The organism is Burkholderia sp. LK4, assembly GCF_001043615.1.
GTDB lineage: Bacteria > Pseudomonadota > Gammaproteobacteria > Burkholderiales > Burkholderiaceae > Burkholderia > Burkholderia cepacia.
In genome coordinates this window covers 1-112,867 of record NZ_LDUL01000027.1, presented here as the reverse complement: position 1 = coordinate 112,867, position 112,867 = coordinate 1, and the positions used below count along the sequence as shown (strand labels likewise).

Here is a 112,867-nt window from a genome sequence, read left to right as displayed (position 1 = left end):
GGCATGTCCGCGAACTCGATCACGATTTCCGACTGGCGGCGCTGCAGCCGCTTGCCGGTGCGCAGGAAGAACGGCACGTTCGCCCAGCGCCAGTTGTTGATGTGCGCGCGCAGTGCGACGAAGGTTTCCGCGCGGCTGTCCGCCGGCACGTTGTCTTCCTCGAGATAGCCCTTGACCGGCTGGCCGTCGACCGCGCCGGCCGTGTACTGGCCGCGCACCGTGTCGCGCGCGACGTCCGACAGCGACATCGGCCGCAGCGAGCGCAGCACCTTCAGCTTCTCGTCGCGCACCGCGTCCGGGTCGAGCGACACGGGCGGCTCCATCGCGACGATGCACAGCAGCTGCAGCAGGTGGTTCTGCACCATGTCGCGCAGCGCGCCGGTATGGTCGTAGAAACCCGCGCGGCTGCCGACGCCGACCGTTTCCGCGACCGTGATCTGCACGCTGCGGATGTTCGGCGCCTGCCACAGCGGCCCGAAGATCGGGTTGCCGAAGCGCAGCACCATCAGGTTCTGCACGGTCTCCTTGCCGAGATAGTGGTCGATCCGGTAGATCTGCGATTCCTCGAAGTGCTTGCCGACCGCGTTGTTGATCGCCTTCGCGGACGCGAGATCGTGGCCCAGCGGCTTTTCGAGGACGACGCGCGAGTGCCTGTCGACGAGATGCGCGGCCGACAGGTTGTCGCAGATCGTCGTGAACAGCTCCGGCGACGTCGACAGGTAGAACACGCGGATCGCGTCGCCGCGCGCCGCTTCGGCGAGCCGCGCGTAGTCTTCCGGCGCGTTCACGTCGATCAGCACGTACTTGAACAGGTCGAGGAAGCGGCTCCACGCATCGGCGTCGAACGCCTTCTCGTCGATGAACGGGCGCGACTGCTCGTCCATGAACTTGCGATAGCCGTCGATGCCCCAGTCGCGGCGGCCGACCGCGATGATGCGCGTCTCCGGCGGCAGGTTGCAGTGCAGGTGCGCCATGTACAGCGCGGGCAACAGCTTGCGGGCGGCCAGGTCGCCGCCGCCGCCGAAGATGATCATGTCAACGGGCCGGTCGGCCGCGGTCTGGATAGGCTGATTCGTCATGGGAGGTTCGCGTCTGAAACGGTGAGCGTGGAACGAACGTCGAAGGCGCCGGGCGCCGGTACGGCAAAACCCTAATAGTGCACGCATTTGATGGATCGCGTGTGTGTCCGTTTCCTGTCGCGCAGCTGGCGGGTGGGTTGCAGGCGGGTTGCAGGCGGTGCGGGCGAGCGGCATGGACGGCCATCAGGGCGGCGGCTCGCCGGCAGGGTGTGGTGCCGCCGGCCTGTGAGCCGCGTCGCCTCGCTCGATCGGTACGGTGCCCGGCATGCGCATCCGGTACAGCGACACGGCCTGGATCGCGAGCGCACCGACGATCGCGCGACCGTCGGCCGGAATCGGGGCAAGCCGCGTGAGCGTCGGGCTCAGCACATGAAAGAACGCTGCGAAGCTCGGCAGCCCGGTGGCCGTCCCGCCCGCGTGAGCGCACGACTGCCCGCCGAGCGCTCAGCGCCCCAGCGCGTAAAACTCCGCGTTCGGCCGCATGTTCGTCACGTTCGCGATGCGATTGGACATGCCGAAGAAGGCCGAGATCGCCGCGATGTCCCAGATGTCTTCTTCGACGAAGCCCTGCGACTTGAGCGTGTCGAAATCCGCTTCGCCGACCTGGTGCGCGGCCTGCGACACCTTCATCGCGAAGTCGAGCATCGCCTTCTGCCGGGCGGTGATGTCGGCCTTGCGATAGTTGGTGGCGACCTGGTCGGCGATCAGCGGATCCTTCGCGCGAATGCGCAGGATCGCACCGTGCGCGATCACGCAGTACTGGCACTGGTTCACGCTGCTGGTGGCCACGACGATCATTTCCCGTTCGGCCTTGCTCAGGTTGCCCGGCTTGTCCATCAGCGCGTCGTGGTAAGCCATGAACGCGCGAAACTCGTCCGGGCGATGCGCGAGGGTCAGGAAGACGTTCGGGATGAAGCCCGACTTTTCCTGGACGGCCGCGATGCGCTCGCGAATGTCCTCGGGCAGGTCTTCGAGCGCGGGCACGGGAAAGCGGCTGATGGGGGCGGTGCTTGCGGCGGTCATGAGGTCTCCTGGATAAGACGGCACGGCCGCGCTCGATGCGCGGGCGGCCGTCCGAAAAATGAAGCGCAGGTGTCGGCGGCGGCGTTACGCGTTGACGTCGACGACGATACGGCCGCGAACCTTGCCGGCGATCAACTCCCCGGCAAGCGGGATGACGTCGCCCAGGCCGACCTGGTGGCTGATCGCGCCCAGCTTCCCGACGTCGAGATCGGACGCGAGCCGGCGCCACGCCTCCAGGCGGTCGGCGCGCGGGCACATGACGCTGTCGATCCCGACGAGCGTGACGCCGCGCAGGATGAACGGCATGACGGTCGCGGGGAAATCCATGCCGGCGGCCAGGCCGCAGGCCGTCACGACGCCGCGGTACCGCGTGGTCGCGCACACGTTGGCGAGGACATGGCTGCCCGCCACGTCGACCGCGCCGGCCCATCGTTCCTTGCCCAGCGGCTTGCCGGGCTCGCTGAATTGCGCCCGCTCCAGGATCTCCGCCGCGCCGAGCTGTCGCAGGTAGTCGGCATCGGCGGGGCGGCCGGTGACGGCGACGACGCGGTATCCCAGCCGCGCGAGGAGGGCCGTGGCGACGCTGCCTACCCCGCCTGCCGCGCCGGTCACCACGATCTCGCCGTCGTCCGGGCGCACGCCATGCCGCTCCAGTGCCATCACGCACAGCATCGCGGTGTAGCCCGCCGTGCCGATGGCCATCGCCTGTTGCGGCGAAAAGGCGGACGGCAGCGGCACCAGCCAGTCGCCATCGACGCGGGCCTTCTGCGCCAGGCCGCCCCAGTGCGTTTCGCCGACGCCCCAGCCGTTGAGCACGACCTGATCGCCGGGGCGATAGTCCGGGTGCGTGCTGTCCTCGACTTCCCCGACCAGATCGATGCCGGGCACCATCGGGAACTTGCGGACCACCGGGCTCTTGCCGGTGATCGCCAGCCCGTCCTTGTAGTTCAGCGTCGAATAGCCCACGCGTACCGTCACGTTGCCGGCCGGCAACTGCGCGTCGTCCAGCGTCTCGAGCCGCGCTTGCTGGCCGGTTTCATGCCTGTCGATCACGATGCCTTGAAACATGTGTCCTCCTTTCTAGACCGATCGTCTAGTTAATGGCAAAAAAATTCAGCGGCGGGGCAGCCCGTTGAAGAAGAACTGCGCGAACAGGGCCAGCGGCGTATCGCTGCGCTCCAGCTTCGCGCGCAGCACGGCGCCTTCCCAGCCGATCCAGAAGAATGCGGCGAGTTCGGCAGGGTCGGCCGAGCCGGCCAGTTCGCCGGCTTGCTGCGCGGCGGCCAGGCAATCGGCGAGGCGGCGTTGCCAGTCCTCGAACGTGGTGCGCAGGCGTGCGCGGAAACTTTCGGGCAGCGCGCCCATTTCCTGCCCGAGGTTGCCGATCAGGCAGCCCCGGCTGTATTCGTAGCGGGCCATGCCGTCCCGGGCATCGTCGACGAACGCGCGCACGCGCTGCAACGGCGAGCGCGCCGCGTCGTTGAAATGGCGGTCCAGCTTGCGCGCGAAGAAGTCGGCATAACGGTCGATCAGTTCGAGGCCGAACGCTTCCTTGCTGTCGAAGTAGTGATAGAAGGAGCCCTTGGGCACTCCGGCGCGCCCGAGGATCTCGTCGAGCCCGGTGGCCGAAAAACCCTTCTCGGTGAGCACTTCCAGCCCCGTGCGCAACAGCATGTCCCGCGTGGCGACGAGGTCTTCATGCTGCTTCGGTGGCCTGCCGCGACGGCGAGGCGGATCAGTTCGAACGTCCATGCGCGAATAATAGACCGTTTGTCTCAAAAATCAACGGGCGCGTGTCGAGCCCATCCGATCAGGCACGGACGGCGAGCGACGCCCGTATTAACCCTGATTAACAAACCTTATCGCGGTGAAAAATTCCGCATCTTATTGAACCGATATCGGCTGGCTATAGTGGCTCGCTTTCCCGCACGCGCCACCGGCGTGCGCAGACAAACGCAGGAGCCCCTTGATGACCACCGATACCCGCTTCACCGAAGTCGAGGATCTGATGCCCGCCGCCGGCGGGCTGCGCGAGATCCGTCACCACATCCATCACCACCCCGAACTCGCGTACGAAGAGCACGACACGGCCGCGCTCGTCGCGGACAAGCTCGAGCAATGGGGCTGGCAGGTGACGCGCGGGGTCGGCAAGACGGGCGTGGTCGGCACGCTGCGGGTGGGCGACGGCGCGCGCAGCATCGGCATTCGCGCGGACATGGACGCGCTGCCGATCGTCGAGGCGACCGGCCTGCCGTATGCGAGCGGCACGCACGGCAAGATGCACGCCTGCGGCCACGACGGCCACACGACGATGTTGCTCGGCGCCGCGCAGCATCTCGCGAAGACGCGCAACTTCTCGGGCACCGTACACCTGTACTTCCAGCCGGCGGAAGAGCACGGCGTCGACAGCGGCGCGAAGAAGATGATCGACGACGGTCTGTTCGAACGCTTCCCGTGCGACGCCGTGTTCGGCATGCACAACCATCCGGGCGCGGCGCCCGGCGTCTTCCTCACGCGGCGCGGCCCGTTCATGTCGGCGGGCGACAAGGCGATCATCACGATCGAAGGCGTCGGCGGCCACGCGGCACGGCCGCACCTGACGGTCGATCCGGTTGTCGTCGCGGCAAGCATCGTGATGGCGCTGCAGACGATCGTCGCGCGCAACGTCGACCCCGCGCAGCCGGCGGTCGTCACGGTCGGCTCGATGCACGCGGGCACCGCGAACAACGTGATTCCGAACGGCGCGCGCCTCGAGCTCAGCGTGCGCTCGTTCAGCCCCGAGGTTCGCGCGCTGCTCAAGCGCCGCATCACCGAGCTGGCCGAAACGCAGGCCGCGAGCTACGGCGCGAGCGCGAACGTCGAGTACATCGAGGGCTATCCGGTCGTCGTCAATACGGATGCCGAAACGGATTTCGCCGCGCAGGTCGCACGCGAACTCGTCGGCGATGCGCACGTGGTCGAGCAGACCGACCTGCTGATGGGCAGCGAGGATTTCGCGTTCATGCTGCAGCAGCGGCCGGGCTCGTTCGTGCGGCTCGGCAACGGCGAAGGCGAGGACGGCTGCATGGTGCACAACCCGAAATACGACTTCAACGATCGCAACCTGCCGATCGGTGCGGCGTTCTGGACGCGCCTCGTCGAGCGTTACCTCGGGCAGTGATCGCGGCGGCGGCGCGCGGCCGCCGCTTCCGGCCGCATTGACAGGAGAGGATAGCGATGCAGAAAGACCATCTCGCGCTGCACCCCGCGTCGACGGGCGTGGCCGAAGCCGGCGCGCCGGGCGCGCCTGCCGTCACGCGGCGCGGCGCGATCGCGGCGGCCGTGATCGGCAACTGGCTGGAATTCTTCGACTTCACCGTGTACGGCTTCTTCGCGGTGCTGATCGGCAAGCTGTTCTTCCCGTCGAGCGACCCGACCACGTCGCTGCTGCTGTCGGTCGCGACGTTCGCCGCCGGCTTCTTCACGCGGCCGCTCGGCAGCGTCGTGCTCGGCGTCTATGCGGACCGCAAGGGGCGCAAGGCCGCACTGAACCTGACGATCATGCTGATGGCGCTCGGCACGGGCCTGATCGCGATCGCGCCGACCTATGCGCAGGTCGGCGTGGTCGCGCCGCTGCTCGTCGTGCTCGCGCGCCTGCTGCAGGGCTTCTCGCAGGGCGGCGAATTTGGCGCGGCGACGACGACGCTGCTCGAACAGGGCGGCACGTCGCGCCGCGCGTTCCGCGCGAGCTGGCAGCTCGCGACGCAGGGCGGCGCCGCGCTGATGGGCTCGGGTTTCGCGGCGCTGCTGTCGAACACGATGACGAAGGACACGCTCGAAAGCTGGGGCTGGCGGCTGCCGTTCCTCGTCGGCGTGCTGATCGCGCCGGTCGGCATGTACCTGCGCCGCCGGCTCGCGGACGATGCGCCCGGCGACAGCCATCACGGGATCGAGCGCGGCGTGCTGCACGAGCTGTTCTCGAAGCACACGCGCACGGTGCTGCTGCTGATGCTCACGGTGATGGGCGGCACGGTGTCGACCTACATCCTGACGTTCTACATGCCGACCTATGCGATCCACACGCTCGGGCTGCCGATGAAGCTGTCGATGTTCGTCGGCGTCGCATCGGGCTGCGTGATGCTGGTCACGTGCCCGCTGTTCGGCTGGCTGTCGGACCGGCTCGGCAGCCGCCGCCTGCCGATCTTCGTCGGCCGCGGCGTGCTGGTCCTGCTGCTGTTCCCGGCGTTCTGGCTGATGAACCATCACCCGACGCTGTCGGTGATCCTGCCGCTGACCGCGCTGATGCTGCTGTTCTATTCGCTCGGCTCGGCGTCGGAAATGGCGCTGATGTGCGAGTCGCTGCCGCGCCACGTGCGCGCGACCGGCATCTCGATCGCGTATGCGCTCGCGGTGACGATCTTCGGCGGCACCGCGCAGCTGATCGCGACCTGGCTCGTGAAGACGACCGGCAGCAAGCTCGCGCCGGCCGGCTACGTGGCCGCGTGCGTGGTGCTGTCGCTGATCGCGGTCGCGATGCTGCGCGAGACGGCGCGGGAGTCGCTGGACTGACGCGCGGCACGGCAAGGCGGGCGGTGGGCTGCAGTACGCGCCTACCGCCCGCGCACCATCCGCAGGTACGACGCGAGCATCGTCGCGAGTTCCTGCGCGGCCGGCGTCAGCGGCACGGCCGCGCGCTGCAGCAGGCAGATGTCCTGCGATTCGGCCTGCTCGCGCACGGGCACCTTCGCGAGCGCGCCGGCGAACGGCCCGTGCCGCGTGATGGCTTCGGTTTCGAGCGCGAGGGAATCGGTCTGCGTGACGATCTGCAGCGTCTCGAACATCCCTTCGACGGTCGCGAGAATCCTCGGCGGCGGCTGGCCGTGCGCGTCGAAGTACGCGAGCAGCCGGTTCACGACCGGGTCGGCGCTCAGGTTCGGCGAGCGCGTGGACACCCACCCGTAACCGGCCAGTTCGGCGAGCGATTTTGCGTGCATCGCCGGATGCCCATTGCGGCACACGACCACCGGCGCTGAAGCACGCAGCGGCGTGACCGCGAGATCGGTCGTGTCGGTCTGCTTCGCGACCAGTGCGATCGCGAAATCCACCGCGCTTTCGCGCAGCCAGCCGATCATCATCCGCGACGTGCCGGTGCGCAGGTGCACGTCGACCTTGTCGAAGCGCGCGCGGAACGCGCTCAGCACGGGCGCGAACGCGTCGATCAGCGGTTCGGCCACGAGGCCGAGCGTGACGGTGCCTTCGTACGCGCCGCTCAACTGCCGGATCTCCCGCTCGACCTGCTCGCATTCGCCGAGGATCGAACCGGAGCGCGCGAGCAGCCGCTGGCCGACGGCCGTCGGCACGATCCCGCGATTGGTGCGCGTGAACAGCGTCGCGCCGAGCGTCGCCTCGAGGCTCTGCAGCTGCTGCGTGACGCCGCTCTGCGCGAGATCGAGCGCGCGTGCGGCGGCGCGCAGGCTGCCGTGCTCGACGACGGCCTGGAAGATGCGGAGCTGGGAGAGCGTGAACGCCATGGGCACGCGCGGGGCCGGTGATCGGAAATACCGATCATGATAAGGCAGTCGATGGTTCCGGCGGCGGCCCGTGCCGCCTACGATCGCAGGCAGTCCGGCTGATGCCGTTTGCGTTCCTTCCTGTCCTCCGTCGACCATGAAACGTATCCTCGTCCCGCTCGTTTCCCTGTGCGTTGGCTGGGCCGCCACGTCCGCGTTTGCACTCGACGCGCACGTCGTGCGCCTCGGCATCGATCCGACCTATCCGCCGATGGATGCGAAAGCGCCCGACGGCAGCCTGAAGGGCTTCGACGTCGATCTCGGCAACGAGATCTGCCGCCGAGCGCAGTTGCACTGCCAGTGGGTCGAGCTCGAATTCTCCGGGATGATTCCCGCGCTGCAGGCGCGCAAGATCGACGCGATCCTGTCGTCGATGGCGATCACCGACAAGCGCGAGAAGCAGATCCTGTTCTCGTCGAAGCTGTTCCGCTTCAAGTCGCGGCTCGTCGCGCGGCCCGGGAGCGGCCTCGGCAGCACGACCGCGTCGCTGGCCGGCAAGCGTGTCGGCGTGCAGTCGGGCACGCAGTTCGAATCGTGGGCGCTCGCGCACTGGGCGACGGCCGGCGTGAGCGTGGTGCCGTACAAGAGCCAGGACGACGTGTTCGCCGATCTCGTCAACGGCCGCCTCGACGCGGCGCTGCTCGGCACCGTGGAAGCCGACTACGGCTTCCTGCGCCAGCCGCGCGGCAAGGGCTTCGCGTTCGTCGGCGCGCCGCTCGACATGGGCGATCGCGGCGTCGGCATCGGCATGCGGCAGTCGGATACGGCGCTCAAGGCGTCGATCGACGGCGCGATCGCGTCGATGCTGAAGGACGGCACGTACGACCGGATCGCGAAGCAGTATTTCGACTTCAACCCGTACGGCGACTGAACGCCGAGCCGCCGCGCCGTTGCACCCGCGGCGCCGTTTTCATCCGTTCGAGACCCTCGATGCAGATTCGCACCACGCCACTCCTGTCGCCGTCGATCGGCACGCAGCGCACGCTGACGAGCTTTCATTTCGGGCCGGCCGGCACCGGCCGCAAGATCTACCTGCAGGCCGCGCTGCACGCGGACGAGACGCCCGCGATGCTCGCGGCGTTCGTGCTGAAGCAGCGTCTCGCGCAGCTCGACGCCGAAGGCCGGCTCGCGGCCGAGATCGTGCTCGTGCCGGTCGCGAACCCGGTCGGCCTCAATCATCATCTGCTCGGGCAGTTCATCGGCCGTTTCGATCTTGCGAGCGGCCGCAATTTCAATCGCGGCTTCCTGCCGCTCGCGGACATCGCCGCGCGTGCGCGCGACCGGCTTGGCGACGACGGCGAACGCAATCGCGCGATCGTGCGCGAATGTGTCGGCGCGGCGCTCGACGATATCGCACCGCGTACGGAATTCGATGCGCTTCAGCTGGCGCTGCTGAAGCTGTCGTTCGATGCCGAGGTCGTGATCGACCTGCATTGCTCGCTCGAAGCGGTGATGCACGTGTACACGAGCGATACCACGTGGCCGCAAGTCGAGCCGCTTGCGCGCTATCTCGGCGCGCAGGTGTCGCTGCTCGCGGAGGATTCGGGCGGGCACGCGTTCGACGATGCGCATCATCTGCTGTGGTCGCAGTTGCGGCAGCACTTGCCGGCCGGCACGCCGATGGCGGCCGGCACCGTGGCCGTGACGGTCGAGTGCCGGGGGCAGCGCGACGTCACGTACGACCATGCGGAGCGCGATGCCGATGCGCTCGTCGCCTATCTCGTGTGGCGCGGCGCGGTACGCGGCGAACGCGTGCCGCTGCCGCCGCTCGCCGCGCCGGCCACACCGCTCGCGGGCAGCGAGCAGTTCTACGCGCCGGTGAGCGGGATCCTCGTGCACCGCGCGGCGATCGGCGCGACGATCCGCGCCGGCGATCCGCTGTTCGACATCGTCGATCCGCTGACCGACGCGATCACGACGATCTCGAGCGGGACCGACGGCGTGTTCTACATGCGCCGCGCGATCCGTTTCGTCACGGCCGGCGCGCCGCTCGGCCGCGTGACGGGTGCCGTGCCGGTGCGCAAGGGGATGTTGCTCGGCGCGTGACGAGCGACGCGCGTCGCGCGCGACGAACCCGACCTGTATGAGATCGTCGAGAAACTTCGGTTTCCTCAGATAATCGCTCGTCGCTCGATCCCGGCCTGCACCGGGGCGGCCGCCCGGAGACGGCCGGCGGACGCAGGCCGCATCGTCAGCCGGGCCGTTCACGGCCCGCCGCGACGCACGGCAGCACGCTTGCCTGACTTGCCGCGCGCCGTTGTCCCGCGGTTGCGCCCGCCCGCGTCCGAAAACATTTTCATGTCCCGAAGGATGCCGCGCAGCAGCGTATCGGCTGCCACCCCGAGCGTGCGTCCGGCCTTGACCAGCAGCCGCGCGTTGGCTGCCTCGAGCAGCGGATGGGCGACGGGAACGGCGACGAGTTCTCCCGCCTCCAGTTCCTGATAGGCCGCGAACGCGGCGAGCAGCGTGACGCCGTCGTTGCGCCTGACGAAGTGGCGCAGCACGGCCAGCGAGTTGGTGGTCAGCGTCGGGTGGAGCTGGATGTTTTCCGCATAGGCGAGCATCTGCACGGCCTGCCCGAGACCGAACGCCGGCGGCATCAACGCGAGCGGATACCCGGCGAGTTCGTGTACCGCGACGGGCCGGCCCCGCACGGCGAGCGGGTGCGCGGGATGCACGAGCGCCACCACCGGCTGCGGCGCGGTGGCGACGTACTCGATATCCGGATGCGCCGGGGGATTGTAGGCGAGGCCGATATGCGCGCGGCTCTCGGCGACTTCCTGCAGCAAGGTGCTGACCGGAAGGATATCGACGGTGACGTCGAGCTTCGGATAGCGCGCGCAAAAGTCGGTGAGCACCTCGTCCATCAGGCAGTCGATATAGCCTTCGCTGGTGGCGATGCGGATCTGGCCGTGTTGCAGGCCGTGCAGCGCCTGCAGGCGGTCTTCGAACAGTTCCTGCTGGGAGCGGCAGCCGCGCCAGTATTCGAGCAGGTGCGCCGCGGCTTCGGTCGGCCGGACGCCGCGCGGCTGGCGCTCGAACAGCGGCGCCCCGATTTCTTCCTCGAGCAGCCGGATCTGCCGCGTGATGACGGACGGCGACGTGTTGATGCTGTCGGCCGCGCCGCGGATCGAGCCGTGCGTCAGGACTTCATGGAAATAGCGCAGGCGGCGCTGGTTCAGTTCGCGCATGGTGTCGGTCCGTTTGCCGTGGAAGTGTTGCTCGTTGAGCAACGATAACTCGCTTAGGTTGCTATTGCGCTGCTTTTTCGGCTCCTCGACGATTCGAACGGAGTCGATCATCGATGCGGGATTCGAAGCAATACGCCCTAAAGGAGAGCGCATGTCCGCCATTCCATCCCCTCAAGACCCGGTCGCGCCCGACAGCCCGGCGCATCAGGCCCTGTACCGCAAGCTGAACTGGCGCCTGCTGCCGTTTCTGCTGCTCTGCTACACGTTCGCCTATCTCGATCGCGTGAATATCGGGTTCGCCAAGCTCTCGATGCAGGGCGACCTGGGGATCTCCGATGCGGTGTACGGGCTGGGCGCGGGCATCTTCTTTCTCGGCTATGTGCTGTTCGAGATCCCGAGCAACCTGCTGCTGCCGCGGATCGGCGCACGCAGGACCATCAGCCGGATCATGGTGCTGTGGGGCCTGACCTCGGCGGGCATGATGTTCGTCCACGACGAGACCACCTTCTACGGGATGCGCTTCCTGCTCGGCGTGTTCGAGGCCGGTTTCGCGCCGGGGATGATCTTTTACCTGACCTACTGGTATGGCCAGCGCCGCATGGCCGGCGTGATGGCGGTCGTGATGCTCGCGGGCCCGATCGGCGGCGCCTTCGGCTCGCCGCTGTCGGCGTGGCTGATGACCGGGCTGTCCGGTGCCCACGGCCTGGCCGGCTGGCAGTGGATGTTCATCGTCGAAGGCCTGCCGTGCGTGCTGCTCGGCGCGCTCGCACTCAAGGTCCTGTCCGACCGGCCGGCCGACGCAGCCTGGCTGACCGGCGACGAGAAGCGGTTGCTCGCTGCCGAGCTGCACGCACCCGGCGCCGGTCATCACTCGTTCGGACAGGTGTTGCGCGACCCGCGCGTGTACCTGCTGGCGTTCGCGTACTTCACGATCATCTGCGGAATCTACGCGGTGAGTTTCTGGCTGCCGTCGATCCTCAAGGCCGACGGCGTGACCGACACGATGCAGATCGGGCTGTACTCGATGATCCCGTACGTCTGCGCCGCGATCGCGATGATCGTCATCGGCCGCCGGTCGGACCGCCGCGGTGAACGCCGTTTCCACAGTGCCGTGCCGGCCCTGATCGGCGCGATCGCGCTGGCCGTGGCGACGACGGCCAACGGCAATCTCGTCGTCTCGCTGGTCGGCATGACGATCGCCACGTCGATGATCTGGGCCGCGTACACGGTGTTCTGGGCGATTCCGTCGCAATACCTGAAGGGCGACGCGGCCGCGGGCGGCATCGCGCTGATCAATACGATCGGTCTGATCGGCGGCTTCCTGAGCCCGACCATCATCGGCGCGATCCACTCGGCGACGGGCAGCATGGCAGCCGGCCTGCTGGTCATGGTCGCGCTGCTGGTCGCGGGCGCCGCGGTGCTCGTGGCGAACCGGCTGCCCGCGCCGCACGACGCGTTGGCGACGGCGTGATATCGCGGGCCCGCAGGCGCTCGCGACCTCCGTCGCGGCGTGGCGCGGCCCGTGCCTTGACTACCTGTTTCCGGAGACACGTTTTTGAACACGCGGATCTTGATTGCCGGCTTTCAGCATGAAACCAATACGTTTGCGCCGTCGAAAGCCGCTTACGCAAACTTCGAGCGCGGCGAGGGCTTCCCGGCCATGGTGCGGGGCGACGACGTGCTTGCCCTGCGCGACGTCAACATTCCCGCGGGCGGATTCATCGTCGCGGCGGAACGACGCGGCTGGACCCTGCTGCCGGTCATCTGGGCGGGCGCGAGCCCGTCGGCCCACGTGACCGAGGATGCGTTCGAGCGCATTGCCGGCGAAATCCTCGCGGCGGTTCGCAGCGGAGGCTACGACGCGGTGTACCTCGACCTGCACGGCGCGATGGTCGCCGAGCATACCGACGACGGCGAAGGCACGTTGCTGGAGCGCGTGCGGGCCGTGGTCGGCCCGGCCGTGCCGGTGGTCGCGTCGCTCGACCTGCATGCCAACGTCACCGCGAAGATGCTGCACGAGGCCGACGCGCTGGTCGCCTTCCGCACCTATCCGCATGTCGACATGGCCGAGACCGGTGAACGCGCGGCCGTGCTGCTCGAGCGCCTGCTCGTCTCGCGGGCGGCGGGTAGCCGCCCGCTGCATCGCGCGGTGCGGCGGCTGCCGTTCCTGATCCCGATCAACGGCATGTGCACGCTGCTCGAGCCTGCGCGCGGCATGTATGCGGAGCTCGCGGCGCTGGAAACCGGGGCCGTGGCGTCGCTGTCGTTCGCGCCGGGTTTTCCGGCGGCCGATTTTCCCGAATGCGGCCCGGTCATCTGGGGTTACGGCGATGACGCCGCGTCGGCCGAGGCCGCCGTGCAGGCACTCTACGACAGGATGCTGGCGGACGAGGCCGCGTGGCAGGTGCCGTTCCTGTCGCCCGACGCTGCCGTGCGCGAAGCGATGCGGCTTGCCGACGGGGCCGGCAAGCCGGTCGTCATCGCCGATACGCAGGACAACCCCGGTGCGGGCGGCGACTCGAACACGACGGGCATGCTGCGGGCATTGCTGCGCAATGGCGCGAGAGAGGCGGCGATCGGCCTGATCTGGGACCCCGCTGCCGCGGCGGCGGCTCATCGCGCCGGGGTCGGGGCGTTCGTCGAGCTGGCGCTCGGCGGCGTCTCCGGCGTGCCCGGCGACGAGCCGGTCCACGCGCGTTTCGAGGTCGTGAAGTTGTCCGACGGCGTATGCCGGTACGACGGCCCGATGATGAACGGCATGCGCGCGGATATCGGCCCCGTCGCCTGCCTGCGGATCGATGGTGTGCTGATCGTGGTGAGCAGCGGCAAGGCGCAGATGCTCGACCGCAATCTCTATCGCGTGGGTGGCGTCGAGCCGGAAGCGATGCGTATCCTCGTCAACAAGAGCTCGGTGCACTTTCGCGCCGATTTCCAGGGGATCGCCGAGGCGGTGCTCGTTGCCACGGCGCCGGGCCCGATGACGGCCGATCCGGCCGAGTTGCCCTGGACCCGGCTGGCCCCGGGCATCCGGATGAGGCCGATGGGCGACGCATTCGCCGGCAACGGCTGAAGCACGGCACGCCGCCGGCGCGCCGGTGCGCCGGCGAGCAGGCGGCTGTCCTGGACAACGCCGTCGCGCCGGCCGACACCGGGTGCCGCGCGTCGTTTCACGTCGCGCGGCGTGCTTGTATCCGTACCCGCGCGCGGCTCGGCGCTCACCCGCGCCGCGCCACCAGTTCCGACACCGTCTGCGCGGCCTGTTGCAGCGGCTCGAGAAACTCCTTCACCATCTGCTTCGCGGTATGCCGCTGCGCGTTGCCGCTGATGTTCATCGCCGCGATGATCTGCCCGCGCCGGTTGCGAATCGGCGCGGACAGCGACATCAGGCCCACTTCGAGCTCCTGGTCGACCACGGCCCAGCCCTGCTGGCGCACCTGTGCGATCGCCGCCTTCAGTTCACCGAGGTCGGTGATCGTGCGCGGCGTATGCGCGCGGATGCCGCTTTGCGCGAGCGTTTCGTCGAGCGCGGCGTCGTCGAGCGCGGACAGCAGCACGCGGCCCATCGACGTGCAGTACGCGGGCAGCCGGCTGCCGATCGACAGGTTGATCGTCATGATCTTGCGGGTCGGCACGCGCAGCACGTAGACGATCTCGGTGCGGTCGAGCACGGCCGCCGAGCAGCTTTCGTGGATCTGCTCGGACAGTTGCTCCATCACGGGATCGGCGAGATTCCAGAACGGCATCGACGTGAGGTACGCGAAGCCGAGCTCGAGGATCTTCGGCGTGAGCCGGAACAGCCGGCCGTCGGCCTCGACGTAGCCGAGCGTCTGCAGCGTGAGCAGGATCCGGCGTGCGCCCGCGCGCGTGAGCCCGGTGGCCGAGGCGACCTCGGTGAGCGTCTGCTCCGGACGGGCCGCGTCGAACGCGCGGATCACCGCGAGGCCGCGTGCAAACGACTGTACGTAGGAGTCGCCGGGTTTCGTCTGAGTGTCTTCGGTAGTCATGAGCGCCTGGAAAATCGTGCAGCCGAGAAGATAGCGCACGGGGCCCGACACGCCAACCGCACGGCGGGCCGGGCGCTTGACAGGTCGTCCCCGCACTCCCTATGATGCGTTGAACGTTCGATACACGATCTTATGTTCGTATATAGAACATTTAAGCGCATCCCGGCGGGCAATGCAAGGGGCGCGCCCTGTTCATTCCCCAGCCTGTCCTGGGACCGGAGACACTGATGACCGAAGCTTTTCTGTGTGATGCGATCCGTACGCCGATCGGGCGTTACGGCGGTGCACTGTCCGGCGTGCGCGCCGACGATCTGGGCGCGGTGCCGCTCAAGGCGCTCGTGGAGCGCAACCGCGACGTCGACTGGACGGCGATCGACGACGTGATCTACGGCTGCGCGAACCAGGCCGGCGAGGACAACCGCAACGTCGCGCGCATGTCCGCGCTGCTCGCGGGGCTGCCGCAGGGCGTGCCGGGTTCGACGATCAACCGCCTGTGCGGTTCCGGGATGGATGCGGTCGGCGTGGCCGCCCGTGCGATCAAGTCCGGCGAGGCCGCGCTGATGGTCGCGGGCGGCGTCGAGAGCATGACGCGCGCGCCGTTCGTGATGGGCAAGGCCGCGAGCGCATTCGCGCGCCAGGCCGACATCCACGACACGACGATCGGCTGGCGCTTCGTCAATCCGTTGATGAAACAGCTGTACGGCGTCGATTCGATGCCGGAGACGGCCGAGAACGTCGCGGTCGACTACAACGTCAGCCGTGCCGACCAGGACCTGTTCGCGCTGCGCAGCCAGCAGAAGGCCGCGCGTGCGCAGCAGGACGGCACGCTCGCCGAGGAAATCGTGTCGGTCACGATTCCGCAGAAGAAGGGCGATCCGGTGGCCGTGTCGCGCGACGAGCATCCGCGTGAGACGTCGCTCGAAACGCTTGCGAAGCTGAAGGGCGTCGTGCGCCCGGACGGCTCGGTGACGGCCGGTAACGCGTCGGGCGTCAACGACGGTGCCGCCGCGCTGCTGCTCGCGAACGAGGAAACCGCAAAGCGCTTCGGCCTGACGCCGCGCGCCCGCGTGCTGGGCATCGCGACGGCCGGCGTCGCGCCGCGCGTGATGGGCATCGGCCCCGCGCCTGCCACGCAGAAGCTGCTCGCCCGGCTCGGGATGACGATCGACCAGTTCGACGTGATCGAGCTGAACGAGGCGTTTGCGTCGCAAGGTCTCGCGGTGCTGCGCATGCTCGGCGTGGCCGACGACGATCCCCGCGTGAACCCGAACGGCGGCGCGATCGCACTGGGCCATCCGCTCGGCGCATCGGGCGCGCGTCTCGTGACGACCGCGATGTACCAGCTGCATCGCACGAACGGCCGCTTCGCGCTGTGCACGATGTGCATCGGCGTCGGCCAGGGTATCGCGATCGCGATCGAACGCGTCTGACCCGCGTTTCATGTCTCGCGGCGAAGCGGCGGCCACGAGCCGCTTCGCCGCTCGACCGCTTCGCCGCTCGACTGATTCGCCGCTTTGGAAACGATGCGCGGCACGAGGATGCTCGTGCCGCGCATCGTCGTTAACCGGCCTGCGACAGCTCCCTGAGACGCGCTTCGAGCGCGTCGATCTCGGTGTCCGCGAACACTTCGATCCCGTGCTCGCGCAGCAACGCCGCCGTGACACCGGCGCCCGCGTGCCGCCGGTTCCCGAAACTCCCGTCATGGATGAACGTGCTGCCGCACGACGGACTGCCGTCGGCCAGGATAGCGAAGCGGCAACCGTGCGTGCGCGCGAGGGCCAGCGCGGTTTGCGCGCCGGCGACGAACGGCGCTGTCACGTCCGTGCCGTTCACGTCGACGATGCGTGCGGCGCCCGACAGCACCTGCTGACCCGATGCGCCGCCGGCGATTTCGGCGGGCGGGCGCGGCACACTGAAGCCGCCGGCCAGTTCGGGGCAGACGGGCACGAGACGCCCTTCGCGCTGCCACCGTTCGAGTGCCGCGTGCGCGGTGGTTTTGGCCGAGCCGTTGTAACGCACCGGATGGCCGACCACGCACATGCTGACGAGGATCTTCGGTATGGTTGGCGGCTGTGCTTCGTCCTGCAATTTTGCTCTCCGTGATTGCGCGATGGCCGATGGCAGATGAGGCAAGGCGGGACATTCCGCGCTTCACCCGCGTGCCGGCGCGTCAGGCCGCGGGCCCTTCCAGATGAATGTCTTCCGGCTCGAGCGCGTAAAGCGCCGGGTCGGGCGATGTGCTGACCGTGAAGCCGAGCCGCAGGTAAAAGTCGATCGTGCGCTGCGACGGCGTCGCGGACACGTACAGGCGTGCGGCGCCCATCGCGCGCGCCTGCTCGCGGGCCGCGCGGTAGAGCTGCTCGCCGAGCCCGCAGCCGCGCCAGTCGCGGCTCACGTGCAGGAACTTCAGTTGCAGCATGTCGCCGTGCGGGCCGAGCGGCCGGCTGTCGACGACGACCGCCGCGACGAGCCGTTCGCCGTCGAACATGCCGAGGCACCAGCCGCCGCGATCGTGGCAGTCGATCAGGATCGGCGTGTAGTGGTCGGCTTCACCTTCTGGCCAGCCGCCGACGTCGTAGAACTCGGGAACGAGATGCAGCGCGCCGTCGCGCAGCACGTACAGGTGCTCGATGATCTCGCGCCGGTCGATGGTCCACACGAGCGGCACTTCGTCGCGCGTGAGCGGGCGTGCGGAAAGCGCGTCGCGTTCGGCGGCGGTGCGGCGCGTCATGCGGCCTCCCGATGCGCGGCGATCGCATACATCAGCGGAAGGCTCGGCATGTGACCGGGCGGCACCATCCGGCGGCCGTCCAGCTCGCGCATGCCGTCGAAGCCCTTCCAGCCGTTCGAATACGGATATTCGGTCAGGCGGTCGATGGTGAGCCCCGCCGACACGAGTGCGTTCACGACCTCGCCGATGCCCCACATGAACTCGTAGCTCGGATGCGGGTTCGCGAAATCGACGACGCCAGGATGGTCGTGCTGCGCGCCGAGCCCCGTGCCGGATACGGCGACGTAATCGCCGACGCCTGCCGGTTCCTCGGTCGCGTCGCTTTTGAAATAGTCATAGTGCGGCTTCCACTGTTCGTCGAAATACAGCGCGAACGGATGGAACTCGACCATCGCGAAACGACCGCCCGGCGCGAGCAGCGCGGCGATTCCGCGCGCCCATGCGTTCAGGTCGGACAGCCAGCAGATCGCGCCATACGACGTGAACACGCGATCGAAGCGCTCGCCGCGCGCGGCGGCCTCGGGCATCCAGTCGAGCACGTCGGCGCGCTCGAAACGCGCGGGCAGGCCCGCGTCGGCCGACAGTTGCCGTGCGAAGGCGATCGCTTCGTCGGAGATGTCGACGCCCGTCGCATCCGCGCCCTCGCGCACGAGGCTCAGCGTGTCCTGCCCCGCGTTGCACTGCAGGTGCAGGAGCCGCAGCCCGCCGACGTCGCCGAGCAGTTCGCGTTCTTCCGGATAGAGCGTCGAGCCGCCCGCGCGGAAAAACGCGGCCTGATCGCCTTTGTGGCTGTTATGCGCGACTGTCGCGCTATTCCAGGACAGCCGATTCAGTTCGTGTAATGCCTTTTTCATCGAATTCGAATACCGGTTGAATGGAGCAGGATAAACGGAATCGTTTCGCCGCGCGCAACGGCTGATGGCGTTGGTCTGCCGCGCGACGTCGTCGCGCAGCGTGGCGTGACATCTGGATGAACGCTCGCGGCGATTATTGCCGGATTATTTGATCGAAATCATGGCGGCGGGCGAATTGGATATTTTATGCGAGGAAAGGGTAAGGTTTTTCCCCAATATGCCGACAGTAAGATGAAGACCGTCGTTAAGCGATAAACCGTTTTTCGGCTACTGAGCGTGATTTCAGCGCGACGCGGACGACAGATCCGCCTTTCGGAGCCTTGCATGCGTAATAACCAGCCCGTTACCCAACAGGAATTCGATTTTCCCGACGACGTCACGCTGATGTCGACGACCGATGCAGACAGCATCATCACCTACGCCAACACGACGTTCGCGCAGGTGAGCGGCTTCACGACCGAGGAACTCGTCGGCCAGCCGCACAACGTCGTGCGCCACCCGGACATGCCGCGCGAGGCGTTTGCCGACATGTGGGCGACGCTCCAGCGCGGCGAACCGTGGACCGCGCTCGTGAAGAACCGCCGCAAGAACGGCGATCATTACTGGGTGCGCGCGAACGCGATACCCGTGATGCGCAACGGCGAGCCGCAGGGCTACATGTCGGTGCGCACGAAGGCGCCGCACGACGAGAGCGCGGCCGCCGATGCGCTGTATCGCGCGTTCCGCGACGGCAAGGCCGGCCAGCGCCGGTTCCACAAGGGGTTGGTGATCCGCACGGGGCTGCTGCGTATCGCGTCGCTGTCGCAGACGATGTCGGTGCGCGCGCGCGTGCATTCGGCGCTGTGCGTGCTTGCGCCGGCGGTCGTCGGCGCGGGCTGGGCGTGCGGGCTCGCCGGTGGCGGCCTCGCGGCATTTGCCGGCGTGACGGTCGGCGTGGCGGCGGCGGCCGGCCTGTGGCTCGATGCGCAGATCGTGCGTCCGCTGAAGCGGCTGCACGACCAGGCGCTGAACGTCGCGACCGGCGAAAGCCGGCGCGGCGTGCGGATGAACCGCGTCGACGAGATCGGCATGACGCTGCGCACGATCAACCAGCTCGGGCTGATGTTCCGCTGGCTCGTCGACGACGTCAGCGAGCAGGTGCACAACGTGCAGCGCGCGAGCAACGAGATCGCGCAGGGCAACAACGACCTGAGCGCGCGCACCGAGCAGGCGGCGTCGAGCGTGCAGGAGACGGCTGCGTCGATGGCCGAAATGACGGCGACCGTCGACAGCAACGCGGAGACCGCGCTGCAGGCGAACCGGCTCGCGATGTCGGCGAGCGAAGCGGCCGGGCGCGGCGGGCAGGCGGTGGGCGAGGTCGTCGCGACGATGAGCGACATCACCGCCAGCTCGCGAAAGATCTCGGACATCATCGGCGTGATCGACGGCATCGCGTTCCAGACCAACATCCTTGCGCTGAACGCGGCCGTGGAAGCGGCCCGCGCCGGCGAACAGGGGCGCGGCTTCGCGGTGGTTGCCGGCGAGGTGCGGGCGCTCGCGCAGCGCAGCGCGAACGCGGCGAAGGAGATCAAGACGCTGATCGGCGCGAGCGTCGAGCGCGTCGAGTCGGGCGCGCGGCGCGTGGACGAGGCGGGCAAGACGATGGAGGACATCGTCGCGCAGGTGAAGCGCGTGTCGGATCTGATCGCGGAGATCAGCTCGTCGACGGCCGAGCAGAGCACGGGGGTTGCGCAGGTCGACCAGGCGGTGGTGCACCTGGACAACATCACGCAGCAGAACGCGGCGCTGGTCGAGCAGAGCACGGCGGCATCGGAGAGCCTGAAGCAACAGGCAACGCGTCTCGTGGATGCGGTGAACGTGTTCCGGTGATCGTCGGGGCGCGCACGCCATGTGCGCGCCCGATCAATGCATCGTGACATCGTGATTGACGCGCGCAATGCGCGTTCAGGTTTTTCGATTCAATCAAAATGCGCGAAACGAGAAATATTCGTATTCAAGATTCTGCATTTATGCATTGAATCGATTTTGGCGAATTACGCGAATTAATCAGACGAATATCCGGGAAACCGTTGTCTGGCATGGTGTTTAGTTTCATCAGTAAACGAATTGTTCGGTAAAGACAAGGTGATGCATTTTTAATGCATATTTACCCGGGCAAGGCATAATGTTTTCGTAAAAGTTGCCGAAAGTGCAGGAGCATGACCAATGCGCATGCGGATTGACCGCAATGTGCAGGGTCGCGAATCAATCGACAAGCGGACGCAAGATCCGTTACCCGGAGCTCCACACCATGCGCAACAACCAGCCCGTCACGCAACGCGAATTCGATTTTCCCGACGACGCGACGCTGATGTCGACCACCGACGCGAACAGCTACATTACCTACGCGAACGCGGCATTCATCCAGGTCAGCGGATTTTCTCCCGAAGAGATCGAGGGCCAGCCGCACAACGTCGTGCGGCATCCGGACATGCCGAAGGAGGCGTTCGCCGACATGTGGGCGACGCTCAAGGGCGGCGAGCCGTGGACCGCGCTCGTGAAGAACCGCCGCAAGAACGGCGACCACTACTGGGTGCGTGCGAACGCGATACCCGTGATGCGCAACGGCGAGCCGAAGGGCTATATGTCGGTGCGCACGAAGGCGACGCGCGACGAGATCGCGGCCGCGGAGGCGCTCTACAAGGACTTCCGCGAAGGGCGGGCCGGCAACCGGCATTTTCACAAGGGGTTGATTGTCCGCAAGGGCGTGGCCGGTTTCACGTCGCTGTTCCAGACGATGTCGGTGCGCGCGCGGCTCCACGCGGCGCTGTGCGGGTTTGCGCCGGTCGTGGTGGCTGGCGCATGGGCGTGCGGGCTGGCCGGTGGCGGGCTCGCCGCGTTCGCGGCGGTGACGGCCGGCGCCGCGGTGGCCGCGGGGCTGTGGCTCGATGCGCAGATTGCGCGCCCGCTCGTGCAGTTGCGCGACGAGGCGTTGCGCGTCGCGACCGGCGAGAGCCGCAGCGGCGTGCGGATGAATCGTGTCGACGAGATCGGCATGACGCTGCGCACGATCAACCAGCTCGGGCTGATGTTCCGCTGGCTCGTCGACGATGTCAGCGAACAGGTGCTGAACGTGCAGCGCGCGAGCAACGAGATCGCGCAGGGCAACAACGACCTGAGCGCGCGTACCGAGCAGGCTTCGACGAGCGTGCAGCAGACGGCCGCATCGATGGCCGAGATGACGGCGACCGTGTCGAGCAATGCGGAGACGGCACTGCAGGCGAACCAGTTGTCGGTGTCGGCGAGCGAAGCGGCCGGGCGCGGCGGGCAGGCGGTGAGCGAGGTGGTGGCGACGATGAACGACATCACGGCCAGCTCGCGAAAGATCTCGGACATCATCGGCGTGATCGACGGCATCGCGTTCCAGACCAACATCCTGGCGCTGAATGCGGCCGTTGAAGCGGCGCGCGCCGGCGATCAGGGGCGCGGTTTCGCGGTGGTGGCGGGCGAGGTGCGGGCGCTCGCGCAGCGCAGCGCGAACGCGGCGAAGGAGATCAAGACGCTGATCGGCGCGAGCGTCGAGCGCGTCGAATCGGGTGCGCGGATCGTCGACGGCGCGGGCAAGACGATGGAGGACATCGTCACGCAGGTGAAGCGCGTGTCGGATCTGATCGCGGAGATCAGCTCGTCGACGGCCGAGCAGAGCACGGGGGTTGCGCAGGTCGACCAGGCGGTGGTGCACCTGGACAACATCACGCAGCAGAACGCGGCACTGGTCGAGCAGAGCACAGCGGCATCGGAGAGCCTGAAGCAGCAGGCGACGCGGCTGGTGGAGGCGGTGAACGTGTTTCGGTGATGGTGGGGGCGCGTGAAGCAGGAGGAAGCCGGCCCGCGTTGTGCGGGCCGGCTTGGGCGTGTCCTGCTATGTCATTGCGCCCTGGGTATGGGATTCAGGTTCGGGCAACAGTGGTTGGGGCACCCCGGACTGACGTTCACTTCAACGCGTCGCCCGGATTGACCGAATTCGTCCGGCTTGAAAATCTTCCCCGCCAGGGCGTTTTTCTCGCCACGGATCGAATGCCGATCCAGAACAGCCATCACGTTTTCCGCTCGTTGCGTTGCGAGCTGTTGCGCGTTGTTCTCGGTTCGTTCGGCCAGTCCGATAAGCCAGACCGTATCAATGATCGGAAAGCGCTTGTGCATGTCGCTCGACCATGCCGACAACCTCGAGAGTTCGGTCGGAGAAATCGCACTCGAATCCGCATCGAAAACAATATCGATGTAATGGGCGGGCATGTTCGACGCGCCGTCACAGGCGAACGCTGCCTGTGCGCAGCTCAACGCGAGCGCGGCGGCGGTCAGGAGTTTAGACGCCATCGATATCGTACCCGCGGCGCTGTTGGCATTTTTGAATGAGGACACCCGCATCCGGGATGCGTTCCATGGTCAGCGATTGATGAGTTTGCTGTGTGGCGCTACTCGTGGGTCGTCGCACATCCATGCGCAGCTACCTTTATCTTTGATTCGTGATACTGCTAGCCGAACGAGTCACTGCAGAATTTCGAATAGCCGGCAATGCCTCGCTTGTGCGGGCTGGGTTCGCATACGACGGCGTGATTTTGGCCTCTGTCCGGCAGGCTTGCACAATTGGATTCCTGTTGTCGGGGAGTCTGAAGCAGCAGGCGACGCGGCTGGTGGAGGCGCTCAACCTGTTCCGCTAATCGCGGGAACCTGCGAGGCAGGAGGAAGACGGCCCGCATCGCGCGGGCCGGCGTGGGTGCGTCGTGTTACCTCATTGCGCCCTGGGTGTGGGATTCAGGTTCGGGCAGCAGTGGTTAGGGCATCCCGGACCGAATGTGATCTCGACGCGCCGCCCGTTGTCATCAAACTCGCTCGCAGGAAACGGCAGCTTGTAGATTCGCGCGATCATCGAATTTCGTTCGCCCCGAATCAAGAATTGATCTAGCGCGCTTTTGACGTTCGCTGCGCGTCGGTGCGCAAGCTCTTGCGCGCTTCGTTCCGTCGGTTCGGCCAATCCGACAACTGATACCACATCGACAATGGGGAAGCGATTGCGCATGTCGTTCGACCACGCGGAAAGCTTCGCCAGTTCGGAGGTAGATAGGTCGCTTGAATTGTTGTCGAATCGAACATCGAAATCCCAACCGGGCATGTTCGACGGACCATCGCATGCGAACGCCGTATGTGCGCAGCTCAACACGAGCGCGGCGGCAGTGACGACCTTATTCAATGTCAACAACGTACCCCGCGATGCTGTCGGCATTGTTGATTGCCAAGTCTGGGTTTGACCGTCCCCAACCGGGGAGCAAGGGCGTAATCGTGTATTGGTCATCGGTCGACGACATGGTGTCTTGGAAATGGGTGGCTTCGTGAATGATAGTTGACACGTGTGAATCAGCGTTCGCTGTCCACGGGCGCATCGTGCAGAATCGCCCACTGATGGCGATCGTGTGGGTTGCCGTGTCGGGCGCGCATACGTGGGCGGCCTCGTTTGTCGTTCCTCGTGGGTGAGGCGTGCAACCCGTCGCAAGATCGCCAGCGCTGCCGCTTCGAACCACATTGTTCTCGTTGAATGCTCGAACCACGGCAAGCACTTTCGTCAGGCCGGTGAGTAGGTGCATACGCGTGCGCTCGTCGTTTCGACCGAACCATTTGAATACCCGGCCCTTATCGACCTTCGACCACTTTTGTAAATCAGCAATGCGGATCGTCAACCGGTCAATCGCTCGTCCTTGCGCTACGGAAAAGACCTTGCGGAATTCCGAGTTGGTCATGTTTTCGCAGATCGGTCGCAAGTCAACATCGGCAAATGTCTGCGATCCTGCGGTGGTGTTTGTTGTTGTCTCGGCGACGGTAGTTTGGTTTCCCATCGTTTCAGTCCTCGATTACAAGCTTCAATGCTTCCGCATGTTCGGTTCGTACGCGCACGGTACAGCCGTGCTGATCACTCACGCCGGATGCATGCACGTTTCCGGATCGATCCTTGATCCAGTAGCGCACGTTGCTTAACGGTTGCTTCGTCCTCACGTCGCGGATCACAAATTGATCGCTGTAAATGTCCGATGCCGGCGCGTACCGCGTGGGTGGGAATGCCGAATATCTGACTCCGGGCCATGAGTCGCGTATTGATCGATCGTGACATCTTCAACTGCGATGATCGGCGGCGTGTGTAGCCGCTGCACCGTCGCGTAAAGACGGATCAACGAGCGAAGAAAGTAAGGGCAGGCGGCATGCTCTTCTTTCATGGACTCGGATGCCTTGTGTATGGATGAGCTACAGACAGTGGCCGGTAAGATTTTCCTTGTCTATAGAACGAGTACGATTTTTATTTTGGAGTCCAATGGAAGTTGATGATGTGAAGCGATCGTCGAAGCTGAGGCGAAGGGGGCGAGCAGAGCGCGACCGGGAAACTCCCCACTCGTACTACACTCCGGCGACTGTGAACATGTGTCACGGCGTCACCAGCTGTAGCGGCGACTGCGAGTGCTGACTTTGCGCACACGGGGTTGTCAGGGGAAGTGTTCAAGCGCGTGCACCCCGCATCGAGGCGGAACGCTCTACCCAGCGGCTTGCACTGAAATGGGAAACGAGACTTGACCGAGATTCGCGCGCGATATGACGTATCGGCGGATACAGCGATCGAAACAGGGTACGCAGAGCGTGGCGATCTCGTGCGTATCGAGGCGACGCGGGCACGACGGAGAGGGACGCCGGCCCGCGTCGGACCGCCCGGTTCCGGCCGGGCGGTCAGGGCCTGTCACCGAAGCGGTGCCAGGCCCTGAACCGTCAGACGGCGAGGCAGAGGTACTTGATCACGACGTAGTCGTCGATGCCGTAGTGCGAGCCTTCGCGGCCGAGGCCCGATTGCTTCACGCCACCGAACGGTGCGACTTCGTTCGAGATCAGGCCCGTGTTCACGCCGACCATCCCGTATTCGAGCGCTTCGGCGACCTTCCACACGCGGCCGATGTCGCGGCTGTAGAAGTAAGCGGCGAGGCCGAACTCGGTGTCGTTCGCGAGGCGGATCACTTCGTCGTCGCTGCCGAACTTGAACAGCGGCGCGAGCGGCCCGAACGTCTCTTCCTTCGCGACCTTCATCGCCGGCGTGACGCCCGTCAGCACGGTCGGCTCGAAGAAGCCGTGGCCCAGCGCGTGGCGCTTGCCGCCCGTCACGACGGTCGCGCCCTTCGCGAGCGCGTCCTCGATGTGCGCCTCGACCTTCAGCACCGCTGCTTCGTTGATCAGCGGGCCTTGCGTGACGCCCGGCTCGGTGCCGCGGCCCACCTTCAACTGGCCGACGGCAGCCGCGAGCTTCTGCGCGAACTGGTCGTACACGGCTTCATGCACGTAGAAGCGGTTCGTGCACACGCAGGTCTGGCCGCTGTTGCGGTACTTCGATGCGATCGCGCCCTGCACGGCCGCGTCGAGATCGGCGTCGTCGAACACGATGAACGGCGCGTTGCCGCCAAGCTCCAGCGACACCTTCTTGACCGTCGCCGCGCATTGCGACATCAGCAGGCGGCCGACCGGCGTCGAGCCGGTGAACGACAGCTTGCGCACGATCGGGTTCGACGTCAGCTCGCCGCCGATCGCCTTCGGGTCGCCCGTGACGACGCTGAACACGCCGGCCGGCACACCCGCACGCTCGGCCAGCACGGCCATCGCGAGCGCGGAGAACGGCGTCGCCTCGGCCGGCTTCACGACGATCGGACAGCCCGCGGCGAGCGCCGGGCCGACCTTGCGCGTGATCATCGCCGCCGGGAAGTTCCACGGCGTGATCGCCGCGCACACGCCGATCGCTTCCTTCGTCACGACGATGCGCTTGTCGCTCGCCGGCGTCGGGATCGTGTCGCCATACACGCGCTTGCCTTCTTCCGCGAACCATTCGAGGAACGATGCGGCATAGCCGATCTCGCCCTTCGCTTCGGCCAGCGACTTGCCCTGCTCGGTCGTCAGGATCAGCGCGAGGTCGTCGGCGTTTTCCATCATCAGGTCGTGCCACTTGCGCAGGACGACCGCGCGTTCCTTCGCGGTCTTCTTGCGCCACGCCGGCCATGCGGCGTTCGCGGCTTCGATCGCGTGACGCGTCTCGGCCGTGCCCATCGCCGGCACCGTGCCGAGCAGGCCGCCCGTCGCCGGGTTGCGGACTTCGAACGTCTCGCCGTTCGTCGCGCCTTGCCATTCGCCGTTGACGTACGCCTGCTGGCGGAACAGCGACGGATCTTTCAGTGCCAGGGTTTCCTGAACAGTGCTCATGTGAATCGCCTGCTTTGAAGATGACGGATAAAAAGGCCGCCGCCGTCTTGACGACGGCGGCGGCGCATTCAGAAGGCAGGAACTCAGGCCGGCACGCCGACCGTTTCCTTCAGCACTTCCTCGAGGATCACGAGCGCTTCGTCGAACACGGCCTGCGGGATCGTCAGCGGGAACAGGAAGCGCACGACGTTCGAGTACACGCCGCACACGAGCAGCAGCAGGCCGCGCTCGAGCGCACGTGCCTGCACGCGCTTCGTGAATTCCGCATCCGGCTCGCCCGAACCCGGCTTCAGGAACTCGACCGCGATCATCGCGCCCGGGCCGCGCACGTCGGCGATCTGCGGCACGTCGGCCTGCAGCGCGTTCAGCTTCGCCTTCAGCACGTCGCCGAGTTGCGTGGCACGGTCGCACAGCTTCTCTTCGTCGATGATCTCGAGCACGGCATGCGCCGATGCGACGGCCAGCGGGTTGCCCGCATACGTGCCGCCGAGGCCGCCGGGTGCTGCCGCGTCCATCAGGTCGGCACGGCCGACGACGCCCGACAGCGGCATGCCGCCCGCGAGGCTCTTCGCCATCGTGATCAGGTCGGCCAGCACGTCGTAATGCTGCATCGCGAACAGCTTGCCGGTACGCGCGAAGCCCGTCTGCACTTCGTCGGCGATCAGCAGGATGCCGTGTTCGTTACAGATCTTGCGCAGCGCGCGCACGAATTCGGCCGGCGCCGGGTTGAAGCCGCCTTCGCCCTGGACCGGTTCGAAGATGATCGCGGCCACGCGCTTCGGATCGATGTCGGCCTTGAACAGCATCTCGATCGCCTTGATCGAGTCGGCCGTCGTCACGCCGTGCACGGCGTTCGGGTACGGCGCATGGAACACGTCGCCCGGGAACGGGCCGAAGTTCAGCTTGTACGGGGCGACCTTGCCGGTCAGCGCCATGCCCATCATCGTGCGGCCGTGGAAACCGCCCGAGAAGGCGATGACGCCCGGACGGCCGGTGGCCGCGCGTGCGATCTTGATCGCGTTCTCGACGGCTTCCGCGCCGGTCGTGAAGAACGCGGTCTTCTTCGGGAAATCGCCCGGCGCGCGTGCGTTGATCTTCTCGGCCAGCTCGACGTACGACGCGTACGGGACGATCTGGTAAGCGGTGTGCGTGAAGTTGTTCAGCTGGTCCGCGATCGCCTTGACGATCTTCGGGTGGCGGTGGCCGGTGTTCAGCACCGCGATGCCGGCGGCGAAATCGATGAAGCGGCGGCCTTCGACATCCCACAGTTCCGCGTTCTCGGCGCGGGCTGCGTAGAAATCGCACATCACGCCGACGCCGCGCGGGGTGGCGGCGTTCTTGCGGGCCTGCAGGTCGGCATTCTTCACGGTCATCTCCTTGATGTTCTTTCCGGTGAGGTGAAAATCGGGCGCTTCGACAGCCCATGGAGGCGACTATAATCACATTTGGCTCTGGCAATCAGAGCCATTTCAATAAATATTCAGGAGCCAATCATGCGCGCGAGCGTGTTGTCGGACTGGCTGGCGCAGCGCCTCGTGCGAGGCGGCGAACAGCCGATCTACCGGCAGCTTCACCGGCTGCTGCAACAGGCGATCCTGTCGCGTGAACTGCCGGCCGGCACGCGCGTGCCGTCGTCGCGGCTCCTCGCGGCCGAACTCGGGATCGCGCGCAACACGGTCACGCAGGTTTACGAACAGCTTGCGCTCGAAGGTTATGTGAACTCGGCGACCGGCCGCGGTACGTTCGTGGCCGACAGCGCGCCCGACGAGATCGTCGGCGCGCCGCCCGACGCGGCCGCCACCCACCCGGCGTTCGTGCAGCCGTCCGCGCGGCGGCTGTCGGCACGCGGCACGCGGCTCGTCGAAGGGGCCGGCGTGTCGAAACGGCAGGGCGGCGCGTTCATGCCGGGCGTGCCCGATGTGTCGCGCTTTCCCGCGCGCGTATGGACGCGGCTGCACAACAAATACTGGCGGCGGCTGCGCCCCGACCTGCTGACCTACGCGCCGGGCGGCGGGCTCGCGCTGCTGCGCGAGGCGCTGGCCGATTACCTGCGCACGTCGCGCTCGGTGCGCTGCACGCCCGAGCAGATCGTGATTACGACCGGCATCCACCAGTCGATCGATCTCGCGGTACGGCTGCTGACCGACCCGGGCGACGCGATCTGGACCGAGGACCCGTGCTACTGGGGCGTGCGCAGCGTGCTGAACGTGTCGGGGCTGACGACGCGGCCGATCCCGGTCGACGACGAAGGCATCGCCCCGTCGGCGGCCGATCTCGCCGAACCGCCGAAGCTGATGCTCGTCACGCCGTCGCACCAGTATCCGCTCGGGATGGTGATGAGCCTCGCGCGGCGGCGGATGCTGCTCGAATACGCACGCCAGCACGGTTGCTGGATCATCGAGGACGACTACGACAGCGAATTCCGCTACGGCAGCCGCCCGCTTGCGTCGCTGCAGGGGCTCGACACGGCCGGGCAGGTGATCTACGTCGGCAGTTTCGGCAAGACGCTGTTCCCGGGGCTGCGGGTCGGCTACCTGGTCGCGCCCGAGCCGCTCGCGGAGAGTTTCGCGACCGCGAGCGCCGAGTTGTACCGCGAAGGGCAGTTGCTGCAGCAGGCGGTGCTTGCCGAATTCATCGCGGAAGGGCACTTCGTGTCGCATATCCGCAAGATGCGCACGCTGTACGGACAGCGCCGCGAGGTGCTGCTCGACGCGGTCGCGCAACGCTATGGCGACACGCTGCACGCGCTCGGCAGCGATGCCGGGCTGCATCTGGTCACGCAGTTGCCGGAAGGCGTCGACGATCGTGCGGTCGCGCAGGCCGCGCTCGAACGCAATATCGTCGTGCGACCGTTGTCGGGTTATTACGCGGACCGCGAACGCGCGGCGTCGGGGTTGCTGCTCGGTTATGCGTGCGTGCCGGAGGACGAGATCGCGACGGCGTTCGCGACGCTCGCCGAGGCGATCGATGAGCGGGCATTCGGCGGGGTGGCGGCGGCTTGAACGGCGCTGCCGGTTGCGGCATGCCGTTGCGACGCCTGCCGCCGCCATCGGGACCGCGCAGCGCCATGCCCTGCGCACCGCCGGGCGCACGCGTGTTCTGCCGGACCCGTCGCGAACCTCAATACCCGATCCACACCGCGAACGTCAGCACGACACACGACAGCGCGAGCAGCGTCAGGAACAGTGGCAGCACGAAGCGGATCCACGCGCCGAAATCGACGCGTGCCGTTGCCAGATACGCAAGCAGCATCCCCGACGTCGGCGTGACGAGGTTCGTCAGCCCGCCGCCGAGCACGAACGCGAGCACCGACGTCTGCCCGCTCACGCCGGAGAGCTGCGCGATCGGCCCGATGATCGGCATGCTGACCGCTGCCTTGCCCGATACCGACGGAATGAACACGTCGAGCACCATCTGCACGCCCATCAGCCCGTTCGCGACCCACACCGGCGATTGCCCGTCCGCGAGCCGCGTGAAGAAATTGATCAGCGTGTCGAGCACGAGGCTGTTTTGCAGCAGCAGCTCGACGGACGCGGCGAGCCCCATCAGCAGCGCGGCGAGCATCATGTTCTTCATCCCGTCGACGAACGCATCGGCCGCACTGCGCGAATCGAGCCCGCCGATGATGGCCGTCGCGATGCTCACGGCCGTGTAGAACGCGGCCAGCTCGACGTTGCCCCACTTCAGTTCGCGCGTCCCGTAGATCAGCATCGCGACCGCCGCGGCGAACACGAGCAGCGTCGCCTTGTGGCGCAGCGACAGCTTCGCGGCGGCGTGCGCGGCCTGCCCTGCGGCGGCCTGCCCGGGCCGATAGCCGGTGTTGCGCACGTAGCGCAGCAGGTACAGGATGCCGATCGTCAGGAATACGACGAATACGGCCGCGCGCAGCGCGACGCCGCTGAACAGCGGCACGCCGACGAGCGGCTGGGCAACGGCGAGCGCGAGCGGGTTCGTGACCGATGCGATATAGCCGATCTTCGCGGCGATCGCGACGAGCGCGACCGCGAACAGGTCGGACAGGCCGAGGCGACGGGCGATCACGACCACCATCGGAATGATCACGAGATACTCGGAGATGAAGCCGAGCAGCGTGCTGCCGAGCCCGATCAGGATCATCAGCAGCGGCGTCAGCAGGTACGCATTGTTGCCGGTGAGCTGCAGCAGCCGGTCGATGCCCGCATCGACGACACCCGTGCGGCGCATCACGCCGAACATCCCGCCGACGAACATCACCATCACGATCAACGGCGCGTTCTTCAGCAGCCCTTGCGGGACCGCGACGAACGCGGAGACGAGGCTTGCCGGCAGCGCATGCGCGGACGTGCTGTGGCTGACAGCCGGCGCGACGAGTGTCGTGAGCGCAGTCGTCTTCGGCACCACGTGATAGGTGCCCGGCACGACGAGCCGGCCGTCGCGGGCGAACTGGCCGGAGTCGACGAGCCACGTGAGCGCGATCGCGGCGGCGAGCACCCACAGCATCATCACCACGGGGTGCAGCATCTTGCCGTGCGGATGCGGCGCGTGAGCGGCGGGCGCTGCCGGAGCGGCCGCCGCAGGATCGCCGGCCGCGAGGGCGGTAGTGTCGGTGCCGGGCGTGCCGGGCGTGCCGGCCGGGTTCGGGGAAGAGGCGGACATCGGATCCTCGTCGAAGAAGAAGCGGGCCGTCAGGCCGGTTGCAGCGCGGCGCGCGCCGGGACGTAGCCGAGTTCGGCGGAAATGGCGAGGCTGCACGCCTGCAGCCGTTCGAGATAGTCGGGAATGTCGGCATGACTCACGCGCACCTCGGGCCCCGTCACGCTCACCGAGGCGACCGTCGCGCCCGTCAGGTCGCGCACCGGCACCGCGATCCCGACCGCGCCGGGCGTCACCTCGCCGCTGCTCACTGCATAGCCCTTGCGGGCGACCGCGTCGAGTTCGCCGGCGAGTTTCGCCGGGTCGTCGGCGAGCCCGTTCCGGCGCAGTTGCGCGAGATATTCGTCGCGCACCGCGTCGGGCGCGAACGCGAGCAGCACCTTGCCCGATGCGCCGAAATTGATCGGCCGGCGGTTGCCGACCGCGCCGACGGTGCGCACCGCGTGAGTGGTTTCGCAACGCGCGACACACACCGATTCGAGCCCTTCGCGCACGCGCAGCACGATGGTCTCGTTGATCGCCTGGTTGAGCGCGAGCATGTGCCGGTGCGCGGCCCGCACGAGCGCGTTCTGCTGCGACGCGGCCACGCCGATCACGAACGCCTGCGGGCCGAGCGCATAGGTGGACGTGCGCGGGTCCTACACGACGAAGCGATGCAGTTCGAGCGTGCACAGCATCCGGTACGTGCGCGACTTGTTGATGCCGAGTTGCGACGCCAGCTCGGTCACGCCGAGGTGCGGGTGCTCGGCCACGTAGGTCAGCAGCTTCAGTGCGCTGTCGACGGCGTCGACGATGTAGGTCGTCATGCGGTGTCTCCCTGCGGCGCGATGCGCGCGCGGACGTAATCGGCGAGCGCATCGAGATATGCATCGACCGAGCGCTTCAGCGTGGCGAACCCGGCGTGTTTCGCGAACGCGGCCTCGTCCATGTACAGCGCGCGGTTGAATTCGACCTGGATGCTGTGGCGCTGCCGTGCGGGATCGGCGAGCGCGGTCAGCAGGTCGCCGCCCTGGTACGGGTCGTTGACCTGCACGCGATAACCGGCATCGGTGAACCACTGCGCGGTCCACGCGGTGAAGGCCGGATCCGCGGTCGTGCCGCGCCGGTCGCTGACGACGACGTCCGGCCGCAACACACCCGCATCGACGTTCATCGCGTTGCCGCGCGATTTCATCGAATGGCAGTCGATGTGCCACAGCGCGCCGTGCGCGGCATACAGCGGCTCGGCGATGCCGGCGAGCGCGCGGCGGTACGGCAGGTAGTACGCGTCGATCCGGTGGCGGACTTCCGCGAGCGACAGCTTGCGGTCGTACAGCGGCACGCCGGGCAACGCATCGCGCCGGATCAGCCCCATCCCGCGCTGCGTATACGGCTGCGGCGCAAGCGGCTCGGGCCACGGCTCGGCGAGCAGCGTCGCGTCGATGTCGGTTTCCGCGCGGTTCGGATCGATGTACGCGCGCGGAAACGTTGCGCCGAGCAGCGTGCCGCCGCGAGCAGGGGCGCCGGCCCACAGTTCGTCGATGAAAGCGTCCCACGTCGTGCGGATCGCGTCGTCGGGCGCGACGGTGGCGAAGTCCGGCGGATACGCGATGCCGCTGTGCGGCGAGTCGACGACGATCGGCAGGGCCGGCTCCGTCGGCGTCGCGACGAAATGCGCGGACGATGCACCGGCAGCCGCGGTGTTGCAATTAAACGTCAGCATGAGGATCAGGTTCTTTACCTAGTTTTTTGAAGCGTCTCGTTCGTTCGTTTTAATGATTAAAACAGCGTATCAATATTTCACAACGACTCAAAATCGCGGTCAAGGGCTTTTTGCGGCACCGGGATTACGCGTCGAGAACGGCCTGTAATGCCCGCCGCTATTGGGCATGTTTCATTCCTCGAAACACGTTGCGATACATGGCTATCCGGCTCCCGGACGTCATTTTTGGCGTCGCTTGACGCTTCAAATCGCCGAATTCAACAATGAATAAGACGATGTTTTATTCAATAAAACACGTCTTGAGCGAAATAAAACGCTCCCCATATTCAATCGACAAAAAGGGGTCGGAGATGAAGCGGAAAAGGTTGGCAGTCGCGCTGGCAGGTATCGCAATGGCGGCGGCCGCGACGCAAGTACGGGCGCAATCGAGCGTGACGCTGTACGGCGTGGTCGATTCGGGGATCACGTACACGAACAACCAGAACGGCCGCGCTGCGTGGCAGGCGACCGGCGGCAACGAGCAGGGCACGCGCTTCGGGCTGCTCGGCAAGGAGGAACTCGGTGGCGGCACGCGCGCGGTGTTCCGGCTCGAGAACGGCTTCAACATCGAGAGCGGCGCCGCGAGCCAGGGTGGCCGGCTGTTCGGGCGCCGGGCCTACGTGGGGCTGGAAAACGACCGCTGGGGCACGCTGACGATGGGCCGCCAGTACAACGCCGCGCAGGAAGTGCTGGAGCCGCTGCAGATCGGTGCGACCACCGCCCTCACGCAGTACGCGCTGCATCCGTTCGACACCGACGACCTGAACAACACGTTCCGCACCAACAACTCGGTGCAGTACCAGACGCCCACGTGGTACGGACTGCGCGCGGTCGGCCTGTACGGCTTCTCGAATTCCACGTCGTTCGCGGAAAACCGCGTGTGGAGCCTCGGCGCGAGCTACGAGAACGGGCCACTGCAACTCGGCGCGGCCTACGTGCGCGTCGACCATCCGGCGCTCGACACGACCGGCGCGGCGGCGTCCGACAACTACTACACGTTCATCAAGGGCGTGACGCGCCAGCAGATCTGGGGCGCGGGCGGCGCATACGCATGGGGCGCCGCGACCTTCGGGTTGCTGTACACGAGCTCGCTGTTCAACCTGCAGACGGGCGGCGCGATGCGCTTCAACAACTACGAGGGCAGCGTGCGCTACCTGATGACGCCCGCACTGCAGTTCGCGCTCGGCGAAACCTACACGCAGGTGCTCGCGTCGCAAGGGCCGAAGCCGAGTTCGCACTACCTGCAGACGAGCGTCGGCGCGCAGTATTTCCTGTCGAAGCGCACCGATATCTACGTGAACGCGTTCTACCAGCGCGCTTCATCGAACGTGGTGGCGGCGATCGAAGGGATCTCGAATCCGTCGAGCACGCGTACGCAGATCGTGGCGGTGACGGGCATCCGGCACAAGTTCTGACGCAGCGGCAGGCCGCGGGCGGGGCGCGCCGCCTACAGGCGGATCAGCGCCGCGCCCACGACCACCAGCGCGCACGCGGCAAGCCGCTGCGCGCCGGGCCGCTCGCGCATCACGAGCCAGCCGATCGCGACCGCGAAGATCGAACTCGTTTCCCGCAGCGCCGACACCGTCCCGACCGGCAGGTACCGGTACGCGAGGATCACGATCCCGTATGCGGCGAGCGAGATCGTGCCGGCGATCGCGCCCTGCGTGAGCGCCGTGCGCGAGGCGAGTACCGCGCGCGGGCCGCCACGTACCGCGCAGACCAGCACGAACTGCGGCACGCTCCACAGCACGTACACCCACGCGATGTAGCCGAGCGCACTGCCGGACACGCGCGAGCCGATGCCGTCGCAGATCGAATACGCGGCGATGAACACGCCCGTGAGCAGCGCAAACGGTACGCCTTCACCGGAGAACCGGAAGCCGCGCCGCAGCGCGAGCGACATGATGCCGAACGACACGAGCGCGATGCCTGCGAAGCCGAACGGGGTCGGCTGTTCGTGGAGAAAGGCGAGCGCGAGCACCGACACGAGCAGCGGCGAGATCCCGCGCGCGATCGGATAGATCTGCCCGAACTCGCCGCTGCGATAGGCGCGCGCCAGCGTGAAGCAGTACGCGACCTCGAGCGCGGCCGACGCGACGATATACGGCCACGCGGCGGGTGCCGGCGCGGGCAGCAGCGCGGCGCCGGCGATGCCGATCGCGAAATAGGGCAGCGACATCGTGCCGAGCTGTACGAGCCGGTCTTCGCTGACGTGGAGGAAGGCATTCCAGATGGCGTGCAGCAACGCGGAGCACAGCACGAGGCCGATGAAGAGGTGATCCATGGACGAAGGTGCGGGCGGCAGCGGGAGCGGGGAGTGCGCCGCCATTATGTGGGTATCGGGCGCACTCGCACGGAATTGTCGATAATGTCGTGTTGTTATTCACCGGATGCCGACGATGACCGAAGCCACCCAAGCCCAGCCTGCCGTTCCGCGCCTCACGAGCCTGTCGCACGGCGGCGGCTGCGGCTGCAAGATTGCGCCGGGCGTGCTGTCCGAGCTGCTGAAGCGCGCGACGCCGCCCGCGCTGTTCCCGGATCTGCTGGTCGGTACCGAGACGTCCGACGACGCGGCCGTCTACCGTCTCAACGACGAGCAGGCGATCGTCGCGACCACCGACTTCTTCATGCCGATCGTCGACGATCCGTTCGACTTCGGCCGCATCGCCGCGACCAACGCGCTGTCCGACGTGTATGCGATGGGCGGCAAGCCGATCCTCGCGCTCGCGCTGGTCGGGATGCCGATCAACGTGCTGCCGCACGAGACGATCGCGGCCGTGCTGCGCGGCGGCGAATCGGTGTGCGCGGACGCCGGCATTCCGGTGGCGGGCGGCCATTCGATCGATTCGGTCGAGCCGATCTACGGGCTCGCGGCGATCGGCGTCGTGCATCCGTCGCGCGTGAAGCGCAACGCGGCCGCGCGTGCGGGCGACGTGCTCGTGCTCGGCAAGCCGCTCGGCGTCGGCGTGCTGTCGGCCGCGCTGAAAAAGAACCAGCTCGATGCCGCGGGTTACGCGCAGATGGTCGCGACGACCACCAAGCTGAACCGTCCGGGCGCCGACCTCGCCGCGCTGCCGGGCGTGCATGCGCTGACCGACGTCACGGGTTTCGGGCTGCTCGGTCACACGCTCGAGCTCGCACGTGGCGCGCACCTCACCGCGCGCGTGCACTACGCGTCGCTGCCGTGGCTCGCGGGCGTCGAGGCGTTCGTGGCCGACGGCGTGTTCACCGGCGCGTCGGGCCGCAACTGGGCCGCGTACGGCGCGGACGTTCGACTGGCCGACACGCTGCCGCCCGTCGCGCAGGCGCTGCTGACCGACCCGCAGACGTCGGGCGGCCTGCTGGTCGCATGCGCGCCCGAGGCCGTCGACGACGTGCTCGCGTGCTTCCGTGCCGACGGCTTCGACCGCGCGGGCGTGATCGGCGAGATGGTGGACGGGCCTGCGCACGTCGATGTCGCGTGACGCCGAATCGCCGCAGCGGAGATTTTTGCGTTCGCTAGAATCGATGCCTTCCATCGAAGGCATCGACGACCGATGAACGATTTCCTGTTCGGGCTGATGATCGCGCTGTCGGTCGGGCCCGTTGCGCTGATGATCGCGAACTACGGGATGCGCGCCGGCACCGCAAGCGGCGTGCGCGCGGCGGTGGGTGTCGCGACGGCCGACGGCTGCTACGCGGTCGTCGCGTTCACGCTCGGCGCGATGCTGGCGAGCACGCTCGCGGCGCATCTGTCGCTGTTTCGTGTCGTTGGTGCGCTCGTGTTGCTCGCAATGGGCACGCGGATGCTGTGGCAGGCGCTGCGGGATCGGCGCCGCACGCTCGACGGCGATGCGCGGCCGCCGGGCACGCGCCCGTTCACATCGATGTTCTTCGTCACGCTCGCGAATCCGCTCACCATCCTGCTGTTCTATGGCTATGCGACGGCTGCCGCCGGCGCGCATCGCCACTGGCTGCTTGGCGCCGCGTGTGTGTTCGCCGGCAGCCTCGCGGGGCAGCTGGTGTTCGCGTTCGGCGGCAGCATGATCGGGCGCATCGTGAAATCGCCCGGGTGGCTCGCGGCGAGCCATCTGGTCGCCGCGCTGGTCGTGCTCGGTTACGGCATCGCGGGGCTCGTGCGCGTGTAGCGGTTCGGGAGCCGGCCGAAATCGATGTCGACGGGTGCGATACGCAGCGGCATGTCGGCAGGCGTTCGTTCCTGCCAACCCGATAGCATTCCTGATGGTTGTCATGCACGGCGACGGTGCGAAACCGACGACGCACGTCGCATTGCGCAACACGCGCACGGTCGCACGAAACACGGGGAGTCGTTTCGTAGTCGGGTTCCGCAACGTGCACGCCCGTTCTATACTCCGTCGCGCAGTCTACGAGAGCCGTTCTCACCCAACATCATCGAAACAAGGAACGCCGATGCTGACTCGCTCCATTCTTTCCGCCGCTGCATTCTCGCTCGCAGCCTGTGCAACCGCGCCGTCGATCGCGCAGGACAACCAGGGCAACAACGCGGGCAACAATGCATTCGCCGAGACCGGTGCACAGGGCCGCCCGGTCAAGGTCATGATCATCACGATGTTCGGGCCGGAGGGCCAGGTCTGGCTCGACCGGCTCGGCCCGTGGCGCGACATCGCCGTGCCCGGCCTGTCGCCGGACTACCCGAACGTCCACTGCAACAAGCAGGACGTGTGCGTGGTCACGACCGGCATGGGTTATGCGAACGCGTCGGCGACGATCATGGCGCTCACGTTCTCGCAGCGCTTCGATCTGCGCCGCACGTATTTCCTGATCTCCGGCATCGCGGGCGTCGACCCCGCGCAAGGCACGGTCGGGTCGGCCGCGTGGTCGAAGTACCTCGTCGATTTCAGTCTGCAGTGGGAGCTCGATGCACGCGAGATTCCGGCCGGCTGGAATACCGGCTTTCTCGGCATCAACACGAAGAGCCCGAACGACAAGCCGCCGCTCGACTACCGTACCGAGGTATTCCAGCTCAACCCGCAGCTCACCGACGCCGCGGTCGCGCTGTCGCGCAACGTCGTGCTCGCCGACAGCGCGCAGGCGCAGGCCGCGCGCGCGAAGTTCACGTATGCGCCGGCGAACCGGCCGCCGACGGTGATCCAGTGCGATACGTCATCGGGCAACACGTGGTTTTCGGGCACGCTGATCGGCGAGCGCGCGCGCCAGTGGACGAAGATCCTGACCGACGGCAAGGGCACGTACTGCATGACCGCACAGGAAGACAACGCGACGTATGAAGCGCTCAAGCGCGCGGCGAGCGTGAAGCGGGTCGACCTGTCGCGCGTCGCGGTGCTGCGTACCGGCTCCGATTTCGACCGGCCGTATGCGGGGCAGACGAGTGCGGACAACCTGCTGAACTACGCGGACCAGGGCGGCTTCGCCCCCGCGACCGAAAACCTGTATCGCGCGGGCAACCCGCTCGTGCAGGACATCGTGACGCACTGGGGCGAGTGGCGCGACGGGGTGCCGCGCCGTTGAGGGTCAGGCGACGGCTCGGTCGGTGGTCAATGCGAGTGCGGGGCCGAACGGAAAGGCGTCCACACCGGCGTGGTGTCGTCCCAATGGTCGAGCGGCGAAGGAAGTTGGTCGTTCATCATGTGCTCCTGCAACTAACTGACTCAGCGAATCGTCGATAGGTGTGTCGCGACGCCGCGCACGGGGCACCCCGCTGCGCGGCGTTGCGCGTTTACCGGCCTCCGCCGGCGAGCTGGTTGCTTTCCGGCAACGAGCGATACGGGCCTTGCGCGAGTTCGAGCCCTTGCGGGTACGAATTCGCCTTGCGCAGGTACGCGAGCGTGCCGTCCTTGCGGGCCTGCTCGACTTCCGCGCTCACTTCGGCGCGCGTGCGCGGGCCGTTGTGCTGCGAGTACCACGACGTGTTGCCGTAGTCGCCGGCGTGCGGCGTGCCCGAGTCGGCGAAGGCCGGAGCGGACACGGCGAGCGTGAGGGCCAGGGCGGAGAGAAGATGGCGGCGGTTCATGGCTAACTCCTGTCTTTCGGAGTTGGCGCCTGAGCGCTGACTCCGGTCCCATCAAGCGGGATCTGTTCGGTGCGCAACGAGGTGCGCGACAGGGTTTACTCTAGGTATCTGTTCCGTCGCGATAAATGCGGCAGATGCGAATTGAATTGTCGTGTCAGTGGAACAATCGACATCCGTACACCTGGCAGGGTTATGCGGAAATCGCTGGAACCCGCTTGCAGCGGGCCTCGCAAGGGGGCGACGGCGGCGCGCAACGACGCAGGCGCACGATTGCGTCGCCTTGCACAAAGGTTTGCTGCGGATTCGGGAAGGATCTGGCGCGCCGTACGGGGACGTGGCGCGGAGGCGGGACGCCGCGCGGGCCTTGCAGCCCGCGCGTGCGGTTCAGCGGCGCAGTTCGGTCACGTGGTTCTGACGATCAGGTGAGCCGGGCAGTTCAGCCACTTACGCGACCCACTCGTTGATGACCGGCGTGTCGAGCACCGGCGCGCGTTCGGCTTCCTCGAACGTGCGCTTGCTGCACGTCGCGTCGAGGCTGCCCTTGCCGCTCAGCAGCGGGCAACGGTCGAACACCTCGGCGATCCAGTCGACGAAGACGCGCACTTTCGGCGACAGATGGCGGCTGTGCGGATACACGACGGAGATCGGCATCGGCAGCGGCTTGACGCCGGGCAGCACTTCCTTGAGCCGGCCTTCGCGCAGATGCGGCAGCACCATGAAGAGCGGCGGCTGGATCAGCCCGAAGCCTTCGATCCCGCAGGTCACGTATGCATCGGCATCGTTCACCGACACGATGCCCTCCATCTTCATCTCGACTTCCTGGCCGTCGGTCAGGAACGTCCAGTCGATCGTGCGGCCGGTGCGGCTCGAGAAGTAGTTGACGGCCTTGTGCTGGCTCAGGTCGTCGATCGTCTTCGGCTCGCCGTGACGCTCGAGATAGTCGGGCGACGCGACCGTCACGCATTCGAACAGGCCGACCCGGCGCGCGACGAGCGACGAGTCCTGCAATGCACCAACGCGGATCACGCAATCGACCCCTTCCTGCAGCAGGTCGACCGGCCGGTCGGACAGGCCGAGCTGCAGGTCGATGTCCGGGTAGCGCGTATGAAATTCGCACAGCGACGGAATCACGAGCAGCCGCCCGATCGAGCCCGGCATGTCGATACGCAACTTTCCGTGCGGCTTCCGGTTGTTCGCCTGGAAGCTCGCCTCGGTTTCCTCGACGTCCGCGAGGATCCGCACGCATCGTTCGTAGTACGCGGCGCCGTCCGGCGTGAGCGACAGCCGGCGCGTGGTCCGGTGCATCAGCCGCACACCGAGGAATGCTTCGAGATTCTGGATGATCGTCGTGACGGACGCCCGCGGCAGGCTGAGCGTTTCTGCTGCCTTGGTGAAGCTGCTTGTATCGACGACGCGAGTAAACACCTGCATGGCCTGAAGCCGGTCCATCACAACCTCCGCAATCTAATTTGCCACCGGAACAAAGAGGCTGCGCTACCTCGTGGGTAAACGCAGCCTCGGATTGTTCGGGGGCGTTGAATTGTGTTGCCGGATTATAGGCATTTATCCCAATGTCTGCCGGACCCAGAATTCGTTCCATCTCGAAATGGATGCTGCATCGTCATGGACGCTTCTGAATTCAGCAAATTCCTGAAGGCCGCGTTGCCCGCCCAAGCCACGGCGGGCGCGGCGCTGACGGTCGCCGAAGTGGAAATTCCCGGCTACGCGCAGGACATCGTGCTGCGCCTGTACCGGCGCCCGGACAAGACCGGGTTGCCAGTGGTGCTTTATTTCCACGGCGGCGGTTTCGTGCGCGGTTCGCTCGAAGACGCCGATTTCGCCGCGCGCTTTTTAGCAGAACGCTTACCAGCTCTCGTAGTGTCGGTCGACTATTCGCTCGCGCCGGCCTTTCCCTTTCCGGCCGCGCCGGAGGATGCGTATCGCGCCGCCGTGTGGGCCGCGACGCGCGCCCGCGCGTTCGGCGGCAACCCGAAGAAGATCGGCGTCGCGGGTCACGACGCGGGCGGCCAGCTCGCGAACTGCCTCGCGTTCATCGCGCGCGATCGCGGCGAAGTGTCGATCGCCGCGCAGGCGCTGTTCGGGCCGATGCTCGACCCGAGCATGACGCGCATCGGCGACGCCGAGCGCCTCGCGTCCGACATCACCGCGCGCGAATGCGCGGCCTGTTATCGCGCGTATCTGCCGCAGGCCGCGCAACGCATGCACCCGTATGCGGCACCGCTCGAATCGGTGCGCCTCGCGGGGCTGCCGCCGACGCTCGTCGTCACCGCGCAGAACGACGTGCTGCACGTCGAGGCGGAGAAATATGCGGGCTGCCTGATCTCGTCGGGCGTGCTCACGCAGGTGATCCGCTATCCGGACATCACGCACGCCGCGCTCGCGACGCATGAAGCCGCCTTCGAGGAAGCCGTGCGCTTCTTCCAGTGCCGCTTCCAGGCGCGCCAGCCCAACCGTTCCGAATAACCAGAACCAATCCACGCTTACCTGGAGATCCACATGGCCATCCTACGCACCTCCCGTTCCCGAATCGCGACAGCGGCGATCGTGACGCTTGCCGTCGTCGGCCTCGGAACGTTCGGCGCGATGCGCGTGAACGCGAACGCGCCCGAGAAAGCGGCTGCACCGCTGCCCGAAGTCGACGTTGCGACCGTCGTACCGCAGACCGTCACCGACTGGCAGAGTTATTCGGGCCGTCTCGAGGCGGTCGAGAAAGTCGACGTGCGCCCGCAGGTGTCGGGCACGATCGTCGCGGTGAACTTCAAGGACGGCGCGCTCGTGAAGAAGGGCGACGTGCTGTTCGTGATCGACCCGCGCCCGTACCAGGCCGAAACCGATCGCGCGGCCGCGCAGCTCGCGGCCGCGCAAGCGCGCAACGGTTACGCGCAGACCGACTGGCAGCGCGCACAGCGGCTGATCGGCGACAACGCGATCGCGAAGCGCGATTACGACGAGAAGCAGAACGCGGCGCGCGAAGCGGCCGCGAACCTGAAGGCCGCCGAAGCTGCGCTCGAAACGGCGCGCATCAACCTCGGCTATACGCGGATCACCGCGCCGGTGTCGGGCCGCGTGTCGCGTGCGGAAATCACGCTCGGCAACGTCGTGTCGGCCGGTGCGTCGGCCGCGCCGCTCACCACGCTGGTGTCGGTGTCGCCGATCTACGCATCGTTCGACGCAGACGAACAGACCTACCTGCAATACATCAACGGCGCGCGCAACGGCCGCAAGGTGCCGGTCGAGCTCGGCCTCGCGAACGAAACCGGCTACTCGCGCAGCGGCGAGATCGACTCGGTCGACAACCGTCTCGACACGTCGTCGGGCACGATCCGCGTGCGAGCGCGCTTCGACAATGCGGACGGTGCGCTCGTCCCGGGCCTGTACGCACGCGTGAAGGTGGGCGGCAGCGCGCCGCACGAGGCGCTGCTCGTCGACGACGCGGCGATCAACACCGACCAGGACAAGAAGTTCGTGTTCGTCGTCGACCAGCAGGGCCGCGTGTCGTACCGGGAAGTGCAGCAGGGGCTGCAGCACGGCAACCGGCGCGTGATCGTGAGCGGCCTCGCGGCAGGCGATCGCGTGGTCGTGAACGGCACGCAGCGCGTGCGCCCCGGCGAACAGGTGAAGCCGCACATGGTCCCGATGACGGGCGGTGACGCGCCGTCCGCGCCGCTGGCGGACAACGCGAAGCCGGCCGCCCCGGCGAAGGCGGATTCGTAAGCGGCCCGCCGCTTCGCATCCGCGTTCAACCAGACAGAGCCACACATGAACATTTCAAAATTCTTTATCGACCGGCCGATCTTCGCAGGAGTCCTATCGGTGATCATCCTGCTCGGCGGGGTGATCGCGATGTTCCTGCTGCCGATCTCGGAATATCCGGAAGTCGTGCCGCCTTCCGTGATCGTGAAGGCGCAGTATCCGGGCGCGAACCCGAAAGTGATCGCCGAGACGGTCGCGTCGCCGCTTGAAGAACAGATCAACGGCGTCGAGGACATGCTCTACATGCAGTCGCAGGCGAACAGCGACGGCAACATGACGATCACCGTCACGTTCAAGCTCGGCACCGATCCGGACAAGGCCACGCAGCTCGTGCAGAACCGCGTGAACCAGGCGCTGCCGCGCCTGCCGGAAGACGTGCAGCGGCTCGGCATCACGACGGTGAAGAGCTCGCCGACGCTGACGATGGTGGTCCACCTGATCTCGCCGGACAACCGCTACGACATGACCTACCTGCGCAACTACGCGCTGATCAACGTGAAGGATCGCCTGTCGCGGATCCAGGGCGTCGGCCAGGTGCAGCTGTGGGGTTCGGGCGACTACGCGATGCGCGTATGGCTCGATCCGCAGAAGGTCGCGCAGCGCGGGCTGTCGGCCGAGGACGTCGTGCAGGCGATCCGCGAGCAGAACGTACAGGTCGCGGCCGGCGTGATCGGCGCGTCGCCGTCGCTGCCCGGCACGCCGCTGCAGCTGTCGGTGAACGCGCGCGGCCGTCTGCAGACGGAAGACGAATTCGGCGACATCGTCGTGAAGACGACGCCGGACGGTGGCGTCACGCACCTGCGCGACATCGCGCGGATCGAGCTCGACGCATCCGAATACGGGCTGCGCTCGCTGCTCGACAACAAGCCGGCCGTCGCGATGGCGATCAACCAGTCGCCGGGCGCGAACTCGCTGCAGATCTCGGACGAAGTGCGCAAGACGATGGCCGAGCTGAAGCAGGACATGCCGGCGGGCGTCGACTACAAGATCGTCTATGACCCGACGCAGTTCGTGCGTTCGTCGATCAAGGCCGTCGTGCATACGCTGCTCGAAGCGATCGCGCTGGTCGTGATCGTCGTGATCGTGTTCCTGCAGACCTGGCGCGCGTCGCTGATTCCGCTGATCGCGGTGCCGGTGTCGATCATCGGCACGTTCTCGCTGCTGCTCGCATTCGGGTATTCGATCAATGCGCTGTCATTGTTCGGGATGGTGCTCGCGATCGGGATCGTGGTCGACGATGCGATCGTGGTGGTCGAGAACGTCGAGCGCAACATCGAAAGCGGGATGAACGCGCGGCAGGCGACCTACAAGGCGATGCAGGAAGTGAGCGGGCCGATCATCGCGATCGCGCTGACGCTCGTCGCCGTGTTCGTGCCGCTCGCGTTCATGTCGGGCCTGACCGGCCAGTTCTACAAGCAGTTCGCGATGACCATCGCGATCTCGACGGTGATCTCGGCGTTCAACTCGCTGACGCTGTCGCCGGCGCTGTCCGCGATCCTGCTGAAGGGGCATGGCGACAAGGAAGACTGGCTGACGCGCGTGATGAACCGCGTGCTCGGCGGCTTCTTCCGCGGCTTCAACAAGGTGTTCCATCGCGGCGCGGAGAACTACGGCCGCGGCGTGCGCGGCGTGCTGTCGCGCAAGACGCTGATGCTCGGCGTGTACCTCGTGCTGGTGGGCGCGACCGTGCTGGTGTCGAAGGTCGTGCCGGGCGGCTTCGTGCCCGCGCAGGACAAGGAATATCTGATCGCGTTCGCGCAGCTGCCGAACGGTGCGTCGCTCGACCGTACCGAGAAGGTGATCCGCGACATGGGCTCGATCGCGCTGAAGCAGCCGGGCGTCGAGAGCGCGGTCGCGTTCCCGGGGCTGTCGGTGAACGGCTTCACGAACAGCTCGAGCGCGGGCATCGTGTTCGTCACGCTGAAGCCGTTCTCGGAGCGGCATGGCAAGGCGCTGTCGGCGGGCGCGATCGCGGGTGCGCTGAACCAGCAGTACAGCGCGATGAAGGACTCGTTCGTCGCGGTGTTCCCGCCGCCGCCGGTGCTCGGCCTCGGCACGCTCGGCGGGTTCAAGATGCAGATCGAGGATCGCGGCGCGGTCGGCTATGCGCGGCTTGCGGATGCGACCAACGACTTCATCAAGCGCGCGCAGCAGGCGCCGGAACTCGGCCCGTTGTTCACGAGCTACCAGATCAACGTGCCGCAGCTCAACGTCGATCTCGACCGCGTGAAGGCGAAGCAGCTCGGCGTGCCGGTGACCGACGTGTTCAACACGATGCAGGTGTATCTCGGCTCGCTGTACGTGAACGACTTCAACCGCTTCGGGCGCGTGTACCAGGTGCGCGTGCAGGCCGATGCGCCGTTCCGCCAGCGTGCGGACGACATCCTGCAGTTGAAGACGCGCAACGACAAGGGCGAGATGGTGCCGCTGTCGTCGCTCGTCACGGTGACGCCGACGTTCGGCCCGGAAATGGTCGTGCGCTACAACGGCTACACGGCGGCCGACATCAACGGCGGCCCGGCACCGGGCTTCTCGTCGGGGCAGGCGCAGGCGGCGATCGAGCGCATCGCGCATGAAACGCTGCCGCGCGGCGTGCGGTTCGAATGGACCGACCTCACGTACCAGCAGATCCTTGCCGGCGATTCGGCGATGTACGTGTTCCCGATCAGCGTGCTGCTCGTGTTCCTCGTGCTCGCCGCGCTGTATGAAAGCCTGACGCTGCCGCTCGCGGTGATCCTGATCGTGCCGATGAGCATTCTGTCTGCGCTGACGGGCGTGTGGCTCACGCAGGGCGACAACAACATCTTCACGCAGATCGGCTTGATGGTGCTGGTGGGGCTGTCGGCGAAGAACGCGATCCTGATCGTCGAATTCGCACGCGAGCTCGAACACGACGGCAGGACACCGCTCGAGGCCGCGATCGAGGCGAGCCGGCTGCGGCTGCGCCCGATTCTGATGACGTCGATCGCGTTCATCATGGGCGTCGTGCCGCTCGTCACGTCGACGGGGGCCGGTTCGGAAATGCGCCATGCGATGGGTGTCGCGGTGTTCTTCGGGATGCTCGGCGTGACGCTGTTCGGGCTGATGTTGACGCCGGTGTTCTACGTCGTGTTGCGTACGCTGGCAGGCGGCAAGATCCACGTCGCCGGCAAGGACTCGGCCGGCTACGGCGTGCCGGCCCAGGGCGTACCGGCTTCGGATGCTTGAGGATAAAAAGATGGACAACATGCACAACACGAACGGCCTGATGCGCTTCGCGAAGGTGGCGGCCGCGAGCACCCTGCTCGCGACGCTGCTCACCGCGTGCGCGGTGGGCCCCGACTACAAGCGCCCGGACGCGGCGGTGCCCGCCGCGTTCAAGGAAGCGCCGACGCTCGCCGCCGGCGAGCAGGCCGGCACATGGAAGACGGCCGAGCCGGCGGACGGCGAACATCGCGGCGAATGGTGGAAGGTGTTCGGCGACCCGGTGCTCGACTCGCTCGAGACCCAGGCGCTCGCCGCGAACCAGAACCTGAAGGCCGCGGCCGCGCGGGTCGAGGAAGCACGTGCGGCGACGCGTTCCGCGCGCTCGCAATGGTTCCCGCAGGTCGGCGCCGGGTTCGGGCCGACGCGCGAAGGGCTGTCGTCGGCGTCGCAGTTCCAGCCGCAGGGCACGGGCCCGACCAACGCGACGCTGTGGCGCGCGCAGGGTACGGTGTCCTACGAAGCCGACCTGTTCGGCCGTGTCGGCCGCAACGTCGAGGCGTCGCGTGCCGACCAGGCGCAGAGCGAAGCGCTGTTCCGTTCGGTGCAGCTCGCGCTGCAGGCGGACGTCGCGCAGAACTATTTCGAACTGCGCCAGCTCGACTCCGACCAGGACCTGTACCGTCGCACGGTGGAGTTGCGCGAGCAGGCACTGAAGCTCGTGCAGCGCCGCTTCAATGAAGGCGACATCAGCGAGCTCGACGTGTCGCGCGCGAAGAACGAGCTGGCCAGCGCGCAGGCCGATGCGGTCGGTGTCGCGCGCCGGCGCGCGGCATCCGAGCATGCGCTCGCGATCCTGCTCGGCAAGGCGCCCGCGGATTTCGCGTTCAAGGAAACGCCGATCGTGCCGGTTGCGGTGAAGGTGCCGCCGGGCCTGCCGTCCGCGTTGCTCGAACGCCGTCCGGACGTATCGGCGGCCGAGCGTGCAATGGCAGCCGCGAACGCGCGGATCGGCCTCGCAAAGTCGGCGTATTTCCCGAAGCTCGATATCACGGGCGCATTCGGGTATGAGGCGTCGACGCTCGGCAACCTGTTCCTGTGGTCGAGCCGCACGTTCCTGCTCGGGCCGTTCGCCGGCACCGCGCTGACGCTGCCGCTGTTCGACGGCGGGCGCCGTGCGGCCGGCGTGCAGCAGGCGCGCGCGCAGTACGACGAGCAGGTTGCGAACTACCGGCAGCAGGTGCTCGTCGCGTTCCGCGAGGTCGAGGACAATCTCGCCGACCTGCGCCTGCTCGACGACCAGATCCGCGCGCAGGATGCGGCCGTCAACGCGTCGCGGCGCGCGGCGACGTTGTCGCGCACGCAGTATCAGGAAGGCGAGGTCGCGTATCTCGACGTGATCGACAGCGAGCGCTCGGTGCTGCAGTCGCAACTGCAGTCGAACCAGCTTACCGGCGCGCAGGCCGTGTCGACCGTGAACCTGATTCGCGCGTTGGGCGGCGGGTGGGGCGCGGCGCCGACGGCGGTCGGCGATGCGTCGTCCGTCAAGGCGGAGGTCGCCGCGCGTTGATGCCGCGGCCTGCCAAAGGCCGTTCAGGCTGATGGCTGACATGGCCGATCGATAAAGAACCCCGATCCGTGACAACGCGGATCGGGGTTTTTTATTGGCCGTTCGTCATGGCTTCGCCTCGGGCGTCACATCCGTGCGTTCGGCGATCACCACCGCGTAGCGGCCGACCGCATCGGCGATGCGTTGTGCCAGTTCGGGATCGCGCACTGCCCGCGCGAGCGTGACGCCGCCCGACAGCAGCGCGAGGAACGCGATCGCGCGGTCGTCGTCGGGTGTGTCGCCCAGACCGGACGCGACTTCGTCGACGATCTGCCGCAACGCCTGTTCGTACGCGTCGCGCGTGTCGTCGTCGGCGCGCATCACTTCGGGCGACAGGCTCGGCAGCGCACAGCTTTCGCCGAGTGCGCAGGTGCGCCGCGGCCCGAGGTAGAACGACACGAACGGGCGGCGCCAGCGCGCGCCATGCTCGGCCTTGAACGTCGCGACGCCTTGCCGGAGCTGCTCGAGGCCGTCGAGCACGACGTTGCGGAACGCCTCGCCTTTCGATTTGAAATGACCGTAGAACGCGCCGTTGGTGACGCCCGCCGCCTTCGTCAGCGGACCGATGCCGGAGCCGCCATAGCCCTCCTGGCGGAACAGGCGGCTCGCGGCCTCGAGGATGCGCGTGCGGGTTTCGTGCTTGTGCTCGACGGAATAACGCATGACAGGCTCGCTTCAGAGCGATCGCTCTTTATCGCTTGCATAGAGAGCGATCAGTGTCTAATGTATAGAGAGTGACTGATATTTATATCACGTCACGATTCCGATGACCTGACCAGGAGAACGTGCGATGCCGATTACGCTGACAGTATCCGAAGGGGTTTTCACGCCGGACGACGAGGGGCCGGTGTTTGCCGAGTTGACCGATGCGCTGCTGGATGTCGAAGGATTGACCGGGAACGGGTTCCTGGCGCCGAACGTGGTGGGCACGCTCAACGTGCTGCCGCGGCACCGGACCTTCGTGCATGGCCGGGCGGAGCCCGCCGCTTTCGTCGAGCTGAAGCTGCCGGCGGTGGCGCTCGCCGCGCCCGACAAGCAGCGGCAATTCGTCGAACGGGCGACCGAGATCGTGCTGCATCGAGCGGGCGGGCGGCTGGCGCCCGCGCAAGTGTGGGTGAACGTCGTGCATGCCGTCGATGGCGGATGGGGCATTGCCGGGCAGCGGTACGACAACGCGTCGTTGGTCGATTCGATCCAGAGTGCGGCGGCGGCCTCGCATTAACTGCAACTAACGGTCAAGCCGCCGAGCGTTGACCGGCGGTGCGACGGCGATCGCCGCCGCACCGGTTACTTGTCGTTGTCTGCAAGTTGTTGCGGGTTACGTGGGGCGTGGTTCGCCGGCCGCGTGACGGCATCCTGAGTACCGCTGACAGGCAGTCCGTCGCCTGCATCGATGCGACCCCAGTGCGAAATGTCCCGGCAGGCTCCCGCCTGCTTTCTCACCACCCGCCGAAACGCCCTCGGCGCGGCCTTTCATCCGTCGCGGCGACTCGGATTACTCGGATTACTCGGGTTACTCGGTACGCAATTTCTCGACAGTCCGCAATAAGCCGATATCTCGCCGCGGCACCGGTCACTACCATCCATCGCTATCGATTCCGCCCGATTGGCGGGCGGCCTGACGGAGCCACATCGTGTGGCGCGAGCGCTGATGGAACGAAGCACGAGCATCGAGGCAGGGCGCCTGCCGCGGCGAAGCCGGGCGCCGGCATGGATCGCGATTGCCGCGACGCTGCTGCTGGCTTACGGCGTCGCGAGGCATATGTCACGGGAAGCGCCAGCGCCGCCGGAGCAGCAGCATTTCTCCGTCTATGTGGATCGCGCGAAGGCGCCGTGGGAGCGGCCCGTGATCGCGATGCGCGAAGGCGTGCCGGTGCACATCGACGTGCGTGCGAAGGAAGCCGGCGTGCTGATGGCGCATGAAATACCGGGCGCGTTCGCGGCATGCGCGTCCGGGAGCGCGCAGTCGCTGGACATCCTGCCGGTCGGCATCACCGGGCGTTTCTCGCTGCATTTCCACAGCCGCACAGGCGACACGATCGAGGTCGCCGTGATCGAAATCTATCCGGGGCCGTGACCGTAACGCAATTTCATCACGACAAACAAGACGGAAGGAGACAACGATGCAATTTCCGATTCGCGCAGCGATCGCGCTGTCGCTCACCGGTTTCGTGCTGGCCGGCTGCGGTGGAGAAGCCGACGACACGCCGGCCGCCACGACCAGCGTATCCGTGGCCGACTACGTCGTGCCGCGCGTGCCGAGCTGCAGTCAGGGCGACACGCCCGAGACCGCGCTGCAAGGGCAGGTGCCGGCCGCGCTTCGGCAGGCCGGATTTGGCGGCTTCAACTGCAACCTGAAGCGCGTCAGCCAGATTCAGGGCGAAGGCGCGTCGTGGTCGGCCGCCACCTACACGGACAAGAAAGGCCAGACCTGCTTCTATCACGCGACGATGGGCGCCAACGCGCTGTTCAACAATCCCGACGCACCGCCGCGCGTGAACCCCGGCGTACCGGTGATCGATATCACCAACCCGGCGCAGCCGGTGCGCGTGAGTTCGCTGACGTCGACGTCGATGATCGACCCGTGGGAGTCGCTGCGCGTGAACGTCGCGCGCGGGATCCTGGCCGCCGACAACGGACTCGGCGGGGGCGGCGGCCCCGAGATCGACCTGTACGACATTGCTTCGGATTGCACACGGCCGCAACTGCTGGCCAGCGTGCCCGTCGGCACCGGCGCGGACGGCGGTATCGTGCCGGCCACCAAGCCGCTGGGCCACGAAGGGGGATTCTCGCCGGACGGGCTGACGTACTACGTCGGCGGCGCCTTCACGAAAGCCTATTACGCAATCGACCTGACCGTGCCGACCCGGCCGAAGATGATCTCCGCCATCAGCGTGGCGGATCTGGGCATGGGTAACATTTCGCACGGCCTGTCGGTGAGCCAGGATGGAACCCGCGCGTACTTCGTCGCGTCGGGCAACGGCGGCACGGCCATCGGCATGGGCGCGCCGCCGCTGAACGACGCGAACGCGACCGGCGACAACGGCTTCTTCGTCGTCGATACCAGCGAAGTGCAGAGCCGGCGCCCCAATGCGCAGATGCACCGGATCGCGACGGTGCCGGTGCGGGACGGCAGCATTGCACAACATACGATCTCGTTCGCCGTGGCGGGGAAACCGTATCTGATCGAAGTCGACGAAGGCGGGGCCGGCGGTCTGCAGGATCCGGGCGCGACGGCCGTCAAGGCCGCGTGCAATGCCGGTGTGGCGCCGTTCCCGATGGGGCACATCTACGACATGTCGAGTGAAGCCGCGCCGCGGCTGGTGTCGGAGCTACGGCTCGAAACGCATGCGATCGCGAACTGCAGCAAGGTCATTCCCGACATCGCGGGCCTGTCCACGTTCACGTACGGCGCGCACTACTGCAGCGTCGACAACCGGCAAAACGCGACCGCGCTGGCGTGCAGCTACTTCAACTCCGGCATTCGCGTGTTCGATATTCGCGACCCGTCGAAGCCGAAGGAGATCGCCTACTACAACCCGGCTTCCGCGAAGTCGCCGGGCGCGGGCTCGGCGCATCTCATGTTCGGCCAGTACCGTGCAGGCGGGCCGGACTGGTGCGCGTCGCGCCTCGATTTCGACTTCGACCGGCATCTGCTGACCACCGCTTGCCAGGACAACGGCATGCTCGTCCTGTCGTTCGAGAACGGCAGCTGGCCGTTCCCCGAAAGCACGAAGGCGACGGAGATCGGCAATTGATGCGCGTGAGCCGTTGCCTGCTGGTCTGCGTGGCGGCGCTCGCGATGCCGCTGACCTGCGCGGGTTTCGAGGCCGATGTGCACTTCGGCCTCACGCTGTGGTTCGCGCGGCAGGCCGGCTTCGCGCCGCGCGACGCCGAGGCCGTTGCGCTCGCCGACCAGCGCATCGACGCGGGGTCGATCGAGTACATGACGTCGCCGCTGCAGTACGCGTGCCTGTCGCGCTTCATTCCGGATGCCGACGATGCCCAGGCGCGTCACTATCCCGGCTGGCGCAAGGTGCCGGCCGACGCGCAGGACAGAACCGTCGTACCGGGCGGGCCGGCCGCGCTCGCGCCGGTCGATGCGGCGCTCGGCAAGGCCGGCGGCGGCAGGGCCGCGTTCATGCTCGGCGAATTCGGTCGTGCGCTGCATGCGTGGCAGGATTCGTGGGCGCATCGCGGCACGCCATCGGTTCCGGACTGGAGTCGTAATGGCATCGCGTGCGATGCAGGCCTGGCGATGGCGGCGCCGCTCGATCAAGGTGCACCGTCGAGCCATGCGGCGGAGCTGACCTGGCGTCGGCCCGCCGATGTGGAAGCGATGGCGAAGGCGACCTACCTGCAGATGATCAGGTATCCGAAGATCGATGGCGCGAGCCGGCAGGCGGCTTCGTGGGATCAGGTGCGGCAACGGCTTGCCGGCTTTGCCGATGCGCGAACGAAACGGGCCAAGTCGGACTGGTTCGTCGCGAACGGCATCGCGGATACGTCGTTTCTCGACGGCATCAGCCTGCCTGACGGGCCGGGGTGGAAAGCCGTCCGATGGCATGGGCGGCGCGCCCTGCCCACGCCGCTGCCGCCGACGACGCAGGCGGGTGTCGACAAGGATCTCGTCGACTTCTACACGGGCTTCTTCAACGACTGGGTCACGACATCGCCGGTCGACAAACGCTGGCTGCCCGCTCTTTCGGCCGGGCGCGGGCACAAGCCCGACGATGCGCTGGTCGACGCGCTCGTCGGATGGCGGTCGAGGGATCACGGTAGCTATCTGGCCGTTGAAGGGGCGCCGCATTCAGCGGCACGTTCTTCCACACCGGCACGCAGCCGCGCATCGTTCGAGGTGTTCAAGTCGTTGAATGACGCCGTGCTGCCGCTGATCGTGGAGGGCGACAAGCCGTCTCCCGTCCTGCCTTTCCTGGTGTTTCCGCTACCGCGTTCGAGCGATGGAAGTCCGCGCGCCGTTGCGCTCATCAAGTTGCTCGACTCGCCGTACGACACCGTGGGTGTCGTGTCGGAGAAGCGCAATGGCGCCGGCTGGAAGGTGACGGGATGGGTCTCGTCTGCGGACTACTAAGCGGGAAGACGCTGACATGCCTGACCATATTGCGCATGAATCGGTGCACGCGCGGGGCGGCTTTGTCGCCCGCACGCTGCGCCCACGGGGATGGCTGGCCGGTTGGCCTGCATGGCTCGTCGCGTGCCTGCCTGGCGCGGCGAGCGCCCACGCATGGAATATTCCGTACTACCTGCCGGTGCCGTTGTGGCTGTATGCCTATGCCGCGACGGGCACGCTGACGGTGTCCTTCATGATCCTGGCGTTTGCGCCGGGCATGCGTGTTGCCGATCCGGGAGGGCGATCGGGAACACGCATGAAAGCGCTGCGCATCCCGGCTTCGCTCGTGAACGCCGGGCAAATCGCGAGTGCGGCGTTCGTCGTGCTCCTGATTGTCGCCGGCATCGCGGGAACCGCGAACCCGTTCCTGAACCTGGCGATGTCGGGCTTCTGGATCTGGTTCTATCTGGGTTCGCTCTATGTCAGCTCGATACTCGGCGACGTCCATGCATTCACCAATCCGCTTGCGCTGCTGTTGCGAATCGCCGCGCGTTGCTTCCCCGTGCTGGAGCGCGGGCGCTTTCGCTATCCGCCACGTCTGGCATCGTGGCCTGCGCTGGGCGGCTACATCGCACTCATCGCGCTGGAACTGTTCGGAGCGGGACGGCCGCGAGACGTCAGCCTGTTCATCGTCGCGTATGTCGCGTATGCGCTGATCGGCGCCTGTTGCTTCGGGCGCGAGCAATGGCTCGCGCACGGCGATACGTTCGGCTTGCTGTGCCGGTTATGCGCGAAGCTGTCGCCGCTCAAATGGCGCCGGGGCGCGAGCGGTCACGTGACCGTCGAACCGAGGCACCCGATCGCGGACATGTCGCGCGATGCACGGGCGGACACGAGCATCGTGGCCTTTCTGTCGTTCATGCTGTCGTCGACGGCCTACGACGGTTTGCGCGATACGGCTACATGGAACACGTTCTTCTGGCGCAGCATTTATCCGCACATCGTCGGCCTGTTTCCGTCGCTCGGGAAAAACTATGCGTTTTCAGCGGAGATTCTGCTGACGTGGCAATGGCTCGCGTTCGCGGCCATCGGCGTGGCGTACTACCTGCTGTTCCGTGGCTGCTGCACACTGGGCGCGCTCAGCATGCGGTCAACGTCGGACGGGGCGTCTTTCTCGCGGCAGTTCTGCCTGATCCTGCTGCCGATCGCGTTCTTCTATAACGTCTGCCACTACTTCACGCTGTTCTGGGATCAGGGGCGGCAGATCGTCCGGCTCGTGTCCGATCCGCTCGGGCTTGGCTGGAACCTGCTGCCGGTGGCGGCAGCGGAGGATCAGGTATCGGCGGCACAGGCGCTCATCAATGTCGGATACATCTGGCATGCGCAGGTGCTGCTGATTCTCGCCGGGCACATCCTGAGCGTGATGCTCACGCACGCGATCGTCATCCGGAGCGGGCGGGTGGCCGGCAGGGCGATCGTCGGCCAGTTGCCGCTGCTCGTGCTGACGATCGCATTGACGATCAGCGGCCTGTGGATTCTGTCGCTTCCTCTGGCATGACGATCGCGGCACGCGGCTTGAGTTCCGACGGCGACACGCCCCACCGCTTGCGGAACGTCGCCGAAAAGTGACTGGCCGACGAGAAGCCGCAGTCGAGCGCGGCTTCCGTGATGTCGCATTGTCCGCGCTCGATCAGGCGGCGCGCGGCCTGCAGGCGGCTCTCGATGATGTACTGGTGCGGCGTCAGCCCGTTGGCCTTCCTGAAGCTGCGGATGAACGAATAGAGATCGCCCGGATAGCCGACGGCATCGGCTACCAGCATCAGCGTCAGCGGGCCCTGGAAATTATCCCGGATGTACTCGCAGGCCTGGCGCATCATGCCGGCATGCGCATATTGCTTCGCCTGCGGCCGCGCCTCCAGGTGCAGCATGCGGTGCAACGCGGCAGACCCTAGCGCTTCCGCATAGGTCGGGCCCTGCGGCATTCCCGCGACGGCGTCTTCATGGAGGCTGCGGACGATCTGCGTGAGCAGGTCGTCGATCACGTCCATCCGGAGCGCCGCCGACGCGAACCAGACGTCGGTCTGCAGGCCCGTTCGCGATAGCCACGACGGGTCGAAGTGCACGGAGACCCACTCGATTTCGTCGGACCATCGGCCGGAAAACGAAAAACCGGGCGGGACGTAGGCCAGCGGCCCACGGATGCGGGTCGGCGCCCACCGGCCGCCGTTCGTTCGCATCTCGAGCGTCGCGGGCGCCTGCAGGTACATGCCGAGGATCGGGCCGGTCGTTTCGAGGTCGACGATTTCCGTGGCGCCGGCGATGTAGTGCTCGATCGAGACGGCGGCGAACGACGGCGCGACGGGCTGCCTCCTCCACTTCTGCGGCGGATGCCAGCTGACGCGGCTTCCGTTCGGCGCAATCGCGCAGACGTCCCTCATGGCTGGCCGACTGACCACGCGTTCTCCTTTCGTCTGATCTGGCGAGCGGTTTCTGACAAGCGAGCCGATACCGCGGCGGCATCGCGAAAACGAACAAACTGTAGGCCGCGATACTTACTCGATTCTTACCTGGTGCCGTGCACGCGCGGCGGCCGCGATCGAACGGCGGCACGCGATGGCGCGGCCTTTGCCGCAGCGCTCAGGTGTTGTCGGCGGCGGCCCGCAGCGCGCGCACCAGTTCGCTCGCGGCCTTGCCGAGCCCCTTGTGCTTCGGCCGGCGCAGATACACGGGCAGCGGCAGCCCGTTGCGGATGTTCGCGAACACGAGCGGCGCGAGTTCGCCGTCGGCGGTATATCGGCCGACGACGGATTCCGGCAGGTTGGCCCAGCCATGTCCGGCCTTCACCAGCGCGATCGCGGTGGCCAGGTCGGTCACCTTCCACGTGCGGTTGCCGATCAGCGGCCGCACGTCGGTGAGCGGCCGCTCGGGATCGGCGATCACGATCTGCCGAAAGCCCGACAAGCGCTCGATCGCCTCGGGTTGCGCGCATTCGGCGATCGCCGGATGGCTCGGCGCGGCAACCGCAACGAGCGTCTCGGTCCACAGCGCATGGATCTGTTCTTGCGGATGAAGATCGAGCCCGCCGTATGCGACACAGAGATCGACGGCGGCGCGATGCAGCGCGTCGACGATCACGTCCTGCGGCGCCGTGACGATGCTGATCGCGAGCGCCGGATATTTCGCGGCCACTGCCGTCAGCGCACGGGCAACCGGCGCGCTGTCGATTTCGGCGGCGAGCCCGAGCCGCAATGTATCTTCGACGCCTTCCGACAAGTGCTGCGCATGCGCGCGCAGCGCATGCAGCCGTTCGGCGATCGAGCGTGCGTCGGGCAGCAGCGCGGCCATCGCGGCGGTCGGGGTCGGCTCGCGCGTGCCGCGGTCGAACAGGACGAGGTCGAGTTCGGCCTCGAGGTTCGCGATCGCCATGCTGATTGCCGACGGCGTGCGGCCGAGCGCGCGTGCGGCCGCCGAGAACGAGCCTTTGTCGATGACGGTCAGCAGCAGGTCGATGTGGTCGCTGGTCAGCATGCGCCGCCTCCTGTCAGAAAAATTGAAAGGACCTGACTTTGGCGAGCGGGGGCCCGCTGATAGTCTCGCCACCTTGTTCGAGAGGAAGGTGGATGGTCATGCAAGGGTGGAAGAGACGCATAGTCTACGTCGTGATGTTCGAGGTGCTCGGCATCCTGGTCGCATCGTCGGTGCTCGGCATGCTGAGCGGCGCCAGCGTGGCGGCGAGCGGCCTGCTGGGAGTGATGATCTCGACGACGGGCGTCACCGTCAATTTCCTGTACAACCTCGCGTTCGAGGCGTGGGAGCGCCGCAGCGCGGCGACGACGCGCACGGTCGGCCGCCGCGTGCTGCATGCGATCGGGTTCCAGGTCGCGCTCGTGACGTTCCTGATTCCGCTGATCGCGTGGTGGCTCGACGTGTCGCTGCTGCAGGCGTTCCTGTACGACGCGGTGCTGATCGTGTTTTTCCCGATCTTCACGTTCGCGTACAACTGGGCGTTCGACGGCGTGTTCGGACTGCCGGATGCCGTGACGCGCAAAGCCGAGCCGGTCGTCTGGTGATAGATGGCGCGGCGGCGCGTGTGCATGCAGCCGCCATCGGCATGGGCGAGCATCGGGTGACGTACTGGCGCTTCGATGGCAGTACGTATCAGCCGGGCGACTCGTGGATTGAAACGGGCCCCGGCAGCGATGCCGACGGCAACGGTCCGGCTATCGCACAGGGCGGGACGTCGGTCGGGGTGACCTGCCGATAGCCGCCCGGCAGAACTTACGCGGCGACGAACTCGTGCACGTAACGGTTGAACACGGCGGGGCTCGCCGCGTTCATCCCGTGCGATGCGCCGGCGACGGTCTGCCGTTGCGCATTGCCGATCCACTGCGTCAGCGTATCGACGTTGTGGCGGAACATCTTCGGGCTGCGCTGGCCGTCGATCAGCAGCGTGCGGCACGCGATGTCGCCGGCCGTGTGCTGCGAGTAAGCCGGCAGCGGGTCGCGCAACTGCTTCGGCAGCGTGCTTGCGTTGTCGATCGCCATCGTGCGGAAACGCGACGTGCTTTTCTTCCACGCGCCGGGCAGGCTCACGGAGTCGACGAACATCTCGAGGCCCGCTTCGACGTCGCCTTGCCCGATCAGGCTCACGGCCTTCGTGCGCAGCGCGATCGCGGCGGCCGGCAGCGCGGCTTCGCGCACGCCCGGCTGTTGCAGCGGGCCGCCCGGATCGGCGAGCGTCAGCGATTCGACGAGCTGCGGATGCTGGCGCGCGACGTTGAACGCGACGCTGCCGCCGCGCGAGTGGCCGACCAGATGCACGGGGCCGAGATCGAGTGCGTCGATGAACTCGGCGAGCTCGTCGACGTGGTTCTGCCAGCTGAACTCGTCCTGGATGCCCGCTTCGACGGCCGGCCAGTAATGGCTGAGGCTCGGCGCGATGCAGCGGTAGTGGGCCGACAGCGACGCGAGCTGCGGATCCCAGTAGCGGTAGTCGCACAGCGAGCCGTGCACGAACACCATCGGCGCGCCGCTGCCCCGCTCGACATACGGCAGGCTGATGCCTGACGAAAGCGTCGCAAATTGCAGGTCGGGGTTCGCGAGCACGGACGGCTCGATTCGCATGTTCATGACTGAAAGACTCAAAGGTGCGTCAACACGACGCAACTATGCATCACGGCGACCTGCAAGGAAAACGCATAATTTTCATCGTCGCGATCAATTTTTTTGATGGATCGGCTGGAAACCCTTGTCGGAAGGGGACGGGTGTCGATGCTTTCAATCGTCTAACGATTGACAGTGAAGCCGGACAGGCCCGGAAAGGCGCGTGCGACGGCCTGCGCACCTGTCCATCGCAACCGGGGAAACGGGAGGGGCGCGCGCCGCGAAAACGGCCCGCGTTTCAGCGCACCGCCAGCGCGGGCACCGTCTGAAGCTCGACGGGGAGGTCGTTGTCGGTCGCGAACTGCATCGCGAAATCGAAGGCGTCCGCGCAGACGGTGCGCAATTCATCCGACACGAACAGGCATTTGACGTTACCGTCGACCACCGGCATCGCGAGTCGCGACAGCGCGCACGGATAGCCGGGCCGCCGCTCGCCGACGAACAGCGTGATGACGCCCGCGAGGCGCTCGGGCCAGTCGCTCGGGCGGAAGGTTTTCTGCGCGCGCGTGACGCCGCGGATCAGGTGGCCGGCGACGCGGCCCTGTTCGGTGACTTCGATGCGATCCATGCTCTGCGTGTCCTCGTTCGCGTCATTCGCCGCCATCGGCCGCCGCGTCGCCGCGCGCGGGAATCCGCAGGTTGCGCAGCTTGTGATAGAGCGTCTTCTTCGGCATGCCGAGCGCTTCGCTGGCCTCTGCGACGTTGCCGTTGTGACGCTGCAGCATGTCCTCGATCAGCATCCGCTCGAAATACGCGAGCTGCTCCGCGAGCGTGCCGCCCGCGGCCGGCGTGCCGCCGGACGACAGCAGGCTGTCGCCGGTCAGCCCGAGCACGAAGCGGTCGGCCACGTTCTGCAGTTCGCGCACGTTGCCGGGCCAGGCGTGCGTCATCAGTTCGGACACCTGCGCAGCCGTGACGACCGGTGCCGGCTGCCCGAAGCGCCGCGCGGCCGCGAGCACGAAATGCTCGAACAGCAGCGGCACGTCTTCGCGCCGCTCGCGCAGCGGCGGCAGTTCGATCTGCGCGACGTTGAGGCGATACAAAAGGTCGGCGCGGAAGCGGCCGTCGGACGCCAGTTCGGCAAGATCGGCCTTCGACGCGGCGACCACGCGGCAGTCCACCGGAATCAGCTCGTTCGCGCCGAGCCGCTCGACCACGCGCTCCTGCAGCACGCGCAGCATCTTGACCTGCAGCGGAACCGGCATCGTCTCGATCTCGTCGAGGAACAGCGTGCCGCCGTCCGCCCATTCGATCTTGCCGATGCGCTTCTTGATCGCACCCGTGAACGCGCCGGCCTCGTGGCCGAACAGCTCGCTTTCGAACACCTGCTCGGGCAGGCCGCCGCAGTTCAGCGCGACGAAATGCGCGTCGCGCCGGCCGCCGAAGTCGTGCAGGCTGCGCGCGATCAGTTCCTTGCCGGTGCCCGTTTCGCCGGTGATCAGCACCGACACCGACGTATCGGCGAGACGCAGGATCTTCTTGCGCACGTCGGCCATCGCGGGCGACTTGCCGAGCACGAACGCCTCGATGCCCTGCCAGTTGTTCAGCGCCGCGCGCAGGCCCTGCACCTCGAGCGTCAGGCGGCGCTTCTCGACCGCGCGTGCGACGCGCCCCGCGATCACGTCCGACGAAAACGGTTTCTCGATGAAGTCGTACGCGCCGACCTGCATCGCGCCGACGGCCGTCGAGATATCGGCGTGGCCGCTGATCAGCACGACCGGGATCTGCGCGTCGATGGCCATCACGCGATCGAGCAGCTGCAGCCCGTCGATGCCCGGCATCCGCACGTCCGACACGATCACGACCGGCGCGCCGGGCGCGACGTGATGAAGCGCGTCGGCGGCCGACGCGAAGGCCTCGACCGCGAAGCCGGCAAGCGCCACCGCCTGCTCGACGCCGATCCGGACGTTTTCATCGTCCTCGACGACCAGCACCCGAATCTCATCTTCCATGCTCTGTCCTTTGCAGCGTTGCCGCCGCGAATTCGATACTGAACTGCGCGCCGCCTTCGTCGCGGTTCGTCGCGGCGATCCTCGCGCCGAACGCCTCGACGATACGCGACGTGATCGCGAGGCCGAGCCCGAGGCCCTGGCCGCGCGGCTTGGTCGTGACGAACGGCTCGAACAGGTGCGGCAGCACCTCGGGCGCGATGCCCGCGCCGCTGTCGGCGACCGTGAAGCGCACGCGGCCCGCTTCGTCCGGCCCGGTGGCCTCGATGACGATGCGGCGCACGGGCGCGTCGCGCACCGCGTCGAGCGCGTTGCCGAGCAGGTTCACGATCACCTGCTGCAACTGGCTCGATTCGGCGGACACGGCGGTGCCGGGCGCGATGCGCACGTCGAGTTGCACGCCTTCGTCGCGGATCCGCGCATCGTAGATGAGCCGCGCATGCGCGACGGCCTCGTTCAGCGAGACCGCGACGCGCTCGACGTCGGGCTTGCGCGCGAAGGTCTTCAGCTCGCCGGTGAGCACGGCCATGCTGTCGACGAGCTTGCCGATCCGTTCGAGATTGGCGAGCGCCGGCGCCGGCTGGCCGCGCTCGAAGAACGTGCGCGCGTTGTCGCACAGCGTGCGGATCGCGACGAGCGGCTGGTTCAGCTCGTGCGTGAGGCCGGCGGCCATCTGCCCGAGCACCGCGAGCTTGCCCGCATGCACGACTTCCTGCTGCGACGCGCGCAGCCGCTGCTCGGTGCGCTCGCGCTCGACGATCTCGCGCTGCATCCGTTCGTTCGCGGCCGTCAGCGCGGCCGTGCGCTGCGCGACGGTCAGCTCGAGCCGGTCGTTCGCGCGCCGCAGCGCGTCCTGCGCGTTCAGCCGCGCGACGATCGCGCGGCGGCGCTGGATCGCGTAACCGGCCAGCAGCGCGGCGATCAGGAACGCGCCGGTGACGAACACGAAGGCCGTCTGCTGCTGGCGCCGCGCGCCCGCGATGTCGAGCAGCACCATCAGCGAATCGCCGGCCTGCGGCGCGGGGCGCGACATCACGAGATAGCGTGTGGTGCGGCCGGCGTGGCGCGGATCGGGGAAGGTGCCGAACCATGCGGCCGCGCTGCGGTCGCCGATGCGGCGGTACGGCAGCGCGTCGACGGTGCGGCCCGCGTACTGTCGCGACGCCTGGATGTCGCGCTGCTGCTGCGCGGTGATCGGGCGCAGCGCGGTGAATTTCCACGCGGGTTCGGTCGAGATCACGACCACGCCGTTGCCGTCGACGACCATCGCGGCGACGCCCGGCGCGCGCCACGCCGATTCGAGCGGATCGACGCTGATCTTCACGGCGGCGACGCCGATCGGCACGCCGTCGTCGCGCACCGCGCTCGCGAAGTAGACGCCCGGCACGCCGGTGTTGGTGCCGATGCCGAAGAAGCGGCCGCTGCCGCGCGCGAGCGCGTCCTTGAAATACGGCCGGTACGACACGTTGGTGCCGACGAAGCTGAGCGTCTCGTTCCAGTTGCTGGCGGCGATCACGTCGCCCTGCAGGTCGATCACGTCGACCGCGCCGCTGCCCGCGTCGCGGTTCACGGCTTCGAGGTAGGTGTTCACCGTGTGCACGAGCTCGGGCGCTTCGTGCGGCGCGGCTTTCAGCATCGCGCGCACGCGGTCCTGCCGCGCGACCAGGCCGGGCAGGATCTCGAAGCGGCCGAGCTCGCTCTTCAGGCTCGACGCATAGAGGTCGAGCCGGTGCGCGCCGGTTTCCTCGAGCGCGTCGATCGCGCGTTCCCACGCGAAATCGACGGCCGCGGCCGCCACGCATACGTACAGCACGCCGGCCGATGCCCAGCCCCACCACGGGATTCCCTTGAAGCTTTTCTGCACGTTCGCCCTCATCGAAGCCCGCAACCGGCCGCCCGGAGCGACGCCCCGAACGACGCGCGCCGCGCGCCGGCAAGGCCGGCGGCGGCGCGTGCGAAGCGGCCTGCGCGACGGAGCGCGCGGCGTCGCGTCATCCGAAGTGTGCGATCAGGATCAGCGTGACCGTGACGACGATCGCGCCGCCGATGCGGGTCGCGATCTGCGCGAACGGCATCAGCTGCATCCGGTTCGCGGCAGTGAGGATCGCGACGTCGCCGGTGCCGCCTTGCCCGCTGTGGCAGGCGTTCACGATTGCGGTGTCGATAGGGTACATCTTCATCAGGCGGCCGACCACGAAACCGGTGCCCATCAGCGTCGCGACGGTCGACACGATCGTGACCACGTTGACGATCGTGAACGCGGCGGTCAGCTTGTCCCACGGCGTCATCGCGACGCCGATCGCGAACAGCAACGGGTACGTGACGGCGGTCGAGAAGAACTTGTAGACGACGAACGCGCCTTCCTGCAGCGGCGGCGACACCGCGCGCGCGAGCTTCACGAGCACCGCGAGGAACAGCATCGCGACCGGCGCGGGCAGGCCGAACAGCTTGTGCGCCATCAGGCCGACCAGGTACAGCGTGATCGCCGTGATGCCGGCGCCCGCGATGTGCGAGACGTCGACATGGCCGCGGATTTCCTCGTTCTCGGGCGTCATGTCGCCCGATTCGCCGACCTGCAGGCGGCCGTTGCCGGTCAGGTGCGGCAGGCGCTTGCCGAGCATGTCGAGCGCGCCCGACAGGATGATCGCGGTCAGGCTGCCGAGCATCACCGGCGGCAGCACCATCGCGAACATCTCGCCTTGCGGCAGGTGCATCAGTTCCGAATAGCCGATCGACAGCGGAATCGCGCCTTCGCCGACGCCGCCCGCCATGATCGGCACGACGATGTACAGCAGCGTGTGGCGCGCGCCGAGGCCGAGCGCGGTACCCACCGCCGTGCCGACGATCGCGGCCGCGACCGAGCCGGCCGCGAGCGGGATGAAGATCTTCACGAAGCCCTGGATCAGCACGCGCCGGTCCATGCTCAGGATGCTGCCGACGATGATCGACGCGATGAACAGGTACAGGAAGTTGGTCGACTTCGTGAACTCGACCGTCAGGTTCAGCACCGGCTTCGGCAGCACGTGGTAGTACGTGAGCGCCGACGGCACGAAGGTCGCGAAGATCGCGGCCGCGCCGATGTTGCGCAGGAGCGGCAGGCGCTTGCCCAGTTCCGCGCAGGTGAAGCCGAAGAACGCGAGCACCGCGATCGCCATCGAGATCTCGCCGGGCACCTTGCCGGTGACCGAGAAGCCGACGATCAGCGCAAGCAGGATGAAGTAGACGGGCAGCGGGATGATGCCGATGCGGATTTCCATCAGCTTCCACCAGCCTTCCGGCCAGAAGCGCTCGCGCGGGGCGGCGACGGCGTTGGAAACCGGCTCCGGATGGGACGGGGTATGGATAGAGGTCTGCAAGACGTGTCTCCTGATGTTGGAATGCCTGCATCGCTTCGCGGCATCGTGTGCCGTCTATTACGCAACCCCCATGCCAGCAATGCGGCCAGCCGGAATATTTTTAATACATTGATTCATAAGGGATTTATTTCGTCTGCGGAAATGGCGGCACGGCCGGCTGGCCGAGATTTCGGAATCCGCCCGGCGTCCAGGCCGAAATTTCGGCCGGGCGCCCGGTCGGGACGCCGATCCTGCGTGGCCGCCGGCCATATCGCCGCGCGCGATTTTCTTCGCACAATCGCTTCGTAGACCGTCCTCGCTCCGCTCTCTATCATCGGCTGATCCTTTTCCGACGTGCTTGACCCTTGTCCGGAGAACACCCGTGCGTTCGCCGCGGCGTCGCTCATCCGTCGATACCGTCTTTGGACAGGAGAGTGGTTCCCATGCTGCATGCCGTTTTTTCCGCCCGTCTTTCCGCCGGCCGCGTCGCGCGCCTGCTGGCCGCCGCCCTGCTCGGCGTCGCACTGCTCAATGGTGCGCGGGCCGACACCGCGCCGCTGAAGGTCGGCATTTCGACGAGCCCGCAGATCGAGGCGCTGAAGGTGGCCGCCAAGGAGGCGAAGGCGCAGGGGCTCGACGTGAGGATCGTCGAATTCACCGACTGGAATACGCCGAACGCGGCGCTCGCGAACAAGGACATCGACGTCAACTACTTCCAGCACATCCCGTTCCTCGAGAACGCGAACAAGCAGGGCGGCTACAACTTCGTGTCGATCGCGCCCGGCACGATCATGAAGATCGGCCTCTATTCGAAGAAGGTAAAAAGCTTCAGCGAGCTGAAGGACGGCGCGAAGGTCGCGATCGCGAACGATCCCGTGAACGGCGGGCGCGGGTTGCTGCTGCTGCAGCGCGCGGGGCTGATCAAGCTGAAGCCGGGCGCCGACTACCGCGCGACGACGCACGACATCGTGTCGAACCCGAAGCACCTGAAGATCATCCCGCTCGAGGCATCGCAACTCGCGCGTTCGCTCGACGACGTCGATCTCGCGCAGGGCTACCCGAGCTTCATCAAGCTCGCCGGCACGACCGACCCGAACAGCGCGCTGCTGTTCGACGGCACCGAGAACAAGATCTTCGCGATCCAGTGGGTCGTGCGGCCGGACAGCGTGAACGACCCGCGCATCCGCAAGTTCATCGCGATCTACCAGCAATCGCCGGCCGTGCGCCGTGCGCTCGACAACGCGTTCGGCTCGCTGTACGCGATCGCGTGGTGACGGAGGCAGGCATGACGACGGCGAACCGCAAGAAGATCCTGCTCAACGCGTTCAACATGAACTGCGTCGGGCACATCAACCATGGGCTGTGGACGCATCCGCGCGACCGCTCCGCACACTACACCGATCTCGACTACTGGGCCGACCTCGCGAAAACGCTCGAACGCGGCAAGTTCGACGGGATCTTCCTCGCGGACATCGTCGGCGTGTACGACGTGTTCGGCGGCGGCCCCGATGCCGCGCTGCGCGAATCGGTGCAGGTGCCCGTCAACGATCCGCTGCTGCTGGTGCCCGCGATGGCGCAGGTCACGCGGCATCTCGGCTTCGGCGTGACCGCGAACCTGACCTACGAGCCGCCTTACCTGTTCGCGCGTCGCATGTCGACGCTCGATCACCTGACGAAAGGGCGCGTGGGCTGGAACATCGTCACCGGCTACCTCGACAGCGCCGCGCGCGGGATGGGCCTCGCGCAGCAGATCGGCCACGACGACCGCTACGAGCGCGCGGACGACTACATGGACGTCGTCTACAAGCTGTGGGAACAGAGCTGGGACGACGACGCGGTGATCCGCGATGCGCAGGCGCGCGTGTTCGCGCAGCCGGGCAAGGTGCGGCGCGTGAAGCACGACGGGCCGTTCTATTCGATCGATGCGATCCACCTGAGCGAGCCGTCGCTGCAGCGCACGCCGGTGCTGTACCAGGCCGGTTCGTCCGCGCGCGGCGTCGAGTTCGCGGGCCGTCACGCCGAATGCGTGTTCGTGAACGGGCAGAGCAAGGCCGCCGCGCGTGCGGCGGCGCTCGACATCCGTGCGGCTGCCGCGCGGCAGGGGCGCGACCCGGCGTCGATCAGAATCTTTGCCGGCGTGAGCGTCGTGACGGCCGAGACCGAATTGCTCGCGCGCGAGAAATTCGACGAATACCGGCGCTATGCGAGCCCCGAAGCGGGCCTCGCGCATTTCGCGAGTTCGACCGGCATCGACTTCGCGAAGTACGGCCTCGACGAGCCGATCTCGTATGTGAAGACCGACTCGATCCAGTCGGCCGTCGACGCGATCTCGCGCAAGAGCACGACCGGCACGTGGACCGTGCGGCGGATGCTCGAACAGATGTCGCTCGGCGGCCGGTATGCGCCGATCGTCGGCTCGCCGTCGCAGGTCGCGGACGAGCTGCAGTCATGGATCGACGAGACGGGCATCGACGGTTTCAACCTGACGCGCACCGTGATGCCCGAGTCGTTCGAGGATTTCGTCGACTGGGTCGTGCCCGAGCTGCAGAACCGCGGCGTCTACAAGGAAGACTACGATCCCGCGCCGACGCTGCGCGAGAAGCTGTTCGGCGCGGGCCCGCGCCTGCCCGCGTGGCACACGGGCGCGCAGCACCGGCCGGCTGCCGTACCGGCAACCGAACCCGCGCATCCCGCGCATGCCTGAACGTGACGGAGCGAAGCGATGACGCAATTGTTCGATACGCTGGGTTTCGTCGACGCATCGGCCGCGCGTGCCGGCGCCGCTGCCGGCCCGCATGACGCGGCGGCCGCGGCCGCCGCCGGTGGCGCCGCCGTGTCGCTGGAGCAGGTCGGCAAGGTGTTCGCGACGCCGCGCGGCCAGGCCGCCGCACTGCGCGACGTGACGCTCGACGTGCGGCGCGGCGAGGTGTTCGGCATCATCGGCCGCAGCGGCGCGGGGAAGTCGACGCTGCTGCGGCTCGTGAACGGGCTCGAGCGGCCGAGCTCGGGCCGCGTGCGCGTGCAGGGCGTCGACGTCGGCGCGCTCGACGAGGACGGGCTCGTGGCGCTGCGGCGTCGCACCGGCATGGTGTTCCAGCATTTCAACCTGCTGTCCGCGAAGACGGTGTTCGAGAACGTCGCGCTGCCGCTGAAGATCGCCGGCGTGCCGAAGGCCGAGCGCGTGCGCAAGGTCGAGGCGCTGCTCGAACTCGTGGGGCTCGCCGCGAAACGCGACGCGTATCCGGCCAGCCTGTCCGGTGGGCAGAAGCAGCGCGTCGGCATTGCCCGCGCGCTCGTGCACGATCCCGAGGTACTGCTGTGCGACGAGGCGACCTCGGCGCTCGATCCCGAGACGACGCAGTCGATCCTCGCGCTGCTCGCCGACATCAACCGTCGCCTCGGGCTGACGATCGTGCTGATCACGCACGAGATGGAAGTGATCCGCGCGGTGTGCGACACGGTCGCGGTGATCGAACAGGGCGAAGTCGTCGAAACGGGCCCCGTGTGGCGCGTGTTCGGCGATCCGCGCCACGGCGCGACGCGCGCGCTGCTCAGCACGCTCGTGCACGACCTGCCGGCCGAACTGGCCGCGCGCGTGCAGCCGCTGCCCGAGCAGGCCGCGTTGCCCGACGGCGCGCAGGTCGTGCTCGACGTTCGTTATACGGGCGAGAGCGGCGGCGAGCCGGACGTCGGCGTGCTCGCGGCGGCGCTCGGCGGCTCGGTGCGGTTCCTGCACGGCGGGATCGAGCGCATCCAGGGGCATGCGCAGGGGCGGCTCGTGATCGCGGCGTCGCCGCGCGCCGATGAAGCCGGCCCGTCGTCGACACGCGGCGGCGCGGTCGCCGTGCTGCTCGAACGTGCGCGCCGTCACGCGAATCATGCGGAGGTGCTCGGTTATGTTTGAGCTCTGGTGGCCCGAACTGCTCGACGCGATCCGCGACACGCTGTCGATGGTCGCCGCGTCGGCCGTGATCGCGGCGCTGATCGGCATCCCGCTCGCGGTGATCCTCGTGACGACCGCGCCCGGCGGCATCTACGCGCGGCGCGGCGTGAACGCGGTGCTCGGCGCGCTCGTCAACGTGTTCCGCTCGACGCCGTTCATCATCCTGCTCGTCGCGCTGCTGCCGTTCACGCGCGTGCTGATCGGCACGACGATCGGCGTATGGGCGGCCGTCGTGCCGCTGTCGATTGCCGCGATCCCGTTCTTCGCGCGGATCGCCGAAGTGAGCCTGCGCGAAGTCGATCGCGGGCTGATCGAGGCCGCGCTCGCGATGGGCGCGAAGCGCCGCCACATCGTGTGGCACGTGCTGCTGCCGGAGGCGCTGCCCGGCATGCTCGGCGGCTTCACGATCACCGTCGTCGCGCTGATCGGCTCGACCGCAATGGCGGGTGCCGTCGGCGCGGGCGGGCTCGGCGATCTCGCGATCCGCTACGGCTACCAGCGTTTCGACACGACCGTCATGGCGACCGTGATCGTGATCCTGATCGCGCTCGTCTCGGCCGTGCAAATCACGGGCGACCGCCTGGTCCGACATGTGACCCGGCGCACCTGAGCCGTGCCACAAGCACGCGCTCGTTTCATTCATGAACCTGAGAGAACCCTACCCATGACCTTGCCCATCGGCGCGCCGCGCGAATGGAACGGACAATTCGAGGAAGCGCTGTTTCTCGACGTGGCGCGACGCCATCGTCCCGGTTTCCCCGACAAACTGGCCACGCCGCCGCGCGAGCCGCGCAACGCGGACGAACTGGCCGCCGTCGCCGACTACTACACGAAGATGGCGTCGCACGACCTGTTCATCGTGCAGGTCGTCGCGAAGGCGATCGACACGCTGTTCCGCGACGATCCGCATGTCCAGCTGATCCTGTCGCGCCAGCTCGGCGACGACGGCGCGCACGCGGTGATCGGACGAGAGCGCGTGACCGAACTGACCGGGCGCGATCCGCTGCCGGAAGTCGACCGGCTCGTCGCCGCGCACTGGGCGCGCATCGGCGACATCGCGGTGCGCGACGTCGCGGGTTTTCTCGCGTTCGAATGGCATTACGAGCTGCACATCCTCGCGAAGCTGTGGATCCAGCGCAAGACCGGCCGCATCGGCGACGGCGCGATGCGCGAACACGGCGAGAACCGGATCCGGCCGGACGAGGAGTGGCATCGCGTGCAGATCGTCCAGTGGTGGTTCGAGCGGCTCGCGACGCTGCCGGCGGCCGAACGCGACGCGCTGATCGATCGCGTGATCGCGGCCGACGAGGAAACGCAGGCGCGGCTCGACGGTTACCTGCACGACGAGTACGCGCACACCGCGCACGTGTTCGGCGCGGACATCGCCGAATATCGCGCGATCTACGACGACTGGCGGCGCGAGATCCTCGCGCGGTTGACCGGCAGGCGCGAACTCGGGAAACTCGTGCCGTTGTCGGAAGCTGTCTCGACCCAGGAACAGGAAGCCGTCGCATGAACGATCCCCGCGGCCCGGCGACGCTCGCCGCTGCAACGGATGTGTCAGCCGTCGATCCGGACGCACTGGCGCGCGTCATCGAAACGCTGCGCGAAACCGCCGCCGCGCGCGATCGCGCGGGCGGCCACGCCGCGCAGGAAAAGCAGTGGCTCGCCGACGCGGGCCTGCTGACGCTCGCGGTGCCGCGCGAGTTCGGCGGGCAGGAAGCCGGGTGGCCGGCGATCTACGACACGATCCGGCGGATCGCGCGCGTCGACAGCGCGCTCGCGCATCTGGTCGGGTTCCAGATCCTGCAGGTGGTGAGCGTCGACGTGTGGGGCAGCGCGGCACAGCGCGAACGTTATCTGCGCGGCACGGTCGAGCATCGCTGGTGGTGGGGCAATGCGGTCAACCCGCTCGACACGCGGCTGGTCGCGACCGCGACGCCCGACGGCGGCTACCGGCTCGACGGCGTGAAGGGCTTCTGTTCGGGCACGCGCGGCTCGCAGCGCATGACGGTGTCCGCGCACGATCCGCAAGCGGGCCGCACCGTGTTCGGCGTGGTGCCGACCGATCGCGCGGGGATCACGGTCAACGAAGACTGGGACCCGATCGGCCAGCGCCAGACCGACAGCGGCAGCGTGCGCTTCGACGGCGTGACGCTCGCGCCGGACGAGGTGCTGCACCGCTCCGAGGCGCCGCCGACACCGCGCGCGACGCTGCGCACGCTCGTGTCGCAACTCGTGCTGACGAACCTGTTCGTCGGGCTCGCGGAAGGTGCGCTGGCGGAAGCGCGCAACTACGTGCTGAAGCATGGCCGCCCATGGATACAGTCGGAGGTCGCGCAGGCGAGCGACGATCCGTACACGCTGCAGCGCTTCGGCGACATGCGCGTGCGGGCGATCGCCGCGGCGGCGCTGGCCGATCGCGCGGCGGCCGCGTTGCAGCGCGCGTGGGCGCGGCAGGATGCGCTGACGGCGGACGAGCGTGCCGAGGTGGCGCTCGCGGTATCGGAGGCGAAGATCGTCGCGCAGCGCGCGGCGCTCGACAACGGCGAGGCGCTGTTCGACGCATGCGGCGCACGCGCGACGGCCGCGTCGCTCGGCCTCGACCGCTTCTGGCGCAACGCGCGCACGCATACGCTGCACGATCCGCTCGACTATCGGCTGCGTGACGTCGGCCGGTTCGCGTTGACCGGGGAATTGCCGCCGGCGTCGCTCTATACGTGACGGATTGACACCGGAGCGGGCGCGGCCTGCTCCGGACCACACCCTGCCGGCATGCTGGACGTCCGAAATGATATGTTATATCGTTGCGATACAATATATCATTCGTTCCTCAACGTCCTCTTCCGGAATCGCCCGATGAGCACCGCACTCCCTCCGTCCACGCGGCTTCCCGTGACCGTCCTGTCCGGCTTTCTCGGCGCCGGCAAGACGACGCTGCTCAACCACATCCTGAACAATCGCGAGGGCCGTCGCGTCGCGGTGATCGTCAACGACATGTCCGAGGTCAACATCGACGCCGCGCTCGTCCGCGACGGCGGCGCAGGGCTGTCGCGCACCGACGAGAAGCTGGTCGAGATGAGCAACGGCTGCATCTGCTGCACGCTGCGCGAGGATCTGCTGATCGAGGTCGACCGGCTCGCGCGCGAAGGGCGCTTCGACCAGCTCGTGATCGAATCGACCGGCATCTCGGAGCCGCTGCCGGTGGCCGAGACGTTCACGTTCGAAGGCGAGGACGGCCGCAGCCTCGGCGAAGTCGCGCGGCTCGACACGATGGTGACCGTGGTGGACGCGTTCAATTTCCTGCGCGACTACGCGTCGCGCGACAGCCTGCAGTTGCGCGGCGAATCGATGGGCGACGAGGATGCGCGCACGGTGGTCGATCTGCTGATCGACCAGATCGAGTTCTGCGACGTGATCGTGATCAACAAGATCGACCTGATCGACGACAGCGCACGCGAGCGGCTGGTCGCGCTGCTGCGCGGGCTCAACCCGCGGGCGAGGATCGAGATCGCCGAATTCGGCAAGGTGCCGCTCGAGCGCGTGCTCGACACGGGCCTGTTCGATTTCGACGCAGCATCGCGCGCGCCGGGCTGGCTGCAGGAGCTGCGCGGCACACACACGCCGGAAACCGACGCATACGGCATCCGCAGTTTCGTCTACCGCGCGCGGCGGCCGTTCCACCCGCAGCGCTTCTTCGCGCTCGTCGAAAGCGAATGGCCGGGCGTCGTCCGCTCGAAGGGGTTCTATTGGCTGGCCACCCATCCGACCGTCGCCGGTTCGTGGTCGCAGGCCGGCGCGGTCGCGCGGCACGGGCCGGCCGGCCACTGGTGGGCGGCCGTGCCGCCCGAGCGCTGGCCGCAGGACGCGGAAGCCGTCGCGCAGATCCGCGCCCGCTGGGACGAGCGCGTCGGCGACGCGCGGCAGGAACTCGTGCTGATCGGCATGGACATGGACGAGCCCGCGCTGCGCGCGCGCTTCGACGCGTGTCTGCTGACCGACGCCGAGATGGCCACCGGCCCCGAACACTGGACCACGTGGGACAACCCGTTTCGCGACTGGCCCTGACCTGAACGCGCTTCCTGCATCGATCCGGATGGAGAAGGCGCTCCACCGGATCCCGAGCATGAATGCCCCCCTTCCCGATATCTCCCTGACCGATGCCGCGCCGGGCCGTCGCCCGCTCGAATGGGTCGGCATGCAGGGCATCGACCTGCCCGTTGCGGTGGCCGAGCCCGGCTGCCGGCGCGACGTGCATGCGCGCGCCGACGTGCAGGTCGACCTTCCCGCACCGCACGTGAAGGGCATCCACATGTCGCGGCTGTACAGGCTGCTCGACGGGCTCGGGGATGGCGCCGCGCTGTCGCCGGCCGGCCTTCGGCCGGTGCTGCAGGCGATGGTCGACAGCCATCGCGACTGCGACACGCGTCGTGCGCGGCTACGGCTGCGCTTCGACCTGCTGGCGCGCCGCGCCGCGCTGGTGACCGACGGGCTTGCCGGGTGGAAGGCCTATCCGGTCCGGATCGACGCGACGCTGACCGACGCCGGGTTCGAGCTGCGCGCGCAGGTGACGGTCGCCTATTCGTCGACGTGCCCGTGCTCGGCCGCGCTGTCGCGGCACTGGGTCGAACAGGCGTTCCTGGCGGCGTTCGGCCGCGACGATCGCGTGGAACCGGCAGCGGTCGCCGCGTGGCTGAAACGGCATGCGACGGCGGCCACGCCGCACAGCCAGCGTAGCGAAGCCGTCGTCAGCGCGGGGCTGCCGGCCGACGGCGCGACGCTCGGGCTGATCGACCTGATCGATCGCGTCGAGCACGCGCTCGGCACGCCGGTGCAGACGGCCGTCAAGCGCGCGGACGAGCAGGCGTTCGCGGTGCTGAACGGCGGCAACCTGATGTTCGTCGAGGATGCCGCGCGCCGGGTCCAGGCCGCGCTGGACGGCCGTCATGCGCACCCGCGCGTGCACGTGCGCCATCTGGAAAGCCTGCACCCGCACGACGCGGTGGCCTGGGCCGCGCCGGTTCGCGATGGCGCCGACGCATGCTGATCCGCAAGCTGTTCCGGTTCGAGAACGCGCACGTGGTGCGCGGCTGCAGCACGCGGCGTTGCTCGCATTCGATCCACGGCCATTCGTATCGCGTCGAGCTGCTGCTCGAGGCACACGCGCTGGACCACGGGCAGATGATCTACGACTTCGGGCTGCTCAAGGGCGACGTGCACGACCTGATCGACGCGTTCGACCACGCGGTGACGCTGTGGTCGGATGACGATCCCTGCTACGTCGAGAGCATGCGCCGGCATTCCGAGCGCTGGGTGCTGCTGCCGGTGTCGCCGAGCGCCGAGCAGTTCTCGCGCGTGTTCTTTCGCCTCGTCGATGCGGCGCTGTCCTGCACGCGCATGTCGAACGGCGAAACCGGTGTGCGGCTGCATTCGATCATCGTTCACGAAACCGAGACCGGCTACGCGCAGTGTTTTCGCGACGATGCGTTCAACCCGCGCATGGGCCGCATCGACCTGGACGACATCGTGTTCGCGCCGGCCATCGCCGGACAGTGGCGCGATCCGGGCCTGTTCGAGCGGATCAAGCGCGGCCGTTCGATGTCAAGACAGGAATCCTGATGATCAGAAAGAACCCGCGCGGCGACCTGCCGCAGATACACCCGAGTGCATTCGTCGATCCGACCGCCATTCTGTGCGGGCTCGTGATCGTCGAGGAGAACGTGTTCATCGGCCCGTACGCGGTGATCCGCGCCGACGAAACGGATGGCGACGGCCGGATCGCGCCGATCGTGATCGGTGCGCATTCGAACATCCAGGACGGCGTGGTGATCCATTCGAAGTCGGGCGCGAGCGTCACCGTTGGCCAGCACACGTCGATCGCGCATCGCGCGATCGTCCACGGGCCGTGCAAGGTCGGCAGCGGCGTGTTCGTCGGCTTCAACAGTGTGCTGTTCAACTGCACCATCGACGACGGCTGCGTGGTGCGCTACAACGCGGTCGTCGACGGCTGCCACCTGCCGCCGGGCTTCTACGTGCGCTCGACCGAGCGCATCGGGCCGGAAACCGATCTCGCCGCGTTGCCGCAGGTGACGGCCGACGCGAGCGACTTCTCCGAGGACGTCGCGCGCACGAACAATGCGCTGGTGCTGGGCTACAAGCACATCCAGAACGAGTTCTGAGCCATGGACGAACCCGTTCGACGTGAAGGGCGCGCGACCGACGCGCTGAAGCGACGCCATGTCGACCTGCTCGTGCACGGCGGCACGGCGATGACACCCAACGGTGCCGAGCAGGTCGACGTCGCGTGCGTGGACGGCCGTGTCGTCGCGCTGGGTGCGTTGCATGGCACGTGGAGCGCCGACGTTCTCCTGGATGCCGGCGGCCTGCATGTGCTGCCGGGCGTCGTCGACAGCCAGGTGCATTTCCGCGAACCGGGCCTGACGCACAAGGAGACCATCGAGGCCGGCACGCGCGGCGCGGTGCTCGGCGGCGTCACGACGATCTTCGAGATGCCCAACACGCATCCGCTGACGCTGACCGCTCAGGATCTGCAGGCCAAGCTGGAACGCGCGCGCGGCCGCGCGTGGTGCGACTACGCGTTCTACATCGGCGGCTCGGCCGCGAACGCCGAACGGTTGCCGGCGCTTGAAGCGCTGCCGGGCTGCGCGGGCGTGAAGGTCTTCATGGGCAGTTCGTTCGGCGACCTGCTGGCCGACGACGAAGCCGTGTTGCGCCGGATCGTGCGCAACGGGCGGCGGCGCATGGCCGTGCACGCGGAGGACGAAGCGCGGCTGCGCGCACGCCGGGCGCTCGTCGAAGCGAGCGGCGACGTGCGCGACCATCCGTGCTGGCGCGACGTGCAAAGCGCGCTGGAGGCGACACGGCGCATCGTCGCGCTGGCGGCCGAGACGGGCCGCCGGCTGCATGTGCTGCACGTGTCCACCGCCGAGGAAATGGCGTTGCTCGCGCGGCACCGGCGGCGCGTGACCGTCGAAGTCACGCCGCATCACCTGAGCCTGCATGCGCCCGATTGCTACGAACGGCTCGGCACGCTCGCGCAGATGAATCCGCCGGTACGTGAACGGCATCATCGGGATGCGCTGTGGCAGGCCGTTCGCGACGGCGTGGTCGACGTGATCGGCAGCGATCACGCGCCGCATACGCGCGACGAAAAGCGCCGGCCCTATCCGCAGTCGCCGAGCGGGATGACCGGCGTGCAGACGCTGCTGCCGCTGATGCTCGATCACGTGCACGCGGGCCGCGTGAGCCTCGAACGACTGGTCGACCTGACCAGCGCCGGGCCGGCGCGCATCTTCGGCATCGCGGGCAAAGGGCGGATTGCGGTGGGCTACGACGCCGATTTCAGCATCGTCGACCTGCGCGCGCGGCGGATCATCCGCGACGGATGGATCGCCAGCGTCAGCGGCTGGACACCTTACGACGGGTGCGCGGTCACGGGCTGGCCCGTGCATACGGTCGTGCGCGGCCAGGTCGTGGTGCGAGACGGCGCGCTGAACGGGGAGCCGCAGGGGCAGGCCGTCACGTTCCTGGACGCCTAGATCGGCAGGCGAACCGTCTGCTTGATGCGCTTCAGCGGAATCTCGGTTTCGACGTTGCGCACGCCTTCGATCTGCGTGAGCGTTTCCATCTGGAAGCGCTGGTAGTCGTCGAGATCGCGGGCGATCACGCGCAGCAGATAGTCGTAGCTGCCGGCCATCAGGTGGCATTCGAGCACTTCGGGCGCCTGCTCCATCTCGCGCGCGAAGCGTTCGACCGTCGTCTTGTCCTGGCGCTCCAGCGTGACGCGCACGAACGCCGTGAATCGCAGGTCGACGGCGGCCGGGTTCAGCAGCGCGACATACGCGTCGATCACGCCCTGTTCCTCGAGCAGGTGAACGCGGCGCAGGCAGGGCGTGGCGGACAGCCCGGCCTGTTGCGCAAGTTCGGCATTCGTCTGGTTCGAATTCCGTTGCAATGCACGCAGAATGCGCCGGTCGATTGCATCCAGTTTGATTGACATTTTTGACTACCCAAGCGGTGGATGCTAGAGAATAGCGCCAAAATCGATAGTCAAAGTAGCCGAATACGCATCCAATCTCCATGGGAAGGCGCCGATAATCCGACGACAGGCCGGGCGATTCCCGTCCGCCGGCAATCCCGTTCAGGAGCTATCCCATGTCGCATCCATCCTGGCTGCCGTTCATCGCAACGTCGCTGCTGATCATCGTCACGCCGGGCCAGGACATGGTGCTCGTGATGTCACGTACGCTGTCCGACGGCACGCGCGCGGGCCTCGTGACCGCGGCGGGCGTCAGCGTCGGGCTGCTCGTGCACACGATGCTCGCGACGCTCGGGCTGGGCGCGCTGCTGCAGGCATCCGAATGGCTGTTCACGGCGCTGAAGGTGGTCGGCGCGTTGTACCTGCTGTATCTCGGCATCACGCTGTTGCGCTCGTCGGGCGAACTGACGCTCGCGAGCGGCGACGGCGCGCAGGCATCGCGGCTGCGTACGTTCGCGCAAGGCGCACTGTCGAACGTGTCGAATCCGAAGGTCGCGCTGTTCTATCTGGCGTTCCTGCCGCAGTTCGTGCCGTCGGGCGCCGCGCATCCGATGCTGTCGCTGTTCGTGCTGGGCGCGACCTTCGCGGGCCTGACGTTTCTCGTCAAGGGGCCGGTTGCTGTGTTCGCCGGCCTGCTGTCCGCATCGATCCGCCGCAACCCGCGGATCCTGACGCGCATGCACCGCGTCAGCGGGGCGGTGCTGCTGGGGCTCGGGGTGAAGCTGGCGCTCGAGCGTCGCTGATGGCGGGGCGCTCGTGCGCGTGTCGTCGCGCGCGGTCGCGCATGGCCGGTCGAGTCGGATAAACGGCGTGCCGCATGTGGCTGCCGTGCCATCGGCGCGGTCGCACCGATGGCACGCCTTCCGGCATCGAGCAGGCGCTTCTCGATGCGTCGCGCGTCGGGCCGATTACCAGCGATAACCGACGCCCGCGCCTGCGCCGATCGAGCCGTGGCCCGACACGGCCGTCGTCACCGAGCCCTTGACCAGCCATTTCGTGGTCGCGACGGAAAGACCGACCGCCATCGCGCTTTGACCGCCGTACGTGCCGCCGCCGAGTGCGACGACCTTTTCGCCGGGCAGCACGGCTTGCGGCATGTTGGCCATCGCGATCGCGCTCGCGGTGCCCGCATCCGAGTCCTTGCGGTACTTCGACATTTCCTCGCGGACGGAGTTGATTGCACCGTTTAACTGGCGCACGTTCACGCCATCCGTCGGCGCCGTGCCGTCGGCCATGTTGGTCAACTGGCGCTCGGCGCCCGGCGCACCGATCGATACCGTGTTGTCGCGCGACGCGACCGAGTTGGCGCCCAAGGCGACCGCATTGTTTGCCGGTGCCTGGCTGTTCGCGCCGATCGCCGTCGAATTGTTGCCGGAGACATTCGAACCGGTTCCGATCGCCGTGCCGTTCGCTGCCGTGACTTTCGAATTCGCGCCGGTTGCGGTGCCGTTCGCTGCCGTGACGGTCGAGTTCGTGCCGGTTGCGGTGCCGTTCGTTGCCGTGACTTTCGAGTTCGTGCCGGTTGCGGTGCCGTTCGCTGCGGTGACGGTCGAGTTCGTGCCGGTTGCGGTGCCGTTCGCTGCGGTGACGGTCGCGTTCACGCCGATACCCGTCCCGTTGTCTCCCGACACGTTCGCGCCGTTGCCGAGCGCCGTGCCGTTCGTCGCGCTGACCGAGGTGTTCTTGCCGATCGCGGTGCCCGTGCTGTCCGCCACCGTGCCGCTCGGGACGCTCGACGAAATCTTGCCGACGGTGTTCGTGAGCGCGGCCAGATCCGTCGTCAGTGTGGAGACCTGATTGGCGATCGAGAAGAGCTGCGAGCCGTTGACCGCGTCCGTGCTGGTCGCGCTGATCGCGCCGGCCGCGACGTTGACGATCTGGCGCTCGGCGCCCGCGCTGCCCACGCTGACCACGCCGACCGGCGTACCCGCGAAGCCGCTGTAGCCGACGCCGTTCAGCGTTACGCTGCTGACGGTGGTTGCCGCACGCGTGGCCGCATTCGAACCCAGCGCCACCGAATTCGCGTCGGCCGCGTTCGCGCCTTCGCCGATGGCGACCGCATTCACCGCGGAGGCCGTCGCGCGGGCGATCGCGACGCTGCCGGTCGCGGATGCCGAGCTGTCGACGCCGAGCGCGACCGCATCGCCGGCACCGGCGTTGGCCTGGAAGCCGAGCGCCGTGCCGCCGGCCGCGCTGCTGCCTTTGCCGACCGCCGTCGAGAAGGTTGCGGTGGCGCTGGCGCCCTGGCCGACTGCCGTCGATTGATCCACGGCGAACGCGCCCGAACCGAATGCCGACGCCGTGGCGCCGTTCGCGACCGCGCCCTGGCCCACCGCCGTCGCGTTGAGGCCGGTCGCACCGGCGAACGCGCCAATCGCCGTCGCATGGTCGCCGGTCGCCACGGCATTGCCGCCCAGCGTCGTGGCTTGCGTACCGGTTGCGACGGACTGCCGCCCGATCGCCACGGTTTCGCTGTACGCGCCGGTCGACGAGCCCGAATCGGCGACTGCCGACGGGCCGATTGCGATGTTGTCGCAGCCCCGTGCCGTGGCCGGATACGTACTGGTGCCCGAAATCGCGATGTTGTCCGAGCAGCCTGCGACGGTATCGATCGCATTGCCGTTCTGCACATAGGAAGCCTGCGCCGGTGCGGAAGCCGCGAATGCGACGACCGCTGCGCTGACGGCGATGGCCAGCGCCGCTTTCGACTTCACCGGCGCGTGCTGCACCGGATTCCCCGACCCTCGATGATTCTTGTTCATGTTGTTCCTGGGCTTGATATGAAAATTGTGTTTTGGCTAGCGTGTCCGTCTCACGATTTCCCTGTCGCCTTGGTTCGAGTACGATCCGATTGAAAAGATGTACTAAACAAATTCGACATTTGGCGGAATGAATCCGGGCGGGAAACGGCGCAGGGGCGGCTGCGTCGTTTGACGTGTTCCGGCACGCTGGCGCGTGCCGGATCGGCAGCCTGAGATGCGACGACGCATTCTGATCGGACGCGCGGGCGCCCGGGTTTGCCGTAGCGGTCGATCTTTATGCTTCAGGGGAAATCCGGCTGCGGAGATGCGCACCGGCGGCCGGCATGGCCGTGATGGCGCGGAAGCCGGCGTTCGTGCGCCGGCTTCCGTCACGCTCCGTTGCGCACGTTATTGCGCCGGCAACGCGTCCGCCAGCGCCCGCATTGCTTCCACCGTCTCCGGATTCGCGGGGAAAAACGCCTCGATCGCGAGTTCCGACAGCGTCACGTCGACCGGCGTGCCGAACACCGTCGTCGTGCTGAAGAACGTCAGTTCGCCGGCTGCCGTGCGCAGCCGCAACGGCACGGCGATATCCGCGAAGTCGGTGCGCGCATGCGTGTCGTCGGGCTGGCCGGCCGGTGCCGGATACGCGGCGAGTTCGTCGCGCAGCGTCTGCAACGCGTGGTCGCCGCTTGCATCGATCTGCCGCTGCAGCCGATGCAGGATGTGCGCGCGCCACTCGTGCCAGTTGACGATCTGCGACGCGAGGCCGTCCGGGTGCAGGCTCAGCCTCAGCACGTTGACGGGCGGTTGCAGCAGCGACGGATCGGCCTGCGCGACCAGCGCGCCGAGCATCCGGTTCGCGGCGAGCAGCGTCCAGTGACGATCCACGGCGAGCGCCGGGTAGGGCTCGTGGCCGCGCAGCACGGCTTCCACCGCGTGGCGCGCGGCATCGAGCTGCGGATCCGAAAACGGCCGTTCGCGAAACAGCGGCGCGAAGCCGGCCGCGACGAGCAGCGCATTGCGTTCGCGCAGCGGCACGTCGAGACGCTCCGCGAGATGCAGCACCATCTCGCGGCTCGGCTGCGCGCGGCCCGATTCGACGAAGCTCAGGTGGCGCGCGGAAACGTCCGCGTCGAGCGCGAGCGCCATCTGGCTCAGGCGCCGGCGTTGCCGCCACGTGCGCAGCAGCGGGCCGATGCCGGACGCGCGGCCGGCGGACGGGGAGGGCGAGTGGAGGGCGGCGGTCGGGTTCATGCAGCAGATGATAGGCAATCCCGCGTGCCTTGGGCATTACCTGCGACGTAAGCATCGCGCCTCCCCGGGCGTGTCGCGGCGCTGCGTTACCATAGCCCCCGTGCCAACTGAGAGACGACGCCGGACCCGCGATTGAAAACGCAAGGGCTGACGCCGTGCATATTTACGACAAGGCATTCCAGGGGAATCCAACAATGAAAAAACTTGCCGTCCGGCTCGCCTGCGTGGCGACGCTTGCATTCACCGCGATCAGCGCCCACGCGCAAACCGAAGCCGCGCAGGTGGAAATGAGGGCCGCGGCTGCCGCCGCCAACGACGCGGTCGTGAAGGGCCCGACCGACATCGACGTGAAACACGAAGCCGTGCTGAAGCTGAAAGCCGGCGAATCGTTCGTGCCGGCCGCCGAAGCCGGCCGCTACCTGCGCTCGATGGGCAACTCGATCGATGAAACCCGGCTGGTCGGCCTCGTGCTGCCCGACGATCCCGATGCCGACTGGATCTCGGTCGTGTCGTTCGAGCCGAGCGGCTATATCCGCGACGACGACGCGAAGGACTGGAAACCCGACGAACTGCTGAGGAGCCTGCAGGCCGGCACCGAGGAAGACAACCCCGGGCGCAAGGAACGCGGCCTGCCCGAAACCGAGGTGGTCGGCTGGGCGAAGGCGCCCGCGTACGACGCGGCCACGCACCGGCTCGTCTGGTCCGCGATCATCCGCGACAAGGGCGCCGCGCCGAACGCCGAAAACGACGGCGTGAACTACCGGACGCTCGTGCTCGGCCGCGACGGCTACCTGTCGCTGACGATGGCATCGACGCTCGCCGATCTGCCGAAATACAAGGCGTCGGCCGACGAGCTGCTGTCGAACATCAGCTTCAACGACGGCAAGCGCTACGCCGATTTCAACAAGTCGACCGACCACGTCGCTGAGTATGGCCTCGCGGCGCTGATCGTCGGCGTCGGCGCGAAGAAGCTCGGCCTGCTCGCGCTGATCGGCGCGTTCGCGGTGAAGTTCTTCAAGGTCGGCGCGGTTGCGCTGCTGGCCGGCGGCGCGGCGCTGAAACGCTTCTTCGGGCGCAAGCCGAAGCCGGCCGCGGTGCCGGCCGTCGCCGACGCATCCGGCGTGTCCGATGCATCCGCCACGGAGCGCAAGGAATGACGAAGCTGTTGCTGCTGATCTTCGGCGGCCTCAAGCTCGGCAAGGTGCTCGTGTCCGCGGGCACCATGCTCGCGTCGATCGGGGTCTATGCGCTGTTCTACGGCTGGCGGTTCGCGGCCGGTTTCGTGGCACTGCTGCTGGTGCACGAGGCCGGCCACTATGTGGCCGCGCAGCGGCGCGGGCTCGACGTCGGGCTGCCGACCTTCATCCCGTTCGTCGGCGCGTGGATCCAGCTGAAGGAGATGCCGCACGACGCGGAAACCGAGGCGTACGTCGGGCTCGCCGGGCCGTTCGTCGGCACGCTCGGTGCGCTGGCCTGCTACGCGGCCGCGCGCCACTACGACAGCAACCTGCTGCTCGCGCTGTCGTACACGGGCTTCTTCTTGAACCTGTTCAACATGATTCCGCTGTCGCCGTTCGACGGCGGGCGGATCACCGCGGTGCTGTCGCCGCGCATCTGGTTCGCGGGCGTGCCGGTGCTGATCGCGCTGTTCGTGTACCGCCCGAGCCCGCTGCTGATCGTGATGGCGATCCTCGCGCTGCCGCAGCTCAAGCGCGCGTGGCGCTACGATCCCGACGCGCCGGAGAACCGCGTGTACTACGCGACGTCGATCGAGACGAAGACGACGTACGCGCTCTGCTACGTCGGCCTGCTCGCGTTCCTCGCGCTGATGACGTCCGGCGTGCACGACATGCTGCGCGTCGCGCATTCCGCGGCCTGACGCAAAAAACGGCGGCCGCTGTTACGCGGCCGCCGTCGTTTCCCATTTCCTTCTTTTCGCCGAATCTCACGCGTCGCGATGCCGCAGCTCGACGCGCCGGATGTCCTGCACGATCACGAGATAGCTGAACACGGTGACGAGCGCGTTCAGCCCGACGAACACGAGTGCGCCGTTGAACGAGCCGCTCGCGCCGACGAGATAGCCGATCGCGATCGGCGCGACGATGCCGGCCGTGTTGCCGAACATGTTGAACAGGCTGCCCGACAGGCCGATCGCTTCCTTCGGCGCAGTATCCGCGACGACGGCCCAGCCGAGCGAGCCGATGCCCTTGCCGAAGAACGACACGGCCATCAGCACGATCACGAGCGCTTCGCTGTCGACGTAGTTGCAGCCGATGATGACCATCGACAGCGCCATCCCGCCGACGATCGGGATCTTGCGCGCGAGCGTGAGCGACACGCCGCGGCGGATCAGCCCGTCGGACAGCATCCCGCCGAGCACCCCGCCGAGGAACCCGCAGATCGCGGGCAGCGACGTCATGAAGCCGGCCTTCAGCAGCGACATCCCGCGTGCCTGCACGAGGTAGATCGGGAACCATGTGAGGAAGAAATAGGTGAGCACGTTCACGCAGTACTGGCCGAGATACACGCCGATCAGCATCCGGTTCGACAGCAGCTGGCGCACGTAGTACCAGCCCGCCACGCGGCGGCCTTCCGAACGCAGGCCGTCGGTGCCGCGCACGGTCGTGCGCACGAGGCCGCCGCCCTGCTCGATGTGCTCGAGTTCCGCGCGGTTCACGGCCGGATGGTCGGCCGGATCCTTCACAACCCGCAGCCACAGGAACGCGAGCGCGATGCCCGCGAGGCCGAGCCACAGATACACCTGGTGCCAGCCGTACGCATGCGTGAGCCACGCCATCAGCGGCGAGAACACCACGGCCGCGAAGTATTGCGCGGCGTTGAAGATCGCGGACGCCGTGCCGCGCTCGGCGGTCGGGAACCAGCTCGCGACGACTTTCGCGTTCGCGGGAAAGGCGGGTGCCTCGGCGATGCCGACCGCGAAGCGCATCGCGAACAGCGCGGCCACCGCGAACGCGGCGCTGCCGCCGAGCCCGATCGTGCCCTGCAGCAGCGTGAACGCCGACCACAGGAAGATGCTGGCCGCATACACGCGGCGCGCGCCGAAGCGGTCGAGCAGCCAGCCGCTCGGCAGTTGCGCGAGCACGTAGGCCCAGCTGAACGCCGAGAAGATGTAGCCCATCGTCACCGGGTCGATGCCGAACGCCTTGCGGATCGGCGTGCCGGTGATCGACAGCGTCGCGCGATCCGCATAGTTGAGCGTCGTGACGACGAACAGCATCGCCAGGATCCAGTAGCGCACGGCGGTCCGGCGTGCGGTGCGGGCGAGGTCGAGCGGAAGATCGCGAGGGGTGGTCTGATTAGGCACTTTAATGTACGTCGTCGTATGACATGGTGCGTAGCTTATGTGGGTTGGCCGACCCCGGAAACCTCGGGTTTTCCCGTTGGGTACAACGCGAAACGCCCACAATTTGGGCATGAATCGAATCAATAAGGGATTCGCGCATTGTGTGGCAAGATCGACGACCCGCGTGAATCGCAAAATCATGTCGGCAGACATCGTATCTGTTGGGCTACAATGAGCCCATCATTCCCGAACCACGGAGCACACCCATGCAACTGACAGGAGAGATGCTGATCGGCGCCGAAGCGGTCGCCGGTTCGGCCGGTACCTTGCGCGCGTTCGACCCGTCGAAGGGCGCGCCGATCGACGCGCCGGCGTTCGGCGTCGCGGCGCCGGCCGACATCGAGCGTGCATGTGAACTCGCGCGCGACGCGTTCGACGCGTACCGCGCACAGCCGCTCGCGGCCCGCGCGGCATTTCTCGACGCGATCGCGGATGAAATCGTCGCGCTCGGCGACGCGCTGATCGAGCGCGCGCACGCTGAAACGGGCCTGCCCGTCGCGCGGCTGCAGGGCGAGCGCGGCCGCACCGTCGGCCAGCTCCGGTTGTTCGCGCGTGTCGTGCGCGACGGTCGTTTCCTCGCCGCGTCGATCGATCCCGCGCAGCCCGCCCGCACGCCGCTGCCGCGCTCGGACCTGCGGCTGCAGAAAGTCGGGCTCGGGCCCGTCGTCGTGTTCGGTGCGAGCAATTTCCCGCTCGCGTTCTCGGTGGCCGGCGGCGATACGGCGTCGGCGCTCGCGGCCGGCTGCCCGGTGATCGTGAAGGCGCATGAGGCGCACCTCGGCACGTCCGAACTGGTCGGCCGCGCGATTCGCGCCGCCGTCGCGAAAACCGGGATGCCGGCCGGTGTGTTCTCGCTGCTGATCGGCCCCGGCCGCTTGATCGGCGCGGCGCTCGTCGGCCATCCGGCGGTCCAGGCCGTCGGCTTCACGGGGTCGCGGCAGGGCGGCATGGCGCTCGTGCAGATCGCGAATGCCCGCCCGCAGCCGATTCCCGTCTACGCGGAAATGAGCAGCATCAACCCCGTCGTGCTGTTCCCGGCGGCGCTCGCCGCGCGCGGCGACGCGATCGCGACGAGCTTCGTCGATTCGCTGACGCTCGGCGTCGGCCAGTTCTGTACCAACCCGGGCCTCGTGCTCGCGATCGACGGCCCCGATCTCGACCGCTTCGAAGCCGTCGCCGCGCAGGCGCTCGCGAAGAAGCCGGCCGGCGTGATGCTCACGCCCGGGATCGCCGATGCGTATCGTCATGGCCGCGGCAAGCTGGCCGAACTGCCGGGCGTGCGCGAAATCGGCGCGGGCGAGGCCGCGCAGACCGATTGCCAGGCCGGCGGCGCGTTGTACGAAGTCGGCGCGCAGGCGTTCCTGGCCGAGCCGGCGTTCAGCCACGAAGTGTTCGGGCCGGCGTCGCTGATCGTGCGCTGCCGCGATCTCGACGAAGTCGCGCGCGTGCTCGACGCGCTCGAGGGCCAGCTCACGGCCACGCTGCAGATGGACGCCGACGACAAGCCGCTGGCCCGCCGGCTGCTGCCGATCCTCGAACGCAAGGCCGGGCGCCTGCTCGTGAACGGTTACCCGACCGGCGTCGAGGTGTGTGACGCGATGGTGCACGGCGGCCCGTTCCCCGCGACGTCGAACCCGTCCGTCACGTCGGTCGGCGCGACGGCGATCGAGCGTTTCCTGCGCCCGGTGTGCTACCAGGATTTCCCGGACGATCTGCTGCCCGAGGGGTTGCAGGAGCAGAACCCGCTCGCGATTCCGCGGCTGCGGGACGGGAAGGCGGAGTGACGGGCGGCGTCGATTGAGCGTGTGATTTCCGGCGGCCGGTGCGTCGGGGTCGGTGCCGGCACGCGGAAACCAAAAGGCGGATGTGGCCGGTGGGCCGCTTCCGCCTTTTTTGCATGACGGGTTTCGGTGCAGACGGGTTTGTTCGATCAGTGAGCGGGGTGGGCGGCGAGTTGGAGGCGTTCGGCCGCAGCCAGCAGACGGCGGTCGCGTGTCCACAGCTTGCTGCCGCTGGTGAGTCGGACCGAGGCGAGCAGGTGTGCATCGACGTAACCGATGCCGAGCCCGTAAAGCGGCGCGACGTCGATCATGCGTTGAACTTCGTCATCGGTTGCTGCCGCCGCGGCGGGGAGGTCGCGGAGCGCATCCAGCACGCTCTCGCGATCACGCAGGCTGCCGAGTGCAAGCTCGCCGACGACGAACGGATGGATCAATACCCGTTCTGCTTCCAGCAGTGTGGTGAGCGTTGCATCGCCAGCTCGCAGGTGATCGATCCAGACGGAGGTGTCGACAAGAATCATGCGGGCTCCGATGGGCGGCGCGGGACGGATTCGAGATCGGGTTCGGTGCCGCCAAGGCGAGCCAGCCGTCGTGCGCTTTCACGGGCAATCAGCGCGCGCAGCGCTTCTCTGACCAGCGCCGATTTTTCGGTAACGCCGGTCAATTGCTGCGCTTTGGCGAGCAACGCATCGTCCAGAGATAAGGTGGTGCGCATGATTGGCTCCGAAAAGATCGAGGCATCAATTATGTCACCGATTGATGTCGATAGTGATGCGGTGCGTCGATAGAGGGTGAGCAGGCGTAGTGTCGAATCGGGCGACCGGCGTGGTGGTACTGAGCGCAAGGCAGCCGCAAATGCCGTCTTCCGCGTCACCCGGTTTTCTCCTACAGTAGCGAAGCCTCGGGCCAGCCGGCCCGCAGGCAAGCCTGAGAGACCGACAAAAGACAACGAGGGAACCCCCGATGAACATCAACAAGCGTGGCGATCACCTGTTTGCGGCCGGATTGTGGAAAGCGATCGGCGACGTCGCGAAATCCGTGCGCACCCAGGTCGGCCAGACCAGCGAAGGGCGCGTGCTCGCGAATGCGCTGCTGGAATTCCAGCGCGACCTGGGCGGCAGCGAATTCGACGTGACGATCAACCAGGGGCGCGTCGTCACGGGCGCCGACGCGCATTCGCTCGTGTTCGGGCAAGCCGTGCGCCGCTTCCGGCAGGACATGGAGGCGCTGGTGTTCGCGCTCCAGTACCGGCGCGGCATCGACGAACGCGACCCGGGCCTGCGCACCGAAGCACTGCTGCAGGCGAACAGCCAGCTCGCGACCGCGAAGCAGTCGGCGACGATCACGGTCGGCCGGTTCTTCGATGCGGTCGTCGACCGCGATGTGCTCGGGCAGATCCTCGACGGCGAATCGAACGCACGCGCGCGGGCGGGCACGCAGGGGCAGATCGAGGCGACGCGGGTCAGGCTCGCGAACGTGCGCCACCGGATCGTCGGAATCATCGCGCAGATGTGACGCGGCCGGACGGCCTGCAAGGCGGGGTGGCGTCACGCGAAGCGCCGCGCCGGAGGCGGCACCCGTCGCGGCGGATGCGTGCGCGGTTACTGCTGCGAACGGTCGCGATACCGTCGAACCGGCACGCGACGCGACAACCGGCCTGCGCGGCGCCGATCAACGCACCGCGCAGGCCGTACCCGCTTACTGCGGGCCCATCTTCTTGATCAGCACGTCGAGTTCGGCCGCTTCGGCCTCGGTGAGGTCGACGAGCGGCGCCCGCACGGGGCCCGCGTCGTGGCCGACGAGCTTCGCGCCCGCCTTCACGATGCTGACCGCATAACCCGCGCGGCGGTTGCGGATCTTCAGGTACGGCAGGAAAAACGTGTCGATCAGGCGGCCGACCGTTGCGTGGTCGTCCTTCGCGATCGCTTCGTAGAACTCCATCGCCGTCTTCGGGATGAAGTTGAACACGGCCGACGAATACACCGGCACGCCGAGCGCCTTGTACGCGGCGGCATAGACTTCGGCCGTCGGCAGGCCGCCGAGATACGCGAAGCGGTCGCCGAGGCGGCGGCGGATCGTCACCATGCTTTCGATTTCGCCGACGCCGTCCTTGAAGCCGATCAGGTTCGGGCAACGATCGGCGAGGCGCTCGAGCATGTCGGCGTTCAGCTTCGAATTCGCGCGGTTGTACACCACGACGCCGATCTTCAGGGCGCGGCACACCTGCTCGACGTGCTCGGCGATCCCTTCCTGGCTGGCTTCGGTCAGGTAATGCGGCATCAGCAGCACGCCGCTCGCGCCGAGGCGCTCGGCCTCCTGCGCATATTCGATCGCGACGCGCGTCGCGCCGCCCGCGCCGGCGAGGATCGGCACCTTGCCCTTGCAGGTTTCCGTCGCGACGCGGATCACGTCCGAATACTCGCGCTGCGTGAGCGAGAAGAATTCACCGGTGCCGCCGGCCGCGAACAGCGCGCTCGCACCGTACGGCGCGAGCCATTCCAGGCGCTCGGCATAGGTGGACGGGCGGAAGCTGCCGTCGGCGTCGAAGTCCGTCAGCGGAAAGGACAGCAGGCCGTGGGAGATGATCTGTTTGAGTTCTTGCGGTGAAGTCATGGTCGGGTCGTCCGTCTAGCGCGAGTGCTGGTTCGTCGGGAACGGCATACGAGCCAAATTGGCGATGTCGTTGTATGTCATCGTACAACGAGGGAAAGGACCGCGCAAGCGATTTGCTGGCGGGTAAATGATAGGGTCTTTCCGGATAAGGGTTTACGCAGCATCGCCGGCCAGAGTCGAATGTCGTATGATGACTAACAATATGGCCGACAGCCTCCAGGAATTCCGATGACTGCTTCCCCGCTCTACATCCGCGTGCATCCGGACGACAACGTCGCGATCGTCGTCAACGACGGCGGCCTGCCCGAGGGCGCGACGTTCGCCGACGGGCTGACGCTGCGCGAAGGCGTGCCGCAGGGGCACAAGGTCGCGCTGGTCGATCTCGCGGCCGGCGACCCGATCGTCCGCTACAACGTGGTGATCGGTTATGCGCTGGCCGAGCTGCGACGCGGCAGCTGGGTCAACGAGCGCACGATGCGCATGCCCGAGCCGCCGGGGCTGGACAACCTGCCGCTCGCGACGCGTGCCGCGCCGCCGCTGCCGCCGCTCGAAGGCTATACGTTCGAGGGCTTCCGCAATGCCGACGGCTCGGTCGGCACGCGCAACATCCTCGCGATCACGACGACCGTGCAGTGCGTGTCGGGCGTCGTCGAGCATGCGGTGCGGCGGATCAAGGCCGAGCTGCTGCCGCGCTACCCGAACGTCGACGACGTGGTCGGGCTCGAGCACACCTACGGTTGCGGCGTCGCGATCGACGCGCCCGACGCCGACATCCCGATCCGCACGCTGCGCAACATCAGCCTGAATCCGAACTTCGGTGGCGAGGTGATGACCGTGAGCCTCGGCTGCGAGAAGCTTCAGCCCGAGCGCCTGCTGCCGCCTGGCGCGATTTCGGTGGCGGCCGACGGCGCCGGCGACAACGGCGGTGTCGTGTGCCTGCAGGACGCCGCACACGTCGGCTTCAACTCGATGATCGACTCGATCATGACGATGGCCGAATCGCATCTCGAGCGGCTGAACCGCCGCCGCCGCGAGACGTGCCCCGCGTCGGATCTCGTCGTCGGCGTGCAATGCGGCGGCAGCGATGCGTTCTCGGGGCTCACCGCGAATCCGGCCGTCGGCTTCGCGGCCGACCTGCTGGTGCGCGCGGGCGCGACGATCATGTTCTCCGAGGTGACGGAAGTGCGTGACGGTGTCGCGCAGCTCACGTCGCGTGCGGCGAACGAGGACGTTGCGCGCGAGATCATTCGCGAGATGGACTGGTACGACCGTTACCTGCAGCGCGGCCGCGTCGACCGCAGTGCGAACACGACGCCCGGCAACAAGAAGGGCGGCCTGTCGAACATCGTCGAGAAGGCGATGGGTTCGATCGTGAAGTCGGGCAGCGCGCCGATCGCCGGTGTCGTGCGTCCTGGCGATCGCGCGAGGCAGAAGGGGCTGCTTTATGCGGCGACGCCCGCGAGCGACTTCATCTGCGGCACGCTGCAGCTCGCGGCCGGGATGAACCTGCACATTTTCACGACCGGCCGCGGCACGCCGTACGGCCTCGCACAGGTGCCGGTGATCAAGGTCGCGACGCGCAGCGATCTCGCGCGCCGCTGGCACGACCTGATGGATCTCGATGCGGGGCGGATCGCGACCGGCGCGGCGACGATCGAGGACACCGGCTGGGAACTGTTCCGGCTGATGCTCGACGTCGCGAGCGGCAAGCGTCGCACGTGGGCGGAGCAGTGGAAGCTCGCGAATGCGCTGACGCTGTTCAATCCGGCGCCGGTGACCTGACGCGCGCGGCCGATGCCGCCGGACGATGCGGGCGCCCGACGGCGCCCGTTTTCATTGCGGCGATCGTTATGCGATGTCGATCGGCAGCGACAGCCCGACCTTGACGCGCGACATCACGACCATCGTTTCGAAGTGACGAATGTTGTGGTGCTGCCGGAATACGCGCGTGGAAAACTCCTCGTAGTGATCGATGTCGCGCATCGCGATCATCAGCACGAAATCGGCGCGCCCCGTCACCACATAACACTGCATGACTTCCGGCAGCGACTTCAGGAACCGCTTGAATTCGTCGAGCAGGTCGACCCGTTCGCGCTCGACCTGCACGAGGACGAGCATCGTCAACGGGAGGCCGACCTTGGTCGGATCGACGACGGAAACGTCCTGCTGGATATAGCGCTCGTCGCGCAGCCGCTTCACGCGGCGCAGGCATGCGGGCGGGCTCAGGCCGATCTCGGCGGCGAGCGCCTGGTTGGTGATCTGGTTGTCGTGCTGGAGGCGGGCGAGGATTCGCAGGTCGAAGTCGTCGAGCGGTGTGGCGGCGGAATTCATCGGATTTCCTTCGGAGAGAAAAAACGAAACAAACTCGCGAATGATGCCGCCCGATGTTTATCGGATTTCGCGACGGCTGCCGATAATCGTAGCACCCGTCAACGATGAAGCCGCGAGGAAAACATCATGCGTTTCCGACATCTGCTGCTGGCACCGCTCGTGCTGCTGGTGCCACTTGTGTCGCTTGTACCCGCCGTTCCCGCGTTCGGCGCGGATACGGTCGTCGTGGGTTTTGCCGGCGCGCTCACGGGTGCGCAGGCGCATTTCGGCGAGGACAGCGCGCGCGGCATTCGGCTCGCGATCGACGAAATCAACGCGGCGCATCCAAACGTCGCCGGGCATCCGGTCACGTTCGCGCTCGACGCGCAAGACGACCAGGCCGACCCGAAGGTCGCGACGACGGTCGCGCAGCGCTTCGTCGATACGCACGTCAGCGCCGTGATCGGCCATCAGAATTCGGGGACGTCGATCGCCGTCGCGCGGCTCTACGCGACAGCGAACATCGCGGAGCTGACGCCGTCGGCCACCAACCCGGCGTTCACGCGTCTCGGCTATCGCACCACGTTCCGGATGCTCGCGAACGACGACTTCCTCGGGCAGGCGGTCGCCCGCTATGCGGTCGAGCAGTTGCACGCGCGCCGCATCGGTGTCGTCGACGATCGCACGGCCTACGGGCAGGGCATCGCGGACGTGTTCGCCGGCGGGCTCGGGAACACGGGCGCCGCCGTGGTCGCACGCGAATACACGACCGACAAGGCGTTCGACTTCGGCGCGCCGCTGACGCTGATCAAGGGCCGTGCGCCCGACGCGATCTTCTTCGGCGGCATGGACACGCAGGGCGGGCCGATGCTCAAGCAGATGAAGAAGCTGCGGATCGCCGTGCCGCTGCTGGGTGGCGACGGTCTGTGCACGCACGAGATCCTGAAACTGGCCGGCGATGCGCTCGACGGCAACCTCGTGTGCGCAGACGGTGGCCGAAGCCTCGCGAAGATGCCGGGCGGCCCCGCGTTCGCGGCGCGCTTCACGCAGAAGTACGGCGCCCCCGTGCAACTCTACGCACCGTACGCCTATGACGCGATGATGGCCGTGTACCACGCGGTGATGCTCGCGCAGTCCGCCGATCCGGCGAAGATCGTCGACGCGCTGCATCGCGTCGACTTCCAGGGGGTGACCGGCCGGATCGCGTTCGACGCGAACGGCGAGTTGCGCAATCCGGCGGCAACGATTTCGACGTTCAAGGGAGGCAACAAGGTGACTTTGTCGGAGGTAGTGAAATGAATACGCGGATTCTTCCGGTGGGCACCGCATCGCTGCGCGACGTCGCGCGGCCGGTCGGCGACGTAACCGATCCCGCCGTGCGCGAAGCCGCCGGCGCACTGCGCGCCGCGCTGCGCGCGTTTCGCGACGAACACGGTTTCGGCCGCGCGGTCGCCGCGCCGCAGATCGGCGTCGGGCAACGGATGATCGCGCTCGCGATGGACGGCTGGCCCGACGTGATCGTGAACCCCGAAATCGTGTGGCACAGCGACGCGCGGATGACGCTGTGGGACGACTGCATGTGCTTTCCGGACCTGTTCGTGCGTGTCGAGCGCCACGCGTCGGTGAGCGTGCAGTACACGACGCTCGACGGCGAGCTGCATCGGCGCGACGCGCTGTCGCCCGATGTGTCGGAGCTGATGCAGCACGAGATCGACCATCTCGACGGCAAGCTGTCGTTCGATCGCGCGGCGGGGCCGAATGCGGTCGTGCATCGCAGCGTGTTCGACGCCGATCGCGCGTCGTTTGTCGCGCAGGTCGACTATGCGCCGCACGCGCCCGACGTGAAACGTTCGGCGCCGGAGAGCATTCAGTCTGCCGAAGCATCCGCGTATCCGCCGGGCGCCGCGTACATGAACGGCCGCTTCGTTCCGATCGCCGACGCGCGCGTGTCGGTGCTCGACTGGGGTTTCCTGCATTCCGACGTCACGTACGACACCGTGCACGTGTGGAACGGCCGCTTCTTCCGCCTCGACCGGCACATCGCGCGGTTCAGGCGCTCGCTGGCGCGGCTGCGGCTGGACGTACCGCTGGGCGACGACGCGCTGCGCGACATCCTCGTCGAATGCGTGCGCCGCTCGGGCCTGCGCAACGCGTACGTCGAAATGCTGTGCACGCGCGGCGTATCGCCCACCTTCAGCCGCGACCCGCGCGACGCGGTGAACCAGTTCATCGCGTTCGCGGTGCCGTACGGCTCGGTCGCGAACGAGCGGCAGTTGCGCGAGGGCCTGCACCTGCATCTGGTCGACGACGTGCGGCGGATTCCGCCCGAATCGGTCGATCCTCAGATCAAGAACTACCACTGGCTCGACCTCGTCGCCGGGCTGCTGAAGGGGTATGACGCGGGTGCGGAGTCGGTCGTGCTGAAGTGCACGGACGGCAGCATCGCCGAAGGGCCCGGGTTCAACGTCTTCATCGTGCGCGACGGCCGGCTTCGGACGCCCGAGCGCGGCGTGCTGCACGGCATCACGCGGCAGACCGTGTTCGAGCTGGCGGCGTCGATGGGCATCGACGCGCAGGCTGGCCGTGTCGACGATGCGCAACTGCGCGAAGCGGACGAGGTGTTCATCACGTCGACAGCCGGCGGGATCATGCCCGTCACGCGGCTGAGCGGCGCACCGATCGGCGACGGCCGGCCGGGCCCGATGACGCGCCGGCTGTTCGACGCGTACTGGGCGAAGCACGAGGACCCGGCGTGGAGCCTGGCGGTCGACTACGCGGCCAACTGCGCGGCCCACTCCGCAGCCGGCTGATCGCGGCGGCGCGGGCGCGATTTCCTTACCTCGCACGTAATCGACCGCCCGCGCGAGGCCGGCGACGATGACGGCACGCGAATACGAAACACGCAACGTTCGCGACCTCGTCCCCTCATCGACACAAGGAGCCTCGCCATGAGCACCGCCCAATCCGCCTCGTCCGCCTCGTCCATTCACGCCGACCTGATCGACCGCTACTTCGACGCATGGAACGAACCCGACGTCGCGCGCCGCCGCGCGCTGATCGATGCGACCTACGCGAGCGACGCCGCCTATCGCGATCCGCTGATGGCCGGCGACGGCCACGCAGGCATCGACGCGATGATCGCGGCCGTGCAGGCACGCTTCCCCGCGTTCCGCTTTCGCCGCACGACCGACGTCGACGCGTTCGGCCAGCACCTGCGGTTCTCGTGGGCGCTCGTGTCGCCCGACGGCGCGGCGATCGTGAAGGGTTCGGATTTCGGCACGGTCGACGCATCGGGCCGCCTCGCGACGGTCACCGGTTTCATCGACGAGATGCCGGCCGCGGCGTCGTGATGTGAGCGATGCATGCGCAACGGCCGCCGGGATCGGGTAACGTTATGCGATTCGTTCCTGATCCTGGAGACTAGCCGACATGCTGAAGAATCTCGACCCGCTGCTGCACGCCGACATCCTGCACACGCTGCGTGCGATGGGGCACGGTGACGAAATCGCGATCTGCGATGCGAATTTCCCGGCGGAATCCGTCGCGGAGCACACGGTGGTCGGCCGCGCGTTGCGCATCGACGGCGCCGATTCGGCGCGCGTCGTGCGCGCGGTGCTGTCCGTGCTGCCGCTCGACACGTTCGTCGACACGCCCGCATGGCGGATGGAAGTCGTCGGCGACGCAGCCGCGGTGCCGCCCGTGCAGCGCGAAGTGCAGGCCGAGATCGACCGCGCGGAAGGGCGCGCGGTGCCGCTCGCGGGTATCGACCGTTTCGCGTTCTACGAGCGCGCGCAGCAGGCCTACGCGGTGATCGTCACCGGCGAGTTGCGCGGCTATGGCTGCTTCATCTTCAAGAAAGGGGTGTTGTTGAGCGACGCGGGCTAAACGCGTTTTTCAGTGCGTCGAGCCGCCGGCGCGGCCGCCGCAGTGTAAAGATTTGCTACAACCTTTTTCTTGGACACGGCGAAAAGACCCTCTATGCTGGCCCATTTGCCGCGCCCCCTTCGGGGCCGCGCGGCGTCGAACCGCCCGGGCGCGCCCGGGGCAAGCGGCCGAATTGCATACGAGGAGAGAGGCATGACGCGTACCGTCGATTCCGGCGTCATTTTTTTCGCACGCCTGGCGCTGGCGGCGTTGTTCTTGTGGGGCGGCATCATGAAGCTGCTCGGCTACAGCGATTTCATCGCGTATCTGCACGGGATGAACGTGCCCTATCAACAGGTCGTCGCGCCGATCGTCGTCGCGATCGAGGGGCTGGGCGGCCTGCTGCTGATCGTCGGCTACAAGGTACGGCCGCTCGCGTTGCTGATGGCGGTCTACACGATCGCGACCGCGATGGTCGGGCACAATTTCTGGGACGCGACGAGCGCCGCCGTCCAGCACGACATGGTGATTCACTTCTGGAAGAACGTGGCGATCGCCGGCGGGTTCCTGCTGCTGTTCGTCACCGGCGCCGGCGGCGCGAGCATCGACGCGCTGCGCCGGCCGAGTTCGTCGTACGGCGTGCTGCGTTGAACCGGGCTGACTCGCGCCGCCAGACCGAGTCATAACAAAAGGGCCGAATCCCGCACGCCGCGGGATTCGGCCCTTCGTTCATCTGGCCGGCGCGTGCGCGCCGACGTTCAGCGTGCGTCCTTCACGTCCTTCGCATCCTTCGAGAACTGCACGGCGATCGCGCCGAGCACGCAGATCGCCGCGACGTACACGACCGGCGCGAGCGGATTCGATTTCATCATCAGCGACACGATCACCGGCGTGAGGCCGCCGAAGATCGCATACGCGACGTTGTACGAGAACGAGATGCCTGAGAAGCGCACGACGGCCGGGAAGCTCTTGACCATCACGAACGGCACCGCGCCGATCGTGCCGACCATGAAGCCCGCGATCCCGTAGTAGAGCGGCAGCGTCGACGCATCGGCGGCGACCTGCACGAACAGCAGGTAGTAGCACGCGGCCAGCCCGATGCCGCCGATGCCGAGCACGCGCTTCGCGCCGATCCAGCCCGCGAGCGAACCGGCGGTGATGCAGCCGGCCGTCAGGCACAGCGTCGCGACGCTGTTCGCGAACAGTGTCGTCGCGGGCGTCAGGTGGAACTGCTTCTGCAGCAGCGCGGGCGTCATCAGGATCACGACGACGATCGCGGCCGACAGCATCCACGTGAGCAGCATCGACACGATCACCGCGCGGCCGTGGTCGCGCAGCACGGCCTTCAGCGGAATCTCGGCCGCGAGCGCCTTCTTCGCCTTCATCTCGGCGAACACCGGCGTTTCATGCAGCCAGCGGCGCAGGTACACGGAGAACAGGCCGAATACGCCGCCGAGCAGGAACGGGATGCGCCATGCGAACGCACCGACTTCGGCGGTCGAGTAACGGCTGTTGATACCGGCGGCGACGAGCGAGCCGAGCAGGATGCCGGCCGTAAGGCCCGCGGTCAGCGTGCCGCATGCATAGCCGATATGACGCGACGGCACGTGCTCGGACACGAACACCCACGCGCCCGGCACCTCGCCGCCGACCGCCGCGCCCTGCAGCACGCGGAACAGCAGCAGCAACACCGGCGCGAGGATGCCGATCGTGTCGTAGGTCGGCAGCAGGCCCATCAGCAGCGTCGGCACGGACATCATCAGCACGCTCAGCGTGAACATCCGCTTGCGGCCGAACAGGTCGCCGAAGTGCGCCATGATCACGCCGCCGAGCGGGCGCGCGAGATAGCCGGCCGCGAAGATGCCGAACGTCTGCAACTGGCGCAGCCAGTCGGGAATGTCGTGCGGGAAGAACAGTTGCCCAATCGCCGGCGCGAAGAACACGAAGATGATGAAGTCGTAGAACTCGAGGGCGCCGCCGAGTGCGGCAAGGCCAAGGGTCTTGTAGTCGCTGCGCGTGAGCGCGCGTTCGGCGGCGCGAGGCACGCCGCTCAATTCGGAAGCTTGCATGGTCAGGACGATCGGTTTTCGAATGTTGTTGTCGGTGCTGCGTCTCCAGGGCCCGCTATCGGCATGGACTGACAAGGCGCGGCTTGCATCGTCGAAGCGTGTCGTGTGCCGGGTGAGGCGCGCAACACGCGCCGCCGCACCGGGATGGGGCACGGCAGGGACGAAGCGTCAAAGCGGGTGGGAGGATTCTACAGGAGCGCGAAATGCGCGCGCGGGTATGAGACGGGGAAGGCTTCGGAGCGCGCGGCCGGGGCCGGAGCAAAAGCGCGGGCGGCGCGGGCGGCCGGTGAGCCGCTGACGCGCCGCGCGGGGCCGGGTTGCGTATCAGTTGCCGGCGATCGTATCGACCGGCTTGAACGTGCCGCGCTCGACCTTGTAGATCGTCACCGGCGCATCCTTCAGGTCGCCCTTCGCGTCGTACGCGATGCTCGGGGCCGACACGCCCTTGACCGACACCTTGCCGAGATACGGCGTGTACACCTTCGGGTCGGTCGAGTTCGCGTCCTTCATCGCGGTGAGCAGCGCGATCGTGCCGTCATACGAGTACGGCGAGTAGGTAATCACGTCTTCGTTGAAGCGCGCCTTGTAGCGTGCCGCGTAACCGGCGAAGCCCGGCATCTTCTCCTTCGGCAGCCCGCCCATGTAGACGATCGCGCCTTCGGCCGCGTCGCCGCCGACCTTCAGGAACGTCGGCGAGCGCGACATCTCGCCCGTCACGAACGCCGACTTCATCCCGAGCTGGCGCATCTTGCGGATCATCGGCGACGATTGCGCGTCGCCGCCGCCGTAGAAGATCGCGTCCGGGTTCATTCCCTTGAGGTTGGTCAGGATCGCTGAGAAATCGAGCGCCTTGTCGTTCGTGAAGTCGCGCTTGATGATCGTGCCGCCCGCCGCCTCGACGGCTTTTGCGAATTCGTCGGCGATGCCCTGGCCGTAGGCCGTGCGGTCGTCGATGATCGCGATGCGCTTGAAGCGCAGCGTCTTCACCGCGTACGTGCCGACGATGCGGCCCGCTTGCGCGTCGCTCGTCAGCAGCCGGTAGGTCGTCTTGTAGCCGCGCGCGGTGTATTGCGGCGACGTGGCCATCGAGATCTGCGGCAGCCCCGCGCGATCGTACAGGTCGGACGCGGGAATGCTCGTGCCCGAGTTGAAGTGCCCGATGATCCCGCGGACGTTGTCGTCGATCAGCCGCTGAGCGACGGTCGTGCCCGTGCGCGGGTCGGCCTGGTCGTCCTGCGAATCGAGCTGGAACGTGACGGGCTTGCCGCCGATCGTCGGACGCGTCGCGTTGAAATCGGCGATCGCGAGCTGCACGCCCTTCTGCATGTCCGTGCCGTAGTTCGACTGCGGGCCGGTCAGCGGTGCGGCGAAACCGATCTTGACGACGTCGGCGGCAATGGCGTGCGCGCCCGACAGTGCGCAGGCAGCGGCCAGCGCGACGTGCGATACCTTCAGCTTCACTTTCACTTCCCCTTGATGGCGTGGTTGGGCCGCCGCCGGCTGGCGGGCCGGCACCGGTAAACCGGGCGAGACGGTTCGGTCGGCAGGCCGCTGCGAGGGCCGTGCGTGCGTGCCGCGTGCTGCCCGGGCTGTGCCGGAATCGGCGCGTGTGGTGGCCGATGCCGCAGGCCCTGCACGCCGGTCGCTGCCGCGGCGGAAGGTCGTCTCGTGACCGTGAAGCGAAGTCTAGACAGCGAAAATGCGTGCGTCTTGCGCGTTCGGTGCGCGGCCGGCGACGATATCGGCATATCGTCGATAACCCTGATATATGCCGAAATCGTCACGACGAATGCGCAAACGCGCCAAGACGCTGTACGGTTGCATTTTTATGCTGGCGGATGCGGATGCGGATGCGGATGCGGATGCGGATGCGGATGCGGATGCGGATGCGGATGCGGATGCGGATGCGGATGCGCGGTGCGGATGCGCGGTGCCGGTGCCGGTGCTCCGGCAAGCCCGTGCGCTCATGGCATGTTGGCGCCGGTGCATGCATGGCTGCGGCGTTGGCATAAGCGGATTCCCGGCCGGCCGTCGCATGCGCGGCGCAGTGGTTGTGCACGCAACGTATGTGGCGTGTCGAAGCCGGTCGGCCGACGGCGCGACGTGACGGCTGCCGCCAACTTGCCCGCCCTTGCGATCGGCGCGACGCGATCGGAGGGGCGCTTCTATAATCGACGCCATCTGCCACTCGCCTTGCGGTTGCCCGGATGACGACCTTGCCAGCCGTACCGCCCATGAGCCTGTCCGATACGTTGCGCCACCAGCCCGACAACGCCGATCTCGGCGCGATGCTCGCGCACTTCCGCCTGCTCGAACCGGTATTCGATGCGCTGCCGGACGTCGCGTTCTTCGTGAAGGACGCGAACGGCCGCTACGCGCTCGTCAACCGCACGCTGGCGATGCGCTGCGGCTACAAGGACAAGCGTGACCTGCTCGGCAAGACGGCCGACGAAGTGTTTCCGCGCCGCTTCGGCCGCAGCTATTTCGAGCAGGACATGGCGACGATCAACGCGGGCCAGCAGTTGATGGACCAGCTCGAGCTGCACCTGTATCCGGGCCGCCAGCCGGGCTGGTGCCTGACCTGCAAGGAGCCGCTGCGCGATGCCGCAGGCAGGGTGGTCGGCCTCGCGGGCATCTCGCGCGACCTGAAGGCGCACGAGGGATCGCACCCGGCGTACAGCCGGCTCGCCGACGTGGTCCAGCACATCCAGGATCACTACGTACAGCCGCTGAACCTGAAGCAGCTCGCGCAGATGGCCGGGATGTCGGTCGCGCAGCTCGAACGCTACTTCCACAAGGTGTTCCACCTGACGCCGCGCCAGGTGCTGCTGAAGACGCGGCTGGATGCGGCCACCGCGCTGCTCGTCACGCACGACAAGGTGACCGACGTCGCGGCGCTATGCGGCTATACGGATCACAGCGCGTTCACGCGCCAGTTCAAGGCGACGGTCGGCGTGACGCCGACGGAATACCGGTTGATGCTGCAGGAGCGGGCAGCGTGACGCGACGCGCCGAAAGGGCTGGCGAGTCGCAGGGATCGGGGCGATCCGGGGAAACGGAAAAGGGGGAAGCGGTGAAAACCGCGGCTCAGCGGTAGCCGAGCCCTTTCAGGACGGCGGTGCCGTTTTCGGTCAGCCGGAAGCTGGGGGCCGTATCGGCGTCGAGCTTGACCATCTCGACGAGGCCGGCTTCCTGCAGCGCAGGCAGTTCGGGTTTGGCGTTCGCGCCGATCGGTGCGTGCAGCAGCACGAGCAGCGTCGCGATTTCATGATGACTGAGCAGGCGGCGCAGCATCGTCTTCTTTGCAGGGGGCGCGGCCGGGCGGCCCGCGGGTGCTTCTACGGCGCTCATCGCTTTCCTCCTTTTCGAGATAACTATCGGGTACTGGTTGCGGATGGTGCCGTCGAAGACTTAAGCGATTCTTAAAACCGTGGCCGAGGACCGGATGCTGCGCTGCGGTACAGGTTACCGGATGTAACGCCAGAAGGAGCGCGGTTCCCGGCCCGATCGCGGCAAGCCGCGCGGGCGGGTGCGTTGCCGCGCGATTCACCACGATGGTGCGTGCGGGATGCGGCCCTTTGAGTCAGCCGCGGGGCGCGAATGTGATTCGGCCCCGAAATTCAGGTTCGTCTTTTTCTCTTATTTCCTGTGCTGTGCCTGCGCGGCCAAACGCACGGCCGCGTTTGCCGCCCCATAGCCGTCGTATCCGCCGCGCCGCTCGACGATCTCGAGCGAGAAGCGGTTGTCGACCAGTTCTGTATACGCGTGCAGGAATTCGCCGCCGTGCTCGTCGCGGTCGTACAGCAGGTGATGCGTGCTCAGCGTGTCGATCAACTCGTCCGGCAGCGCGTAGCGTGCGGCGAGATCGTCGTAGTAGTTCGGCGGAATGCGCAGGAACGGAATGCCGTCGGCCGCGAACGCGGCGATCGTCTTCACGATGTCGTCCGTGCGGAACGCGACGTGGTTCAGCCCCGTGCCGTGATAGCGGTCGAGCGATTCGGCGACCGCCGTGTGCCGGTCGACCGACGCGTTCAGCGCGATCCGCACCGAGCCGTCGGCGCTGCGCACCGCGCGGCTGCGCATCAGCCCGTACGGGTCGGGCACGAGCCAGCTGCGCTCGGCCTCGAAGCCGAAGGCCGTCTTGAAGAACAGGATCCACGTATCGAGCGCGTCGGCCGGCAGCGCCAGGCACACGTGATCGATGCCCGTCAGCGGACCGACCTCGCTCGGGCCGTCGATGTCGGTCAGCACGAAGTCCGACTCATACAGCGTCGGCGCGTTCGGCGCTTCGTCGACGAAATACTCGAGGCTGCCGTCCGGTGCCTGCACGCTCGGCAGCACGCGTTCGTTCGGCCCGACGCGGCCGGAGAACGGCGCATAGCCGAAACCGGCCGCGCGTTCGAACGCCACTTTCGCGTCGTCGACGCGGAATGCCGAAGCACACAGCGACAGCCCATGCTGCTGGAAGAACGCATCGGCGAACGAGTCGCGCTCCGCGTTCAGCACGATCGACGCGGCGCCGTGCTGGAACAGCGTCACGTCCTTCGACCGATGCCGGCCCGCGAGCCGGAAGCGCATCCGGCCGAGCCATTCGCCGACGGTTGCCGCGGCCTGTGCGTCGACCGCGAATTCGATGAACTGGAACCCGACGTGCGCGGGCGGCGCCGGCGGCGCGAACAGCGGCTGGCTGGCGGCCGGCGCGCGGCCGTCCCGCGCGAGCCGCTCGCGTGTCAGTTCTTCCAGGTAGAGCAGCGAGCGATGGCCGTCGGCGGCCGTGATCGCGGTCGGCGCCGCGCGGAAGCCGTCGTTGAAGATCTCGAGCGACAGCGGTCCCGTGTAGCCCGATTCGATCACGCGCGCGGTGAAGCGCGCGAGGTCGAAGTCGCCCTGGCCCGGGAACGAGCGGAAATGGCGGCTCCATTCGAGTACGTCCATCGCGAGCTTCGGCGCATCGGCGATCTGCACGAACGCGATCCGGTCGCCGGGGATGTCGGCGATCGCGTCCGGAGAATCGTCGAGCGACAGCGTATGGAAGCTGTCGAGCGCAAGGCCGAGGTGCGGGCTGTTCACGGCATTCACGAGTTGCCACGCATGGCCGTACCGCTTCACGACTCGGCCCCACGCGAGCGCTTCGTACGCGGCGACCACGCCGGCTTGCCGCGCGGCTTCCGCGAGCGCGCCGAGCTGGTCGACGAGCAGCCCGTCGTCGGCGATCGTGTCGGCCGACACGTTGCTGCACACCAGGATGCGGTCGGTGCCGAGCGCATGCATCACGTCGAACTTGCGCTTGATGCGATCGAGGTTGCGGGCGAGCTGGGCTGCGCTCACGCCCTCGAAGTCACGAAACGGCTGGAACAGCACGATGTCGAGGCCGAGATCGGCGGCCATGCGCCGGACGTCGGCCGGCGATCCGTCGAAGTAGACGAGGTCGTTTTCGAAGATTTCGACGCCGTCGAAGCCGGCGGCCTTGATGGCGGCGAGCTTCCCGGCGAGCGTGCCGGACAGTGACACGGTGGCGATCGAGCGCTGCATGGGCGAATCCTGCGGATGAGCGGGGCACGGCGCCGGTCGAATCGACCCTGAATGAACCAGTCGTTGAATTAACGACGAGCACCATATCCCGAATTTACTGGGTAAGTGATGCGTATTGTACAAACTAACTAGGTGGTACAAATTAGCGAAAACCCGAAAAGACATTGCGCTTTCGCAAGCGCACACTAGCGCCAAATCTTGACGTCAGGGGGCGAAGTCGGCTAGCGATGCGCCCCCGTTTTAGGAGCAGAAACACCATGAGCAAGCCCAAGGTGCTGGTGCTGAACGGCCCGAACCTGAATCTGCTGGGGACGCGCGAGCCCCATATCTACGGCGCGGAAACGCTCGCCGACGTCGAGCAGCGCTGCCGAACGGCCGCTGAAGCGCTCGGGCTGGAAATCGACTTCCGCCAGTCGAACGCCGAGCACCAGTTGATCGACTGGCTGCACGCGGCGCGTCACGATACGCACGGCATCGTGATCAACCCGGCTGCCTATACGCATACGTCGGTGGCGCTGGCCGACGCGCTTTCCGCGATCGCGAAGCCGGTGATCGAAGTTCATATCTCGAACGTGCATCGCCGCGAGGCGTTCCGCCACCATTCCTATGTGTCGGCGGTTGCCGAAGCCGTGATCTGCGGCTGCGGCACCGAAGGCTACGTGTTCGCGCTGCAGCGTCTGGCGACGCTGTTCGCGCAGGGAGCCGCGCGATGAGCCGCCCGTCGTTTCTGATCGGCCTGATCGGCCAGGGCATCGGCGGATCGCTGTCGCCGGCGATGCACGAGGAAGAAGGTTTCCGCCAGGGGTTCGGCTATGTCTACCGGCGGATCGACCTCGACGTGCTCGGCGTGACCGTCGACGCACTGCCGCAACTGCTCGATGCCGCGCAGCGGATGGGCTACAACGGCCTGAACATCACGCACCCGTGCAAGCAGCGCGTGATCGAGCACCTCGACGCGCTGTCGGACGATGCGCGTGCGCTCGGCGCGGTGAACACCGTGTTGTTCAAGGACGGCAAGCGGATCGGCCACAACACCGACTGGTCGGGCTTCGCGAAATCGTTCCGCCGCGGGTTGCCCGACGCGTCGCTCGAACGCGTCGTCCAGCTCGGCGCGGGCGGCGCGGGCGCGGCCGTGGCGCACGCCGCGCTGCAGATGGGCGCGGCCGAACTGACGATTTTCGATGTCGACGGCACGCGCGCCGCCGATCTCGCGGCTGAGCTGCAGCAACGCTTCCCTGCGGCACGCGTTGTACAGGGCGGCGATCTCGCGGACGCGATGCGCGCCGCGACGGGCCTGATCCACGCGACGCCGACAGGCATGGCCAAGCATCCGGGCCTGCCGCTGCCGGCCGAGCTGCTCCGCGCGGGCATGTGGGTGGCCGACATCGTGTATTTCCCGCTCGAAACCGAACTGGTCCGCGCCGCGCGCGCGGCCGGCTGCGCGACGCTGCCGGGAGGCGGGATGGCCGTGTACCAGGCCGTCGATGCGTTCGAGATCTTCACCGGACGCACGCCGGACGACGAACGAATGTTCGAACACTTTCAGTCGCTGGTCGCACGCTGACCCTTCTACCGACTAGCTGAAAAAAGAGATCAGGAGACAATCATGCAGCACACCACCCACTCGAACGCCGCGTCGGCGGCGGCCGGCACGGTCCGGCGCACCTCGGCGCGCTACAAGATTCTCGCGCTGCTCGCGATCGGCACGATGATCAACTATCTCGACCGCACCGTGCTGGGGGTGGCTGCACCGCAGCTCACCAAGGAGCTCGGCATCAATGCGGCCGTGATGGGCATCATGTTCTCCGCGTTTTCGTGGACGTACGTCGCGATGCAGGTGCCCGGCGGCCTGTTCCTCGACCGCTTCGGCAGCAAGATCACCTATTACTGGTCGATGACGCTGTGGTCGCTGTGCACGTTCCTGCAGGGCTTCGTGCCGGGCATCGCGACGCTGTTCGCATGCCGGCTCGGGCTCGGCGTGACGGAGGCGCCGTGCTTCCCGACCAACAGCCGGGTCGTCGCGACGTGGTTCCCGCAGAACGAGCGCGCGATGGCGACCGGTACGTATACGGTCGGCGAGTACATCGGCCTCGCGTTCTTCAGCCCGGTGCTGTTCGCGCTGATGGGCGCGTTCGGCTGGCGCTCGCTGTTCTGGGTCGTCGGCGCGATCGGCATCGCGTTCGGCCTGGTCTGGTGGAAGTTCTATCATGAGCCGCGCAACCATCCGGGCGCCAACTCGGAGGAGCTTGCGTATATCGAGGCGGGCGGCGGTCTCGTGCACGGTGCACGCAAGGACGGCGACAAAGGCGCCAAGGGCGCGCAGAAGAAGTTCAGCTGGGCGATGGCCGGCAAGCTGCTGAAGAAGCGCCAGCTCGCGGGCATCTGCCTCGGCCAGTTCGCCGGCAACTCGACGCTGGTGTTCTTCCTGACCTGGTTCCCGACCTACCTCGCCACCGAGCGCCACATGGGCTGGCTGAAGATCGGCTTCTTCGCGGTGATGCCGTTCATCGCCGCATCGGTCGGCGTGATGTTCGGCGGGATCTTCTCCGACTGGCTGCTGCGTCGCGGCAAGTCCGCGAACCTCGCGCGCAAGCTGCCGATCATCGCGGGCCTGCTGCTCGCGTCGACGATCATTCTCGCGAACTACGTGCAGAGCAACGAGGCCGTGATCGCGATCATGTCGGTCGCGTTCTTCGCGCAAGGGATGGCCGCACTCGGCTGGACCCTCGTGTCGGACATCGCGCCGGACGGCCTGCTCGGCGTGACGGGCGGCATCTTCAACTTCGCGGCGAACCTCGCCGGCATCATCACGCCGCTCGTGGTCGGCTTCATCGTCGCGTCGACCGGCTCGTTCGTCGGCGCGCTCGTGTTCATCGGCGTGATCGCGCTGATCGGTGCGCTGTCTTACATCTTCGTCGTCGGCGACATCAAGCGGATCGAGCTGTAAGGATCGCCTCCACGCGCATCCTGTGCGTTCGCCCGGCGGCCGGTAGGCCGCCGGGCTTTTTTGTTGGCGCGACGCGTTGCGTGCACCCTTATGCGTGCTGCACCGCGATACCGAGCGATTCGACCGCCTGCGCGATCGCCGCGACCGCGCGCCGGATATCGTTGGCGTCGATCGCACCGATGCAGCCGACGCGGAACGTCTCGAGCTGCGTGAGCTTGCCCGGATACAGGATGAAGCCGGCATCGCGCACGGCGTCGTAGAAGCGGCGGAAATCGTAGGCCGGATGGTCGGGCGCGTGGAACGTGACGATCACCGGCGCCTGCACGTTCGCATCGAGGAACGGCGCGAAGCCGAGCGCGCGCATCGATTCGACCAGCGTCCGGCAGTTGTCCGCGTAGCGCGCACCGCGCGCCGGCTGCCCGCCTTCGGCAAGATACTGGTCGAGCGCGGCGCGCAGCGCGGCGATCACGTGCGTCGGCGGCGTGAAGCGCCACTGGCCCGTCTTGCGCAGGTATGCGTACTGATCGTGGAGATCGAGCGCGAGCGACGGCGAATTGCCTTCGCCGGCCTCGAGCGCATCGCGCCGCACGATCGTGAACCCCATCCCCGGCACGCCTTCGAGACATTTGCCGCTTGCCGAGATCAGCGCATCGATGCCGCTGCCCGCCAGCGCGATCGGCAGCGCGCCGAACGAGCTCATCGCGTCGACGATCAGCCGCTTGCCGTGGCGTCGGCACACGGCGGCGATGTCGTCGAGCGGGTTCAGGATGCCGGCGCTCGTCTCCAGATGCACCTGCGCGACGTGCGTGATGCGCGGCTCGCGCGCGAACGCGGCCTCGATCGCGGCCGGATCGACGGCCGCATCCTCGCCGAACGGCAAAGCGATCGCTTCGATTCCGAGCCGGCCCAGGATCTTCAGGATGCGCGCGCAATACGCGCCGTTGTCGGGCACCAGCACGACGCCGTCGCGCGGCACCAGCGTACCGAGCGCGGCTTCGACCGAGAACGTGCCGCTGCCCTGCATCGGTACGCACACGTACTCGTCGCCGCCATGCGCAATGGCGACGAGGTCCGCGCAGACGCTGGCCGTCAGTTGATTGAAAGCGGCATCCCACGAGCCCCAGTCATGTTGCATTGCGTGGCGGGTTGTGGCGGACGTGGTGAGCGGGCCGGGCGTAAGAAGAATCGGATCGGACATGGTTTTTCCTTGCAAAGGTCGGAAAGAAACGCCGGGCGGCATTTCTGAATGACTTGCATGATATTGGCAAAATGTGTCATTTTTTGGAAATTGTGGCATTCGTCACGGGTTTGTCATCGAACGCTGTGATCCTTCGCTTGCCGCGAGAAACCCGACCTCGGCGCGGCGGCGAGGCAGGCCGTTGATCGGCCTGCCCGGAGATAACAGGAGAGCCGGATCGTGCCCCGGCCATTTGGTGTTCCGCCTACGGAGAAGTGAGATGACACTGCAGAATTCCTCGCGCGCCGCTGCCGGCGCGTTCCGCAAGCTGGCGCTGGCCGCCACCGTCGCCGGTCTGCTGGGCGCCGCGTTGCCCGTGCATGCGGCGAGCGCGGTCGTGCTGTACACGGCGGACGGTCTCGAGAACCTCTATCGCGATGTGCTGCCGGCGTTCGAGAAGAAGGAAGGCGTCAAGGTCAACATCGTGACGGCGGGCAGCGGCGAAGTCGTCAACCGCGCGAACATCGAGAAGAATTCCCCGAAGGCCGACGTGATCGTCACGCTGCCGCCTTTCATTCAGCAAGCCGGCCAGATGGGCCTGCTGCAGGCGTACCAGAGCGTGAACTACAAGAACGTGCCGGCGATCGCGAAGGCGGAAGACGGCACGTGGGCGACGTTCGTGAACAACTACTTCTCGTTCGCGATCAACCCGGACGTCGTGAAGAACCAGCCGAAGACGTTCGCCGACCTGCTGTCGCCGGCCTATGCCGGCAAGGTCGCGTACTCGAACCCGGCCACGGCCGGCGACGGGATGGCCGTGCTGATCCTGACGACGTCGCTGATGGGCGAGGACAAGGCGTTCGACTACCTCGCGAAGCTGTCGCAGAGCGTGAAGTTCCACACGAAGGGCACGGGCTACCTGAACGTGCTGCTGTCGCGTAACGAGATCAGCGTCGCGAACGGCGACCTGCAGATGGACCTCGACGATGCCGAACACGGCGCGCTGTCCGTCAAGCCGATCTTCCTGGCCGCGAAGGACGGCGACCAGCCGACCACGTTCCAGCTCCCGTACGGCATCGGCCTGATCAAGAGCGGCCCGAACCAGGACGCCGGCAAGAAGCTGATCGACTACCTGATGTCGACGGAAGTGCAGTCGAAGGTGCCGGACATGTACGGCATCCCGGGCCGCACGGACGTGCCGCTGGCCGGCAAGAACGGCGAAGCGGTCAAGAAGGCGATCGCGGGCGTGAAGCTGATCCCGGTCGACTGGACCCAGGTGATGGCGAAGAAGCCGGTGTGGATCGAGCGCTGGAAGAAGGACGTGATCGGCAGCTCGGGCAAGCAGCTCGACGTCGTCAAGCCGAAGTGATCGGCGCACGCCGCCTGTATTCGTGAGCAAGAGGATGAACCCGGTGGACACCACCCTGACCCATCCCGGCGCATTCGGCGCCGCCGAACCGCGAGCAACGCTGCGGTCCGGCGCGCCGGGCGGCGTGCAGATCGAACACCTGAGCGTGCGCTACGGCGCACGCACGGTGCTGGAAGATCTGTCGCTGTCGATCGGTGCCGGTGAATTTCTGACCGTGCTCGGCAAGAGCGGCTGCGGCAAGACCACGCTGCTGCGCTTCATCGCCGGGTTCGTGAAGGCCGACGGCCTGACCGGCACGCTGACCGTTGCCGGACGCGACCTGACCTACGCGCCGCCGCACAAGCGCAATCTCGGTCTGCTGTTCCAGAATTACGCGCTGTTCCCGCACCTGTCGGTGTTCGAGAACGTCGCATTCGGGCTGCGCGCGCGCGGCATGGCGTCGTCGGAAGTGACGCGCCGTGTCGCCGATGCGCTGAAGCTCGTGCAGCTCGGCGATGCGGGCCATCACCTGCCCGCGCAGTTGTCGGGCGGAATGCAGCAGCGCGTCGCGCTGGCGCGCGCGCTCGTGATCGAGCCGGACGTGCTGCTGCTCGACGAGCCGCTGTCGGCGCTCGACGCCAACCTGCGCGCGTCGGTGCGCAGCGAACTGAAGGCGCTGCACGAGCGCCTGCCGAACCTGACCGTCGTCTGCGTGACCCATGACCGCGACGACGCGCTCGTGCTGTCCGACCGCGCGCTGCTGATGCGCGATGGCCACATCGCGCAGCTCGGCACGCCGCAGCAGCTGTACGACGCGCCGCGGGACGGCTACGTCGCGCGTTATCTCGGCCCGGCGAACCTGCTGCCGCCGCACGTGATCTTCCCGCTCGGCGATCCGCGCCATGAAGTGCGTGGCAAGGTGGCGTGCGTGCGCCCCGAGCGCCTGACCGTGATGCCGCCCGCCGCGGGCGGGCTGCACGGCACGGTGTCGTCCGTCGAATGGCAGGGCGCGGACCTGTCGATCGCGGTCACGATCGATGCGGCGCCCGACGAGCCCGTGCGCGTCACGATGCAACGCGGCCGCGGCGCGGCTCCCGAGCGCGGTGCGCGCGTTTCCCTGCATTGCGAGGCAGACGATGTCGTCCTTATCGAGCCCTGAAGCCGGCCTGCCGCCGCACGTGCTCGCGTCGGCCGCCGCGCACGCCGCCGCCGCGCGGCGCCGCAAGCGCATGGGTGACCTGCACCTGGCCGTGCTCGCGATCGTCGTGCTGGGCCCGCTCGTCGTCTACCCGCTGGTGCGGCTCGTGCTGCTGAGCGTGTCGGGCGACCACGGGCTGAGTTTCGCCGCGTACCGGACGTTCTTCGGCAACCCCGACACCCGCAACGTGCTGCTGACTACGCTCGGCGTGCTGTTCGCGAGCGCCGGCACCGCGTCGGTGCTCGGTGTGCTGCTGGCCGCACTGCTGTTCTTCAAGCCGTTTCCGGGCGCGTCGCTCGTCACGCGCTTCCTGGAGCTGTACGTCGCGTTTCCGTCGTTCCTCGTCGCGTTCACGCTGATCTTCCTGTACGGCTCGCAGGGCTCGATCAGCATCGCGCTGCAGCACCTGTTTCATCTCGAAAATGCGCCGCTCGATTTCCTGTTCGGCATCGGCGGCGTGATTCTCGCGCAGACCGTGTTCTACACGCCGTTCGTCGTGCGGCCGACGCTCGCATCGTTCGCGACGCTCGATTTGCGGCTGATCGAAGCCGCGCGCAGCCTTGGCGCGTCCGGCTGGATGCTCGCCCGCCGCGTCGTGCTGCCCATCGCGTGGCCGGGCATCGCCGCCGGCACCGTGCTGTGCTTCCTGCTGACGCTGAACGAATTCGGGATTCTGCTCGTGCTCGGCAGCGCGCGGCTCGTCACGCTGCCGGTCGCGATCTACAGCAGCGCGACCGTCGACCTCGACCTGCCGACCGCGTCGGCCGGCGCGGTGGTGATGCTCGCGCTGTCGCTGGCGCTGTATGCGGTTTATCGCCGGGTGAACCGGCGCGCGACGGGAGGGAACGATGTCCGCTGAATTCCGTATCGGGCAGAGCGTGCCGCGCCACCAGATCGGCTGGGGCGACACGGTGCTCAAGCATGCATCGCGCGCGGCGCTCGCGCTGGCCGCGTTCGCGTGCTTCTGGCTGTTCGTGTTGCCGGTCATCGTCGTCGCGCTGTCGAGCGTGTCGACGCAGTGGTCGGGCACGATCTTGCCGGCCGGTTACAGCCTGCGCTGGTTCGAGCGGCTCGGGTCGCCGGAATACGACGCGCTGCTGACGAGCCTCGAAATCGGTTTCGGCGTGTCGGCGGTCGGCACGGTCCTCGGGCTGTGGCTCGCGCTGGCGCTCGAAGGGCGCGACCGGCGCGGCCTCGGCGCGGTGGTCGATGCCCTCGTGATGGTGCCGAACGGCGTGCCGAGCGTCGTGCTCGGGCTCGCGGTGCTGATCGCGTATCACCAGAAACCGGTCGACCTGTCGAGCTCGGCGGCGATCGTCGTGCTCGTGCAGCTCGCGCTGATCTTGCCGTTCTGCTATCGCTGCGCGGCCGCGGCGCTGCGTCCGGAGCTGACCGTGCTGCGCGAAGCGGCGGCGAGCCTCGGCGCGCCGCCCGCGATGGTGCTGCGCCGCGTGCTGCTGCCGCAGCTGGTGCCGGCGCTGCGCGCGAGCCTCGCACTCGGCTTCGCGCTGTCGCTCGGCGAGCTCGGTGCGACGCTGACGGTTTATCCGCCCGGCTTCGCGACCGTGCCGATCGTCGTGATCGGCCAGGTGGAGCGGGGGTATTACCTTCCGGCGTCGGCGCTGTCGCTGCTGATGCTGGGCGCGTCGCTCGCGGCGCTGCTGCTGATCGCCGCGCGCGTGCCGCGCGGCAAGCGGGTGGCATCATGAACGCCGCGTTCGCATTGCGCCAACCTGGCGACGCGTCGGCGGCCGGTATCCCGACGGCGCTTGCGGGTCGCTCGGTCGACGTCAACGGCCGGCACTACCGGCTGCCGGTCGAGCCGACCGTCGTCGTCTGCGTCGACGGCTGCGAGTACGACTATCTCGAACGGGCGGTGGAAGCGGGTGTCGCGCCGTTCATCGGCCGAATGATCGCGGAAGGTACGGCCTGGCGCGCCGATTGCGTCGTGCCGACCTTCACCAACCCGAACAACCTGTCGATCGTCTGCGGCGTGCCGCCGTCGGTTCACGGAATCTGCGGCAACTATTTCTGGGACCCGGCCGCCGACGGCGGGCGTGGCGCCGAAGTCATGATGAACGACCCGGCCTACCTGCGGGCCGGCACGTTGCTCGCGGCGGCGTCGGACGCCGGTGCGCGGGTGGCCGTCGTGACGGCGAAGGACAAGCTGCGCCGGCTGCTCGGCTGGCAGATGAACGGCATCTGCTTTTCGGCCGAGAAGGCCGCGCAGGCGAATCTCGCCGAAAACGGGATCGTCGACGTGCTCGACTGGGTCGGCCTGCCGTCGCCGGACGTCTACAGTGCGGCGCTGTCCGAATTCGTGTTCGCGGCCGGCGTGCGGCTTGCGCAGACGCGCCAGGTCGACCTGATGTACCTGTCGACCACCGATTACGTGCAGCACAAGTGCGCGCCGGGCAGTGCCGGCGCGAACGTGTTCTACGCGATGATGGACGGTTATCTCGCGCAGCTCGACGCGCTCGGCTGGGCGATCGGGCTGACGGCCGACCACGGGATGAACGCGAAGCACGATCCCGCGACGGGCCGGCCGAACGTCATCTATCTGCAGGATGCCTTCGACGGGTGGTACGGCGCGCAGGCTGCGCGCGTGATCCTGCCGATCACGGATCCGTACGTCGTGCACCACGGCGCGCTCGGCTCGTTTGCCACGGTCTATCTGGCGCCGGGTGTCGACCGGGCCGAGGCGATGTGGCGCGTCGGCGGCCTCGACGGCGTCGAGCTCGTGGTCGACAACGCAGAAGCCGCGGCACGTTTCGAGCTGCCGGCCGACCGGATCGGCGATCTCGTCGTGATCGGCCGCCGCGACATGACGCTCGGCACGCGCGAGCGCGAACACGATCTGTCGGGCCTCACGGTGCCGCTGCGTTCGCATGGCGGCGTGTCGGAGCAGGAAGTACCGCTGCTGTTCAATCGCCGTATCGAGCCGGTCGATCCTGCGCGTCGCCCGCGCAATTTCGACGTGTTCGATTTCGTGCTGAACCGGGTCGCGACATGATGGCTCACCCCCGACACGATCACCCGGCGTTTCGCGCGGAGGCGCTGCGCTGGTGCGGCACGCGCGCGACGCGCGAACGCACGCTCGACGTCATGGACCCTTACACGGGCACGCGCGTCGGTACGGTGCCGCTCGCGAGCGTCGACGACGTGCGCGCGGCATTCGACTACGCGATGGCGTACCGGCCGACGCTCACGCGTTACGAGCGTTCGGAGATCCTCGAACGCGCGGCTGCGCTTTTGCGCGAGCGTACCGAGGAAGCGTCCGACCTGATCACGCTCGAGTCGGGGCTGTCGAAACAGGACTCCCGCTACGAGATCGGCCGTGTGGCCGACGTGTTGAAGTTCGCGGCGGTCGAGGCGCTGCGCGACGATGCGCAGAGTTTCTCGTGTGACCTGACGCCTCATGGCAAGGCCCGCCGCGTGTTTTCGCAGCGGCAGCCGCTCGATGGCGTGATCGTCGCGATCACGCCGTTCAATCATCCGATGAACCAGGTGGCGCACAAGATCGCGCCGGCGATCGCGACCAACAACCGCGTGATCGTGAAGCCGTCGGAGAAGGTGCCGCTGTCGGCGCTCTATCTGGCCGACCTGCTGGTTGAAGCCGGTCTGCCGGAGCCGATGCTGCAGGTGCTGACCGGCGATCCGCGCGAGATCGCGGACGAGCTTGTCACGCACCCGCATGCGTCGCTGATCACCTTCACGGGCGGCGTGGCGATCGGCAAGGCGATTGCCGCGCGGGCCGGCTACCGCCGCATCGTGCTGGAACTGGGTGGCAACGATCCGTTGATCGTCCTCGACGATGCCGATCTCGAACGCGCGGCGTCGCTGGCGGTGCTCGGGTCGTACCGGAATTCGGGCCAGCGCTGTACGGCCGTCAAGCGGATGCTGGTGCAGCGCTCGATCGCGCCCGCCTTCACCGAATTGCTCGTCGAGAAGACGCGCGCATGGAAGTACGGCGATCCGTTCGATCCGGCGAACGAAATGGGCACGGTGATCGACGAGGACGCGGCGCGGCTGTTCGAGGCGCGGGTCGGGGAGGCGGTCGCGCAGGGCGCGCGGTTGTTGACGGGCAACGTGCGGCGCGGCGCGCTGTATGCGCCGACCGTGCTCGACAACGTCGATCCGTCGATGACGATCGTGCGCGAGGAGACCTTCGGCCCGGTATCGCCGGTGATTGCGTTCGACACGATCGACGACGCGATCCGGATCAGCAACGGGACGGCGTTCGGGCTGTCGTCGGGTGTCTGTACGGACAGCACGGCGGCGGTGGTGCGGTTCGTGAACGAGCTGAACGTCGGCACGGTGAATGTATGGGAAGTGCCCGGATACAGGATCGAGCTGTCGCCGTTCGGCGGGATCAAGGACTCGGGGCTCGGATACAAGGAAGGCGTTCAGGAGGCGATGAAGAGCTTCACGAACCTGAAGACGTTTTCGCTGCCTTGGGAGTGAATGAATGGCATTGACGGTGGAAGATATCCACGGGCTGTATCGCGAGCATGGTCATGTGGCCTATAGCGGTGAACCGGTCACGCAGCTCGAGCATGCATTGCAGAGCGGATTGCTGGCGGAAGAGGCGGGGGCTGATGAAGCGCTGGTTGCGGCGGCGTTCCTGCACGATCTCGGGCACCTGCTGAATCGCCAGGGCGAGACGCCGAGTGCGCGCGGGATCGACGATCTGCACCAGTATTACGTGCTGCCGTTCCTGCGTCCGCTGTTTTCCGACGCGGTGCTGGAGCCGATCCGGCTGCACGTCGACGCAAAGCGCTGCCTGTGCTGCACGGACGCCGGCTACTTCGAGAGCCTGTCGCCGGACTCGGTGCGCAGTCTCGCGCTGCAGGGCGGCATCTTCAGTGAAGAGGAGACGGCGGCGTTCCTGCAGCGCCCGTTCGCGGAGGATGCGCTGCGTCTGCGCCGCTGGGACGATACGGCAAAGGAAGAGGGCAAGGTGACGCCTGATCTCGATCACTATATGGAGATCGTCGCGCGCCAGGCGCGCGCTGGCTGACCGGTTGAGTTGCTTCTATATAAGACCCCGCACGCGACAGCGTGCGGGGTCTTATATTTTTTGAGAAACCCCTTGCGCAGTTCGAAGAGGGTGCTTAGAATCACGCCTCTTTCGCGCTAACGGAAACGCGGCGCGGAAGGGGAAGCGGAGCTGGTGGTGTGCTGCAGTCTTGGGCGCGCGGCTGGTGAAGAAAGTTGAACCCCGCAGTCGCAACGATGTAGTGTAAAAAGTTGTTGACGAGCTGCGAAACACGGTTCATAATCTCGCTTCTCTGCTGCTGAAAACGCAGCGCTGCTGAGAAACACGAAGTTCCTCGCAGATTGCTCTTTAAAAATTAACAGCCGATAAGTGTGGGCGCTTGATGGAAGCGAGCTGATCTTCGGATCAGATAGCAAAAGTATCAAGAGTCTCACACTAAAGTAAGTCAGGTTTATGAAGCAATTCATATTCCTGTCAGCTTTGAGTGAGCGACCGGTTCTTAACCGAACCGAAAACAGTAACAGGTTTA

At 67.3% G+C, this 112,867-nt stretch carries 101 protein-coding genes and 1 pseudogene (1 of these 102 cut by a window edge); 57 read left to right on the top strand and 45 right to left on the bottom strand.

Annotation, left to right across the window (positions count from 1 at the left end; translation table 11 throughout):
- The 5 genes from zwf to acuR form a co-directional block, all read right to left on the bottom strand.
- Positions 1-1,079, bottom strand: partial view of a glucose-6-phosphate dehydrogenase gene (gene zwf / locus VK92_RS14290; RefSeq protein ID WP_048023470.1) — the 5' portion only. 397 nt of this gene lie to the left of the window's left edge; 1,079 of the gene's 1,476 nt are visible here — the first part of the coding sequence; its start codon is at positions 1,077-1,079; its stop codon lies beyond the left edge, outside the window.
- Between the two features lie 183 nt (positions 1,080-1,262).
- Positions 1,263-1,448: a hypothetical protein gene (locus VK92_RS42900; protein WP_048023469.1), complete on the bottom strand. Its 186-nt coding sequence runs from the start codon at positions 1,446-1,448 to the stop codon at positions 1,263-1,265.
- A 75-nt stretch (positions 1,449-1,523) separates the two neighbouring features.
- The gene (locus tag VK92_RS14280) at positions 1,524-2,102 is read right to left on the bottom strand and encodes a peroxidase-related enzyme (protein ID WP_048023467.1); all 579 of its coding nucleotides are present in this window, start codon (positions 2,100-2,102) and stop codon (positions 1,524-1,526) included.
- An 84-nt stretch (positions 2,103-2,186) separates the two neighbouring features.
- On the bottom strand, positions 2,187-3,170 hold the full coding sequence (gene acuI / locus VK92_RS14275; protein ID WP_048023465.1) for an acrylyl-CoA reductase (NADPH): 984 nt from the start codon (positions 3,168-3,170) through the stop codon (positions 2,187-2,189).
- Positions 3,171-3,215: 45 nt separating this feature from the next.
- Positions 3,216-3,854: an acrylate utilization transcriptional regulator AcuR gene (acuR, locus tag VK92_RS14270; protein ID WP_048023463.1), complete on the bottom strand. Its 639-nt coding sequence runs from the start codon at positions 3,852-3,854 to the stop codon at positions 3,216-3,218.
- A gap of 217 nt (positions 3,855-4,071) precedes the next feature.
- On the opposite strand from acuR, the gene VK92_RS14265 reads away from it, so the two are divergent.
- Positions 4,072-5,262, top strand: coding sequence for a M20 aminoacylase family protein (locus VK92_RS14265; protein ID WP_048023462.1), 1,191 nt, complete (start codon positions 4,072-4,074; stop codon positions 5,260-5,262).
- A 56-nt stretch (positions 5,263-5,318) separates the two neighbouring features.
- Positions 5,319-6,650: an MFS transporter gene (locus VK92_RS14260; RefSeq protein ID WP_048023461.1), complete on the top strand. Its 1,332-nt coding sequence runs from the start codon at positions 5,319-5,321 to the stop codon at positions 6,648-6,650.
- A gap of 41 nt (positions 6,651-6,691) precedes the next feature.
- Here the strand turns inward: VK92_RS14260 and VK92_RS14255 are convergent, their stop codons facing one another.
- The gene (locus tag VK92_RS14255) at positions 6,692-7,612 is read right to left on the bottom strand and encodes a LysR family transcriptional regulator (RefSeq protein WP_048023460.1); all 921 of its coding nucleotides are present in this window, start codon (positions 7,610-7,612) and stop codon (positions 6,692-6,694) included.
- 136 nt (positions 7,613-7,748) lie between these two features.
- Between VK92_RS14255 and VK92_RS14250 the strand changes: the two genes are divergently transcribed.
- Positions 7,749-8,522, top strand: a complete 774-nt coding sequence (locus tag VK92_RS14250) for a transporter substrate-binding domain-containing protein (protein ID WP_048023459.1) — start codon at positions 7,749-7,751, stop codon at positions 8,520-8,522.
- A gap of 59 nt (positions 8,523-8,581) precedes the next feature.
- Positions 8,582-9,697 (top strand): succinylglutamate desuccinylase/aspartoacylase family protein, encoded by a 1,116-nt coding sequence (locus VK92_RS14245; RefSeq protein WP_048023458.1) that lies wholly within the window; start codon positions 8,582-8,584, stop codon positions 9,695-9,697.
- 158 nt (positions 9,698-9,855) lie between these two features.
- On the opposite strand, the gene VK92_RS14240 is transcribed toward VK92_RS14245, so the two are convergent.
- Positions 9,856-10,842, bottom strand: coding sequence for a LysR family transcriptional regulator (locus VK92_RS14240; protein WP_048023580.1), 987 nt, complete (start codon positions 10,840-10,842; stop codon positions 9,856-9,858).
- Between the two features lie 151 nt (positions 10,843-10,993).
- Between VK92_RS14240 and VK92_RS14235 the strand changes: the two genes are divergently transcribed.
- Positions 10,994-12,313 (top strand): MFS transporter, encoded by a 1,320-nt coding sequence (locus VK92_RS14235; protein ID WP_048023457.1) that lies wholly within the window; start codon positions 10,994-10,996, stop codon positions 12,311-12,313.
- An 84-nt stretch (positions 12,314-12,397) separates the two neighbouring features.
- Positions 12,398-13,912: a M81 family metallopeptidase gene (locus VK92_RS14230; protein WP_048023456.1), complete on the top strand. Its 1,515-nt coding sequence runs from the start codon at positions 12,398-12,400 to the stop codon at positions 13,910-13,912.
- A gap of 145 nt (positions 13,913-14,057) precedes the next feature.
- Here VK92_RS14230 and VK92_RS14225 read toward each other — a convergent pair whose 3' ends face one another.
- Positions 14,058-14,846, bottom strand: a complete 789-nt coding sequence (locus VK92_RS14225; RefSeq protein WP_021156426.1) for an IclR family transcriptional regulator — start codon at positions 14,844-14,846, stop codon at positions 14,058-14,060.
- Positions 14,847-15,073: 227 nt separating this feature from the next.
- On the opposite strand from VK92_RS14225, the gene pcaF reads away from it, so the two are divergent.
- Entirely contained in the window at positions 15,074-16,276 is a 1,203-nt protein-coding gene (pcaF, locus tag VK92_RS14220) for a 3-oxoadipyl-CoA thiolase (RefSeq protein ID WP_048023455.1), read from the top strand.
- A gap of 130 nt (positions 16,277-16,406) precedes the next feature.
- On the opposite strand, the gene VK92_RS14215 is transcribed toward pcaF, so the two are convergent.
- The 3 genes from VK92_RS14215 to VK92_RS14205 form a co-directional block, all read right to left on the bottom strand.
- Positions 16,407-16,886 carry a DUF523 domain-containing protein gene (locus tag VK92_RS14215; RefSeq protein WP_048023454.1) on the bottom strand — a complete coding sequence of 160 codons (480 nt, stop codon included), beginning with the start codon at positions 16,884-16,886 and terminating at the stop codon, positions 16,407-16,409.
- Positions 16,887-17,016: 130 nt separating this feature from the next.
- Complete coding sequence (locus VK92_RS14210) at positions 17,017-17,577, bottom strand: GNAT family N-acetyltransferase (RefSeq protein ID WP_048023453.1); 561 nt, start codon at positions 17,575-17,577, stop codon at positions 17,017-17,019.
- Positions 17,574-18,431 (bottom strand): class I SAM-dependent methyltransferase, encoded by an 858-nt coding sequence (locus VK92_RS14205; protein WP_048023452.1) that lies wholly within the window; start codon positions 18,429-18,431, stop codon positions 17,574-17,576. The genes VK92_RS14210 and VK92_RS14205 overlap by 4 nt, the downstream gene beginning before the upstream one ends.
- A 324-nt stretch (positions 18,432-18,755) precedes the next feature.
- Here VK92_RS14205 and VK92_RS14200 point away from each other — a divergent pair, with 324 nt between their 5' ends.
- Together VK92_RS14200 and VK92_RS14195 are read left to right on the top strand one after the other, a co-directional pair.
- Entirely contained in the window at positions 18,756-20,300 is a 1,545-nt protein-coding gene (locus VK92_RS14200; RefSeq protein ID WP_048023451.1) for a methyl-accepting chemotaxis protein, read from the top strand.
- A gap of 421 nt (positions 20,301-20,721) precedes the next feature.
- Positions 20,722-22,266, top strand: coding sequence for a methyl-accepting chemotaxis protein (locus VK92_RS14195; protein WP_021156417.1), 1,545 nt, complete (start codon positions 20,722-20,724; stop codon positions 22,264-22,266).
- A gap of 71 nt (positions 22,267-22,337) precedes the next feature.
- Here the strand turns inward: VK92_RS14195 and VK92_RS14190 are convergent, their stop codons facing one another.
- From VK92_RS14190 to VK92_RS14175, 6 genes are all read right to left on the bottom strand, one after another.
- A complete protein-coding gene (locus VK92_RS14190) occupies positions 22,338-22,787 on the bottom strand; it encodes an OmpA family protein (RefSeq protein WP_048023450.1) in 450 nt (149 codons plus the stop codon).
- Positions 22,788-23,202: 415 nt separating this feature from the next.
- Positions 23,203-23,661, bottom strand: a complete 459-nt coding sequence (locus VK92_RS39975) for a hypothetical protein (protein ID WP_225740301.1) — start codon at positions 23,659-23,661, stop codon at positions 23,203-23,205.
- A complete protein-coding gene (locus tag VK92_RS14185) occupies positions 23,654-24,301 on the bottom strand; it encodes a M35 family metallo-endopeptidase (RefSeq protein WP_048028574.1) in 648 nt (215 codons plus the stop codon). The genes VK92_RS39975 and VK92_RS14185 overlap by 8 nt, the downstream gene beginning before the upstream one ends.
- Before the next feature lie 165 nt (positions 24,302-24,466).
- Complete coding sequence (locus VK92_RS41750) at positions 24,467-24,676, bottom strand: hypothetical protein (protein WP_131723309.1); 210 nt, start codon at positions 24,674-24,676, stop codon at positions 24,467-24,469.
- A gap of 541 nt (positions 24,677-25,217) precedes the next feature.
- Positions 25,218-26,687 (bottom strand): NADP-dependent succinate-semialdehyde dehydrogenase, encoded by a 1,470-nt coding sequence (gene gabD / locus VK92_RS14180; RefSeq protein ID WP_021156413.1) that lies wholly within the window; start codon positions 26,685-26,687, stop codon positions 25,218-25,220.
- Between the two features lie 83 nt (positions 26,688-26,770).
- Positions 26,771-28,060, bottom strand: coding sequence for a 4-aminobutyrate--2-oxoglutarate transaminase (locus VK92_RS14175; RefSeq protein WP_048023449.1), 1,290 nt, complete (start codon positions 28,058-28,060; stop codon positions 26,771-26,773).
- A gap of 120 nt (positions 28,061-28,180) precedes the next feature.
- Between VK92_RS14175 and pdxR the strand changes: the two genes are divergently transcribed.
- On the top strand, positions 28,181-29,689 hold the full coding sequence (pdxR, locus tag VK92_RS14170; RefSeq protein WP_048023448.1) for a MocR-like pyridoxine biosynthesis transcription factor PdxR: 1,509 nt from the start codon (positions 28,181-28,183) through the stop codon (positions 29,687-29,689).
- 118 nt (positions 29,690-29,807) lie between these two features.
- Here pdxR and VK92_RS14165 read toward each other — a convergent pair whose 3' ends face one another.
- From VK92_RS14165 to VK92_RS14155, 3 genes and pseudogenes are all read right to left on the bottom strand, one after another.
- The gene (locus VK92_RS14165; protein WP_048023447.1) at positions 29,808-31,322 is read right to left on the bottom strand and encodes an SLC13 family permease; all 1,515 of its coding nucleotides are present in this window, start codon (positions 31,320-31,322) and stop codon (positions 29,808-29,810) included.
- A gap of 29 nt (positions 31,323-31,351) precedes the next feature.
- Positions 31,352-32,125, bottom strand: a pseudogene (locus VK92_RS14160) (IclR family transcriptional regulator).
- A complete protein-coding gene (locus VK92_RS14155; RefSeq protein WP_048023445.1) occupies positions 32,122-33,021 on the bottom strand; it encodes an N-formylglutamate amidohydrolase in 900 nt (299 codons plus the stop codon). Before VK92_RS14155 ends, VK92_RS14160 begins: the two are co-directional and overlap by 4 nt.
- Before the next feature lie 350 nt (positions 33,022-33,371).
- Between VK92_RS14155 and VK92_RS14150 the strand changes: the two genes are divergently transcribed.
- The gene (locus tag VK92_RS14150) at positions 33,372-34,475 is read left to right on the top strand and encodes a porin (protein ID WP_048023443.1); all 1,104 of its coding nucleotides are present in this window, start codon (positions 33,372-33,374) and stop codon (positions 34,473-34,475) included.
- 32 nt (positions 34,476-34,507) lie between these two features.
- Here the strand turns inward: VK92_RS14150 and VK92_RS14145 are convergent, their stop codons facing one another.
- A complete protein-coding gene (locus tag VK92_RS14145; protein ID WP_048023441.1) occupies positions 34,508-35,344 on the bottom strand; it encodes a DMT family transporter in 837 nt (278 codons plus the stop codon).
- A gap of 115 nt (positions 35,345-35,459) precedes the next feature.
- Here VK92_RS14145 and selD point away from each other — a divergent pair, with 115 nt between their 5' ends.
- From selD to VK92_RS14130, 3 genes are all read left to right on the top strand, one after another.
- Positions 35,460-36,524 carry a selenide, water dikinase SelD gene (gene selD, locus VK92_RS14140; RefSeq protein WP_082160856.1) on the top strand — a complete coding sequence of 355 codons (1,065 nt, stop codon included), beginning with the start codon at positions 35,460-35,462 and terminating at the stop codon, positions 36,522-36,524.
- A 72-nt stretch (positions 36,525-36,596) separates the two neighbouring features.
- Positions 36,597-37,187, top strand: coding sequence for a LysE family translocator (locus VK92_RS14135; protein WP_048023438.1), 591 nt, complete (start codon positions 36,597-36,599; stop codon positions 37,185-37,187).
- A gap of 283 nt (positions 37,188-37,470) precedes the next feature.
- Positions 37,471-38,550, top strand: coding sequence for a purine-nucleoside phosphorylase (locus VK92_RS14130; protein ID WP_048023436.1), 1,080 nt, complete (start codon positions 37,471-37,473; stop codon positions 38,548-38,550).
- A gap of 208 nt (positions 38,551-38,758) precedes the next feature.
- Here VK92_RS14130 and VK92_RS14125 read toward each other — a convergent pair whose 3' ends face one another.
- Together VK92_RS14125 and ceoR are read right to left on the bottom strand one after the other, a co-directional pair.
- Positions 38,759-39,052, bottom strand: coding sequence for a DUF4148 domain-containing protein (locus VK92_RS14125; RefSeq protein ID WP_042972716.1), 294 nt, complete (start codon positions 39,050-39,052; stop codon positions 38,759-38,761).
- A 444-nt stretch (positions 39,053-39,496) separates the two neighbouring features.
- Positions 39,497-40,501 (bottom strand): putative multidrug efflux transcriptional regulator CeoR, encoded by a 1,005-nt coding sequence (gene ceoR / locus VK92_RS14120; protein WP_021156406.1) that lies wholly within the window; start codon positions 40,499-40,501, stop codon positions 39,497-39,499.
- 174 nt (positions 40,502-40,675) lie between these two features.
- Here ceoR and VK92_RS14115 point away from each other — a divergent pair, with 174 nt between their 5' ends.
- From VK92_RS14115 to opcM, 4 genes are read left to right on the top strand one after another with little or no spacing between them, the layout of a single operon-like run.
- Positions 40,676-41,536 carry an alpha/beta hydrolase gene (locus tag VK92_RS14115; protein WP_021156405.1) on the top strand — a complete coding sequence of 287 codons (861 nt, stop codon included), beginning with the start codon at positions 40,676-40,678 and terminating at the stop codon, positions 41,534-41,536.
- Positions 41,537-41,569: 33 nt separating this feature from the next.
- Positions 41,570-42,787 carry a multidrug efflux RND transporter periplasmic adaptor subunit CeoA gene (ceoA, locus tag VK92_RS14110; RefSeq protein ID WP_027790469.1) on the top strand — a complete coding sequence of 406 codons (1,218 nt, stop codon included), beginning with the start codon at positions 41,570-41,572 and terminating at the stop codon, positions 42,785-42,787.
- Between the two features lie 45 nt (positions 42,788-42,832).
- Positions 42,833-46,033 carry a multidrug efflux RND transporter permease subunit CeoB gene (ceoB, locus tag VK92_RS14105; RefSeq protein ID WP_021156403.1) on the top strand — a complete coding sequence of 1,067 codons (3,201 nt, stop codon included), beginning with the start codon at positions 42,833-42,835 and terminating at the stop codon, positions 46,031-46,033.
- A gap of 10 nt (positions 46,034-46,043) precedes the next feature.
- Entirely contained in the window at positions 46,044-47,579 is a 1,536-nt protein-coding gene (opcM, locus tag VK92_RS14100; RefSeq protein ID WP_048023434.1) for a multidrug efflux transporter outer membrane subunit OpcM, read from the top strand.
- Positions 47,580-47,684: 105 nt separating this feature from the next.
- On the opposite strand, the gene VK92_RS14095 is transcribed toward opcM, so the two are convergent.
- Positions 47,685-48,281 carry a TetR/AcrR family transcriptional regulator gene (locus VK92_RS14095; protein WP_048023432.1) on the bottom strand — a complete coding sequence of 199 codons (597 nt, stop codon included), beginning with the start codon at positions 48,279-48,281 and terminating at the stop codon, positions 47,685-47,687.
- 127 nt (positions 48,282-48,408) lie between these two features.
- Here VK92_RS14095 and VK92_RS14090 point away from each other — a divergent pair, with 127 nt between their 5' ends.
- The 5 genes from VK92_RS14090 to VK92_RS14070 all read left to right on the top strand — a co-directional run bounded on the left by VK92_RS14090 (position 48,409) and on the right by VK92_RS14070 (position 54,247).
- Positions 48,409-48,840, top strand: a complete 432-nt coding sequence (locus tag VK92_RS14090) for a hypothetical protein (RefSeq protein ID WP_048023430.1) — start codon at positions 48,409-48,411, stop codon at positions 48,838-48,840.
- A gap of 429 nt (positions 48,841-49,269) precedes the next feature.
- Positions 49,270-49,695: a hypothetical protein gene (locus VK92_RS14085; RefSeq protein ID WP_048023429.1), complete on the top strand. Its 426-nt coding sequence runs from the start codon at positions 49,270-49,272 to the stop codon at positions 49,693-49,695.
- Between the two features lie 46 nt (positions 49,696-49,741).
- Positions 49,742-51,376 (top strand): LVIVD repeat-containing protein, encoded by a 1,635-nt coding sequence (locus VK92_RS14080; protein WP_048023427.1) that lies wholly within the window; start codon positions 49,742-49,744, stop codon positions 51,374-51,376.
- Positions 51,376-52,710 carry a DUF6765 family protein gene (locus VK92_RS14075; protein ID WP_048023426.1) on the top strand — a complete coding sequence of 445 codons (1,335 nt, stop codon included), beginning with the start codon at positions 51,376-51,378 and terminating at the stop codon, positions 52,708-52,710. The genes VK92_RS14080 and VK92_RS14075 overlap by 1 nt, the downstream gene beginning before the upstream one ends.
- Before the next feature lie 16 nt (positions 52,711-52,726).
- On the top strand, positions 52,727-54,247 hold the full coding sequence (locus VK92_RS14070; protein ID WP_048023424.1) for a hypothetical protein: 1,521 nt from the start codon (positions 52,727-52,729) through the stop codon (positions 54,245-54,247).
- Here the strand turns inward: VK92_RS14070 and VK92_RS14065 are convergent.
- Entirely contained in the window at positions 54,210-55,127 is a 918-nt protein-coding gene (locus VK92_RS14065) for a helix-turn-helix transcriptional regulator (protein WP_230965945.1), read from the bottom strand. The genes VK92_RS14070 and VK92_RS14065 overlap by 38 nt on opposite strands.
- Positions 55,128-55,326: 199 nt before the next feature.
- Positions 55,327-56,217: a LysR family transcriptional regulator gene (locus VK92_RS14060; RefSeq protein ID WP_048023422.1), complete on the bottom strand. Its 891-nt coding sequence runs from the start codon at positions 56,215-56,217 to the stop codon at positions 55,327-55,329.
- A gap of 98 nt (positions 56,218-56,315) precedes the next feature.
- Between VK92_RS14060 and VK92_RS14055 the strand changes: the two genes are divergently transcribed.
- Positions 56,316-56,759, top strand: a complete 444-nt coding sequence (locus VK92_RS14055) for a PACE efflux transporter (RefSeq protein WP_042972729.1) — start codon at positions 56,316-56,318, stop codon at positions 56,757-56,759.
- A gap of 208 nt (positions 56,760-56,967) precedes the next feature.
- On the opposite strand, the gene VK92_RS14050 is transcribed toward VK92_RS14055, so the two are convergent.
- From VK92_RS14050 to VK92_RS14030, 5 genes are all read right to left on the bottom strand, one after another.
- Complete coding sequence (locus VK92_RS14050; protein ID WP_048023420.1) at positions 56,968-57,819, bottom strand: alpha/beta fold hydrolase; 852 nt, start codon at positions 57,817-57,819, stop codon at positions 56,968-56,970.
- A gap of 271 nt (positions 57,820-58,090) precedes the next feature.
- A complete protein-coding gene (locus VK92_RS14045; RefSeq protein WP_048023578.1) occupies positions 58,091-58,420 on the bottom strand; it encodes a DUF3579 domain-containing protein in 330 nt (109 codons plus the stop codon).
- 22 nt (positions 58,421-58,442) lie between these two features.
- Positions 58,443-59,804: a sigma-54-dependent transcriptional regulator gene (locus tag VK92_RS14040; protein WP_048023418.1), complete on the bottom strand. Its 1,362-nt coding sequence runs from the start codon at positions 59,802-59,804 to the stop codon at positions 58,443-58,445.
- Positions 59,794-61,677: a sensor histidine kinase gene (locus tag VK92_RS14035; RefSeq protein WP_048023416.1), complete on the bottom strand. Its 1,884-nt coding sequence runs from the start codon at positions 61,675-61,677 to the stop codon at positions 59,794-59,796. Before VK92_RS14035 ends, VK92_RS14040 begins: the two co-directional genes overlap by 11 nt.
- Before the next feature lie 115 nt (positions 61,678-61,792).
- Positions 61,793-63,157, bottom strand: coding sequence for a 2-hydroxycarboxylate transporter family protein (locus tag VK92_RS14030; RefSeq protein ID WP_048023414.1), 1,365 nt, complete (start codon positions 63,155-63,157; stop codon positions 61,793-61,795).
- 422 nt (positions 63,158-63,579) lie between these two features.
- Between VK92_RS14030 and VK92_RS14025 the strand changes: the two genes are divergently transcribed.
- The 11 genes from VK92_RS14025 to VK92_RS13975 all read left to right on the top strand — a co-directional run bounded on the left by VK92_RS14025 (position 63,580) and on the right by VK92_RS13975 (position 74,638).
- Positions 63,580-64,410: a MetQ/NlpA family ABC transporter substrate-binding protein gene (locus VK92_RS14025; RefSeq protein WP_021156388.1), complete on the top strand. Its 831-nt coding sequence runs from the start codon at positions 63,580-63,582 to the stop codon at positions 64,408-64,410.
- A gap of 11 nt (positions 64,411-64,421) precedes the next feature.
- Positions 64,422-65,840, top strand: a complete 1,419-nt coding sequence (locus tag VK92_RS14020) for an LLM class flavin-dependent oxidoreductase (protein WP_048023412.1) — start codon at positions 64,422-64,424, stop codon at positions 65,838-65,840.
- Between the two features lie 18 nt (positions 65,841-65,858).
- A complete protein-coding gene (locus VK92_RS14015; protein WP_048023410.1) occupies positions 65,859-67,040 on the top strand; it encodes a methionine ABC transporter ATP-binding protein in 1,182 nt (393 codons plus the stop codon).
- Complete coding sequence (locus VK92_RS14010; RefSeq protein WP_048023409.1) at positions 67,033-67,689, top strand: methionine ABC transporter permease; 657 nt, start codon at positions 67,033-67,035, stop codon at positions 67,687-67,689. The genes VK92_RS14015 and VK92_RS14010 overlap by 8 nt, the downstream gene beginning before the upstream one ends.
- A gap of 54 nt (positions 67,690-67,743) precedes the next feature.
- Positions 67,744-68,595: a hypothetical protein gene (locus VK92_RS14005; RefSeq protein WP_048023407.1), complete on the top strand. Its 852-nt coding sequence runs from the start codon at positions 67,744-67,746 to the stop codon at positions 68,593-68,595.
- The gene (locus VK92_RS14000; protein ID WP_048023405.1) at positions 68,592-69,803 is read left to right on the top strand and encodes an acyl-CoA dehydrogenase family protein; all 1,212 of its coding nucleotides are present in this window, start codon (positions 68,592-68,594) and stop codon (positions 69,801-69,803) included. Before VK92_RS14005 ends, VK92_RS14000 begins: the two co-directional genes overlap by 4 nt.
- Positions 69,804-69,938: 135 nt before the next feature.
- Positions 69,939-71,147, top strand: coding sequence for a zinc metallochaperone GTPase ZigA (zigA, locus tag VK92_RS13995; RefSeq protein WP_197092542.1), 1,209 nt, complete (start codon positions 69,939-69,941; stop codon positions 71,145-71,147).
- A gap of 58 nt (positions 71,148-71,205) precedes the next feature.
- Positions 71,206-72,126: a GTP cyclohydrolase FolE2 gene (folE2, locus tag VK92_RS13990; RefSeq protein WP_048023576.1), complete on the top strand. Its 921-nt coding sequence runs from the start codon at positions 71,206-71,208 to the stop codon at positions 72,124-72,126.
- On the top strand, positions 72,120-72,698 hold the full coding sequence (locus VK92_RS13985) for a 6-pyruvoyl trahydropterin synthase family protein (RefSeq protein ID WP_048023402.1): 579 nt from the start codon (positions 72,120-72,122) through the stop codon (positions 72,696-72,698). The genes folE2 and VK92_RS13985 overlap by 7 nt, the downstream gene beginning before the upstream one ends.
- Positions 72,698-73,258 carry a gamma carbonic anhydrase family protein gene (locus VK92_RS13980; RefSeq protein WP_048023401.1) on the top strand — a complete coding sequence of 187 codons (561 nt, stop codon included), beginning with the start codon at positions 72,698-72,700 and terminating at the stop codon, positions 73,256-73,258. The genes VK92_RS13985 and VK92_RS13980 overlap by 1 nt, the downstream gene beginning before the upstream one ends.
- Before the next feature lie 3 nt (positions 73,259-73,261).
- The gene (locus VK92_RS13975) at positions 73,262-74,638 is read left to right on the top strand and encodes a dihydroorotase (RefSeq protein WP_048023399.1); all 1,377 of its coding nucleotides are present in this window, start codon (positions 73,262-73,264) and stop codon (positions 74,636-74,638) included.
- On the opposite strand, the gene VK92_RS13970 is transcribed toward VK92_RS13975, so the two are convergent.
- Positions 74,635-75,099 carry an Lrp/AsnC family transcriptional regulator gene (locus tag VK92_RS13970; protein ID WP_042974902.1) on the bottom strand — a complete coding sequence of 155 codons (465 nt, stop codon included), beginning with the start codon at positions 75,097-75,099 and terminating at the stop codon, positions 74,635-74,637. The genes VK92_RS13975 and VK92_RS13970 overlap by 4 nt on opposite strands.
- Before the next feature lie 155 nt (positions 75,100-75,254).
- Between VK92_RS13970 and VK92_RS13965 the strand changes: the two genes are divergently transcribed.
- Entirely contained in the window at positions 75,255-75,881 is a 627-nt protein-coding gene (locus VK92_RS13965) for a LysE family translocator (RefSeq protein ID WP_048023398.1), read from the top strand.
- A 165-nt stretch (positions 75,882-76,046) separates the two neighbouring features.
- Here the strand turns inward: VK92_RS13965 and VK92_RS13960 are convergent, their stop codons facing one another.
- Positions 76,047-77,900, bottom strand: coding sequence for a YadA family autotransporter adhesin (locus VK92_RS13960; RefSeq protein WP_048023396.1), 1,854 nt, complete (start codon positions 77,898-77,900; stop codon positions 76,047-76,049).
- Between the two features lie 387 nt (positions 77,901-78,287).
- Complete coding sequence (locus VK92_RS13955; protein WP_048023394.1) at positions 78,288-79,136, bottom strand: helix-turn-helix domain-containing protein; 849 nt, start codon at positions 79,134-79,136, stop codon at positions 78,288-78,290.
- Between the two features lie 194 nt (positions 79,137-79,330).
- On the opposite strand from VK92_RS13955, the gene VK92_RS13950 reads away from it, so the two are divergent.
- The gene (locus tag VK92_RS13950) at positions 79,331-80,293 is read left to right on the top strand and encodes a DUF2167 domain-containing protein (RefSeq protein WP_048023392.1); all 963 of its coding nucleotides are present in this window, start codon (positions 79,331-79,333) and stop codon (positions 80,291-80,293) included.
- A complete protein-coding gene (locus VK92_RS13945) occupies positions 80,290-81,015 on the top strand; it encodes a site-2 protease family protein (protein WP_048023391.1) in 726 nt (241 codons plus the stop codon). Before VK92_RS13950 ends, VK92_RS13945 begins: the two co-directional genes overlap by 4 nt.
- A gap of 66 nt (positions 81,016-81,081) precedes the next feature.
- Here the strand turns inward: VK92_RS13945 and VK92_RS13940 are convergent, their stop codons facing one another.
- Positions 81,082-82,461 carry an MFS transporter gene (locus tag VK92_RS13940; RefSeq protein WP_048023388.1) on the bottom strand — a complete coding sequence of 460 codons (1,380 nt, stop codon included), beginning with the start codon at positions 82,459-82,461 and terminating at the stop codon, positions 81,082-81,084.
- Between the two features lie 245 nt (positions 82,462-82,706).
- On the opposite strand from VK92_RS13940, the gene VK92_RS13935 reads away from it, so the two are divergent.
- Positions 82,707-84,284, top strand: coding sequence for an aldehyde dehydrogenase (NADP(+)) (locus VK92_RS13935; RefSeq protein WP_048023386.1), 1,578 nt, complete (start codon positions 82,707-82,709; stop codon positions 84,282-84,284).
- 146 nt (positions 84,285-84,430) lie between these two features.
- On the opposite strand, the gene VK92_RS13930 is transcribed toward VK92_RS13935, so the two are convergent.
- Both VK92_RS13930 and VK92_RS39965 read right to left on the bottom strand, forming a co-directional pair.
- Positions 84,431-84,802, bottom strand: coding sequence for a type II toxin-antitoxin system VapC family toxin (locus VK92_RS13930; protein WP_048023384.1), 372 nt, complete (start codon positions 84,800-84,802; stop codon positions 84,431-84,433).
- A complete protein-coding gene (locus VK92_RS39965; RefSeq protein WP_006752328.1) occupies positions 84,799-84,996 on the bottom strand; it encodes a type II toxin-antitoxin system VapB family antitoxin in 198 nt (65 codons plus the stop codon). Before VK92_RS39965 ends, VK92_RS13930 begins: the two co-directional genes overlap by 4 nt.
- A gap of 248 nt (positions 84,997-85,244) precedes the next feature.
- On the opposite strand from VK92_RS39965, the gene VK92_RS13925 reads away from it, so the two are divergent.
- Entirely contained in the window at positions 85,245-85,796 is a 552-nt protein-coding gene (locus tag VK92_RS13925) for a hypothetical protein (RefSeq protein ID WP_048023383.1), read from the top strand.
- A 183-nt stretch (positions 85,797-85,979) separates the two neighbouring features.
- Here the strand turns inward: VK92_RS13925 and kdgD are convergent, their stop codons facing one another.
- Positions 85,980-86,894 carry a 5-dehydro-4-deoxyglucarate dehydratase gene (gene kdgD / locus VK92_RS13920; protein WP_048023382.1) on the bottom strand — a complete coding sequence of 305 codons (915 nt, stop codon included), beginning with the start codon at positions 86,892-86,894 and terminating at the stop codon, positions 85,980-85,982.
- Between the two features lie 228 nt (positions 86,895-87,122).
- Here kdgD and garD point away from each other — a divergent pair, with 228 nt between their 5' ends.
- Positions 87,123-88,676, top strand: coding sequence for a galactarate dehydratase (garD, locus tag VK92_RS13915; RefSeq protein ID WP_048023380.1), 1,554 nt, complete (start codon positions 87,123-87,125; stop codon positions 88,674-88,676).
- 66 nt (positions 88,677-88,742) lie between these two features.
- Here garD and VK92_RS13910 read toward each other — a convergent pair whose 3' ends face one another.
- Positions 88,743-89,225 (bottom strand): Lrp/AsnC family transcriptional regulator, encoded by a 483-nt coding sequence (locus VK92_RS13910; RefSeq protein ID WP_042974910.1) that lies wholly within the window; start codon positions 89,223-89,225, stop codon positions 88,743-88,745.
- A 126-nt stretch (positions 89,226-89,351) separates the two neighbouring features.
- On the opposite strand from VK92_RS13910, the gene VK92_RS13905 reads away from it, so the two are divergent.
- The 5 genes from VK92_RS13905 (at position 89,352) to VK92_RS13885 (ending at position 93,719) form a co-directional block, all read left to right on the top strand.
- On the top strand, positions 89,352-90,503 hold the full coding sequence (locus tag VK92_RS13905) for a branched-chain amino acid ABC transporter substrate-binding protein (RefSeq protein ID WP_048023378.1): 1,152 nt from the start codon (positions 89,352-89,354) through the stop codon (positions 90,501-90,503).
- Complete coding sequence (locus VK92_RS39960; protein ID WP_082160852.1) at positions 90,500-92,014, top strand: aminotransferase class IV; 1,515 nt, start codon at positions 90,500-90,502, stop codon at positions 92,012-92,014. The genes VK92_RS13905 and VK92_RS39960 overlap by 4 nt, the downstream gene beginning before the upstream one ends.
- Before the next feature lie 138 nt (positions 92,015-92,152).
- Positions 92,153-92,554, top strand: coding sequence for a nuclear transport factor 2 family protein (locus tag VK92_RS13895; RefSeq protein WP_048023376.1), 402 nt, complete (start codon positions 92,153-92,155; stop codon positions 92,552-92,554).
- Positions 92,555-92,633: 79 nt separating this feature from the next.
- Entirely contained in the window at positions 92,634-93,089 is a 456-nt protein-coding gene (locus tag VK92_RS13890; RefSeq protein WP_021159305.1) for an RbsD/FucU family protein, read from the top strand.
- A 192-nt stretch (positions 93,090-93,281) separates the two neighbouring features.
- Complete coding sequence (locus VK92_RS13885) at positions 93,282-93,719, top strand: DoxX family protein (protein WP_021159306.1); 438 nt, start codon at positions 93,282-93,284, stop codon at positions 93,717-93,719.
- Between the two features lie 107 nt (positions 93,720-93,826).
- Here VK92_RS13885 and VK92_RS13880 read toward each other — a convergent pair whose 3' ends face one another.
- The 3 genes from VK92_RS13880 to VK92_RS41745 all read right to left on the bottom strand — a co-directional run bounded on the left by VK92_RS13880 (position 93,827) and on the right by VK92_RS41745 (position 97,196).
- On the bottom strand, positions 93,827-95,137 hold the full coding sequence (locus VK92_RS13880) for an MFS transporter (protein ID WP_048023374.1): 1,311 nt from the start codon (positions 95,135-95,137) through the stop codon (positions 93,827-93,829).
- Positions 95,138-95,461: 324 nt separating this feature from the next.
- Complete coding sequence (locus VK92_RS13875; protein WP_021159308.1) at positions 95,462-96,598, bottom strand: branched-chain amino acid ABC transporter substrate-binding protein; 1,137 nt, start codon at positions 96,596-96,598, stop codon at positions 95,462-95,464.
- Positions 96,599-96,917: 319 nt separating this feature from the next.
- Entirely contained in the window at positions 96,918-97,196 is a 279-nt protein-coding gene (locus VK92_RS41745) for a hypothetical protein (RefSeq protein WP_156190764.1), read from the bottom strand.
- Positions 97,197-97,344: 148 nt separating this feature from the next.
- On the opposite strand from VK92_RS41745, the gene VK92_RS13865 reads away from it, so the two are divergent.
- On the top strand, positions 97,345-98,139 hold the full coding sequence (locus VK92_RS13865; protein WP_048020809.1) for an AraC family transcriptional regulator: 795 nt from the start codon (positions 97,345-97,347) through the stop codon (positions 98,137-98,139).
- 85 nt (positions 98,140-98,224) lie between these two features.
- Here the strand turns inward: VK92_RS13865 and VK92_RS13860 are convergent, their stop codons facing one another.
- The gene (locus VK92_RS13860; RefSeq protein ID WP_021159311.1) at positions 98,225-98,488 is read right to left on the bottom strand and encodes a hypothetical protein; all 264 of its coding nucleotides are present in this window, start codon (positions 98,486-98,488) and stop codon (positions 98,225-98,227) included.
- A 288-nt stretch (positions 98,489-98,776) separates the two neighbouring features.
- The gene (locus VK92_RS13855) at positions 98,777-100,669 is read right to left on the bottom strand and encodes a bifunctional sugar phosphate isomerase/epimerase/4-hydroxyphenylpyruvate dioxygenase family protein (RefSeq protein ID WP_021159312.1); all 1,893 of its coding nucleotides are present in this window, start codon (positions 100,667-100,669) and stop codon (positions 98,777-98,779) included.
- 257 nt (positions 100,670-100,926) lie between these two features.
- On the opposite strand from VK92_RS13855, the gene aroQ reads away from it, so the two are divergent.
- Genes aroQ through VK92_RS13840 form a run of 3 tightly spaced genes read left to right on the top strand, consistent with a single transcriptional unit; the run spans position 100,927 to position 103,616 of the window.
- Positions 100,927-101,382, top strand: a complete 456-nt coding sequence (gene aroQ / locus VK92_RS13850; protein WP_021159313.1) for a type II 3-dehydroquinate dehydratase — start codon at positions 100,927-100,929, stop codon at positions 101,380-101,382.
- Complete coding sequence (locus tag VK92_RS13845) at positions 101,379-102,233, top strand: shikimate dehydrogenase (protein WP_048020812.1); 855 nt, start codon at positions 101,379-101,381, stop codon at positions 102,231-102,233. Before aroQ ends, VK92_RS13845 begins: the two co-directional genes overlap by 4 nt.
- A 42-nt stretch (positions 102,234-102,275) precedes the next feature.
- Positions 102,276-103,616, top strand: coding sequence for an MFS transporter (locus tag VK92_RS13840; RefSeq protein ID WP_048020813.1), 1,341 nt, complete (start codon positions 102,276-102,278; stop codon positions 103,614-103,616).
- Positions 103,617-103,704: 88 nt separating this feature from the next.
- On the opposite strand, the gene VK92_RS13835 is transcribed toward VK92_RS13840, so the two are convergent.
- The gene (locus tag VK92_RS13835) at positions 103,705-104,814 is read right to left on the bottom strand and encodes a 2-aminoethylphosphonate--pyruvate transaminase (RefSeq protein WP_048020815.1); all 1,110 of its coding nucleotides are present in this window, start codon (positions 104,812-104,814) and stop codon (positions 103,705-103,707) included.
- Positions 104,815-105,073: 259 nt separating this feature from the next.
- Here VK92_RS13835 and phnS point away from each other — a divergent pair, with 259 nt between their 5' ends.
- The 7 genes from phnS to VK92_RS13800 are packed head-to-tail and all read left to right on the top strand — an operon-like array spanning position 105,074 to position 112,359.
- Positions 105,074-106,162 carry a 2-aminoethylphosphonate ABC transporter substrate-binding protein gene (gene phnS / locus VK92_RS13830; protein WP_048020817.1) on the top strand — a complete coding sequence of 363 codons (1,089 nt, stop codon included), beginning with the start codon at positions 105,074-105,076 and terminating at the stop codon, positions 106,160-106,162.
- A gap of 34 nt (positions 106,163-106,196) precedes the next feature.
- The gene (phnT, locus tag VK92_RS13825) at positions 106,197-107,300 is read left to right on the top strand and encodes a 2-aminoethylphosphonate ABC transport system ATP-binding subunit PhnT (RefSeq protein WP_048020819.1); all 1,104 of its coding nucleotides are present in this window, start codon (positions 106,197-106,199) and stop codon (positions 107,298-107,300) included.
- Positions 107,278-108,198 (top strand): 2-aminoethylphosphonate ABC transporter permease subunit, encoded by a 921-nt coding sequence (locus VK92_RS13820; RefSeq protein ID WP_048020822.1) that lies wholly within the window; start codon positions 107,278-107,280, stop codon positions 108,196-108,198. The genes phnT and VK92_RS13820 overlap by 23 nt, the downstream gene beginning before the upstream one ends.
- A complete protein-coding gene (gene phnV / locus VK92_RS13815; RefSeq protein WP_048020825.1) occupies positions 108,188-109,048 on the top strand; it encodes a 2-aminoethylphosphonate ABC transport system, membrane component PhnV in 861 nt (286 codons plus the stop codon). Before VK92_RS13820 ends, phnV begins: the two co-directional genes overlap by 11 nt.
- Complete coding sequence (gene phnA, locus VK92_RS13810) at positions 109,045-110,352, top strand: phosphonoacetate hydrolase (protein WP_048020826.1); 1,308 nt, start codon at positions 109,045-109,047, stop codon at positions 110,350-110,352. Before phnV ends, phnA begins: the two co-directional genes overlap by 4 nt.
- A complete protein-coding gene (phnY, locus tag VK92_RS13805) occupies positions 110,349-111,803 on the top strand; it encodes a phosphonoacetaldehyde dehydrogenase (RefSeq protein ID WP_021159320.1) in 1,455 nt (484 codons plus the stop codon). Before phnA ends, phnY begins: the two co-directional genes overlap by 4 nt.
- Before the next feature lie 4 nt (positions 111,804-111,807).
- A complete protein-coding gene (locus VK92_RS13800) occupies positions 111,808-112,359 on the top strand; it encodes a phosphonate degradation HD-domain oxygenase (RefSeq protein WP_048020829.1) in 552 nt (183 codons plus the stop codon).
- Positions 112,360-112,867: the final 508 nt, after the last annotated feature.

Excerpts from the sequence above, each read along its gene's own strand:
- VK92_RS14010 (WP_048023409.1), top strand. The coding sequence starts at position 67,033 with ATGTTTGAGCTCTGGTGGCCCGAACTGCTCGACGCGATCCGCGACACG.
- ceoA (WP_027790469.1), top strand. The coding sequence starts at position 41,570 with ATGGCCATCCTACGCACCTCCCGTTCCCGAATCGCGACAGCGGCGATC.
- VK92_RS14135 (WP_048023438.1), top strand. The coding sequence starts at position 36,597 with ATGAACGATTTCCTGTTCGGGCTGATGATCGCGCTGTCGGTCGGGCCC.
- VK92_RS14080 (WP_048023427.1), top strand. The coding sequence starts at position 49,742 with ATGCAATTTCCGATTCGCGCAGCGATCGCGCTGTCGCTCACCGGTTTC.
- VK92_RS14015 (WP_048023410.1), top strand. The coding sequence starts at position 65,859 with ATGACGCAATTGTTCGATACGCTGGGTTTCGTCGACGCATCGGCCGCG.
- VK92_RS13895 (WP_048023376.1), top strand. The coding sequence starts at position 92,153 with ATGAGCACCGCCCAATCCGCCTCGTCCGCCTCGTCCATTCACGCCGAC.
- VK92_RS14095 (WP_048023432.1), bottom strand. The coding sequence starts at position 48,281 with ATGCGTTATTCCGTCGAGCACAAGCACGAAACCCGCACGCGCATCCTC.
- VK92_RS14065 (WP_230965945.1), bottom strand. The coding sequence starts at position 55,127 with ATGAGGGACGTCTGCGCGATTGCGCCGAACGGAAGCCGCGTCAGCTGG.
- VK92_RS13820 (WP_048020822.1), top strand. The coding sequence starts at position 107,278 with ATGTCGTCCTTATCGAGCCCTGAAGCCGGCCTGCCGCCGCACGTGCTC.
- VK92_RS13800 (WP_048020829.1), top strand. The coding sequence starts at position 111,808 with ATGGCATTGACGGTGGAAGATATCCACGGGCTGTATCGCGAGCATGGT.
- VK92_RS13910 (WP_042974910.1), bottom strand. The coding sequence starts at position 89,225 with ATGAATTCCGCCGCCACACCGCTCGACGACTTCGACCTGCGAATCCTC.
- VK92_RS14200 (WP_048023451.1), top strand. The coding sequence starts at position 18,756 with ATGCGTAATAACCAGCCCGTTACCCAACAGGAATTCGATTTTCCCGAC.
- VK92_RS14005 (WP_048023407.1), top strand. The coding sequence starts at position 67,744 with ATGACCTTGCCCATCGGCGCGCCGCGCGAATGGAACGGACAATTCGAG.
- VK92_RS14115 (WP_021156405.1), top strand. The coding sequence starts at position 40,676 with ATGGACGCTTCTGAATTCAGCAAATTCCTGAAGGCCGCGTTGCCCGCC.
- VK92_RS14055 (WP_042972729.1), top strand. The coding sequence starts at position 56,316 with ATGCAAGGGTGGAAGAGACGCATAGTCTACGTCGTGATGTTCGAGGTG.
- VK92_RS14045 (WP_048023578.1), bottom strand. The coding sequence starts at position 58,420 with ATGGATCGCATCGAAGTCACCGAACAGGGCCGCGTCGCCGGCCACCTG.
- kdgD (WP_048023382.1), bottom strand. The coding sequence starts at position 86,894 with ATGACTTCACCGCAAGAACTCAAACAGATCATCTCCCACGGCCTGCTG.
- VK92_RS14265 (WP_048023462.1), top strand. The coding sequence starts at position 4,072 with ATGACCACCGATACCCGCTTCACCGAAGTCGAGGATCTGATGCCCGCC.
- VK92_RS14125 (WP_042972716.1), bottom strand. The coding sequence starts at position 39,052 with ATGAACCGCCGCCATCTTCTCTCCGCCCTGGCCCTCACGCTCGCCGTG.
- acuR (WP_048023463.1), bottom strand. The coding sequence starts at position 3,854 with ATGGACGTTCGAACTGATCCGCCTCGCCGTCGCGGCAGGCCACCGAAG.
- VK92_RS14240 (WP_048023580.1), bottom strand. The coding sequence starts at position 10,842 with ATGCGCGAACTGAACCAGCGCCGCCTGCGCTATTTCCATGAAGTCCTG.
- ceoR (WP_021156406.1), bottom strand. The coding sequence starts at position 40,501 with ATGGACCGGCTTCAGGCCATGCAGGTGTTTACTCGCGTCGTCGATACA.
- VK92_RS14025 (WP_021156388.1), top strand. The coding sequence starts at position 63,580 with ATGCTGCATGCCGTTTTTTCCGCCCGTCTTTCCGCCGGCCGCGTCGCG.
- VK92_RS14255 (WP_048023460.1), bottom strand. The coding sequence starts at position 7,612 with ATGGCGTTCACGCTCTCCCAGCTCCGCATCTTCCAGGCCGTCGTCGAG.
- selD (WP_082160856.1), top strand. The coding sequence starts at position 35,460 with ATGACCGAAGCCACCCAAGCCCAGCCTGCCGTTCCGCGCCTCACGAGC.
- VK92_RS14060 (WP_048023422.1), bottom strand. The coding sequence starts at position 56,217 with ATGCTGACCAGCGACCACATCGACCTGCTGCTGACCGTCATCGACAAA.
- VK92_RS14185 (WP_048028574.1), bottom strand. The coding sequence starts at position 24,301 with ATGGGAAACCAAACTACCGTCGCCGAGACAACAACAAACACCACCGCA.
- VK92_RS13950 (WP_048023392.1), top strand. The coding sequence starts at position 79,331 with ATGAAAAAACTTGCCGTCCGGCTCGCCTGCGTGGCGACGCTTGCATTC.
- VK92_RS14050 (WP_048023420.1), bottom strand. The coding sequence starts at position 57,819 with ATGAACATGCGAATCGAGCCGTCCGTGCTCGCGAACCCCGACCTGCAA.
- VK92_RS13880 (WP_048023374.1), bottom strand. The coding sequence starts at position 95,137 with ATGCAAGCTTCCGAATTGAGCGGCGTGCCTCGCGCCGCCGAACGCGCG.
- VK92_RS14155 (WP_048023445.1), bottom strand. The coding sequence starts at position 33,021 with ATGCTGACGTTTAATTGCAACACCGCGGCTGCCGGTGCATCGTCCGCG.
- VK92_RS14020 (WP_048023412.1), top strand. The coding sequence starts at position 64,422 with ATGACGACGGCGAACCGCAAGAAGATCCTGCTCAACGCGTTCAACATG.
- VK92_RS14250 (WP_048023459.1), top strand. The coding sequence starts at position 7,749 with ATGAAACGTATCCTCGTCCCGCTCGTTTCCCTGTGCGTTGGCTGGGCC.
- VK92_RS14245 (WP_048023458.1), top strand. The coding sequence starts at position 8,582 with ATGCAGATTCGCACCACGCCACTCCTGTCGCCGTCGATCGGCACGCAG.
- gabD (WP_021156413.1), bottom strand. The coding sequence starts at position 26,687 with ATGAGCACTGTTCAGGAAACCCTGGCACTGAAAGATCCGTCGCTGTTC.
- VK92_RS14090 (WP_048023430.1), top strand. The coding sequence starts at position 48,409 with ATGCCGATTACGCTGACAGTATCCGAAGGGGTTTTCACGCCGGACGAC.
- VK92_RS13985 (WP_048023402.1), top strand. The coding sequence starts at position 72,120 with ATGCTGATCCGCAAGCTGTTCCGGTTCGAGAACGCGCACGTGGTGCGC.
- VK92_RS14225 (WP_021156426.1), bottom strand. The coding sequence starts at position 14,846 with ATGACTACCGAAGACACTCAGACGAAACCCGGCGACTCCTACGTACAG.
- garD (WP_048023380.1), top strand. The coding sequence starts at position 87,123 with ATGACTGCTTCCCCGCTCTACATCCGCGTGCATCCGGACGACAACGTC.
- VK92_RS13860 (WP_021159311.1), bottom strand. The coding sequence starts at position 98,488 with ATGAGCGCCGTAGAAGCACCCGCGGGCCGCCCGGCCGCGCCCCCTGCA.
- VK92_RS13840 (WP_048020813.1), top strand. The coding sequence starts at position 102,276 with ATGCAGCACACCACCCACTCGAACGCCGCGTCGGCGGCGGCCGGCACG.
- VK92_RS14195 (WP_021156417.1), top strand. The coding sequence starts at position 20,722 with ATGCGCAACAACCAGCCCGTCACGCAACGCGAATTCGATTTTCCCGAC.
- VK92_RS14070 (WP_048023424.1), top strand. The coding sequence starts at position 52,727 with ATGCCTGACCATATTGCGCATGAATCGGTGCACGCGCGGGGCGGCTTT.
- VK92_RS13955 (WP_048023394.1), bottom strand. The coding sequence starts at position 79,136 with ATGAACCCGACCGCCGCCCTCCACTCGCCCTCCCCGTCCGCCGGCCGC.
- VK92_RS14280 (WP_048023467.1), bottom strand. The coding sequence starts at position 2,102 with ATGACCGCCGCAAGCACCGCCCCCATCAGCCGCTTTCCCGTGCCCGCG.
- VK92_RS13975 (WP_048023399.1), top strand. The coding sequence starts at position 73,262 with ATGGACGAACCCGTTCGACGTGAAGGGCGCGCGACCGACGCGCTGAAG.
- phnY (WP_021159320.1), top strand. The coding sequence starts at position 110,349 with ATGATGGCTCACCCCCGACACGATCACCCGGCGTTTCGCGCGGAGGCG.
- aroQ (WP_021159313.1), top strand. The coding sequence starts at position 100,927 with ATGAGCAAGCCCAAGGTGCTGGTGCTGAACGGCCCGAACCTGAATCTG.
- VK92_RS14150 (WP_048023443.1), top strand. The coding sequence starts at position 33,372 with ATGAAGCGGAAAAGGTTGGCAGTCGCGCTGGCAGGTATCGCAATGGCG.
- VK92_RS13980 (WP_048023401.1), top strand. The coding sequence starts at position 72,698 with ATGATCAGAAAGAACCCGCGCGGCGACCTGCCGCAGATACACCCGAGT.
- pcaF (WP_048023455.1), top strand. The coding sequence starts at position 15,074 with ATGACCGAAGCTTTTCTGTGTGATGCGATCCGTACGCCGATCGGGCGT.
- zigA (WP_197092542.1), top strand. The coding sequence starts at position 69,939 with ATGAGCACCGCACTCCCTCCGTCCACGCGGCTTCCCGTGACCGTCCTG.
- VK92_RS39960 (WP_082160852.1), top strand. The coding sequence starts at position 90,500 with ATGAATACGCGGATTCTTCCGGTGGGCACCGCATCGCTGCGCGACGTC.
- folE2 (WP_048023576.1), top strand. The coding sequence starts at position 71,206 with ATGAATGCCCCCCTTCCCGATATCTCCCTGACCGATGCCGCGCCGGGC.
- VK92_RS41750 (WP_131723309.1), bottom strand. The coding sequence starts at position 24,676 with ATGAAAGAAGAGCATGCCGCCTGCCCTTACTTTCTTCGCTCGTTGATC.
- VK92_RS13845 (WP_048020812.1), top strand. The coding sequence starts at position 101,379 with ATGAGCCGCCCGTCGTTTCTGATCGGCCTGATCGGCCAGGGCATCGGC.
- VK92_RS14215 (WP_048023454.1), bottom strand. The coding sequence starts at position 16,886 with ATGTGCGTGGTCGGCCATCCGGTGCGTTACAACGGCTCGGCCAAAACC.
- VK92_RS14075 (WP_048023426.1), top strand. The coding sequence starts at position 51,376 with ATGCGCGTGAGCCGTTGCCTGCTGGTCTGCGTGGCGGCGCTCGCGATG.
- VK92_RS13905 (WP_048023378.1), top strand. The coding sequence starts at position 89,352 with ATGCGTTTCCGACATCTGCTGCTGGCACCGCTCGTGCTGCTGGTGCCA.
- VK92_RS14260 (WP_048023461.1), top strand. The coding sequence starts at position 5,319 with ATGCAGAAAGACCATCTCGCGCTGCACCCCGCGTCGACGGGCGTGGCC.
- VK92_RS13865 (WP_048020809.1), top strand. The coding sequence starts at position 97,345 with ATGACGACCTTGCCAGCCGTACCGCCCATGAGCCTGTCCGATACGTTG.
- VK92_RS14130 (WP_048023436.1), top strand. The coding sequence starts at position 37,471 with ATGCTGACTCGCTCCATTCTTTCCGCCGCTGCATTCTCGCTCGCAGCC.
- VK92_RS14205 (WP_048023452.1), bottom strand. The coding sequence starts at position 18,431 with ATGAAAAAGGCATTACACGAACTGAATCGGCTGTCCTGGAATAGCGCG.
- VK92_RS13935 (WP_048023386.1), top strand. The coding sequence starts at position 82,707 with ATGCAACTGACAGGAGAGATGCTGATCGGCGCCGAAGCGGTCGCCGGT.
- VK92_RS13925 (WP_048023383.1), top strand. The coding sequence starts at position 85,245 with ATGAACATCAACAAGCGTGGCGATCACCTGTTTGCGGCCGGATTGTGG.
- VK92_RS13890 (WP_021159305.1), top strand. The coding sequence starts at position 92,634 with ATGCTGAAGAATCTCGACCCGCTGCTGCACGCCGACATCCTGCACACG.
- VK92_RS13960 (WP_048023396.1), bottom strand. The coding sequence starts at position 77,900 with ATGAACAAGAATCATCGAGGGTCGGGGAATCCGGTGCAGCACGCGCCG.
- VK92_RS13970 (WP_042974902.1), bottom strand. The coding sequence starts at position 75,099 with ATGTCAATCAAACTGGATGCAATCGACCGGCGCATTCTGCGTGCATTG.
- VK92_RS13945 (WP_048023391.1), top strand. The coding sequence starts at position 80,290 with ATGACGAAGCTGTTGCTGCTGATCTTCGGCGGCCTCAAGCTCGGCAAG.
- VK92_RS14085 (WP_048023429.1), top strand. The coding sequence starts at position 49,270 with ATGGAACGAAGCACGAGCATCGAGGCAGGGCGCCTGCCGCGGCGAAGC.
- ceoB (WP_021156403.1), top strand. The coding sequence starts at position 42,833 with ATGAACATTTCAAAATTCTTTATCGACCGGCCGATCTTCGCAGGAGTC.
- phnS (WP_048020817.1), top strand. The coding sequence starts at position 105,074 with ATGACACTGCAGAATTCCTCGCGCGCCGCTGCCGGCGCGTTCCGCAAG.
- VK92_RS13965 (WP_048023398.1), top strand. The coding sequence starts at position 75,255 with ATGTCGCATCCATCCTGGCTGCCGTTCATCGCAACGTCGCTGCTGATC.
- acuI (WP_048023465.1), bottom strand. The coding sequence starts at position 3,170 with ATGTTTCAAGGCATCGTGATCGACAGGCATGAAACCGGCCAGCAAGCG.
- pdxR (WP_048023448.1), top strand. The coding sequence starts at position 28,181 with ATGCGCGCGAGCGTGTTGTCGGACTGGCTGGCGCAGCGCCTCGTGCGA.
- VK92_RS14210 (WP_048023453.1), bottom strand. The coding sequence starts at position 17,577 with ATGACGCGCCGCACCGCCGCCGAACGCGACGCGCTTTCCGCACGCCCG.
- VK92_RS13885 (WP_021159306.1), top strand. The coding sequence starts at position 93,282 with ATGACGCGTACCGTCGATTCCGGCGTCATTTTTTTCGCACGCCTGGCG.
- phnA (WP_048020826.1), top strand. The coding sequence starts at position 109,045 with ATGAACGCCGCGTTCGCATTGCGCCAACCTGGCGACGCGTCGGCGGCC.
- opcM (WP_048023434.1), top strand. The coding sequence starts at position 46,044 with ATGGACAACATGCACAACACGAACGGCCTGATGCGCTTCGCGAAGGTG.
- VK92_RS14145 (WP_048023441.1), bottom strand. The coding sequence starts at position 35,344 with ATGGATCACCTCTTCATCGGCCTCGTGCTGTGCTCCGCGTTGCTGCAC.
- VK92_RS14040 (WP_048023418.1), bottom strand. The coding sequence starts at position 59,804 with ATGGAAGATGAGATTCGGGTGCTGGTCGTCGAGGACGATGAAAACGTC.
- VK92_RS14235 (WP_048023457.1), top strand. The coding sequence starts at position 10,994 with ATGTCCGCCATTCCATCCCCTCAAGACCCGGTCGCGCCCGACAGCCCG.
- VK92_RS14190 (WP_048023450.1), bottom strand. The coding sequence starts at position 22,787 with ATGGCGTCTAAACTCCTGACCGCCGCCGCGCTCGCGTTGAGCTGCGCA.
- phnV (WP_048020825.1), top strand. The coding sequence starts at position 108,188 with ATGTCCGCTGAATTCCGTATCGGGCAGAGCGTGCCGCGCCACCAGATC.
- VK92_RS14035 (WP_048023416.1), bottom strand. The coding sequence starts at position 61,677 with ATGAGGGCGAACGTGCAGAAAAGCTTCAAGGGAATCCCGTGGTGGGGC.
- phnT (WP_048020819.1), top strand. The coding sequence starts at position 106,197 with ATGAACCCGGTGGACACCACCCTGACCCATCCCGGCGCATTCGGCGCC.
- VK92_RS14000 (WP_048023405.1), top strand. The coding sequence starts at position 68,592 with ATGAACGATCCCCGCGGCCCGGCGACGCTCGCCGCTGCAACGGATGTG.
- VK92_RS39965 (WP_006752328.1), bottom strand. The coding sequence starts at position 84,996 with ATGCGCACCACCTTATCTCTGGACGATGCGTTGCTCGCCAAAGCGCAG.
- VK92_RS13930 (WP_048023384.1), bottom strand. The coding sequence starts at position 84,802 with ATGATTCTTGTCGACACCTCCGTCTGGATCGATCACCTGCGAGCTGGC.
- VK92_RS14165 (WP_048023447.1), bottom strand. The coding sequence starts at position 31,322 with ATGTCCGCCTCTTCCCCGAACCCGGCCGGCACGCCCGGCACGCCCGGC.
- VK92_RS13855 (WP_021159312.1), bottom strand. The coding sequence starts at position 100,669 with ATGCAGCGCTCGATCGCCACCGTGTCACTGTCCGGCACGCTCGCCGGG.
- VK92_RS13835 (WP_048020815.1), bottom strand. The coding sequence starts at position 104,814 with ATGTCCGATCCGATTCTTCTTACGCCCGGCCCGCTCACCACGTCCGCC.
- VK92_RS14175 (WP_048023449.1), bottom strand. The coding sequence starts at position 28,060 with ATGACCGTGAAGAATGCCGACCTGCAGGCCCGCAAGAACGCCGCCACC.